This is a genomic window from Palleronia marisminoris, assembly GCF_900172315.1.
GTDB classification, from domain to species: Bacteria; Pseudomonadota; Alphaproteobacteria; order Rhodobacterales; family Rhodobacteraceae; genus Palleronia; species Palleronia marisminoris.
Genome location: NZ_FWFV01000001.1, coordinates 558,127 through 668,422, shown reverse-complemented (window position 1 = coordinate 668,422; position 110,296 = coordinate 558,127). Strand labels below are relative to the sequence as shown.

Genomic DNA, 110,296 nt, shown 5'->3' with positions numbered 1-110,296 from the left:
CGGCTGATCTCGTCCGTCAGGTTCGACGACAGGTAGTCCGACAGGTCCGCCTGGTCATAGCTGCCGTCGGGCGAGATCAGCGAGACCACCTGCAGGAAGCCCGAGGACGACTTCTGCACCGTCACGCCCTGCCGCTGCACGGATTCCGGCAGAAGCGACGTCGCCTGGCTGATCTTGTTCTGGACCTGCACCTGCGCGATGTCGGGATCGGTCCCCGTCTCGAAGGTCAGGGTGATCGAGGTAGAGCCCGCCGAGGACGAGGTCGACGAGAAGTAGCGAAGCCCGTCAAGGCCGGTCATCTGCTCTTCGAGGACCTGCGTGACCGTGTTCGCCACGGTCTGCGCCGAGGCGCCGGGATATACGGCATTGACCGACACGGTGGGCGGGGCGATCTGCGGGTACTGGGCGATCGGAAGGGTCCGGATGGCAAGGATGCCGATCCCCATGATGAGGATCGATAGCACCCACGCGAAGACGGGCCTGTCGATGAAGAAACGTGCCATGGATCACTCGCCTCCGGCTTCGGTTGCGGCAGCGGCTTCGGCCGCCTGCCGTTCCGCAGGCGTGACGGTGGCGCCGGGGGCCACCTTCTGCAGGCCGGCGACGATCACCCGGTCGCCCGGCTCCAGCCCGCCCTCGACGATCCAGTCCGTTCCGCGATCCTGGACGACCGTCAGGTCGCGGCTTTCAACGACGTTCTCGGCGTTCACGACCAGCGCGCTCGGGTTGCCGCGCCGGTCGCGCGAGACGCCCTCCTGCGGCACGAGGAACACGTCGTCGGCGGTGCCGGTCGGCATTTCGACCTGCACATACATCCCCGCCAGCAGAAGCCCGTCAGGGTTGGGGAACGACATGCGTAGAACGACCACGCCGGTCTGTTCGTCCACGTGCGGCTCGGCGGCGCTGAGCTGGCCCTTGGCGTCGTAGGTCGAGCCATCGGCGAGGGTCAGCGACACCTCGCGCTCTCCATCCGCTTCGGGGCCCTCGCGGCGGCGCCAGGCCAGAAGGTCGGCCGCCGACTGGGTCACGTCCACATGCACGGGGTCGAGCGCGCGGATAACGGCCAGCGGCGTCGTCTGGCTGGCCGTGACGAGCGCACCCTGGCTGGCCTCGGAAAAGCCGATGCGGCCGGAAAGGCGGGCGCGGATCTCGGTCCGGTCGAGCTCGATCTCGGCGATCTGCAATTGCGCCTTCGCGGCTTCCAGCCCGGCGGCGGCGGCGTCGCGCGCGGAAACGGCGTCATCCTCGGTCGCGGCGGACGAGATGCCGCGCTCGCTGAGGGTCTGCGTGCGTTCCGCCTCACGCTCGGCGGCGCGCAACTGCGCCTCGGCCTGCGCGACGGCCGCGCGGGCCTGGGCCACGGCGGCCTCGTAGCTGACGGGGTCGATGCGATAGAGCAACTCTCCGGCTTCGACGAGGCTGCCTTCCTCGAACAGGCGCTCGGTCACGATGCCGCTGACCTGCGGACGAACCTCTGCCTCGGACGAGGCATGGACGCGGCCGGGCAGGGTGGAGGTCAGGGTGACGTCCTGCGGTTCGAGCGTCACGACAGTCACGCCCGGCGGCGGGGCGTCCTGGGCGGATGCGCCGCTTGCCGCGGCAAGCACGAAGAGGGCCGCGACAGCCGCGGGTTTCATGAAGCTGGCCATGTCGATCTTTCTGTGGTGTGCCCGCGCGCCCTTGATGTCCGGCAGGCCGAAGAATAGGAAACTCCGTGGTTTCCTAAATTCGGACGGTGAGGCTTGCAAGATCCGAAGCGCGCGAAGGGCCTGTGCGGTGGCGCAGAATCCACGGAAAGATCGAGCGGTGATCGAGGAAGAGGCCGACCGCCCGTTATGTCATCGGAAGATCGCATCGACCGGATCTTCGACGCGCTGGACGCCGTGTTCGACCGGCACGGCCTCGACGGGACCACGATGTCGGCGATCGCGGCCGAGGCGGGCATGTCGAAACGCACGCTTTATTCGGTGTTTGCTGACCGGGACGCCCTGTTCGGTGCCTACCTGGGCCGCATCCGTCAGGAGTTCGTCCACGACCTGACCGACGAGGATCGCGCCCTCCCGCTCGAGGACCGGTTGCGCCGCCTGCTCGCGCCGATGCCGCGGCCGCGCCCCTCGGGCCTGCCGCTGGCGGTGCTGCGCATGGCCGTCGCGGGGGGTGAGTCGGGGCCCGAGGCGACGCGGGCCTGCCTCGGCAGCTTCGTCCTGCGCGACCGGGCGCTGATCCGGGACGAGCTCGACCGGGCGGTGTCGCGAGGCGAGGCCCGCATCGACGACACCGCGCAGGCCGCCGCGATCCTCGAGGCGATGGTGCGCCCGTCGATCGGGGATATCCTGTTGGCCCCCTCGACCTCGCCGGACAAATGCTCGCAACGCGCCCGGTTCGACGCGGGGCTCGCGATGTTTCTCAGGGCGGTCGACGCCGAGCGCGGCTAGTCCGGCGCGCCCCCTGCGACATGAAGATCGACGCGATGCTCGGCGCATCTGCGGACGAAGGCGTCGGGCAGGCTGCGGTCGGTGAAGAAGGCGTCGAGATCGGTGAGGGTCGCGACCCGGACCGGGGCGTTGCGCAGGAATTTCGAGTGATCTGCGACGAGGAAGATCCGCCGCGCCTGGTCGATGATCGCCCGGGTCACGCCGACCTCCTGCATGTCGAAATCCAGGATGTCCCCCTCGTCGTCCAGGGCCGAGCACCCGATCACCGCGATGTCGAACTTGAAGTGCCGGATGGTGCGGGTCGTGAGGTCTCCGACGAGGCCGCCATCGGACCGCCGCAGCGTCCCCCCGGCCAGCACGATCTGGCAGTCGGGGTTCTTCGCCAGTGTCGTGGCGACGTTGATGTTGTTCGTCACCGCCAGGATGTTGCGATGCGCCAGCATCTTCTCGGCCACTGCCTCGGTGCTGGTCCCGATATTCAGGAACACCGAACAGTCGTTGGGGATTTCGGCGGCGCAGGCGGTCGCGATCGCCGCCTTCGCGTCGGCGTTGAGGCCGCGCCGGTCCTCGTAGCCGATATTCGTCACGCCGGAGGGCAGGACGGCACCGCCGTGGACGCGTTCCAGCCGGCCCGCCTCGGCCAGGTCGGCAAGGTCGCGGCGAATGGTCTGCAGCGTCACGCCGAAATGCTCGGCGAGTCCTTCGACCGTCACCTTGCCATCGCGGCGCGCGATCTCGATGATCTCGGGGTGGCGGATCGTCAGGGACATGGATGTTCGTTTTCTTTCGTAGTCGCTCGTCGTTCATTTCGCGACTATGGGCGTCAAAACTGGTTGAGTGAAAGAAAAAAACGAGTATGACCGAAAATTCACCTTCCGCCGATGGGGTGCGACATCGCAAACCGAAAGAAAGCGAACGTTCACGGTTGCCGTACGCGCACGAGTGCGATACTCGATAGGCCAAGGTGAGGTTTGGGGAGGCCGGCGATCATTCGGGGAATTCCATGGACTTCGTCCGCGACCGGCGACGGCGACGTTATCTTGCGTCGCTTTCGCGCCAGGCTGCGCCTGAGCCATGGACAAGACGCCGAATTGCGGGCCTTCATGTCATTCCGGGCGGACATCGAGTCCGCCGTGGTAGAGTAAGGGGAGGGGGCGATGACCCTGACGCTAGAGGGCGTCTCCAAGGTGGTGGGCGGCAACACCCATATCCACCCGACGGACCTGACGCTGGAGCCGGGCACGATGAACGTGCTGCTGGGGCCGACCTCGGCCGGGAAGACGTCGTTGATGCGGCTGATGGCGGGGCTGGACCAGCCCACGACGGGGCGCATCCTGTGGCAGGGCGATGACGTGACCGGCCAGCGGGTTCAGGATCGCAAGGTGGCGATGGTCTACCAGCAATTCATCAATTACCCCTCGATGACCGTCTACGACAACATAGCCTCGCCCATGCGGCTTCTGGGGTTGTCGAAGGACGAGATCGACCGCCGCGTCCGCGAAGCGGCCGAGCTGATGCAGCTGACCCCGCAGATCGACCGCAAGCCGCTGGAGCTGTCGGGCGGCCAGCAGCAACGCTGCGCGCTGGCCCGGGCGCTGGTGAAGAATGCGGGGCTGGTGCTGCTGGACGAGCCGCTGGCGAACCTCGACTACAAGCTGCGCGAGGAATTGCGCGCCGAGATCCCCAAGATCTTCGAACGCTCCGGCTCGATCTTCGTCTATGCCACGACCGAACCCGAGGAGGCGCTGCTTCTGGGCGGCAACTGCGCGACGCTCTGGCAGGGCCGGGTCACGCAATTCGGGCCGACGCCGTCAGTCTATCGCAGGCCCGCCGACGCGACCACGGCTCGGGTGTTCTCGGACCCGCCGATGAACTTCATCGACATCGAGAAGACCGGCGACACGGTGCATTTCGACGGGGGCCACGAGATCGCCGCCTCGACGCTGGGCCACGACCTTGCCGACGGCACCTATACCGCCGGGTTCCGGGCCAATCACCTGTCGCTCGACGGTGCCGGGGGCCTCAGCTTCGACACGACGCTGAGCGTGACCGAGATCACCGGGTCCGAGACCTATGTGCATCTCGAACATGCCGAGCGACGCTGGGTCGGGCTGGTGCATGGCGTGCGCCACCTGAAGCCGGGCCAGCCGCTGAAAGTCCACCTCGACCCGCGGCACGTCTACATCTTCGGTGCCGATGGCCGCCTCGTGCAGCCCGCGCCCTATGCGGAGGCTGCGTGATGGCCAAGATCACCCTCGACACGCTCGCCCATTCCTACCTCGACGATCCGCAATCGCCCGAGGATTTCGCCCTGCAAGAGCTGAACCACGACTGGGTGGATGGCGAGGCATATGCGCTGCTTGGCCCCTCGGGCTGCGGCAAGTCCACGCTGCTGAACATCATCTCGGGGCTCCTTGTCCCCAGCCACGGGCGGGTGCTGTTCGACGGCAAGGACGTGACGCACCTGCCGACCGCCGACCGCAACATCGCGCAGGTGTTCCAGTTCCCGGTGGTCTACGACACGATGACCGTGCGCCAGAACCTCGCCTTTCCGCTGCGCAACCGCAAGCTGCCGCAATCCGAAATCGAGGAGCGCGTCGCCCGGGTCGGCCGCATGATCGACATGGAGGACGTGCTGGATCGCCGCGCCGCGGGCCTGACCGCCGATGCCAAGCAGAAGATCAGCCTGGGCCGCGGCATGGTGCGCGACGACGTGAACGCACTTCTGTTCGACGAGCCGCTGACGGTGATCGACCCCCACATGAAGTGGGAGCTTCGGACCCAGCTGAAGAAGCTGCACCACGATTTCGGCCACACGATGATCTACGTCACCCACGACCAGACCGAGGCCCTGACCTTCGCGGACAAGGTCGTCGTGATGCATGACGGCCGCGTGGTCCAGATCGGCACCCCGGACGAGCTGTTCGAGCGTCCGGGCCACACCTTCGTTGGCTACTTCATCGGCTCGCCCGGCATGAACCTGTTCGACGCCGAGATCGACGGCACCAAGGCCCGGATCGCGGGAACGCAGTTCGACCTTGGCACCGGCTACCCTCTGAAGGGCGGCAAGGTGAAGATCGGCGTGCGGCCCGAATACATCCGCCTCGGCGACCACGGCCTTCCGGCGCGTGTGACGCGGGTCGAGGATGTGGGCCGGCACAAGATCGTGCGGCTGGACCTTGGCGGGCAGGAGGTCTCGGCCATCGTGGGCGAGGGGGCATCGGTGCCCGATGGTGGCACCCATGTGCAGTTCGTGGAAGGCGGCGTGAACGTCTACGAGGACGAGTGGCGCGTGGCCCCCGAGGGCGGTGACGCCCCGCTCGCCACGAAGAAGGAGGCCGCGTGATGAAGACCGACAACCAGAAGGCCTGGTTCCTCGTCCTGCCGGTGCTGATCCTCGTCGCGTTCTCTGCCGTGATCCCGCTGATGACGGTGGTCAACTACTCGGTGCAGGACACGTTCGGCAGCAACCAGTTCTTCTGGGCCGGCCTCACCTGGTTCGACGAGATGCTCCATTCCGAGCGGATGTGGAACGCGCTGGGTCGGCAGATCGTGTTCTCGGGGATCATCCTTGCGATCGAGGTGCCGCTGGGGATTTTCGTGGCGCTCAACATGCCGAAGAAGGGGTTCTGGGCGTCCTTCTGCCTCGTCCTGATGTCGCTGCCGCTGCTGATCCCGTGGAACGTGGTCGGCACGATCTGGCAGATCTTCGGGCGGGTCGATATCGGCCTGCTGGGCTACACGCTCGACGCGCTCGGGATCGACTACAACTATACGCAGGGCTTCTACGCCGCGTGGGCCACGGTCATCACGATGGATGTGTGGCACTGGACTTCGCTGGTGGCGCTTCTGGCCTATGCCGGGCTGCAATCCATCCCCGACGCCTATTACCAGGCCGCCAAGATCGACCAGGCCAGCCGCTGGGCCGTGTTCCGCTATATCGAGCTGCCGAAGATGCGCGGCGTGTTGACAATCGCGATCCTGCTACGGTTCATGGATAGCTTCAAGATCTACACGGAACCCTTTGTTCTGACTGGCGGAGGACCGGGCAACGCGACGACCTTCCTGTCGATCGACCTCGTGAAGATGGCGCTTGGCCAGTTCGACCTTGGGCCCGCAGCGGCGTTCAGCCTGATGTACTTCCTTGTCATCATGGTGATCTCGTACGTCTTCTACATCGTCATGACGAACTTGGACAAAGAGGAGGGCGGCAAGTGACCGACCAATCTCCTGCCGCGCCGGGCGCCGCGACGCTGCCGGGCGATATCAGCCCCGACGACGCCAACACCAAGCTGAGGCGCGGCGCGCGCTTCAACGGCTCGGCGGTAGTGATGACGCTGTACCTGCTGTTCCTGCTGATCCCGATCTACTGGCTCGTGAACATGAGCCTGAAGACCAACACCGAGATCCTGGGCAGCTTCTCGCTCTGGCCGCAGAACCTGACGCTGGCGAACTACGAGACCATCCTGACCGACGCCTCCTGGTACATGGGCTACGTGAACTCGCTGATCTACGTGGTGATGAACACGGTGATCTCGATCACGGTGGCGCTGCCGGCGGCCTACGCGTTCTCGCGCTACAACTTCATGGGCGACAAGCACCTGTTCTTCTGGCTGCTGACGAACCGCATGGCGCCCCCGGCGGTCTTCGCGCTGCCGTTCTTCCAGCTCTATTCGTCAGTGGGCCTCTTCGACACGCATATCGCGGTGGCGCTGGCGCACTGCCTCTTCAACGTGCCGCTGGCGGTCTGGATCCTCGAAGGCTTCATGCGCGGCGTCCCGAAGGAAATCGACGAGACCGCCTATGTCGACGGCTTCTCGTTCGGGCGCTTCTTCCTCAAGATCTTCATGCCGCTGATCTCGAGCGGCATCGGCGTCGCGGCCTTCTTCTGCTTCATGTTCTCGTGGGTCGAGCTGCTGCTCTCGCGCACCCTGACGAGCGTGGACGCCAAGCCGATCGCCGCCACCATGACCCGCACCGTGGGCGCGGCCGGCATCGACTGGGGCGTCCTGGCCGCCGCCGGCGTGCTCACCATCCTGCCCGGCGCGCTCGTGATCTACTTCGTCCGCAACTACATCGCGAAGGGCTTCGCCCTGGGGAGGGTTTGATGAGCCATACCGACGACACGCGCACCTCGCGCAGCCACACCGGCCTCTTCGCCGCGCTGGTCGCGCCGTGGGCCGCCCTGGGCCTCTTCATCCTCTGGGCCGGCATGCAAGCGAGCGGCGAGGAGTCGGTGATCGAATGGACCGCCAGCCTCAACCCCGGCGGGTGGATGGCCTGGGTGCTGCCGACGGCGCTGTTCTTCTGGGCCGTAGCGGGATTGCTCGTGCTGTTCTCGATCCTGGCGATCCGCGACCCCGAGACGCCCCGGCGGGGGGTGCTCGGCATCGAAACCACTCGTGGCGACCGGCTGTTCATCGCGCTGCTCGCCTCGGCATTCCTCAATCTCGCGTGGCTCGCTCTGGCCCTTGGGCCACAGTGGATCGCGCTGATCCTATGCGTCGTCCTCGCGGCGGCCATATTCCGGTTCGTGTAAGCCCACGAACCCAAGACCAACGTTCAAAAAGGGAGGAAACCAACATGAACGTTTCGCTCAGATCGACCACCGCGTTGACGGTGGCGCTCGGGCTTCTTTCCGGACCCGCATTCGCGGACATGGAAGCAGCACGAGAATTCCTCGATACCGAGATCGACGGCGTCTCGACCCTCTCCCGCGAGGAGCAGGAGGCCGAGATGCAGTGGTTCATCGACGCCGCCCAGGAATTCCAGGGCATGGACATCAACGTCGTGTCCGAGACGATCACCACCCACGAATACGAAAGCCAAGTCCTCGCGCCGGCCTTCTCCGAGATCACCGGGATCAACGTGACCCACGACCTGATCGGCGAGGGCGACGTGGTCGAGCGTCTGCAGGTGCAGATGCAGTCGGGGCAGAACGTCTATGACGCCTATGTCAACGACAGCGACCTGATCGGCACCCACTGGCGTTACGGCCAGGCCCGCAACCTGACCGAGTGGATGGAAGGCGAAGCCGCCGACGTGACCTCGCCGACGCTGGACCTTGCGGACTTCATCGGGACCGAGTTCACGACCGCCCCGGACGGCGCGCTGTACCAGCTGCCGGACCAGCAGTTCGCGAACCTCTACTGGTTCCGCTACGACTGGTTCAACGACGAGAAGAACAAGGCCGATTTCCAGGAAGAATACGGCTACGAGCTGGGCGTTCCGGTCAACTGGACGGCCTACGAGGACATCGCCGAGTTCTTCACCGGCCGCGATCTCAGCCACATGGGCGTGGACCAGGAAGTCTACGGCAGCATGGATTACGGCAAGAAGGACCCCTCGCTCGGGTGGCGTTACACCGACGCGTGGATGTCCATGGCCGGAATGGGCGACACGGGCGAGCCGAACGGCCTGCCGGTGGACGAGTGGGGCATCCGCGTGAACGAGGACAGCCAGCCCGTCGGTGCCTGCATGGACCGTGGTGGCGCGACGAACTCGCCCGCGGCCGTCTACGCCGTCGACAAGGCGATCCAGTGGTTGCAGAACTACTCGCCCCCTGCCGCTGCGGGCATGACCTTCTCCGAGGCCGGTCCGGTTCCGGGGCAGGGCAACATCGCCCAGCAGATGTTCATGTACACCACCTTCGTGGCCCCGCTCGTGGACAGCGAAGAGGTGATGAACGAGGACGGCACGCCCAAGTGGCGCCTCGCCCCCTCGCCGCATGGCGCCTACTGGGAAGAGGGCATGAAGATCGGCTACCAGGACGTGGGTAGCTGGACGATCCTCGACTCGACGCCGACCGACCGCGCCAAGGCCGCCTGGCTCTACGCGCAGTTCGTGACCTCGAAGACAGTGGATGTGAAGAAGTCCGACGTGGGCCTGACCTTCATCCGCGAGAGCACGATCAACTCGGACCACTTCACCGACCGTGCCGACAAGCTGGGCGGTCTGGTCGAATTCTACCGCTCGCCCGCGCGGACGCAGTGGTCGCCGACCGGCACGAACGTGCCCGACTACCCGAAGCTGGCTCAGCTGTGGTGGCAGAACATCGGCGACGCGATGTCCGGTGCGAAGACCACGCAGGAAGCGCTCGACACGCTGTGCTCGGACATGGAGGACGTTATGGCGCGCCTCGAGCGTGCCGGCGTGCAGGGTGACCTCGGCCCCGAGCTGAACGAAGAGCAGAGCGCGGAATACTGGCTGGAACAGCCCGGTGCGCCGAAGCCTGCCCTTGAAAACGAAGAGGAAGAGCCTCAGACCGTCTCGTATGACGAGTTGGTTCAGTCCTGGCAGTAAGCCACTTGTCCGGGGCAGGCGATGCTTGCCCCGGACGCCTCGGCCGCTCAGGCGGCGCCGATGAAATCTCTCACGAAATCGCTGGACGGACGCTCGGCCAAGTCGGCCGGGGTCCCGACCTGCTCGATGATCCCCCCGTTCATCACCGCCACGCGGTCCGCAATCTCGAACGCCTCGGCCTGATCGTGGGTGACGAGGATCGCGGTCACGCCAACCTTCTGCTGCAAATCCCGCACCGATCCGCGCAGGTTGCGCCGAACTTGCGCGTCGAGGGCCGAGAACGGCTCGTCCAGAAGCAGAAGCCGGGGCGAGATCGCCAGCGCCCGTGCCATGGCGACCCGCTGCTGCTGCCCGCCCGAAAGCTGCGCGGGGTAGCGATCGCCCAGGTCCGGCATCTCGATCAGGTCCAGAAGCTCGGCCACGCGGGCGCGGCGGGCGGGTTTGGTCGGGCGATCCTTCCCCTTCAGGACGCGCAACCCGAAACCGATATTGTCGGCGACGGTCATGTGGCGGAACAGGGCGTAGCTCTGGAACACCATGCCGAAGCGGCGCGCGCCGGCGGGGCGGGTGGTGATGTCGTCCCCGTCGAGGCGCAAGGTGCCCCCGTCGGGCTTCGTCAGCCCCGCGATCAGGTTCAGCAGCGTCGTCTTACCGGAGCCCGACGGGCCGAGCAGGGCGAGGAACTCGCCGTCCTTCACTGTCAGCGAGACCTCGTTCAGGACGGCGGCGTCGCCGTCGAAGGACTTTGTGATCCGGTCGATCTCGAGGGTCATGCGGTGGCTCCCCGCGCGGGGTGGAAGTAGGAGATGATGCCCCGCAGCACCAGCGTCAGCAGGGCCAGAAGGGCCAGCACGGTCGCGGCGGCGAAGGCCCCGGTCGTATTGTAGTCGTTGTAGAGCAGCTCGATCTGCAGGGGCAGGGTCATGGTTTGCCCCCGGATCGCGCCCGAGACGACGCTGACGGCGCCGAACTCGCCGATGGCGCGCGCGGTGGCCAGGATCGCGCCATAGACCAGCGCCCAGGTGATGTTGGGAAAGGTCACGAAGCGGAAGATCTGCCAGCCGTTCGCCCCCAGCGTCAGGGCCGCGCGCTCCTCGTCCTCGCCGGTGACGGACAGGACCGGCAGCACCTCGCGCACCACGAAGGGGCAGGTCACGAAGAGCGAGACCAGCACGATCCCGATCAGGTTGAACATCAGCTGAATGCCATAGGGCTGAAGCGCCGCGCCGACGGGGCCGTAGGCGCCATAAATCAGCAGGAAGCACAGGCCCGCCACGATGGGCGAGATGGCGAAGGGCACCTCGATCAGCACCAGCAGCGCGCGGCGGCCCGGAAAGCGGTAGCGCGCGATGGCCCAGGCGGCGCAGAGGCCGAAGACGATGTTCACCGGCAGCACGATCAGCGCGGTCAGGATCGTCAGGCGGATGGCGGCGACGGTCTCGGGCTCGGTCACGGCGGCGGCCCAGACCGACAGGCCCTCGGCGAAGGCGCGGGTGAAGATCGCGGCGACCGGCAGGACGATGACGATTGCGGCGAAGAGGATGGCGAGGGCGATCAGGACGGTGCGTCTCATGCGGCGCCCTCCAGCTTGCGGTAAAGCCGCGTCTGCAGGATGTTGATGACCACCAGCACGATAAGCGACAGCGCCAGCATGGTGCCGGCAATGGCCGAGGCGGCGGGGTAGTCGAACTCGTCCAGCCGGATCACGATCAGCAAGGATGCGATCTCGGTCTCGTACGGAAGGTTGCCGGCGATGAAGATCACCGCGCCGAACTCGCCCAAGCTGCGCACGAAGCTGAGGCCGGTCCCGGTCAGGATGCCGGGCGACAGCTGGGGCAGGGTGATGCTGCGAAAGGTCTGCCAGCGCGAGGCGCCAAGGGTGGTGGCGGCGTCCTCCTCGCGGCGGTCGAGCTCTTCGATCAGGGGTTGGATGGCGCGCACGGCGAAGGGCACCGAGGTGAAGGTCATCGCGATCACGATCCCCCACCAAGTATAGGCGATCTTCAGGCCCAGAGGCTCGATCAGGCTGCCGATCCAGCCGTCCTGCGCATAGACCGCGACCAGCGCGATGCCTGCCACCGATGTCGGCAACGCGAAGGGCAGGTCCACCAGCGCATCCAGCGCGGCGCGGCCGGGGAAGCGGTAGCGCACCAGCACCCAGGCCAGCAGCAACCCGAAGATGCCGTTGACGACCGTCGCCAGGAGCGCCGCGGTGATCGTCACCCGCAGCGAGGCCAGCGTGCGCGGGTCGCTCATGACGAAGAGGTAATCCGACCACCCGAGCTGCGCGAATTGCCAGGCCAGCCCCGACAGCGGCAGCAGGATGATCAGCGTGACGAAGGTCACCGTCACGCCAAGCGTCAGCCCGAGCCCCGGCAGGGGCGACCGGCGGCGGCGCCGGAGAGCGTCCATCGGGGTCTGCAGGATCGGCATGGTGGCGGACGGCTCCGGCGTAGGGTGGACGGACGACCGCCGCGCCCCGGTTACGGAATGCGGCGGCCTGTCGCGATGGCGTCTAGATCACTGACGCAGCAGTTGGTCCAGCGTCCCGCCAGAGCCGAAATGCGTTTCCTGCGCGTCGGCCCAGGACCCGAACTTGTCTTCGACCGTGAACAGCTCGACCTCGGGGAAGCGGTCGGCATTGGCCTCGACCACGGCCTCGTCATGGACGCGGTTGTTGAACGAGGCGAGGATCTCCTGCCCCTCGGGCGTATAGAGGAAGTTCAGGTAGTCCCGCGCAACCTCTTCGGTGCCACGGCTTTGGGCCACGCGCTCGACCACGGCGACGGGGAATTCGGCCAGCAGCGACTGGTCGGGGACCACTGTTTCGTAGCTCTCGGTGTCGGCGGTCATGTTCAGCACCTCGGCCTCGAAGGTCACCAAGACGTCGCCGATATTGCGCTCGGTGAAGGTCGTGGTGGCGCCGCGGCCGCCGGTGTCGAAGACTTCGACGTTGCCGAGAAGGGACTTCATGTACTCGCGGACGCGCTCTTCATCGCCGTCGAACTCTTCCATCGCCCAGGCCCATGCGGCCAGGTACGTGTAGCGCCCGTTGCCGCTGGTCTTGGGGTTGGGGAAGATCACGCTGACATCCTCGCGCACCAGGTCGTCCCAGCCGTCGATGTCCTTGGGGTTGCCCTCGCGCACCATGAAGGCGGGCAGGGAGTAGTAGGGCGAGGCGTTGTTCGGGAACTGCTGCTGCCAATCCTCGGCGACGAACCCGGCATCGGCGAGGATCTGGACGTCGAGCACCTGATTGAAGGTCACCAGGTCGGCCTGCAGCCCCTGCAGGATCGCGCGCGCTTGCTTGGACGACCCGGCGTGGCTCTGGCTGATCGCCAGCTCGCCCTCGCCGTCCCACTGTTCGGTGAAGGCGGGGTTGATCGCGGCGTAAAGCTCGCGGGCGATGTCGTACGAGACGTTCAGGATCTCGGTCTCTTGCGCCTGGGCGCCTCCGACCGTGCCGAGGGTGACGGTCGCGGCGAGTGCGAGGTTGCGGAACATGGGTGCCTCCGTATGTGCGTTTCGCGGCGATATCTGGAACAGAAGTCCCGCCTCGGCCAGTGGTCAGCGATAGTCAGGAACGTCCGTGCGGGTCGTGGGGTGTCTTGCGGACGCGCGTCCTGCCCCGGACGGTCTGCAGGAATGTCTGTCGCCTCTGTGCCTTTCGTCCCGCCCTGCGGCGGTGAAACTGGAATGATATACGCCTATCATTTTTTGTTTGACGTCGGGCGCGGCGCCTGATTGGGGTGATATGTGGGGGACAGCATGGACAGGCGACTGCCGACACTCAGTGACGTCGCGCGCCGCGCGGGCGTCAGTTACGCGACCGCCGACAGGGTGGTGAACGCCCGCGGTGGTGTCGCCGAGAAGTCCGTCCTTCGCGTGCGCGCCGCGATCCGGGATCTTGGATATGTCCGGAACGTCGCGGCGGCGAACCTGTCGCAAGGACGGCTCTATCGTTTCGCCGCGATCCTGCCGAACGGGACGAACGCGTTCTTCGGGCGGATGCGGGCGCTGTTCGAGGGGGCGGCGCGCTCGCTGCTCACAGAGCGGGTGGAGCTGACCGTCGAGACGGTCGAGGCGTTCGACCCCGCAGCCCTGGTCCGGCGGCTGGAAAAGCTGGCCGAGGACTGCATCGACGGCATCGCCATCGTCGGCAGCGACGCGGACGAAGTGGCCGAGGCCATCGGGGCGCTGCGCGGGCAGGGCATCGGGGTGGTCACGCTGGTTTCGGACGTGCCGGGATCGGATCGGGACGCCTATGTCGGGATCGACAACGTGGTCGCGGGGCGCACCGCCGGCCGCTTGATCGCGCTGGCGCATGGCGGGCAGGCGGGGCGCATCCTGCCGGTGGTCGGCGCGCTGTCGGCCCGCGACCACGCCGAGCGGCTGGCCGGTCTGCGAGATGTCGTCGCGGGCAATCTGTCTCTCGCCCCCGAGATCGAGGGCCGTGACCGCCACGACATCGTCGAGGCAGGCGTCGCGCGGGCCCTGAAGGCCGACCCCGAAATCACCGCCGTCTACAGCGCGGGCGCCGGAAACGCCGGCCTGATCCGGGTGGTCGAGGCGCTGCCCGGCACCCGCCCGGTCGTCGTGCTGCACGAACTCGTCCCCCATTCGCGCCGCGCCCTCGAGGCCGGCCTCATCGACATCGTTATCGACCAGCGCCCCGAAGAAGGCGTGGCGCGGGTCATCGACGGGCTGCGCCAGCTTGCCGACCGGCGCGGCCCGATCATCGCGGAGCCCATCGTTCCGACCATCTACGTCCGGGAGAACCTTCCCCCGGCATCCAATGATCCAGAAACGGGAAAGACCACATGACCGACTTCTTCAAGGACATCGAACCGCTGAACTACGACCCCTCGTCCGAAGGGCTCGCCTTCCGCCACTACGACGCGGACGAGACCGTCATGGGCAAGCGGCTGGCGGACCACTTGCGCTTTTCCGTCGCCTACTGGCACAGCTTCGCGTGGGAGGGCGGCGACCCCTTCGGCGGCGCCACGTTCGAGCGCCCCTGGCACCCGCAGGACGACATGGGTCGCGCGAAGATGAAGGCCGACATCGCGTTCGAGATGTTCCGCATCCTGCGCGTGCCGTTCTACTGCTGGCACGACGCCGACATCCGCCCCGAAGGTGACAGCTTCGCCGAAAGCCGCGACCGCCTGGACGAGATCACCGACTATTTCGGCCCGAAGATGGAAGAGACCGGCGTGAACCTGCTGTGGGGCACGGCCAACATGTTCGGCCACCGTCGCTGGATGTCGGGCGCCGCCACGAACCCTGATCCGGACGTCTTCGCCTATGCCGCCGCCACGGTGAAGTCCTGCATGGACGCGACCAAGAAGCTTGGCGGGCAGAACTACGTCCTCTGGGGCGGTCGTGAGGGCTACGAGACGCTCCTGAACACGGACATGGGCCGCGAGCGCCAGCAGGCGGGCCGCTTCCTGCAGATGACCGTCGACTACGCGAAGAAGATCGGCTTCGACGGCCAGATCCTGATCGAACCCAAGCCGCAGGAGCCCACCAAGCACCAGTACGACTACGACGTCGCGACGGTCTACGGCTTCCTCAAGGAGTTCGGGCTGGAAGGCGAGGTAAAGGTCAATATCGAGCAAGGCCATGCCATCCTCGCCGGCCACTCGTTCGAGCACGAGCTGGCGCTTGCGCGCGAGCTGGGCATCCTCGGGTCGATCGACATGAACCGCAACGACTACCAGTCGGGCTGGGACACGGACCAGTTCCCCAACAACGTCCCCGAGGTCGCGCTGGCTTTTTACGAAGTGCTGAGGGCTGGTGGGTTCACCAAGGGCGGCACGAACTTCGACGCCAAGCTGCGGCGCCAGTCGCTCGACCCGGTGGACCTGATCGCGGCCCATGCCGGCGGAATGGATGTCTGCGCGCGCGGCCTGAAGGCGGCGGCGACGATGCTCGAGGACGGCACGCTCGAGAAGATGCGCGACGCACGCTACGCGGGCTGGGAGACGGACGCGGCCAAGTCGATGCTGTCGGGCGACCTCGAGTCCGCGGCCGCTCGGGTCGAGGCCGAGGGGCTTGATCCCCAGCCGCGTTCGGGCCGGCAGGAGGTCCTGGAGAACATCGTCAACCGCTTCGTGTGACGATAGGGATGGCGGTGCTCTGTCGCCGCCATCCTATCTCAGCGCGCCAGCCAGCCGCCGTCCACGTTCAGGACGGCACCGGTCACATACCGGGCGGCGGGCGAACACAGATACGCCGCCGTTCCGCCGATGTCTGAGGGATCGCCCCAGCGGCCAGCGGGGATACGGTCGAGGATCGCTCTCGACCGCTCGGGATCGTCGCGCAGCGCCTCGGTGTTGTTGGTCGCGATGTAGCCGGGCGCGATGGCGTTCACCGTGATCCCGTGAGGCGCCCATTCGTTCGCGAGGATCTTCGTCAGCCCTGCCACGCCGTGCTTCGACGCGGTGTAGGACGGCACGCGGATGCCGCCCTGGAAGCTGAGCAGCGAGGCGACGTTGACGATCGCGCCGTCTCCGCCGCGCTTGATCAACGCGCGCCCGAAGGCCTGGCAGGTGAAGAACACCGCCTTGAGGTTGACGTCCATGACCTCGTCCCAATCGGCCTCCGAAAAGTCGACGCTGTCCGCGCGGCGGATGATCCCGGCATTGTTGACCAGCAGGTCGAAGCCGGCGCCCTCGAAAACGCCTGTCGCGGCCATCGGGTCGGCGAAGTCGAGGATCAGCTCTTCCCCCTTGCCGCCCGCATCCGCGATCAAGTCCACCGTCTCGGCGCACGACCGCCGACCGGCGCAGACAACCTGCGCGCCTTGTCCGGCCAGGCTGACCGCGATGGCCTGCCCTATGCCGGTATTCGCGCCGGTGACGAGGGCTTTACGACCCTCCAGCGAAAACGGACCGGCCATCAGCGCATGTCCTTGGGCTTGGTGAAGTCCATGTCGGTGAAGTCCATGTTGTCTCCGGCCATGGCCCAGATGAAGGTGTAGGCGCCGATGCCCGCGCCCGAGTGGATCGACCACGGCGGCGACACCACGCCCTGCTCGCCCGCGACGACGAGGTGGCGGGTCTCCTGCGGTTCGCCCATCAGGTGAACGACGCGGGCGTCGTCGTCCATGCCCCAGTACATGTAGGCTTCCATGCGGCGGTCATGGGTGTGGCTGGGGATCGTGTTCCAGACCGACCCATCCTCGAGCGAGGTGTAGCCCAGCGTCAGTTGGCAGCTTTCCATGACGTCGGGGTGGATGAACTGGCGGATGGTGCGCTTGTTCGAGTTCTCGACATCGCCCAGCTTGACCTCCTTGGCCTCGTCGATGGTGACGAGGCGGTTGGGGCAGGTGCGGTGTGCCGGGGCCGAGGCGATGTAGAACCGGCCCTTGCCCGAGAAGGTGACCTCGCCCGCGCCCATCCCGAGATACAGGACGTCACCGCGGTTCAGCGTCCAGCTTTCATCGCCGCGGGCGACCTCGCCCGTGTCGCCGATATTCACGATGCCCATCTCGCGCCGGTCGAGGAAGCTGGGGGTGCCGGCCTCCTTGACCTCGCCCAGGGTCAGGCTGCCGCCGTCGGGCACTGCCCCGCCAAGGACGAAGCGGTCGTAATGAGTGTAGGTCAGGCGGATCTCGCCCGATTTGAAGCTGTCCTCGACGAGGAAGTGCTTGCGCAAGCCGTCCGTGTCGAGGGTCCGCGCCTGCTCGGGGTGGACGGCGTGCATGGTCTGGACGGTCAGCATGGGATTTCTTTCGTTTCGGTTTTCAGTGACCGCGCAGTTCAGAGGCCGAGCATGCGCGGGAGGAACATCGTCAGGGCGGGAACGTAGGGCACGCGCATCAGCAAGGCGATCAGAAGCAGGTGGAACGGGACGAACGCCATTATCGGCTTGCCTTTCACATAGAAGCTGCGCGCCGCTGTCGTCGTAGGTCAGGTCGACCATCCCTCGATCTTCGGTCGAGGTGTAGGCCTGGTCCATGATCTCCGCGTCGTCCACGACGCTGTAGCAACAAGGCAGCGAGCAAGTGAGTAGATCGGCGAGAAGTTCTCCGTCAGTTCCGAGGACACGTTATGTCGAATGGCCCGGCCTGCACCTGAATGGGCCAGCTGCCCCCGCGACGGTCGAGTCCATCAATCTTGGCGTCATCGACGATCACGAAAAACGCGCGCTCCAGCCCCCAACGATCACCGATCCCGACGCCCTCGCGGGCACGCTGGAGCCGGGGCTACGCCGAAAAGATCGAGGAAAGCGAGGACGGCGTGCGCTGCCTCGCCGTGGCGATCCTCGACGCCCTGCCAAGTCCAGGGCCGCGATCTCGATGTCGTTCCCGCTGTTCCGCTTCGACGAGGCGCGGCATGACGAATATGCCGAGCCCCTGCTGGATGTGGGCCGCGCCGCCCCACGAGATGGTTTACGACGCCACGCCCTGACGAAAGCGCAGGTTGTCGCGGGTCAGTTGGCCGATCCGGGTGCGGCCCATCAGGCGCATGTCGCGGATCAGCTCGTCCTGCATGAGGCCGAGCGCACGCTCCACCCCCGGCTGCCCGGCGGCGGCCAGCGGAAACAGGTAGTAGCGCCCCAATCCGACCGCCTTCGCCCCCAAGGACAGCGCCTTCAGCACATGGCTGCCGCGCGTCACGCCCGAATCCAGCATCACGTCCAGCCGGTCGCCAGCCGCCTGCACGATCTCGTCCAGCTGGTCGAACGAGGACCGCGACCCGTCAAGCTGCCGCCCGCCGTGGTTCGAGATGACGATGCCGGCGCAGCCGATCTCGGCCGCGCGGACGGCGTCTTCGGCGGCCATGACGCCCTTCAGGCAGAAGGGCCCGCCCCACAGGTCGACCATCTCGGCCACGTCGTCCCAGTTCATCGCGGGGTCCAGCATCTCGGTGAAATACTGCCCGATGGAGGCTGTACCGTTGCCCATGTTCACGTGCTCGTCCAGCTGGGGCAGGGCGAATTTCTCGTGCCGGATGTAGTTCAGGCCCCAGGCGGGCTTCATCACGAACTGGCTGAGGCCGCGGGCGTTCAGGCGGAAGGGGATGGAAAATCCGGTGCGCTTGTCCCGCTCGCGGTTTCCCCCGGTGATGCTGTCGACGGTCAGCATCATCACCTCCACCCCGGCTTCCTTGGCGCGCTGCATCATCGCGCGGTTCAGGCCCCGGTCCTTGTGGAAGTAGAACTGGTAGACCTGCGGGTTGCTGTACTTCTTGCGCAGCTCCTCGAGGCTGACGGTGCCGAGGGACGACACCCCGAACATGGTCCCAAACTTGGCGGCGGCGGCGCCAGTCGCGCGCTCTCCCTCGTGGTGGAACAGGCGTTGCAAGGCCGTGGGCGAGCAATAAACCGGCAGGTCGAGCTTCTGCCCCATCACCGTGACGGACAGGTCCACGTCCTTGACCCCGCGCAGGACATTGGGGATCAGGTCGACCTCGTTGAAGCTGGCCGCGTTGCGGGCGTAGGTCGTCTCGTCATCGGCGGCGCCGTCGATGTAGTCGAAGATCGGCGAGGGCAGGCGCTTCTGCGCGAGGCGGCGGAAGTCCTTGAAGTTGTGGCAGTCTTTCAGTCTCATCGTGCGCTCCCGATGCGGTCTTTCCATGCGGCCGCGTAGGCCCTCAAGGCGTGGGAGTCCGAGGGGGTGACGGCGCGGCCGGCCTCTTCGTGATACGCCTCGACCAGCAGAAGCGCACCCCCGGCAGAAGTTCCCGTGGCAGAGGCCGAGGCTTCGACCGTGCCGCGAAGGGCAGCCAGCATGTCGAGGTAGTCGGCGTTGCGGGCGAAGGGGCCTTCGACGATGACGGGACCTCGCGCCCCGATCAGTGACAGGCATTCGTCTGTCATCAAGGCAAGGTAGCGCGAGATGGCGAGTCCCCGCTCGGCCTCGTCCCGGGGCGCGCGGGTGAAGCCGCCGGCGCGGTTGGGGAAGGGGCCGGTGCCGGGCTCGATCGCGGGGAGGCAGAAGAGGTCGCCCTCGGACGTGCCGGTCGCGTGATCAACCTGCCGGAGCTTCTCGTACTCCCGCCCGCCCATGAAGCGCGCCGAGGGCACCGCGCCGCCTTGAGCGTCCACATTGACCAGCGTGTCGCGCGCCGGGTCGAGCGTAACGGGGGCACCGCTGACCGCCATGGCGATCACCCATGTGCCGGTCGAGACGACCGAGAACGGCGCGCTTCGTCCTGCAAGGTGGGGATAGAGCGAGGCGTTGCTGTCGTGGATGCCGCAGGCGACGGGGGTGTCGGAGGACAGGCCGGTGCGGGCGGCGATCTCGGGTGTGATCGTCCCCAGGACGTCGGACGAATGATGCGCAGGCGCAAGGCGGTCGGTCAGGCCGAGGGTCTCGACCAGCGACGAGGGTTGCCCCGTCCACGGGTTCCACAGGTCGGTGTGACAGCCGAGCGAGGTCACGTCGGTGGCGAGTTTGCCGGTCAGCCGGTAGCCCCAGTATTGGGGGTAGGTGACGACATACGCCACGCGCGCGTCGAGATCGGCATCCTGCAACTGCCAGTGCAGTTGCGCGCCGAGATTCAGACCCATGGGCAGGCGGGGGGAGCCGGTCTCGGCGAAGGGGGGGCGGATGGCATCGTATTCGGCGGCAAGGGTGTCGGGGCCGGTGTGTTCATAGTCGAGCATAGGGGCGGCGAGCGCGCCGTCCTTGTCCAGCAGCACCGCCGCCGCACCATGGGTGGTGACCGAAATCGCGTCGATGCCGTGTTCGGCCTGCATCCGGGTCAGCGCGTCCAGCAGGAAGTCCCAATGGCCGTCGAGGTCGAAATGCGGCCAGGGCGGGCCGGGCAGGACGGTGTTGGGGCGCGTCTCGACTGCGAGTTCGCGCAAGGTGGCGGCATCGACCAGCGCCAGCTTGGCGTTGGTCTTGCCGATGTCGATGACGGCAATGCGGCGGTGGGTCATGCGAGGTGGAATACCGTCTCCAGGTCGCGGCTGTAGGGCGAGGCGTCGGGATTCGTGACCATCAGATCGGCCATGTGGTCCCACCAGCGCTTCATCACCGGGTGCTCGGGCAGGTCGGCCATCGTGTGGTCGTCAGTGCGCCAGAGGACGGCGAAGAGGGTCGATGTTTCGCGGTCGAGATGGATCGAGTAGTCTGTGACCCCGGCTTCGTGGAGCAGGTCGGCGAGATCGGGCCAGATCTCGTCATGGCGGCGCTGATATTCGGCCTCGCAGCCGGGGATCAGCTTCATGAGGAAGGCGTGTTTCTGGCTCATGCGGCTTTTCCGGTTCGAACGAGGCGGATGAGGCGCGGGATGGCGATGACGCCGATCAGCAGTGCGCCGATGAAGATGGACATGACGATGCCGGGCACGTTCAGCAGGCCGAGGCCGAAGGTAACGAGGCCCATGATGAGCGCCGCGATGACGACGCCGAGGATCGAGCCCGCGCCGCCAAGGATCGAGACGCCGCCGAGGACGACCATGGTGACGACCTCGAGCTCCCACGCGAAGGCGATGGAGGGGCGGGTGGAGCCGAGGCGCGCGGTCAGGCAGACGGCCGCGATGCCGGACATGAGGCCCGTGAGGAGGAACAGGATCATCTTCACCCGCGCGACGCGGATGCCCGAGAAGGTCGCGGCGGTGGGATTGTTGCCGATGGCGTAGATCTGGCGCCCGAAATTGGTGAAATGCAGGACGCCCGCGTAGATCGCGGCGAAGATCAGGAAGAGCACCAGCTCGAACGAGATGACCCAGAAGACGTAGCCGCGGCCGAAGAAGGCGAAGTCGGTGGGATAGCCGTTGAAGGCCTGGTCGCCGAGGACGATGTAGCTGATCCCGCGAAACAGGCTCATCGTGCCGATGGTCACGACGATGGAGGGCAGGCCGAGCCGCGTCACCAGCACGCCGTTGAACGCGCCGCAGACGAGGCCGACGGTCAGGCCGATCACGATGAGGCCGGGTGTGCCGATCCCGAATTGCAGCGCCCAGCCCATGGCGGTGGAGGCCAGCGCGATGATGCCGGCGACGCTCAGGTCGATCTCGCCCGAGATGATCAGCAGCGCCATGGCGAAGGCGATGAAGGCCTTTTCGGTGAAGTTGAAGGTCGCGTCGGAAAGGTTCCAGGGGTCGAGGAAGTAGGGGCTGGCTTGCGTGTTCGCGAGGAAGATCAGGATCGCGATGCCGGCGAGGAGAAGCTCCCAACTGCGCAGGATACGGGTGGGGCGGCCATGCAGGCGGTCGGGGACGTGGCGGGGTTGGGTGCCTTGCGCGATGCTCATGCGGTGGCCTCTTTCAGGATGACGCGGCCCGGGGCGCGGCGGCGGTTGAAGGCGACGGCGATGATGATCGCGGCGCCCGAGATCGCCATCTGCCAGAAGGGCGAGACGCCGGCGACGGGCAGGGCGTTCTTGATGGTCCCGAGGAACAGCGCGCCAAGGACGGCGCCGGTGACGGTGCCGAGGCCCCCGGCGATGGAGATGCCGCCGATGACGCAGGCGGCGACGATGTCCAGTTCGAAGCCCCCCGCGACATCCGTGTAGGCCACGGCGTAGCGCGCGACCCAGAGATAGCCGCAGAGGCCCGCGAGGCCGCCCGCGATGGTGAAGGCCATGAAGCGGGTGCGGCCGACATCGATGCCGGTATAGACCGATGCGCCGGGGTTGCCGCCGACGGCGTAGAAGGCGCGGCCCAGCGGGGTTCGGGTCACGAGGATGGCGAAGGCGGCGATGGTGGCGATGCAGATCCAGGCCATGACCGGAAGGCCGAGGAATTCGGCGCGGGGGAAGGCCTTGTAGGCGGGCGACATCTCGTGGCTGTTCACCCATTCGCCGCCCGAGACGATGAAGATGATCCCGCGGTAGATGGTCAGCGTGCCCAGCGTCACCACGATGGGCGGGATGTCGAGCTTCCAGACGAGGATGCCGTTGAAGGCGCCCATCAGGATGCCAAGCAGGACGGCGATGGAGATCAGCGCGATTACCGGGATGCCCGGCATCGCGGCGTTGAGCATGGCGGTGACCATGCCAGTCAGCGCGAGGTTCGAAGCCTGCGAGAGGTCGATGCAGCGGGTCAGGATCACCAGCGTCTGGCCGAGCGCGAGGATGATGAGGATCGAGGTGTCGTTGAAGACGCGGGCGAGGTTGCCCGGTGCGGCGAAGCCCGAAAAGCGGGTTTCGACCAGCAGGATCAGGGCGATGAGCGCGGCCAGCAGGATGGCCTCGCGCGATTTGATGAACTCGGTCACGCGGCACTCTCCTGGTATCCGGCGGCGGCGCGGACGAGTTTCTCGGGGGTCAGCTCGTCACGCTCGTATTCGGCGGCGATGCGGCCGTCGCGCATGACGATGACGCGGTCGGACATGCCGAGGATCTCGGGGATTTCCGAGCTGACCATGATGACCGACAGGCCCTCGGCGGCGAGTTCGGCCATGAATTCATGGACGGCGGCCTTGGAGCCCACGTCGATGCCCTTGGTCGGCTCGTCGAGGATGATGACCTTGGGCTTGGTCGCCAGCCACTTGGCGATGACGACCTTCTGCTGGTTGCCGCCCGACAGGTTGCCGACGTCCTGGTCCAGCGAGGCGGCGCGCAGGTCGAGGCGCTGGGTGTATTTGCGGGCGAGGGCGAATTCCTCGGCCATCTTCACGAAGCCGTTGTTCGAGGTCTGTGACAGCGAGGGCAGGGTGACGTTCTGGAAGATCGGCATGGCGGTGATCGCGCCCTGCTTGCCGCGATCCTCGGGGACGTAGACGATGCCCTTGGCGATGGCCTCGGCGGGGGAGCGGATGACGGCGATCTTGCCGTCGAGCCTGACCGCACCCTTCGAGGGCTTGGTGACGCCGAAGAGGGCCTGCATGAATTCGGAGCGGCCCGCGCCGACGAGGCCGTAGAAGCCCAGGATCTCGCCCCGGCGGAGGCCGAAATTGATGTCGGCGAACTCGGTCGGGTGGGAATAGCCCGAGACGCGCAGGATTTCCTCGCCCGGGATGCTGTGCCGCTTGGGGAAGATCGCGTCCATCGAGCGGCCGACCATCTTTTCGACCAGCGCGTCCTCGGTCACGTCGTCGATCATGCCGGCATCGACCATCTCGCCGTCGCGGAAGACGGTGTAGCGGTCGGCGATGCGGAAGATCTCGTCGAACTTGTGGCTGATGAAGAGGATCGCCTTGCCGTCGGCCTTGAGGCGGTCGACGAGGTCGTAAAGCTCTTCGATCTCGGCCTGGGACAGCGAGGCGGTGGGTTCGTCCATGACCACGACGCGCGCCTCGACCGACAGGGCGCGGGCGATGGCGACGAGGTGTTTCGAAGCAATGCCAAGGTCGCGCAGGGGCTTCATCGGGTCGAGCTTTGCGCCGATGCGGGTCAGGATCTCGGTCGCCTGGGCCTTCATGGCGGACCAGTCGATCAGGCCGAACCGGCCGCGGGGGGCGTGGCCCAGAAAGATGTTCTCGGCCACCGTCAGCTCGTCGAAAAGCACGGTTTCCTGGTGAATGGCGGTGACGCCCGCACCTTGGGCGGCGGTGGCGGTGGGGAATCGCGTCTCGGCGCCGTCGACCTCGATCCGGCCCGCGTCGGGCTGGTAGATCCCCGTGAGGATCTTCACGAGCGTCGATTTGCCTGCGCCGTTCTCGCCCACGAGCGCGGTGACCTGCCCGGGGTAAAGCGCAAGCTCGACCTCCGACAGGGCGGTGACGCCGGGAAATGTCTTGGTGATGCCGCTGAGCCGGAGGACCGGGTCGGCGGTGGTTCTGTCGTCTCTCATGGGTCCCTCCCCGATCGCGTGGGAGACCGGCCCGCGAAGGCCGGTCCCGGTGGCGGTGGAGGATCAGAAGACGCTCTTGAACTCTTCGATGTTCGAGGCGTCGTAGGTGAAGGGCTCGCTCATCGCGGCCTGGTTGTCCTCGTCCAGCGTGGCGGTGCCCATGCGGCCCATGCCGATCTCGGCGCCCGGCTCGGCCGTGGCCTGGTCGGTGGCGAGGTTGTGGGCGAGCATCGCGGTGGCGTAGCCCAGATCGACCGGATTCCAGATCGCGAACGACTCGGAGGCGCCGGATTCGATGGCGCCGGCCATCTCGGACGGCAGGCCAAGGCCGGTGACGTTCACTTCGCCCACCTTGCCGGCATCCTGCACGGCCTGAGCGGCGGCGACGATGCCCACGGAGGTCGGCGCGATGATCGCGTCGAGGTCGGGGTAGGATTGCAGCAACCCTTGGGTTTCGCGGTAGGACTTGTCGGCGAGGTCGTCGCCATAGACCGTCGCGACCAGTTCGATGTCGGGATACTGGTCCATCACCGCCTTCATCTCTTCGATCCACGTGTTCTGGTTCGTCGAGGTCGAGGTGGCCGACAGGACCGCGACCTGGCCGCCCTCGGGCAGGTTGTCGGCGGCCAGCTTGATGATCGTCTGACCGATCAGCTCGTCCGAGGAGGGGGCGAGGTGCATCTCGCGGCCCTCGGGGGCGACGCCGCTGTCCCACGAAATCACGGTGATGCCGCGCTGCATGGCCTTTTGCAGAGCCGGAACGACCGCGTCGGGGTCGTTGGCCGAGATCGCGATGGCGTCGACCTGCTGGGCGATGAGCGAGTTGATGACCTCGATCTGGCCCTCGGCGGTGGTCGAGGTGGGGCCGGTATAGATGATCTCGGTATTGCCGAGTTCCTCGGCGGCTTCCTCGGCACCACGCGCGGCGGCTTCGAAGAACCCGTTGCCGAGCGACTTGGCGACGAGGGCGATGCGCACATTGTCCTGTGCCATGGCCGTGCTGCCCATGAGGGCTGCGGTCAGCCCCGTGGCGATTGCGATACGTCTGGTGATGCTCATGTGGTTTCCTCCCATTGGTGAGCGTTATCCCGTGCGCGCTTCGTTGGCGCGGTTCGGGGTGGTGACGGTCAGCGTGACGCCGGCGGCCTCGATCATCGCGGCCTCCTTGTCGGCGATGCCGTCGTCGGTGACGATGGTGGTGATCCGGTCGAGCGGGCACAGGATCAGCGCAGAGCGGTTGCGGAACTTGGACGAGTCGACCAGCAGCACGACCTCGTCGGCCTGGCCGATCAGCTTGGTCTCGGCCTGGATGATGAGAGGGTCCTGCTCCATCACGCCAAGCTTCGAGACGCCTTGCGCGCCAAGGAACATGCGCCTTGCGGCGAAGTTGCGGGTCACGTCGTTCTCGAATGGCGACAGGACGATGTTGTGTTCGCGGTAGATCGTGCCGCCCGCGATCATCACCGTGTTCTTCGACTGCTTCAGCAGGTGTTCCGCGATGGGAAAGCTGTTGGTGAAGACGAGGCAGCGGCGGTTGGCGAGCGGGTGGACCATCTGGAACGTGGTCGTGCCGCCGTTGATGATGATGGCGTCGCCATCCTCGCACATCTCGACCGCCGCCTGCGCGATGGCGCGCTTGGCGGCGACGTGGCGGGTGGCGTTCATCTCGAACGGGCGGCCGGAGAGGCCGACGAATTGCGGCGGGGCGAGGCTTTCGACGCCGCCGCGCACCCGGCGGACCTTCTTTTGCATGTGGAGGGTGGCGATGTCGCGGCGCACCGTGGCCTCGGACGCTTCGGTCAGCTCGCAGATCTCGGCGACCGTCACGACGGGCCGGGCCTGTACGGCTGACAGGATCACGCGGTGGCGTTCGCTTTCGATCATCACTTCCTCCCCTTGGGGTCGAGATTTGCGGGGAAGGGGCCTCGTGTCAATCAAAAACGATCATATGTGGCGGTTCTGCGGTGCAGCATGATTGAAGGTGATCGAAAAGGATTGACTTGGGGCGCCCGGCGACCGAGTGTCCCGCGCAAACGGACAGCCGCATGGGAGGGCAATCCATGGCCAAAGACATCGCAGCCGGGCACATCGAAAACCAGTGGGACGCCGGCAAGGCCGCGTCGATGAGCGAGCCTGAAAAGCTGCTCTACCGCTCGAACCTTCTGGGGTCGGACAAGCGGGTGACGAACTATGGCGGGGGCAACACCTCGGCCAAGGTGATGCAGCCCGATCCGCTGACCGGCGAAGATGTCGAGGTGCTGTGGGTCAAGGGCTCGGGCGGGGATATCGGCTCGATCGACATGGCCGGGTTCGCGACGCTTTACATGGACAAGCTGCGGGCGCTGAAGGGCAAGTATCGCGGCGTGGAGTACGAGGACGAGATGGTCGGCTACCTGCCGCACTCGACCTTCAACCTGAACCCGCGCGCCGCCTCGATCGACACGCCGCTGCACGCCTACGTCGCCAAGAAGCACGTTGATCACGTCCACCCCGACGCGGTCATCGCCATCGCCGCCAGCGAGAATTCCAAGGAGCTGACGCAGGAGATCTATGGCGAGGCCATTGGCTGGCTGCCCTGGAAGAAGCCGGGCTACGAGCTGGGTCTGTGGCTGGAGGATTTCTGCGTCAAGAACCCCGATGCCAAGGGCGTCGTGCTGGAAAGCCACGGGCTGTTCACCTGGGCCGATGACGCGGAAGAGTGCTACAAGCTGACGCTCGACACCATCAACCGCGCGATCGAGTGGTTCGGCGAGAAGACGGCGGACGTTCCGGCCTTCGGGGGCGAGGTTCACGAGGCGCTGCCCGCCGAGGACCGCCGCCGCGTGGCCGCCGCGCTGATGCCGGCGATCCGGGGGATGATCTCGGAAGGCAGCCACAAGGTCGGGCATTTCGACGATCAGGACGCGGTTCTGCAATTCGTGGGTGCCAAGGACATGGAGCGTCTGGCGATGCTCGGGACGTCCTGCCCCGACCACTTCCTGCGCACCAAGATCCGCCCGCTGGTCGTGGATTTCGACCCGGCGAACCCGGATGTGGACGGCACGCTCGACAAGCTGAAGGGCATGGTCGAGGACTACCGCGCCGATTACGCGGCCTATTACGACCGCTGCAAGTACGACAACAGCCCCGCCATGCGCGACCCCAACGCGGTGGTCTACCTGGTGCCGGGCGTCGGCATGATCACCTTCGCCAAGGACAAGGCGACGGCGCGGATCTCGGGCGAGTTCTACGTCAACGCGATCAACGTGATGCGCAACTCGGACGCGGTCAGCACCTATCAGGGCCTGCCCGAGCAGGAGGCGTTCGACATCGAATACTGGCTTCTTGAGGAAGCCAAGCTGCAGCGGATGCCCAAGCCCAAGGCGCTGGCGGGCCGTATCGCCATCGTCACCGGTGGCGCGGGCGGCATCGGTGCCGCGACGGCCGAGAAGTACCTGTCCGAAGGGGCCTGCGTCATACTGGCCGATATCGACGCCGAGGCGCTGGGCGCGACGCACGAGAACCTTGCGGGGCGCTATTCCAAGGATGTCGTGCGCATTGTCGAGATGAACGTCACCAGCGAGGATGCGGTGGCGGCGGCCTATGCCGAGATGGCGGTCGAGTTCGGCGGCGTGGATATCGTGGTGTCGAATGCCGGCATCGCCTCGTCGGCCAAGGTCGAGGACACGACGCTGGACCTGTGGAACAAGAACATGTCGATCCTGTCGACGGGGTACTTCCTGGTCAGCCGCGAGGCGTTCAAGATGCTGAAAACGCAAGGCATCGGCGGGTCGATGATCTTCGTGGCGTCGAAGAACGGTCTTGCCGCGTCGCCCGGCGCGTCGGCCTATTGCACGGCGAAGGCATCGGAAATCCACCTGGCGCGCTGCCTTGCGCTGGAAGGCGCGCCCGAGGGCATTCGCGTGAACACGGTGAACCCGGATGCAGTGCTGCGCGGGTCGAAGATCTGGTCGGGCGAGTGGCTGGACCAGCGGGCCTCGACCTACGGGACCGACAAGGGCGGGCTGGAAGAGATGTACCGCGAACGCTCGCTTCTGAAGCGCAGCGTCTTCCCCGAGGATATCGCCGCCGCCTGCTACTTCTTCGCCAGCGACGAGAGCGCGAAATCCACCGGCAACATCATCAACGTGGATGCGGGCAACGTTCAGTCGTTCACGCGCTGACAGAGCGGCGCGCGGGGCGACCCGCGCGTCCCATCCGGGAGGGATACCATGATCGACAAGACCACCATCGCCGCCACGAACGAGGCGGCCGAGGCGCGGTTGCGCGCCGATTACGACGCGCTGGCCGAACAGCTGGACCGGCGCGGCATCGACATCACGGCCGTAAAGGACAAGGTCGCGGGCTACGGCATCGCGGTGCCGTCCTGGGGCGTGGGCACCGGCGGCACGCGGTTCGCGCGGTTCCCGGGGCAGGGCGAGCCGGCCTCGATCTTCGACAAGCTCGACGATTGCGGCGTGATCCACCAGTTGACGGGTGCCACCCCGCGCGTGTCGCTGCATATCCCGTGGGACGATGCCGACCCCGCCGACCTGAACGCCAAGGCCGAGGAACTGGGTCTGGGCTTCGACGCGATGAACTCGAACACCTTCTCGGATGCGCAGGGGCAGGCCCATAGCTACAAGTTCGGCTCGCTGTCGCACACCAGGAAAGAGGTGCGGGACCAGGCGGTCGAGCATAACCTTTACTGCATGGAGCTGGGGAAGAAGATCGGCTCGACCGCGCTGACCGTCTGGATCGGCGACGGGTCCAACTTCCCCGGACAGGTCAACATGACCCGCCAATTCGAGCGCTACCTCGACAGCACCAAGGCGATCTACGCCAAGCTGCCCGAGGATTGGCGCCTGTTCACCGAGCACAAGATCTTCGAGCCCGCGTTCTATTCCACGGTCGTGCAGGACTGGGGCACCAACTACCTGATCGCGAAGGAACTGGGCGAGCGGGCCTTCTGCCTCGTCGACCTCGGCCACCATGCGCCGAGCGTGAATATCGAGATGATCGTTGCGCGCCTGATCCAGTTCGGCAAGCTCGGCGGGTTCCACTTCAACGACAGCAAGTATGGCGACGACGACCTCGATACCGGGTCCGTCGATCCCTACCGCCTGTTCCTGGTGTTCAACGAGCTGGTGAACGCCGCCGACACGCCCGGCTTCGATCCCGCGCACATGCTGGACCAGAGCCACAACGTCACTGACCCGATCGAGAGCCTGATGAACTCGGCCATGGAAGTGCAGCGCGCCTATGCGCAGGCGCTGATCGTGGATCGCCCGGCGCTGTCGGGCTACCAGGACGAGAACGACGCGCTGATGGCGTCCGAGACGCTGAAGCGCGCCTTCCGCACCGACGTGACGCCGATCCTGCAGATGGCGCGGTTCGAGAAGGGCTGCGCCATCGACCCGCTCGCGACCTACCGCGAGGCCGGCTACCGCGCGAAGGTGGCCGAGGCGCGCCCGGCCTCGACCTCGGGCGGCGGCGGCATCGTCTGATCGAATGGCACGCGTCCGGTCGGGCGCGTGCCTCGACGGCGCGGAGTTTGATCGGGATCAAAGTCACGCCGTGCCCGGCATGCAACCTTGGGGAGACCCGAAGGAGCACGCCATGAACATCGCCATCCTCTTCTCGACCGTCGAAGGACATACCGGCAAGATCTGCCGCTTCGTGGAAACCATGCTCGGGCAGGACGGCCATGCGGTGCGGGTATTCGACACCGACGCGACCGTGCCCGTCGATCTGAACGACGGCGACGCGGTGATCCTGCTGGCCCCTGTCCACGAACGCCGCCATCCCGACCTGTTCGAGGCGACCGTCGCCGCCCTGGCCGAGAAGCTCGCGCCCATGCCGACGCTGATGCTCTCCGTCAGCCTGAGCGCGAGCTTCCAGGATGGGCGCGAAGAGGCGCAGGACTATCTCGACGAATTCAAGATGCGCACCGGCCTCGCCCCCACCCGCGAGGCGCTGGTCGCCGGTGCGGTGAAGACGGAACGCTACGACTACTTCGCCGCTCAGGTGGTGAAGATGGTCGTCCTGCGGGGCAAGACCTACGACGCCGCGAACGGCAGCCACGAGTTCACCGACTGGGATGCCCTGCGAAACGCCGTCACGGAATTCACCGGGATCGCGGCGTCCGCACCCGCGTGACGCCCCTGCGACCGCATCACCTTTCCGACCGGCGACGAGACCCGGTTGCAAATGGAGAGCGGTCGGGCAGTATGCAGGAAATAATCGTAGTTTATCGTACGATCTTGTCAGCTGCTGCCTGCGCACGGTGTCGTAGGGGAGTTTCGCCCCGAAGGACGGTATTTCCATGAAGACCATTTCCCAAGCGCGGCTGTCGGATGCTGACATCGCGACGATCGTGGCCGGATACGCCACGCGCCCGGACGTCTCGCAGGATGATATCGTGGCGCTGATCCGCAAGCTGCGCATCGGCGCCTTCGCCCCGTCCATCCTCTCCCTCACCAGGGCTGCGCCGATCGCCAACGGACAGACCCGGATTCCCGCTGTCCCCGTCGAAAGCGCCGTGACGCCCGACCTCGTCTACTGCCTGTGCTGCGGTCGGGGGTTCAAGATGCTCAAGCGGCACCTGGCTGCCGAACACGACCTGACGGAAGAGGAATACCGCATCGCGTTCGGACTGCCCGAGTCGACGCCCCTCGTCGCGCCCCGCTACTCCGAGCAGAAGGCCGCCTATGCCCGCGAAGCGGGGCTTGGCCGCCACAGCCGGCACCAGCGGGACCGCGATACCGAGACCGGGTGACGCTGCTGGCGGTCCGGACTCGCGCAAAAGGGTCACGGATCCCGTCTCTTGTTTCGATCACTCTCCTGCTGGTTGACTATCGGCGGTAATCCGCTCAGCGTTTCTCTTCAGAGAGCGCCCGAAAGACTGGCGCATGGATGAGGGGGACGGCATGGCACATCGCTTTCCGGTCGCTGCGGTCTGGATTGGCGCGGTGAGCGTCGCAAGGTCGACGCAGGCGGTGACGTTCGACGCGCTTCTGTCGCGCATCCTGCCCATCGAAGTGGCACTCTTCCGGATTGACGCGAGATTTCCGCAACCCGCGGCGTTGGCGGACGACACGGTCGTCGTCGCGGGCGTCGGCATCGGTGACGTGCTTGCCGAAGAGCTCGGCGTGTCGGTGCCTTATGGCTCGATCGTCCTGATCCGCCACGAAACCGCGTTCCAGAACCTCTCGTTCGAGTTGGGGGCGGCGGTGGCAGAGATCCTCAGCGCCGTGATGGAGCGTGCCTTCACCCCGACCCCCGCCGAGGCCGAGATCTTCGCGGCGCTTGCGCAGAACTGCCTCGACGCGGTCGGAGACATGGCCGAGTGGGAGGGCCGCCTTTCGGTCCGGACCTTCCGCGACGGCCTGATGCAGACCCTGATGCAGTCCGGCGCGTGCGCCTCGGCGGCTCATGCGCTGATGCAGGGCCTGACCTCCGGTCCGCGGCACCGGGGGGACAACGTGATTCTCTACGCCGCCCCGTCCTGATCAGCGGGGCTTGGCAGGGGCCTCGTCATGCAGGTCGCTGAGGGCGCGGGCCTGGTCGCCGTCGGGGTCGTCGTACTGGCCCGCCCGAAGGCTCCAGATGAAGGCGGCGAGGCCGACGAGGCCCAGCGTCACCGAGACGGGAATGAGGAAGGCGAGGACGTTCATCGAAACCTCCTGACGGCGTTCAGCGTCACCGTGATCGACGACAGCGACATGGCGATCGCGGCGGCGAAGGGGGTGGCGAAGCCGGCCATCGCCAAGGGCACCGACACCACGTTGTAAAGCGCGGCGAGCGCGATGTTCTGGCGCATCCGCGCCATGGCCGTGCGCGCGGTGGCAAGGGTGCGCGGCACCCCGTCGAGCCCGCCGCTCAGCAGGATGACGTCGGCGGCCGAGCGCGCGGCGTCGAGCGCCGACCCCGGAGACATCCCGGCATGGGCCGAGGCCAGGCCGCCGGTGTCGTTCAGCCCGTCGCCGACCATCAGGACGTGGCGGCCTTCGCCCGCGCGCCGGTCGAGCCAGTCGACCTTGTCCGTGGGGGACAGGCGGGCCTCGGCGGCGTCGATGCCGGTGCGTGCGGCGATCTCGGACACGGCCTGCGCTCCGTCGCCCGACAGAAGCGCCGTGGCGTAGCCCGTGCGGTGGAGCGTGTCGATGGCGCCTTGCGCCTCGGGGCGGAGAGTTTCGCGGGTGCGAAACGGTACGGGCGGCTCGCCTTCGATCGACAGCCAGGCCGAGGCGTCGCCGCTGCTTTCGCCGGCCCAGCCCTCGCGGCCGAGCCGCACGCGGCGGTTGTCCAGGAGCCCCTCGACGCCGTAGCCGGGTCGTTCGGCGGTGTCGTCAATTGTGGCGGGGGCGATGCCGCGGGCTTCGGCGGCGGCGAGGATGGCGCGCGACAACGGGTGCTTCGACGCCTGCGCCAACCCTGCCGCGATGGCGAGGGCGCGGTCGTCGGGCAGCTCGGCCAGGGCGGGGGTGCCGGTGGTCAGGGTGCCGGTCTTGTCGAAGGCGACGGTGTCGATCTCGGACAGGCGCTCGAGCGCGGTGTCGGATTTCACGAGGATGCCGCCCCGGAACAGCCGGGCGGTGGCGACGGTGGACACCGCCGGCACCGCCAGCCCCAGCGCGCAGGGGCAGGTGATGACGAGGACCGAGATGCCGACGTCGAGGGATCGCCAGAAGTCCCCGGTCAGCCCCAGCCAGCCGAGGAACGTCGCAGCCCCCAGCACGTGGACCAGCGGCGCGTAGATGCGGGCGGCGCGGTCGGCGATGCCGGCATAGCGGGTGCGTTGGCTTTCGGCGGTGGCGACAAGTTCGGCCATGCGGGCCAGCGCGGTGTCGCGCCCGGCGCGGTCGACGCGCACGGTCAGGAGGCCAGTCAGGCAGGTCTCGCCGCTGGTCACCGTGTCGCCGATGCCGGCCGCTTCGGGCAGGCTTTCGCCGGTCAGGGCCGAGCGGTCCATGTCGCTGCGGCCGTCGATGATGGTGCCGTCGGCGGGCATGCGGTCGCCGGGGCGGATGCGGATCAGGTCGCCGGGGGCGAGGGACTCGGCGGCCACGATGGTCTCGTGTTCGCCATCGAGGCGCACGGCCTGCGGCGCCTCGAGCGCGGCAAGGTCCGCGGCGGCGGACCGGGCGGCGGCGCGGCCGGCATGTTCGAGGTAGCGTCCGACCAGCAGGAAGAAGGTCAGCGCAAGGGCCGCGTCGAACCAGCCGGCGCGGTCGCTGAAGCCGAAGGCCGACGCCATCGAGGCGGCACAGGCAAGGATGATCGCCAGCGAGATCGGCACGTCCATGTTCAGCCGCCGCGCCGACAGCGCGCTCCAGGCCGAGGCGAAGAAGGGCTGCGCGGAATAGGTCACGGCCGGAATGGCGATTGCCGCGGAGACGAGGTGAAAGACCTGGCCCGTCACGCCGGTCGCGCCGCTCCAGACCGCGACGGACAGGAGCATGACGTTCATCATGGCGAAACCCGCCACGCCGATCCGGGTCAGCAGCTCGCGCCTCGTCGTGTCCTCGGGGCCGAGGCGGCCGGTATCGAGCCGCTCGGCGCGGTGGCCGGCCTTGGCCAGCGCCTCGATCAGGGAGGCGACGGTCGCGCCGGGGGCGGTGACGAAGACGCGCTTGCGGGTCAGGTTGACGCGGGACGCCTGCACATGGGGCAGGGCGTTGAGGGTGGATTCCACCGACGCGATGCAGAGCGCGCAGTGGATGTCGGGCAGGTGCAGGACGTGGCTCGGCTCGGCCGGGGTCGACCGTTCGGGGAAGGGGGCCGTCGCGCAGGCGGGGCAGGCGGCGGTCATTGCGCGACCCGGAATTCGACGGCCTTCTCGAACAGGGTGCCGTCGGGCGCGCTGCCCGACAGGTCCAGCCGCCAGATGCCGGGGGCGAGGTCCAGCGGGATCGCGCCCGCGGTCAGGTCGAGGTTCAGGTCGTCGCGTGCCTCGGTCGGGCGGCCGATATGGGCGGCGACGCCTTCGATGGTGGCGGGGGCGCCGCTGCGGTCGAGGATGGCGACGTGCAGGGTGCCGTCGGCATAGGTCGCCTCGACCTGCCAGCCGAGCGCCTCTTGCGCCGCGCGGCGGGCATCGAAGGACTGGCTGGAGACGTAGGAATTGGCGGTCTCGAGGCCCGGGAAGGTCCGCACGGCGTTGGTGGCCAGCGTGACGTTCACCGCGATGATGATGCCGAAGCCGCCGATGAACATCGCGGCGACGTGGCGTCCGGAAAGTTCGGTCATTCGTTGTCCCTTCCGTTGAAGGAGGTGTCTACATGGGCGCGTTCGCCGCTGGCCGTGTCCTCGACCCAAAGGCGGATATCGGTGCGTTCGTCACCGGCGAGATCCGACCCCGGCGGGGCGGTGAGGTAGACGCGCACCCGCTCCTGCGCGTCTGCGGGGACCTCGACGATGTTGTCGGCGCGGTTCTCGATGGTGAGGGTCGCCTCGGTGGTCGCGCCGGGGGCCAGCAGGAAGGGCCGCGCCTCGCCGTGCTTGTTGCGCAGGCGCACGTCGTAGGCGTTGCGGATGCTGCCATCGGCGAGGGTGACGAAGGTGGGGTTGCGGATCGGGGCGACCGTCATCTCGATGTCGGGGCGGATGAACAGGGCGAAGATGAGACCAAGGCCGATCGCCGCCCAGACCGCGAAATAGGCGATGTTGCGCGGGCGCACGACGTGCCGCCATGCGGGTTTGGGAGCGCCGCCCGCGGCCTCGCGCGGGGCGTCGGACAGCGCCACGTAGTCGATCAGCCCGCGCGGACGGCCGATCTTGCCCATCACCTGGTCGCAGGCATCGATGCAGAGCGCGCAGGTGATGCAGGCCATCTGCTGGCCGTCGCGGATGTCGATGCCCATCGGGCAGACGTTCACGCAGGCATTGCAGTCGATGCAATCGCCCGGACCGTCGAGGGGGGCCGCGTGCTTCGTGTCGCGTACGCCCGGCATCGGGATCATGGGCGAGCGGCCGCCGATCTGCGGGCCGGTCACGCGCAGGTCGGCGGCGGCCTCGCGGCGGCGCAGGCCCTTGCCGCGCGGCTCGCCCCGCCAGTCGCGATAGGCGACGGTCAGGGTGTCGTCGTCCATCATCGCGCCCTGGATGCGGGGCCAGGGGCACATGTAGATGCAGATCTGCTCGCGCATGAAGCCGCCGAAGGTGAAGGTCGTGGCGGTCAGGATGGCGATGGTCATGTAGGCCACGCCCGGCGCGTCCAGGGTCACGAGGTCGCGCAGCAGCGTGGGGGCGTCGGCGAAATAGAAGACCCACGCGCCCCCCGTCGCCACCGCGATGACGAGCCACAGCGCCCAGGTGGTGCTTTTCAGGCGGACCTTGCGAAGGCTCCACGGTTGCTGGTGCAGGCGCAGGCGGGCGTTGCGGTCGCCCTGCACCCAGCGTTCGACGACAAGGAAGAGGTCGGTCCAGACGGTCTGCGGGCAGGCATAGCCGCACCAGACCCGGCCAAGTGCTGCGGTAAAGAGAAACAGGCCGAGCCCCGCCATGACCAGAAGGCCCGCGACGAAGTAGAATTCGTGGGGCCAGATCTCGATCCAGAAGAAGTAGAAGCGGCGGTTCGCGAGGTCGATCAGCACCGCCTGGTCGGGCAGGTTCGGGCCCCGGTCCCAGCGCAGCCACGGAGTCAGGTAGTAGATCGCCAGCGTCGCAGCCATGATCCACCACTTCATGCGGCGGAAGAAGCCCGACACGCGGCGCGGGAAGATCGGTTCGCGCGCGGCATAGAGGGTGGATGTGGGTTCGGCCATGGGAGACTTTCCTGTTCGCGCGTACCTTCTGTCACGAGGGGACGGTGCGATCCTTGACGTGGATCAATCGCACCAAGGCGTGATCGACATTCGGGAGTGGGGCGATGGTGGCGCTGCGAAAGGCGGTGGGGCGGGACGTGGCAGAGGTGCGCGGGATCGCGGAGCGGGCGTTCGAGGTGCATGTGCCGGAAATCGGCCGACGCCCGGCGCCGATGGATGCCGATTACGCCGGGGCGGTCGCGCGGGGCGAGGTGATCCTGGCCAGCTCGCCCGGGATCGACGGGTTCGCGGTAAGCCGGGTCGAGGGTGCGCGCGTGCTGCTCGAGACGGTGCGGTATCGCCGGAGACCGCGGGACGGGGCATAGGGCGGGCGCTGGTCGCGCAGTGCGAGGCCGACGGACGGCGGCGCGGCTGCACCGTCGCCGCGCTTTATACCAATGCGAAGATGGTGGCGAACCTGCGGATCTGGCCCCGGCTGGGATACGTGGAGGTCGCGCGCCGAATGGACGACGGGTTCGACCGGGTGTTCTACGAGAAGGGGCTGGAATGAGGGTGGGGCGGCGTCCCTCCCTGACGCCGCCCCTGCAGGCCGTCCGCTCATGCGCGAACAGGGTTGCGGCCGGCCTTACTCTTGCGGTGCGTCCTCTTCGAACGGCCCCTCGTCGGGGTCGGAAGGGGCGGCGTCGGTCGCGCCTGCGCCCTCTGGGATGGTGTTCTCGCCGACCTGCGGTTCGCCGCCGCCGAGCCCGTGGACATATGTGGCGACCGCGCGAACCTCGGCCTCGGACAGGCGCCCGCCCCAGGGGGGCATCACGCCGAAGGGGCCGCGCGAGATGACCTCGGTCAGTTGCTCGTCCGAAGAGCCGTAGAGCCAGATCGCGTCAGTCAGGTTCGGCGCGCCCAGCGTCCGGTCGCCCTTGGCGTTGGCGCCGTGGCAGGCGGCGCAGTTCATTTCGAAAAGCTCGCCCCCCGGACCGGAGAGCGGATCGGCGCCACCGGGCAGGGACTGGACATGGGTGACGAGGGTGGCGATCTGGTCGTCCTCGAGCATGTCGCCGAACGCGGGCATCTGGCTGTAGCGGGCGTCGGGATCGACCTCGTTGCGGATGCCGTGGCGGATGGTGAAGGCGATGTCCTCGATCGTGCCGCCCCAGAGCCATTCGTCGTCCAGCAGGTTCGGATAGCCAAGCGCCCCCGCGGCCCCCGAACCGTGGCATTGCGAGCAGTTGGTGCGGAAGATCGCGCCGCCCGCGTTGGTCGCGAAGCTGAAGAGGGCCTCGTTCTTGTCGATGGCAGCGAGGTCGGTTTCAACCAGCGAGGCGCGCATGTCGGCCTGGCTCGCGTCGACCTCGGCGATGGCGGCGGCGACGTCTCCGCGGGTGGACCAGCCAAGGGCGCCCCCGGTGGCAGAGTTGAGAAGCGGGATCGCCGGGTAGAGGACCACGTAGATCACCGAGAAAACGACGGTGCCGTAGAAGGTCCAGAGCCACCAGCGCGGCAGCGGGTTGTTCAGTTCCTCGATGCCGTCCCAGGAATGGCCCGTCGTCTCGGTGCCGGTGACAGGGTCGACGCGGCGTTTGTTGTCGCTCATTTCGAGGCCTCCAGCAGGGTGGCGCAGGTGCAGTCGGGGCAGTTGTTGGCGCAGCCCGCCACGCGCACGGGGTCTGGTTCCTCGCGGAAGATCGCGCGGGCGGCGTCGTCGTGGATCGCGCGCGAGCCGGGGCGGTAGGCCCAGAAGATCACGCCGCCGAAGAACAGGGTCAGCGCCAGCAGCATCCAGCTATCGGCGAAGGCGCGCAGAAGGGTGTAGGTGTCGTGCATGTTGATCCCTCCTCAGCGGGTCGCGTCTGCGGTGAAGGTCGAGAAATCGACCAGCGTGCCGAGCATCTGCAGATACGCGATCAGCGCATCCATCTCGGTTAGGTCCTCGTTGCCGTCGAAATTGCGGACCTGCGCGCCGGGGTAGCGCTCGAGCAGTCCGTCGATGTCGCCGAACGGGTCGACCTGCACGCGGAAATCGGCTTTGGCGGCGGCGATCATCTCGTCGGTGTAAGGGACGCCGACGAAGGCGTGGGTTTCCAGAAGTTCGTCGATATGCGCGCCGTCGATCCGGGTGCGCGCGAGGTAGTCGTATTTGGGCATGACGCTTTCGGGGACGACCGTCTGCGGATCGGCGAAGTGATCGACGTGCCATTCGTCCGAATACCGCCCGCCGACGCGCGCGAGGTCGGGCCCGGTGCGCTTGGACCCCCACTGGTGCGGGTGGTCATACATCGACTCGGCCGCGAGGGAATAGTGGCCGTAGCGCTCGACCTCGTCCCGCATGGGTCGGATCATCTGGCTGTGGCAGACATAGCAGCCCTCGCGGATGTAGATGTCGCGCCCCGCCAGTTCGAGCGGCGAGTAGGGGCGCACGCCCTCGACCTCTTCGATCGTGTTTTCCAGCCAGAACAGCGGCGCGATCTCGACGATGCCGCCGATGGTGACCACCAGGAACGAGCAGACCAGCAGAAGCGTGGCGTTCTTTTCCAGGATCGCGTGCTTGTCGAGGAACTTCGAATGGTGAGGAAGCTCGTTCGGGATCCCGCCGTCACCCGGTTGGGTGACCTTGGGATCGTCCTCGGGCGCGGGGATCTGGTCGTTGTCTTTGGTCATGGGATCACTCCGCGGGTACGAGGGCGGTGGCGGCGCGGGCCTGAGGGCTGCGGATGGTCATCCACATGTTCCAGACCATGACGAGCGCACCGGCGAGGTAGAGGACACCACCGAGACCGCGGATCACGTACATCGGGAACTTGGCGGCGACGGTGTCAGCGAAGGAGTTGACGAGGAAGCCGTTGGCATCGACCTCGCGCCACATCAGGCCCTCCATGATGCCGGTCACCCACATCGAGGCCGCGTAGAAGACGATGCCGATCGTCGCGAGCCAGAAGTGCGCGTTGATCGCCCCCATCGAATACATCTGCTGCCGCCCCCAGAGCTTCGGCGTCAGGTAGTAAAGGCAGCCGAAGGTGATCAGCCCGTTCCAGCCAAGCGCGCCGGAATGCACGTGCCCGATGGTCCAGTCGGTGTAGTGGCTCAGCGAGTTGACCGCGCGGATCGACATCATCGGGCCTTCAAAGGTCGACATGCCGTAAAAGGCGAGGCTGGCCACGAACATCCGGATGATCGGGTCGGTTCGGATCTTGTCCCAGGCACCTTCCAGCGTCATCAGGCCGTTGATCATGCCGCCCCAGCTGGGCATCCACAGCATGACCGAGAACACCATCCCCAGCGTCGCGGCCCAGTCGGGCAGGGCGGTGTAGTGCAGGTGGTGCGGACCGGCCCAGATATAGAGGAAGATCAGCGCCCAGAAGTGGATGATCGACAGCTTGTAGCTGTAGATCGGCCGCCCGGCCTGCTTGGGGACGAAGTAATACATCATCCCCAGGAACCCGGCCGTCAGGAAGAAGCCGACGGCGTTGTGGCCGTACCACCACTGGGTCATCGCATCCTGCACACCGGCGAAGACCTGCACGGACTTGCTGCCCCAGATGCTGACAGGGATCGAGATGTTGTTGACCACGTGCAGCATTGCGACGGTCACGATGAAGGCGAGGAAGAACCAGTTGGCGACGTAGATATGCCGCTCGCGCCGGTTGATGATCGTGCCGAGGTAGACGGCGAGGTAGACCAGCCAGACGATGGTCAGCCAGATGTCCACGTACCACTCGGGCTCGGCGTATTCCTTGGATTGGGTGGCACCCAGCAGGTAGCCGGTGGCGGCCAGCACGATGAAGAGCTGGTAGCCCCAGAACACGAACCAGGCCGCGTTCCCGCCCCAGAGCCGCGCGGCGCTGGTCCGCTGGACCACGTAGAACGAGGTCGCGATCAGGGCGTTGCCGCCGAATGCGAAGATCACCGCGCTGGTATGCAGCGGACGCAGGCGGCCGAAATTGGCGAAGCCTTCGGACCAGTCGAAGTTGAGGACCGGGAAGGCAAGCTGGAAGGCGATGAACACGCCGACGAGGAACCCGGTGACGCCCCAGAACGCGGTGGCGATGACGCCCGCGCGGATCGGCCCGTCCATGTAGGCATTTGCGTCATGCGCGAGACGCGGCTCGTCGACGCGGCGAAGCTCCCACAGGAAGACCCCGCCGGCGACCAGCATGATGATCACGGCGTGGACCGAATAGGCAAGGTCGCGCCCCCAGTCCGCGGCGATCGCCGCGACGATCGCGATCAGCCCGAGTATGACGAGCCGGAAATACTCCATGGATCACTCCTGCATGTCCCGACCCCGCATGAGGCGGGGTGTTCGACCGTGGCAGTCGCACAGGCCGGGGCAGGATGCCTTGACATGGATCAACCCGGGATTTGACACGGATCAAGGCGCGTGGCGGGGTGGGGAAGCAGTATCTGTTCGAAACCCGGAGGGAGTTCGAGATGTCCTACAAAACCATCGCCACCGTCGTCATGCCGGATGCCGACGCGCTCGAGTCCGCGATCGGCTGCGCCGCGCGTTGGAACGCGCATCTCGACGTCACCATGGTCGGGCGCAGTCAGCTCGACATTCCGGCGATGATCTCGCCCGATCTCGCTCTCAGCAGCGCGGTGTTCCTCGAAGAGTCCCGCGCCGAGCTGACGGCGATCGAGCAGCGCGTCCGCGAGCGGCTGGGCCGCGAGGGCATCGCCTGGGCGTTGGATGCCAGCAGCGGGCGCTCGGCCGAGTTCGTCGGCAGCCTGGTGAACGCCATCCGGCTGGCCGACCTCGTGATCCTGCCGCACCCATCGCACGCGCAAGGCGACACGGCGAAAAGCGTGCTCGAAGCGGTGCTCTACAACAGCCGCGTGCCGATCCTGCTGGTACCGGGGGACGAGACGCCCACCTGCGAACGTGCTGTATTGGCGTGGGACGGGAACGACGTCGCCCTGGCCGCGATCCGCGCCGCGATGCCGCTTCTGAAGGCGGCCGGCAAGGCCGAGATCGTCACGGTCGACCCGCAGAACGAAACGGCCGGGCGCGACCTTGCCGTCATGCTCGAGCGGCACGGGGTCGACGCCTCGATCGCGTCCCTGCCCCGTAGCGGGCGGCGCGTGGCCGAGGTGCTGCGCGATCATGTGCGCGAGCAGGGGGCCGATCTGCTGGTGATGGGGGCCTACGGCACCCGCCGGCTGCGCGAGGTGCTGCTGGGCGGCGTCACGCGCGACCTGCTGGAAGCCGCGCCGGGGCCGCTTCTGCTGGCGCGCTAGGTGCGGTCAGACGATCGGGCCGCCGTCGTCGTCTTCGGCGGCCTCGAACGCGAGGGCGTCGAAATCGGGGATGTGGATCTCGCGCTTGGTCGGCGTCTCGATCAACCCGTCCTTGCGCAGGGCGGTCATCTGGCGGCTTGTCGTCTCGATCGTCAGGCCCAGATGGTCGGACATCGCCTCGCGCGACAGGGGCAGATGCACCACCGCGCGGCCACCGGCGGTCGCCGTGCCGCGCGCGCCGGCCTGCCGCCGCGCAAGGCTGACGAGGAACGCGGCGACCTTCTCGCGCGCGGTCATCCGGCCCAGCACCACGGCCCAGTCGCGCGCGGCGTCCAACTCGTCCAGCGTCATCGTCAGAAGGCGGGTCGCGATATGGGGCGTGTCGGTGACCAGCTGCTCGAAGGTGGTCCGCTCGAACCGGCAGAGCTTTACCTCGGTCAGGGCCTCGACATCGAAGGGCGAGGTCGCGCGTCCGGGCCGGCCGATGAAATCCGATGGCAACAGCAGCCCGACCGTCTGGCGCCGCCCGTCCTCGAGCGTGCGCGATATGGTCGCGCAGCCCTCTATGATCGTGGAGAAGTAGGACAGCGTCTCGCCCGCCTCGGCCAGCCGTGATCCGGCGGGCAGGGTCTTGTAGCTCTTGGCCTGCTCCAGGATGACCAGCTCTTCCGCGTCGCACTTGGCGCAGACGGCGTTGTGGCGGATCGGGCAGGTTCCGCAGGCGACGATGGGGGAAAGCTTGACCATGCGCGCTTCCTACCTTGCCTGTCGATCTCGATCAATGCGCGCGGAATGACGCAGACCGAAGTGGGCGTCTCTCGGCGCCGCGCTCAGGCCAGCCAGTGCAGCACGCTGGCGGCGAGCGCTGAAAGCAACGCTGCGGCGGGGACGGTGATGGCCCAGGCGGCGACGATGGTCATGAAATGCGAGCGGCGCACCAGCTTGCGGCGACGTCGCTCCTCGCGGGCCAGACCCTTGCCGGACTGCTGGCTCCGGCCCAGCTTCCGGTCGGCGCGCCATTCGCGATAGAAACCGACGCCGAATATGCCGCCGATCACCGTGTGGGTCGAGCTGACCGGCAGGCCCAGCCACGAGGCTGCGATCACCGTCACGGCCGCGGCGAGCGAGATGCAGTAGGCCCTGACCGGGTTCAGCTTGGTGATCTGCTTGCCGACCATGCGGATCAGCCGCGGCCCGAACAGGATCAGGCCGAAGCTGATCCCCGCCGCGCCGATGACCATGACCCAGCGCGGGACGGCCACCGCGGAGGGCACCGCGCCCTGCGCCTCGGCCCCCACGATCGCGGCCACGGGCCCCACGGCGTTCGCCACGTCATTGGCCCCGTGGGCGAAGGACAGGAATGCGGCCGACACGATCAGGGGCAGGCGGAACAGCGACTCGAGCGTGGCCTCTTCGCCCGCCCGTTCCGCCACGAAGGGGCGCGAGGCGAGCGCCGCCAGGATGCCGACGGGCACGCCGATTGCCAGTGCACGGCCCGGCCCGATCCGGACCACGTGGCCGAGGCCCTTCATCGCCAGGTAGGTTGCGAAGGCGGTGGCCATGATCCCGATCAGCACCGGCACCCACATCCGCGCCGCGGTCACCCGATCCTCGCGGTCCAGGATCGCCGCGTTCACCCCGGCCAGCACGAGGCCCGCGATGACCCCGCCCAGGACCGGAGCCGCCACCCAGCTGGACGCGATGGCGGCCATGGTGCCCCATGACACGGCGGCCAACCCCGCCGAGGCGGCGCCGGCGCCCAGGACGCCGCCGACGATGGAGTGGGTGGTCGAGACCGGAGCGCCGATCCAGGTGGCGATGTTCACCCAGATCGCGGCGCCCAGCAGGCCGCCCATCATCGTCAGGGTGAAGGCCTCGGTGCCCTGGAAGCTCTCGGGCCCGACGATCCCGCGCGAGATCGTCGCCACGACGTCCGCTCCGCCCAGAAGCGCGCCGGCGCTTTCGCAGATCGCCGCGATGGCGATGGCCCCGGTCATCGACAGGGCCTTCGCGCCGACCGCCGGCCCCATGTTGTTGGCGACGTCGTTGGCGCCGATGTTCAGCGCCATGTAGGCCCCGAAGGCGGTCGCCAGCACCACGAGCCCCGAGCCCGAGGGGGTGACGATCCCGGCCGCGAGCGCGGCGAGCGCGATCAGGAACAGCGCGATCCCGAGGCCGACCAGCGGGCGCGAGACGAACATCGCCGCCGCCTCGACCCGCGTCACCCGCTTGAGGTCGGTGTCGAGGGACGTCCAGCGCTCTGGAACGGAGCGTCTGCTCAAGGAAACGGCCGCGTCACGCGACGGTGGCCGGGCCGTGGCCGGGCCTGAAGGCGGCGAGGATCTCGGACAGGTCAGGTTCTTCCACGAGGCGCGCGGCCTCTTCGGGGGCGAGCCAGAGTCGCTCGCGCTGGCCGCTTTCGGGGAAGTCGTCCTCGAAAGCGAGGGTGGGGAAGGCGAAGACGTCCACGTCGGTCTCGACCGGGACGCCGCCCTTGAGCCGCTTGCGGTAGCAGTAGCGGCCCACCGGTTGCCCCGGCACGCCGAGGCGGACGCCGGCTTCCTCCCACGCCTCTTCGGCGGCGGTCTCGGCGGCGCTCAAACCCGTCTTGGGCCACCCTTTGGGCAGCACCCAGCGCCGCGTCTCGCGCGAGGTCAGCAGGAGGACCTGCGGCACATCCTTCTCGATCCGCCAGCACAGGGCTGCGGATTGGTAGAACGCCGGCCGCCGCAGCATGGGCAGGATGTAATCCGTCACGAGATTGCGCAACATGGCGCCGCACCGCCTCACCTTTACGAGTGGACAATCATGAATAAGTGCCGCGAGACGGTAAGGCAAACAGGATTGACGTTGCGTTACCGGGATCGCGGCCGGTGCCGCTGCCCTTGTCGGTGGCATTGTTTCCGCCGTGATCGGGTTGGACGCCCGCCGAGCATCCTCTATTTACCTCCGGATGACAGCAGGGCACGACGAACATGAACGAGGTTGATCCGATGGTCGCGGAACTGCCGGATAAGCTTCGGGACTACATCCTGCGATCGGGCGTGGCGCTTGCGGTTTCCACCGCCGATGGCGACGTGCCCCTGACGCTGGTCAACCAGCGCTTCTGCGACCTGACCGGCTATGCGCGCGAGGATGTCGAGGGCCATAACTGCCGGTTTCTGCAGGGTCCCGCGACCGACGACGCCTCGCGCGCCGCGTTGCACGATTTCGTTCACGACCCTGCGCAGAATGACGGGCGGTTCATCGTCCTGAACTATCGCAAGGACGGATTGGCCTTTCATAACCTCGTCTTCATGACTCGTCTGCGAAACCGCGAGGGCAGGGCGCGGTTCATTCTCGCGTCTCAATTCGATATGACGACGGCGCAACAGCGCAAGGGGCTGCGGTCGAACGACGAAACGCTGTCGCGCGACCTGGCGGATTTGAAGATGATGGGACAGCAATTCGGTCTGGCGATGGAGGCTTCTGCGGCGTCCATCTCGAATTCGATCGCCATGCTGGCACGGCTGAACCTGGATGAGTGACGACAGCCCCAAGGGCATGCAGGCGGGTGACAGCGACAGCCGGCCCCTTTTCGTCGTCGGCATCGGCGCCTCGGCGGGCGGCCTCGAGGCGCTGCGCGAAATGCTGAGTGCTGCGGGCCGCGATTGCGCGCTTGCCTTTGTGGTGGTCCAGCACCTCGACCCCAACCACGACAGCCTTTTGGCCGAGCTTCTGGGTCGACACACCACGTTGGACGTGCGCCAGGCGAACGACGGCGAAACCGTGCAGCCGGGGACCGTCCACATCATCCCGCCGGGGCACGGGCTGTCGATCAGCGATCGCCGTCTGACCCTGACCGATTTCGCGCAACCCCGCGGTCTGCGCCGGCCGATCGACGACTTCTTCGAAAGCCTGGCCGAGGACCAGGGCGAAAACGCCGCCTGCGTGATCCTATCGGGGACGGGTGCCGATGGCAGCGCCGGGCTGCGCGCGATCAAGGAGCATGGCGGCCTCTGCGTCGCGCAGGATCCCGAGACGGCGAAATACGACGGGATGCCCACTTCCGCTCAGTCCACGGGGCTCGTCGACTTCGTGCTTCCGCCCGAGGAAATCATCGATACGGTCCAGCAGTTCTTCCAGAAGGCGACGGTCGACGGGGCAGGGGGACAGCTCGCCCGCACCGTCGAGGAGACGCTGGGCGACATCTGTTCCGTCGTGCGCACCACGGCCGGGCACGACTTCTCGGGCTACAAGACCTCGACTTTGGCCCGGCGCGTCCAGCGGCGGATCCAGGTTCTCGACCTGCCCGACGCGACGGCCTACCTGCACCACATCCGCACCGAGCCGGACGAGTGCGAGGTCCTGTTCCGCGAACTGCTCATCAACGTGACCCGCTTTTTCCGGGATGCCGAGCATTTCGACAAGCTGCGCCGGCTCGTCATCGAGCCGCTGGTCGAAAGCTCGGACAGCGAGGAGGTGCGCGTCTGGGTGCCCGGCTGTTCCAGCGGCGAGGAAGCCTATACCATCGCGATGCTCTTTGCCGAAGAGGTCCGCCTGCAGCGCCGCAGCATCGACATCCAGGTCTTCGCGACGGATATCGACGAGCGCATGCTGCGGATCGCACGGGACGGCATCTATCCGCAGGCGGCACTGGCCGACATCCCCGAGGACATGCGCGACCTCTATACCGTCGCCCGCGACGGCACGTTCCAGATCGCCTCGCGTATCCGGGACATGATCCGCTTCTCGGTCCACAGCCTCGTGCGGGATCCGCCGTTCTCGAACATCGACCTGCTGTCCTGCCGCAACCTGCTGATCTACTTCGACGAGCAGTTGCAGGCGGCCGTCCTGCCGATCTTCCACTACTCGGTCCGTCCGGGCGGCAAGCTGTTCCTCGGCCCCTCCGAGTCGCTGAGCCGCCACGATCACCTGTTCCACCCGATCGAGCCGCAGGCGCGCCTGTTCGAGCGCAACGACGCCCGGCCGGAATACCCGCTGCAACTGCGCAACCGGTCGGACCACCGCCGGACGTGGCGGCGCAACGCGGACGAATCCGATGGCAAGGCCACCCGCGTCGCCTGGGCAGACAATACGGCGACCGAGCGCATCCTGGAAACCTACGGGCCGGCGACGCTGCTGGTGACGGGGCAGGGCGAGGTGCTGGGCTCAACCGGCAAGCTGGGTCGCTATCTCGAGATTGCGCCGGGCGAGCGGAACACCCAGTACGCCGCCTCGATCGCGCGGCCGGGCGTGCGCGAGGCGATCTCGTCCGCCGTCCGTCAGGCTGCCCGGACCCAGCGGCGCACGATCAGCCGCGATCTGGTCGCGACCTCGGATGTGGGGCGCCAGCCGTTCGACCTGGTCGCCGATCCGCTGAAGGACGGCACGGTGCTTCTGGTGTTCCGCGAACGCGGCCGGTTCGACCCGCTGCACGAGGACGATCTCGACGACGTCGCCCCGGGCGACAGCCATGTCCAGAGCCTCGAGGACGAGCTGCGCTCGACCCGCGCGCGGCTGCACATCACGGTCGAGGAACTCGAGACCGCGAACGAAGAGCTGAAAAGCTCGAACGAAGAAATGATGTCGATGAACGAGGAGCTTCAGTCGACGAACGAAGAGCTCGCGACCGTCAACGACGAGTTGAAGGACAAGGTGGACGAACTGTCGGTCGCCAATGCCGACCTGTCGAACTTCTTCGCCTCGACGGCGCTGCCGCTGGTGGTGCTGGACCTCGACCGCCGGATCCGCAACTTCACCGGCGCGATCCAGTCGATCTACCCGCTGCGCCCCGTCGATCGCGGCCGCCCCCTGGCCGAGATGACCTGCAATATCGAGGACTCGGACAAGATACTCGACGTGATCGAGACCGTCATCGAGACCGAGCAGGACCAGCGCCTGCAGATCCAGAACCAGGCCGAGCAGCGCACCTGGTCGCTGTTCGTCACCCCCTACCGTGCCCGCGACCAACAGGTGGCGGGCGTGACGCTGGTCTTCAGCGAACTGACCGACGCGCTGCAGCTCGAGGACGACCTGAGGGCCGAGGGCGAGCGCCTGCGCCTCGCGCTCGACGTGGCCGAGCTGGGCGTGTGGGAACTGTCGCGCGACGGCCGGCACATCCATTTCGACCACACCGCCTCGTCGCTGCTGGCGCTCGACGCGGACGAGATGCCGCTCGCCGCGTTTCTCGAGCGGGTGCCGGAAGAGACGCGCCGGGACGCCGCCGGGATCCTGCGCGAGGGCAGTACCGTCCTTCCCTTCGGCCTGACCTTCGAACAGGCCAACGGCGCGCATAGCGAGCGCAGCGTGCGCATGGTCGGCCGCCGGATCGCCCGTAACCAGGGTATGCGGACGCTGGGCGTGATCTTCGACGTCACCGAGGCCGAAGAGGCCAAGCGCGTGCGCGAGATCATGCTGCACGAGATGAACCACCGGGTGAAGAACCTGTTCTCGATCATTTCGGGCATGGTGCGCATCGCGGGCATGTCGGCCGGGTCGGTGCGTGATCTCGTCGACGGGGTCACCGCCCGGATCGGTGCGTTGGCCCGATCGCACAACCTGACCCACCAAGCTCCCGTGGGCACGGCGCTGACCCTGGGCGATGCGGTGCGCAGCGCGATCGAGCCCTTCGACGGCCACGCCCGGATCGACGTCGACGGCCCCCCGGTCGAGGTTTCGCCCGAAACCCTGACCGCCCTGTCCCTGCTGTTCCACGAACTGGCGACGAATGCCGCCAAGTACGGCGTTCTCGGCCCGGCAGAGGGTCGGCTGTCGGTGACGTGGCGTTCGGGTGACAGGGACGAGATTCAACTCGACTGGGTGGAACACTACGACGAGCCGACCGTTCGCCAACATAACGAGATGACCGGCTTCGGCTCCACGCTGATGCAGATGTCCGCGGCGCAGGTCGATGGACGGATCGACATAGAGCGGCGGCCCGACTTGCGCAGGACCCGACTTACATATGAAAGACACAGTTAACATGGAGCAGCCCGAACGCGGCACGGTTCTTCTGTGCGAGGACGAGCCCATCGTCGCTCTCGACGTGAAGATCATGATCGAGGATGCGGGGTTCCGCGTCGTCGGCCCGTTCGCCCGCGTGGACAAGGCGCTGGACGAGGTCGACGGGGATTTCGTGGCTGCCGTTCTCGACGTGCGCCTGCGGGACGGCGATGTTTTTCCGGTCGCGGAACGTCTGCACAAGCGCGGCGTGCCGCTGATCTTCCACTCTGGCCACATCATCGAGGACGACGTCGCCTTGCGGTTTCCCTGCGCGAAGCACTGCCCGAAGCCCATAGACAGCCGCGCCATCCGCGCCGCGCTGCGTGCCGTGGCCGCCGCCTCGTAGCCTTGTGCCTCGACCGCGGGCGGCAGGGTCGCTTTCATCCTTTGGAGAGGCGACCCGCGCCGCACCAGACGAAGTTGACTCCTTTCTCTTGACCTTCCCGTAACTGGAACCCCATCTCGAACCCGTATCGAGATGACGGAGGTTTCCATGAGCGGTGCAGTCGTGACAATCCGCGTGCAGGACATGTCCTGCGCGTCCTGCGTCGGCCGGGCCGAGCGTGCCCTGCACGCCGTGCCGGGCGTGCGCAGCGCCGAGGTCAACCTTGCGACGGAAACCGCCCGCGTCGATCCGGGCGACGCCGCGCTGTCCGACATCGTGCAAGCTCTGTCGGATGCAGGCTACCCGGCCGGGATGTCCGCGACGGTTCTGGATATCGACGAGATGTCCTGCGCCTCGTGTACCGGCCGGGTCGAGCGGGCGCTGGAGGCTGTACCGGGCGTTGTGGACGCACGGGTGAACCTCGCCGCCGGCACTGCGACGGTGGATTGGCTGAGTGGCGCAACGATGCCCGATGCCCTCGCCCGCGCGGCGACCGAAGCCGGCTATCCCGCCCGGCCACAGGCAAGGGGCGACACGGACGCGCCCGACCGCAACGCCGCCGAAGCGCGCACGCTCGCCCGCCAGACCGCCATTGCCGCCGCCCTGACCTTGCCGGTCTTCCTGGTCGAGATGGGCGGCCACCTGATCCCGTCGCTCGGCCACGCGATCCACCAGGTCGCGGGGCTGTGGATCGCCGAATTCCTGTTGATTTCGCTGGTTCTGGCGTGGCCGGGGCGGCGGTTCGTGACCAAGGGGATCCCGGCGCTGTTGAAGGGCGCGCCGGACATGAACTCTCTCGTCGCGCTCGGCACCTTGGCGGCCTGGGGCTATTCCACCGTCGCGACCTTCACGCCCGCCCTGCTGCCCACCGGCAGCGTCGCCGTCTATTACGAGGCGGCCGGGGTGATCGTCACGCTGATCCTTCTGGGCCGCTGGATGGAGGCGCGTGCCAAGGGCCGCACCGGCGCCGCGATCCGAGCGCTGATCGGCCTGCAGCCCCGCACCGCGCGGGTCGAGCGTGACGGCCGCACCGAAGAGATCCCCCTCGCCGATGTCGCCCCCGGGGACCGCGTCCTGGTCCGCCCCGGAGAGCGCCTGCCGGTGGATGCCGAGGTGATCGAGGGCCGCTCCTTCGTGGACGAGTCGATGCTGACGGGCGAGCCGGTCCCGGTCGAGAAGACCGCCGGTTCAAACGTCACGGGCGGGACGATGAACGGCACCGGCGCCCTGACCCTGCGCGCGACGGCCGTGGGCGAGGCCACCGTCCTCGCCGGAATCGTGCGGATGGTGCAGGAGGCGCAGGGCGCGAAGCTTCCGATCCAGGGCGCGGTGGACCGGGTGGTCCGCTGGTTCGTGCCGGCCGTCCTGGCCGTGGCGGTGCTGACGGTGCTGGTCTGGCTCGGGCTCGGTCCCGATCCGACGCTGGGGCTCGCGCTGGTATCCGGCGTGTCGGTCCTGATCATCGCGTGCCCCTGCGCCATGGGGCTGGCGACGCCGACCTCGGTCATGGTCGGCACTGGCCGCGCGGCCGAGCTGGGCGTGCTGTTCCGCAAGGGCGACGCGCTGCAACGCCTGCAAGAGGTCGCGACCGTGGCCTTCGACAAGACCGGCACCCTGACCGAGGGCCGCCCTGAACTGACCGACCTGATCCCGGCCGAGGGCACCGACCCCGACCTCACCCTTGCCTACGCCGCCGCGGTCGAGCGGTCGTCCGAGCACCCCATCGCCCGCGCCATCCTGCGCGGGGCCGAAAAGCGGGGCCTGCCCGTCGCGTCACCCGAGGACTTCCAGAGCCTGACCGGCCTCGGCGCGCGCGCGCGCGTGGACGGCGCCGATGTGCTGGTCGGGGCAGGGCGGCTGATGGCGCGCGAAGGGATCGCGACGGACGTGCTCGACAGCGCCGCCGCCGGGATCGCCGAGGCCGGGCGGACGCCTCTATTCGTCGCGGTGGACGGGCAGGTTGCGGCCGTCATCGGCGTGGCCGACCCGGTGAAGCGGGGCGCGCGCGAGGCGATCCAGGCGCTGAAGGACCGGGGCCTGCGGGTCGCCATGATATCGGGCGACGCCGAGGCGACAGCCCGGGCCATCGCGCGCGACCTTGGTATCGAAGAGGTGATCGCCGAGGTCATGCCCGAGGGCAAGGTCGATGCCCTGAAGAACCTGCACGGTCCCGTTGCCTTCGTCGGCGACGGCATCAACGATGCCCCCGCCCTTGCGGCGGCCGATGTCGGTATCGCCATGGGGACAGGGACGGACGTGGCCATCGAGACGGCGGACGTGGTGCTGATGTCGGGCGATCCTTCGGGCGTGGCGAACGCGGTCGAGGTCAGCCGCCGCACCATGCGCAACATCCGTCAGAACCTGTTCTGGGCTTTCGCCTACAACACGGCGCTGGTGCCGGTCGCGGCGGGTGTGCTGTGGCCGGTGACGGGGCATCTTCTGTCGCCGATGCTGGCCGCCGGCGCGATGGCGCTGTCGAGCGTCTTCGTCCTGACCAACGCGCTGCGGCTCAGGACCATGCGGTTCGACGCGCGAACGTCGGACCGCAGTGCCGACGCCGATCCAACCTATGCCGAACGGAGCCACGCATGAACATCAAGGACGCCGGGGCTCGCGCGGGCCTGCCCGCCAAGACCATCCGCTATTACGAAGAGATCGGCCTTGTCACACCGCCGCGCGACACGAACGGCTACCGTGCCTTCCGCGAGGCGGACGTGCACAAGCTCGCGTTCCTGGGGCGGGCCCGCGCGCTTGGCTTCACGATCGAGGATTGCCGCACCCTTTTGTCCCTGTGGGAGGATGACAGCCGCGCCTCGGCCGACGTAAAGGCCCTTGCGCGCGAGCACCTGGCCGAGATCGACGCAAAGATCGCCGCCCTTCAGGACATGCGGGCCACGCTATCGGACCTCGTCGACCGGTGTGCGGGCGATCACCGTCCCGACTGCCCGATCCTGCAAAGCATCGCCGGAGATCAGGTGCCGACGTAGCCCTCGGTCGTCTGCCGGGTCGAGGGTCGCGTCACGAGGCTGACCGCCACGAAGAGGATCGTCGCGACCGGCAGGCCCAGCACGCCCGCATTCAGCCCCCAGAGCGCATTGCCGGTGAGATACATGCCGCCCACGAAGGCCGCTCCGCCCGCGATCGAGGCCAACGCCCCGGCCGCCGTGCCCCTGCGCCAGAAGAACGCGCCGACGATGGCGGGCACCGTGACCACCAGCCCGGCCGAGGCGGCGACGGACAGGATCGCGATCAGCGAGATCTCCATCGCCGCGAAGATCAGCGCCAGGATCGAGATCACCGGGATCACGATCTTGCCGACCTTCAACTGGCTCGCATCCGCCGCCCCGCCGCCAAGGTTGCCCCAGACGTCGCGGGCAAAGATCGAGGATAGCGTCAGCAGGATCGAGTCGATGGTCGACACCGCGGCCGCGAGAATCCCGATCATCACGGCAACGCCAAGGATCGGAGGCACGAACTCGGACGACAGCAGCCGCGCGGTGGCCCGGTCGGCGTTTTCGAGATCCGGGAAGGCGACCAGCGCCGAGAACCCCCAGAGCACCGAGATGATCGTATAGACCAGCCCGAAGCACAGGAAGATCAGCAGCATCCGCCGCAACGCGCCAAGCGAAGAGGGCATGAACAGCCGCTGGCTGACCTGCGGGTTCGAGATCGAAAAGAAGAACCACGGCAGGGTCAGCCCGAGGAACGTCGTGAAGCTGAAAAGGCCAGGGCCGGGGACTTTCAGCATCTCTGGGCGGGTCGCGGCGATGGTCTCGAACATCCCGAGGAAGCCTCCGAGCTCGGACACCACGAGAACGCCGACGATCAGCGAGGCGACCATCATCACCAGCGCCTGCAGGCTGTCGGTCCAGACGACCGACCGGATGCCCGCGACGAAGGCGAAGACGATGGCAAGCACCGTCGCCAGCACGATCCCCGCGCTGAACGGGATCGCGTCCCCGGTCATGCCCGACAGCAGGTAGCCCACGCCCGACAGTTGCACCGCCGAGTAGGGGATCAGGAAGATCAGGCTCACAAGGCCGGCGGCGACCGCCACCCACGTCGAGCCGTAACGGTGGCCCAGCATCTCCCACGGGGTGACGAAGCCATGGCGCTTGCCCGCGCGCCAGAAGCGCGGCCCGAAGATCGCGATCAGCGAGACGCCGGCGAAATAGACGATCTCGAACCCCAACGCGCCGACGCCTCCGCGATAGGTCAGGCCGGCGAGCCCCACCATCATGAAGGCCGAGTAGGTGGTGGCCGAGTAGGACAGCGCCGACAGCACGCCTCCGATGGTGCGTCCGCCCAGGAAATATTCGGACATGGTAGAGGTCGCGCGCGACCCGCGGCGAGACATCCACGCGATGATGCAAGCCAGCACGACATAGATGACGACGCCCCAGATGACGAGGGATGTGCTCATTCCTCGTCCTCCCATCCGCGTGTCGCCGCGACGTTCAGGACGATGACGGCCACCCCTGCAAGTGACCAGAAGAGGAAGCTGCCATACCATGCCGCGATCTGCCCGATCAGCAGGTACGGTACGCCGTAGCAGCCGAGAATGACGACGCCGATAGCTGCGAGTGCGGTTCTGCGGGACATCGTTCTGCAATCCATCCGTGGTGCCTCGGCCCCGGTTAACGGCAAACGGCGATCGGCGCCACCGCCCTCGGGTCGAATTGCCGCGTGTCGCGCCGATGCGGCAGTCGACGGGCTCGATTGCCGTTTTCGGGTGGACTTTTTATTTCTGAGTGTTTTGCTCAGATGGTGCAACCCAACCGTGGCGGGACATGCAGGCACCACGTGGAACGTCGGCAACGGACGAGATGCTGCCGCCGTCGCGGACGCGCCCCAGCTCGGCACGGCAGCTGATCATGATGCCTCACGGTGCGACAATGCGCGCCCAGCCCGAGAGAACGAGCCCGCCATGCACGGAAGCCCTGCCGCCACCTCCAACCGCACCGTCACCGAAATCGGCTACAGCGCGACCGAACTGGACGTTCTGACCGTCGCCCGCCATTTCTTCCGCGGCTTGTCCGAGCCCGGTACACACGGATGGCGGCTTGCCTTCGCGCACGCGATCGACCGGCGGGGCGCAGAGATCGGGCCGCGTCTCGCCATGGCGGTGCTGGACGCGATCGAGGCGATGCGCCTCGCGCGGGACGGCTGCTTTCGCTTCAGCAACCCGTGCTGTCGTTGCTGCGCGATTCACGTGACGCGCCACGAGGAAAGCTTCATGGCTGCGTACCGCGCCGCAGGATCAGGTCGCTTGGACGCTGTGCGGGCGCATGCGCTGCTGCTATGCGAGGGGGCCGAGACGACGGGCTTCGTGGCCGCGATCGAGGCCCTGGCGGAGGTGATGCGGCCGGCGCCAAGCGCGTCGGTCACCATCGATTGAGGGATCGCGTGCCTCGGGCCGTTCGGCCGAGGCACGCAGATGGCGCAAAACAGAAGCGCCGCGGCTTCAGGCCACGGCGCTTCCAGTGGGGGCGGGCAACGGCAGTCGCCCGCGAAAGGGGATCAGGCGGCTTCGGCCTGCGCGGCGTTGCGACGCTCGCTTTCTTCACGGCTGAGCGCGACCGATGTCCGCACGCCCTTGCGCACGAATTCCATCAGGCCCGACACGACACGCTCGTTCGGGTCGATGCCGGCACAGCTGAGAACTTCGCGTCCGTCACGAGACCGGGCCCAGCGGGCGATCTGCTCGGGGCCGTTGCCGTATTTCTTGTCGTCGGCGATCGCATCGTCGAGAGCGGCGAGGACGACGGCTGCGAACAGCTTGCGCGCCCGGTTGCCTTGCTCGTGGTTGAATGCGGTTCCATCAACGAAGTCGGCCATTCGTCGTTCCTTGTTTTTGGTCTTGGCGGTGGACGTGACGCGCCTTATGAAAGATTTGCGACACGATGTGTTATGCGTTTTCGGAATACCCCATATGCGCCTGACGGGAAGCGGGATGCGCCGAACTCCGGATGGCCTTGTTGCGCGGCCTTCTTCGGGCAGATATAGGCATCGCCTTGAAGTCATCAACCTCGCGCCAAGGTTTTACCCATGCCCAAGATTAACGGTAACGAGATCCGTCCCGGTAACGTGCTGGATCACAACGGGGGCCTGTGGGTCGCCGTGAAGGTCGATCACGTCAAGCCCGGCAAGGGCGGCGCCTTCGCGCAGGTCGAGATGCGCAACCTGCGCAACGGTTCGAAGCTGAACGAGCGCTTCCGTTCGGCGGACAAGGTCGAACGCGTCCGGCTCGAGCAGAAGGACCAGCAGTTCCTCTACGAATCCGACGGGATGCTGGTGTTCATGGATAACGAAACTTTCGAGCAGATCGAACTGCCCGTCGAGATCCTGGGCGAGCGGCGTCCCTTCCTTCAGGACGGGATGACGATCCAGGTCGAATATTACGACGCCGAGGCGCTGAGCGCGACCCTGCCGCAGAAGGTGCAGTGCAAGGTCGTCGAGACCGAGCCGGTCGTGAAGGGTCAGACGGCCGCCAACTCGTTCAAGCCTGCGATCCTCGACAATGGGATCAAGGTGATGGTGCCGCCCTTCATCGCGCAGGACGAGGACATCATCGTCGACACCGGCAGCATGGAATATTCCGAGCGCGCCTGACCTCAGGCCCCGGCGCGGTCGAGGCATCCCTCGACCATGCCGCGGTAGGAGGCGCCGAATAGCCGCAGGTGCAGAAGCGCGATCCACAGCCGGTAGACCGGGCGCCGTTCTTCCCAGCCGTCGCGCAGGGGGCCGTAACTCTCCCAGAAGCTGTCGGGCGGGGTGCCGAAGGTGGTCAGGGCGGCAAGATCGACCTCGGCGTCGCCGTAGTAGCTCGCCGGGTCGATGAGGCCCTGGAAGCCGCCGTCGAAGATCAGGTTGCCGGTCCAAAGGTCGCCATGCAGCAGGCTGGCCGGAGGGCGGGCCGGCAGCAGGTCGGGCAGGCGGCCGGCCAACGTTTCGAGCCGTTTTGCCACGTCACCGGTCAGCGCCTCGGGCCAGGCGAGAAGGCGGGCCTCGGCCCAGAAGCGCGGCCAGTCCTCGTCTTTCCCGCCGGGTTGGATCGCCGCGCCGATGGCGTGATCCTCGGGCCAGCCGTAGTGCGCGCCCGAGGCGGCATGCAGCTTGGCAATGGCGCGGCCCGCCTCGGCCCAGCCGGTTTCGCTCGGGCGGCCTTCGGAAAGCATCGTCATCACCAGGTACTGCTCGTCCACGGCGATGACCTGCGCGGCGGGGCACCCGGCGGCGGCGATGGCCGAAAGCATCCGGGCCTCGTTCCTCACCGGACCACCGACCTTGGCGACGAGCGTGCGCCCGTCATCCAGCGTCACCGCCCTGACGGACGAAACGTCGCCGCCTGACAGCCGGCGGCTGGCGCGGACGGGCTGTCCGACGAGGGCGCTGATGCGTTGGTCGAAATCGGACATATCGGCCCCTCCGGTCGAAGGCCTCAGCCCCGCCAGTGCACCTGTGCGTCGCCCGCCTGCATACCCTCGCCGGCGCGGTCGAAGCGCAGCCAGGCCAGCCCGCGGCCGCCCGCCTGCGTATAGAGCGTGCCCGCCGCCTTGCCATCGGCCGTGATCGGTGTGCCGACGGGGGCGTCGCCCTCGACTTCGACGCTCACGAGGCCCTTCTTCAACTCGGTCTTGTGCTTCATGCGCGCCGTCACCTCCTGGCCGACATAGCAGCCCTTGCGGAAGTCGACGCCGTTCAGCCGCTCGAACCCCATCTCGAGGATGAAGCTCTCGTTCGGGATCAGCTCGACCTCGCTTTCGGGCACGGTCAGTGCGACCCGCAGCGCGTCCCAGTCAGTGCCGTCATCCGCGCCCTCGCGGTCGATCCGGCGCCAGCCGAGGTCGGGGTGGCGAGGGTCGGGCAGGGCGCCCTCGGGCGGGGTGTCGGTCCCGCGTGAGACGACGCGGTCGGTCAGTTCGACCCCGATCTTGCGGCGCAGGCGATACATGGTCAGCCGCTGGGTCAGCGCCTCGGCCAGCCCGTCCGACACGTCGATCAGAAGTTCGTCCCCGTCATGGCCGACGAAGAAGTCGAACAGGTACTTCCCCTGCGGCGTCAGCAGCGCCGCGTAGCTCAGCCGGTCGGGCCTGGTGACGTCGTTGGTCACGAGGTCCTGCAGGAAGTCGGTGCGCTCGGCTCCGGTGATCGAGATGACGCGGCGGGACATGGATCGGCTCCGTTCATGGGTGCGCAACAGGTCGGCCCGGAAGGGCGTCAGGTCAAGGATTGACGGTCTTGCGAGGCGGGCCTACGCCTCGCACATGAGTCTCGCCAACGGTCGCCCCTACATCGCCATCCCCGGCCCCTCGGTCCCGCCCGAGAGCGTCATCCGTGCCATGAGCCGGGGATCCGTCAACATCTACGAGGGCGAGATCGTCGACCTGACGCTGGCCTGCGGGCGTGACCTGTCCGCCGTCGCGCGGACCGCCGCGCCGGTGGCGATCTACATCTCGAACGGCCATGGCTTGTGGGAGGCGGCGCTGGCCAACGTCCTTTCCCCCGGCGACGCGGTGCTGGTCCCGATCACCGGGCGCTTCGGCCATGGCTGGGCCGAGAATGCCCGCCGCCTGGGCGCCGAGGTGCGGATGATCGATTTCGGCCTCGCCAGCCCGGTTGACCCCGAGCGTGTGCGCGAGGCCCTGCGCGCCGATGCCGACCACAAGATCCGCGCGGTGCTGGCCGTGCACGTGGATACGGCGACGGGCGTGCGCTCGGACATCGCCGCGCTGCGTCGCGTTCTGGATGAAGAGGGGCACCCGGCGCTTCTGATGGCCGACACGATCGCCTCGCTCGCCTGCGACCGGTTCGAGATGGACGCGTGGGGCGTCGACGTCCTGCTGGCGGCCAGCCAGAAGGGGCTGATGACCCCGCCGGGGATCGGGTTCCTGTGGGTGAACGACAAGGCGCGGGCGGTGCGGCGCCGGCTTGGCGACGCGGTCAGCCCCTATTGGGACTGGGCGCCGCGGCTTGACCCGCAGATGTTCTACCATCGCTTCGGGGGCACCGCGCCGACGCACCACCTTTTCGCCCTGCGCGCCGCGCTCGACCTCATCGTCGAGGAGGGGATCGAGGCTGTCTGGCATCGCCACGCCGTCCTCGCCGACGCCGTGCGCGCCGCCTGCATCCGCTGGGGCGAGGGCGGTCCGCTGCGGATGAACGCTCCGGAGGGCGCGCGCAGCAACGCGGTGACATGCCTTTACCTCGGACAGGACCGGGCCGAGCGCCTGCGCGCCTGGACCCATGCGCAGGCCGGCGTGACGCTGGGCCTCGGGATCGGCATGGCCGAACCCGGCAGCCCGGACGCGGGCGGCTGGTTCCGCATCGGCCACATGGGCCACGTGAACGCGCATATGGTGCTGGGCACGCTTGCGGTGATCGAGGCGGGCCTGACCGCCTGCGACATTCCCCACGGCAACGCCGCCGTGCAGGTCGCGGCAGAGGTATGTGCCGCGGGATGATCGTCCGCGATGCGCGGCTGGCCGACATGCCGGCCGTTCAGGCGATCTATGCCGTCGAGGTGCTGCACGGTCTCGCCAGTTTCGAGGAAGTGCCGCCCGACGCGCCTACGCTCGAGGCGCGGCGCCAGGCCGTCGTCGCGCAGGGCCTGCCGTGGCTGGTGGCCGAGCGGGACGGCCGCGTCGTGGGCTACGCCTATGCCGGCCCATATCGCCCGCGTCCGGCCTATCGCCACACGGTCGAATGCTCCGTCTACGTGGATGCTGCGGCACGGGGCGGTGGCGTCGCGCGCGCGCTGCTGGCCGGGCTGATCGCCCGCTGCGAAGCGGGCGGCTGGCGGCAGATGATCGCGGTGATCGGCGATCGCGAGAATGTCGCGTCCATCGGCCTGCATGTCGCGATGGGATTCCGCCATGTCGGCACGCTCGAGGCGGTGGGGTTCAAGTTCGGGCGCTGGGTTGATTCGGTCCTGATGCAGCGCCCGCTGGGGCCGGGCACGACGGGCTAGGCGTCGGGTCGGCGGCCGAGCCGCGTGATGCCCTTGTCGGCGACGTAGGACACGCCGAACGCCCCGAGAAGCCCGGACGCAACCCACACGGCCACCAGCGCGATGAAGATCAGTGGCGCGAGCGAGACCAGGAAGGCGATCGTGAAGTCGGGGGCGGGTTGTCGGTCCATGGGCGTAATCTCGTGCGCGGCGCGCGCGTTGTCACGTCAAACCCGATATGCGCCCCTGGTTCAGCGCCTGCGGTAACGCCTCTGCGAGGATGTCCAGATCGGCCGGCGTTCCGCAGGACACCCGAAGACAGCGATCCAGCGGCGCGACGCCGGGCATCCGCGTGAACACCCGCGCCTTCGTCAGCGCGTCCAGCACGGCGCGGGTCCGCGCTCCGTCTCCGCCGAGGTCGAGCGCGACGAAGTTCGTGGCCGAGGGCAGGGCGGTCAGGCCGTTCTCGGCGCCGATCCCGGCGATGCGGTCGCGGGCGGTGGCGATCTTCGCCTGCACCTCGCGCAGGTAAGGCTCATCCGACAGCGCGGCGAGCGCCCCCGCCTGGCTGACCCGGCTGAGCCCGAAATGGTTGCGCACCCGGCCGAACGCGCCGATCAGGGCCTCGTCGCCGATGGCGTAGCCCACGCGGCACCCGGCCAGCCCGTAGGCCTTCGAGAACGTCCGCATCCGGATCACGCGCGGGTCTGACGTGTTGATCCGGGGGCTGGTGTCGGCGTCCGAGCACTCCAGATACGCCTCGTCGAGGATCAGGAGGCACCCATCGGGCAGGTCCTCGATCATTCGCGCGATACGCTCGGCTTGGTGCCAGGTGCCCATCGGGTTGTCGGGGTTCGACAGGTAGATGAGCCGCGCGCCCGTCTCGCGCGCGGCTTCGATCAGGGCGTCGGGGTCCTCGTGATCGTCGCGGTAGGGGACGCGGTGCAGGCGGCCGCCATAGCCCGTGACATGGTAGTTGAAGGTCGGGTAGGCGCCGTCGCTCGTCACCACCGGATCGCCCGCCGCGACCGTCAGCCGGACGAGCGAGCCCAGCAGCCCGTCGATCCCGGCGCCGATCACGATGTTCTCCGCGCCCACGCCCACATGGGCGGCCAGCGCCTGCCGCAGGTCGTGGCTTTCGGGATCGGGATACATCCACGCCTCGGCCGCGGCGCGCTGCATCGCCTCGATTGCCGTTGGCGAGGGGCCGAAGACGCTTTCGTTGGCGCCGAGCCGCGCCCGGAACGCCGCGCCGGCGGCCCTTTCCTGCGTCTCGGGGCCGACGAACGGCACCGTGGCGGGGAGGGAGGCCGCAAGCGGGGTCAGGCGCGGGTCGGTCATATCTCGGCGAGACGCTCCTGCGCGGCCGCCAGACGCGCGCGGTCGGCGGATTTCTCGGTCACCAGCGTCTCTGTCTCGGCCACGACATCCTCGGGGGCACTTTCGCGGAACTTGGGATTCTTCAGTCGCCCCTCCAGACCCTTGATATCCTTGTCCAGCTTCCCGAGCGCCTTCTCGATCCGGGCCTTCTCGGCCTCGACGTCGATGATGTCGGCCAGGGGCATCGCGAACGAACCACCCTGAACGGGAAGGATCATCGCCCCCTTCGGTGCGGCCCCTTCGCTGATGTCGCCAAGACGGGCCAGGCGTTCGATCAGCGCGCGGTTGCGCTCGAACGCGGTGCGGCCCGCGTTGTCCAGTTCGACCAGCAAAAGCGGCGCCTTCAGGGACGCCGGCACGTTCATCTCGCCCCGGACCGAGCGGATCTGCTCGATCAGGCCGATGACCCAGGACATCTCGCGGTCGGCCGCCTCGTCGATCAGGTCGGCGGCCGTATAGCCGGGCCAGTCGGCGTGGACGAGGCGCGTGTCGCGCTCGGCCTGGCCCCACAGTTCTTCGGTGACGAAGGGCATGAAGGGGTGCAGCAGGACGAGGCACTGGTCAAGGACGAAGCCCATCGTCGCGCGGGTTTCCTCGGCGGCGTCGCCGTCGAAGAGGGGTTTCGCCAGCTCGACATACCAGTCGCAGACCCGGCCCCAGACGAAGGCGTAGAGCGTATTCGCCGCGTCGTTGAAGCGGTAGTCGTCCAGCGCCTCCTGCACCGCGTCGCGGGTGCGGCCAAGCTCGCCCAGGATCCAGCGGTTGGTCGTTTGGGCGCCGTGATCGCGCAAGAGGTCCGTGTGCGTCTTGTACGCACCGTGCCGGACCCCGTTCATCTCGGCAAAGCGGAAGGCGTTCCAGAGCTTGGTGCCGAAGTTGCGGTACCCCGCGACGCGGTCCTTCGACAGCTTCAGGTCGCGCCCCATGGCGGCCATCGAGGCGAGCGTGAAGCGCACCGCGTCGGTGCCGTATTCGTCGCTCAGCGTCAGCGGGTCGATGACGTTGCCGAGCGATTTCGACATCTTGCGCCCCTTCTCGTCGCGGACGAGGGCGTGGACGTAGACGGTGTGGAACGGCTTTTCGTCCACCATCGCGTATTGCATCATCATCATCCGGGCGACCCAGAAGAAGATGATGTCGAACCCGGTCACAAGGACCGAGGTGGGGAAATACTTCTGCAACGCCTCGTTCTGTGCGTCGATCTGCGGGTCGCCGGTCCAGCCGAGAGTGCCGAGCGGCCAGAGGCCGGACGAGAACCACGTGTCGAGGACGTCCGGGTCGCGCCAGACGGGATAGACCAGCTTCGTCGAGTCCTGCGTGACGTTGTATTCGGCCAGCGAGGTCGCCAGCGCGTGGGCGGCTTCATGGCGGTCTTCGACTTCGACCACGCGGGCGGTGTTCAGCGGGTGGGGCAGGCTGGCAAGGTCGTCGCGGAAGGGCTCGACCACGCCAGCGAAGGCGGCGGCCGAGTGGTGGCGCGCGCCGGAATGGACGAGGTGGTCCTTGGTCAGAAGCGACAGCAGCTCGACCTCGTCCAGCGCGTCGTTGCCCTCGTCGTCATGGAAGCTCGAAGTGTGCAGGTCGAGGCCGTACCACACCGGCACCCGGTGGCCCCACCAGAGCTGGCGCGAGATGCACCACGGCTCGATATTCTCGAGCCAGTGGAAATAGACCTTGGCGTCGCGCTCGGGAAGGATGCGGGTGCCTTCGGTCGAGCCCGGGGCGCGCTGCTGGCCGGTGCGGACGGCGTCGATGGCGGGGCCGACGATCCGGGCGGCGTCGACGAACCATTGGTCGGTCAGCATCGGCTCGATCACCACCTTCGAGCGGTCGCCGAAGGGCTGGGTAATGAGCTTTTCCTCGACCAGCGGGACGAGGGCGTCGCTGCGGATCTCGCTGCCTTCCTCGGTCTCGACCGGGGGTTTCGCCGCCGCTTTCCCGAGGCGCGGGTCGGTCGAGAGGACCATGACGGCGAGCCCCTCGGCCGTGATCTCTTCGACGACCTTCGCGCGCGCCTCGAACCGGTCGAGCCCGCGATAGGCGTCGGGAACGAGGTTGATCTGGGTGGCGTCGTCGGGCGCCTCGGCCTCGCCGCGGGCGATCTCGCCGGCCATTTCGGCAGCCTCGGCGTAGGGCAGGCCGTCGCTGCGCATCCGGGCGCGGGTGTCCATCAGCGCATAGAGCGGGATGCCGTTGCGGGTTGCTACGCCGTAGTCATTGAAATCGTGCGCGCCGGTGATCTTGACCGCGCCCGAGCCGAAGGTGGGGTCGGGATACTCGTCGGTGATGATCGGGATCAGGCGGCGGCTTTCCTTCGGACCGACCGGGATTTCACATAGTTTTCCGACGATTGACGCGTAACGTTCATCCGATGGATGAACTGCGACGGCGCCGTCGCCCAGCATGGTCTCTGGCCGGGTCGTGGCGATCGCGATGTAGTCGCGGACCTCTTCGAAGAGGGTGTTCCCGTCCTCGTCCTTCTCGACATAGGTGTAGGTCGCGCCGCCAGCCAGCGGATACTTGAAGTGCCACATGTGGCCCTGCTGGTCGATATTCTCGACCTCGAGATCCGAGATCGCCGTCTCGAAATGCGGGTCCCAGTTCACCAGCCGCTTGCCGCGATAGATGATGCCCTTGTTGTAGAACTCGACGAACGTCTTGATGACGGCCGCGTGGAAATCCTGCTGGCCCGCGCGCGCATCGGGGTCGCCGGGGGCGCCGCCCATGGTGAAGGCCTCGCGCGACCAGTCGGCCGAGGCGCCGAGACGCTTGAGCTGCCCGATGATCGTGCCGCGCGACTTGGCCTTCTGCTGCCAGACGCGATCCAGGAACGCCTCGCGCCCCATCTCGGTACGGGTGGGTTCGCCGTTCGCGGCCATCTCGCGCTCGGTCACCATCTGGGTGGCGATGCCGGCGTGGTCGGTGCCGGGCTGCCAGAGCGTGTCGAAGCCCTGCATCCGCTTCCACCGCATCAGGATGTCCTGGAGCGTGTTGTTGAACGCGTGGCCCATGTGGAGCGAGCCCGTCACGTTCGGCGGCGGGATCATGATCGAGAACGTCTCGGCGCCGGGCTTTGCGTTCGCACCGGCGGCGAAGCAGCCCTCGCGCTCCCAAAGTTCGTAGATGCGGGATTCGGCGCTGGAGGCGTCGAAGTTCTTCTCCATGGGCATGGGATCGTCCTCGGTCTCGGGTCGCGAGGTGGATAACGCCAGATCCGGGCGAGGGAAAGCCGCCTTCAGCGGGTCAGGCGTCGCGGGCGAGCATGGCGCAGGCGTCGCGGTATTCCTGCACGAGGCGTTCGCACAGCTCGGCGGCAGGGGGGATGTCGTCGATGCCGGCGACGCCGTGGCCCGCGGACCAGATGTTCTTCCAGGCGCGCGCTTCGTTTTCCATGTTCATCGGGCCGTGGTCGGGCAGGTCGTTTGGGTCGAGCCCCGCCGCCACGATCGAGCCGCGCATGAAGTTCGCGTTCACGCCCGAAATCTTGGGCGTGTAGACGATGTCGGTGGTTTTCGAGCCGACGACCATCTCCTTGTTCGCCTGGCTCACCATGCTTTCCTGCGTCGCGATGAAGCGGGTGCCCAGGTAGGCGAGATCTGCCCCCATGGCGCGCGCCGCCGCGATCTGCGCTCCGGTCGAGATCGAGCCCGACAGCACGATGGTGCCGTCGAAGAACGAGCGGATCTCGGGGATGAAGCCGAAGGGCGACAGGGTGCCGCCATGCCCGCCCGCGCCCGCGCAGACGGCGATCAACCCGTCGACGCCGGCCTCGACGGCCTTCTCGGCGTGGCGGGTCTTGATGACATCGTGGAACACCTTGCCGCCGTAGGAATGGACTGCGTCAACGACCTCCTTCACCGCGCCGAGCGAGGTGATGACCAGCGGCACCTTGTGCTTCACGCACAGTTCGAGATCGGGGCGGACGCGGCTGTTCGAGCCGTGGACGATGATGTTGACGCCGTAGGGGGCCGGGTTTTCGACCTCGCTCAGGCGTTCCTCGATCTGGGTCAGCCAGTCGCCGAAGCCCTCGGTCGTGCGCTGGTTCAGCGCGGGGAAGGTGCCCAGAACCCCCGAGCGGCAGCATTCCACCACGAGGTCGGGCCCCGACGTCAGGAACATCGGGGCCGCGATGGCGGGAATGCGGAGATTGTCGAATGGTTGCGGCATGGCGTCCTCCCTCGTTGCCCGCCATCTAGCGGGCGGATCGGGAGGACGCCAACCCCGACGCGGCGTCCTGCGCGGTCAGTCGTCCCAGTCGGGCGCCATGCTGTCGGGCGAGATCAGGCGGCCATCGGCGCGCCGCAGCCCGTCGATGCGGGCGATCTCGTCGTCCGACAGCGAAATCTCGGCCGAGGCGAGGTTGTCCGCCAGCCGGTCGGGATTGGCCGTCTTGGGGATCGCGACACCGCCCTTGGCGAGAATCCACGCCACCGAGATCTGCGCGGGGTTCGCGTCGTGCTTTGCCGCGATGTCCTTCAGGGTCTCGTCCTCGAGCACGTCGCCGCGGGCGAGGGGGGAATACGCCTCCCACGGGATCTGCATGGCGTCATGGGCGGCCATCAGGTTGCGCTGGTCGATGAAGGGGTGGAACTCGACCTGGTTGGCGGCGATCGGGTGGCTCATCACCGATTTCGCCTCTTCGAGGTGCTTGATCGTGAAGTTCGACACGCCGCCGAAGCGTACGTTGCCGTCGTCGATCAGCGCGTCGAGCACCGGCAGCGTTTCCGTCAGCGGGACCGATTTCGACGGCCAGTGCAGGAGCAGAAGGTCGATATGGCCGACGTCGAGCGTCTTCAGCGACTCGTCGGCGGCCTTGCGGAAGTCGCCGGCGGCGTGGCGGTCGGGGAGGATCTTGGTGGTCAGGAAGATCTCGTCGCGCGGGACGCCCGAGGCGCGGATGCCCTCGCCGACTTCCTTTTCGTTGCCGTAGGCCTGCGCGGTGTCGATGTGGCGGTAGCCGTTCTTCAGGGCGGCTTCGACGATCTCGGCGGTCTTGCCGGCGTCGGTCTGGAACGTGCCGAGGCCGAGGTTCGGAATCCTGGCCGGGCCGATTTCCTTGATGGGCATGAGTCTCTCCTTGAACTGTCGCTCAAGGAACGCGCGCCGGCGGGCTTGCGGTTCCGCGCCGTGTCAGCCCCAGGCGTGATCCTTCACCGCCTGCATCGCCACGTAGGTCGAGGTGTGGGCGATGTGGGGCAGGGTGGAGATCTGCGTGGCCAGCACCTCGCGGTAGCGCGTCATGTCGGCGGTGCGCACCTTCAGCAGGTAGTCGAAATTGCCGGCGATCAGGTGGCATTGTTCCACCTCGGGGATGCGGCGGACGGCTTCGTTGAAGGCGGCGATGGCGGCTTCGCGCGTCTCGGTCAGCTTGATCTGGACGAAAACCACGTGCTCGCATTGCAGACGCACGGGGTCGATGGTGGCGCGGTAGCCGGTGATGATGCCCTCGGTCTCGAGCCGTTTCAGGCGCGCTTGAACGGGGCTTTTCGACAGCCCGACCCGGCCTGCGAGGTCGGTGACGCTGATACGCCCCTCGGTCCCCAGGATCTCGAGGATGGCGTGGTCGAACCGGTCCAGGCCGCTGCCCTTCGTTTGCATTGAACACCCTTGTTATTTCGGTCGATCCGCCCTCGAATCGCGGCGCGGTCGGTCTGACATTTCGCCAGTATCGCTCTAGGTAGAGCCGATGGACAAGGTAGAGGAGCGTCCCCATGCCTCGCGATACGATGGTGCCCCCGCCCATGCTGCCGATCACCCCCTATCCTGACCCGGACGCCGTGCTGCAGGATCTGATCGGCGTGGCGAACCTGGACAGCACCGACCGGGAAGAGATTCACCGGAAGGCGACCAAGCTGGTCAAGCGGCTCAGGACCGAAGGCGAGCCCGGCCTGATGGAGGTCTTCCTGTCGGAATACGGCCTCTCGACCGAGGAAGGCGTGGCGCTGATGTGCCTGGCCGAGGCGCTGCTGCGCGTGCCCGACGCCGTCACCATCGACGAGCTGATCGAGGACAAGATCGCGCCCGGCAAGTGGTCCGAGCACCTGGGCAAGTCGTCCTCGTCGCTGGTCAACGCCTCGACCTGGGCGCTGATGTTCACCGGCCGGGTGCTGGACGAGCGCGACACGCGGCCGCTGAAGGCCCTGCGCGGTGCCGTGAAGCGGATGGGCGAGCCGGTGATCCGGCGCGCGACCGATCAGGCGATGCGCGTCATGGGGCGCCAGTTCGTGCTGGGCCAGACCATGGAAAAGGCTATGGACCGGGCCGCCAAGATGGAGGCCAAGGGCTACACCTATTCCTACGACATGCTGGGCGAGGCGGCGCAGACCTATGCCGATGCCGAGCGCTATCGCAAGTCCTACGCCGACGCGATCGCGAAGATGTCGAAGCGCGCCACCAAGGGCGACATCGCGTCGAATCCGGGAATCTCGGTCAAGTTCTCGGCGCTGCACCCCCGCTACGAGGTCTCGCAGCGCGAGCGGGTGCTGGAAGAGCTGGTGCCGGTCGTCCGCGACCTGGCCGCCGAGGCCGCGCGGCTGAAGATCGGCTTCAACGTCGATGCCGAAGAGCAGGACCGCCTGACCCTGTCGCTCGAGGTGATCGAGCGGGTGCTCGAGGACGAGCGGCTGGCCGGGTGGAACGGGTTCGGCATCGTCGTGCAGGCCTATGGCCCGCGCGCGGGTGCTACCATCGACTGGATCGCCGAGACGGCGGAACGGCTGGACCGCAAGCTGATGGTGCGGCTGGTCAAGGGCGCCTACTGGGATACCGAGATCAAGATTGCCCAGCAGGAAGGCCTGCCGCTTTTCCCCGTCTATTCCCGCAAGCCCGCGACCGACGTGAGCTTTCTGGGCAATGCGCGCAAGCTGCTGCGCCACCGCGCCCGCATCTACCCGCAATTCGCGACGCATAACGCCCACACGGTCGCCGCCGTCCTGCACATGGTCAAGTCCGAGGGCGCCGGCCGCGAAGAGTTCGAGTTCCAGCGCCTGCACGGCATGGGCGAGTCGCTCTACAACATCATCATGGCGGACGAGAACATCCGCTGCCGGATCTACGCGCCCGTCGGGGCGCATCGCGACCTGCTGGCCTACCTCGTGCGGCGGCTGCTGGAGAACGGGGCGAACTCGTCCTTCGTGAACCAGATCGTCAACGAGGAAGTGCCGGCCGAGCAGGTGGCCGAGGATCCCTACGAGGCCCTCGGCTATTCCGCGCCGGTGACGCCGGGGACCGAAATCTTCCTGCCCCACCGCAGGAACGCGCGCGGCTGGGACCTGTCCTGCGCAGACCACCTGGAAGAGATCGAGGCCGCCCGCCACCCCTTCCGGGCGCATCGCTTCGAAGCCGCGCCCTTGCTCGCCGGCGAGGCGCAGCCCGACGCGGCCGAAGAACGGGCCAGCCCCTCGGACCCCTCGGACATCGTGGGCGAGGTACGTTTCGCGAGCGAAGCGGATGTCGAGACGGCGCTGACGGCGGCCCGCCCGTGGACCGCGTCCAAGGAGGAACGCAGGGCCGTGCTCGAACGTGTCGCCGACCTCTACGAAGAGAACTTCGGCGAGCTCTTCGGGGCCCTCGCGCGCGAGGCCGGCAAGACGCTGCCCGATGCCGTGGCCGAGCTGCGCGAGGCGGTGGACTTCCTGAACTTCTATGCCGCCGAGATCGAGAAGCTCGACAGCGAGCCGCTGGGCCGGTTCGTCTGCATCAGCCCGTGGAACTTCCCGCTGGCGATCTTCACCGGGCAGATCGCCGCCGCGCTCGCCGCGGGAAACGCGGTGCTGGCAAAGCCGGCCGAGCAGGCGCCGCTGGTGGGCGCCATCGCCGCCCGGCTGATGCACGAGGCCGGTGTGCCCCGCGAGGTGCTGCAATTCCTGCCGGGCGCGGGCGATGTCGGTGCCAGGCTGACCGGGGACTCGCGGATCGACGGGGTGGCTTTCACCGGTTCGACCGAGGTCGCGCGGATGATCAAGTGCGCCATGGCCGAAAACGCCCACCCCGCGGCACCGCTGATCGCCGAGACGGGCGGGTTGAACGCGATGATCGTGGATTCGACGGCGCTGCCCGAACAGGCGGTGCAGGCGCTGATGGAATCCGCGTTTCAGTCGGCCGGGCAGCGCTGCTCGGCCTGCCGCTGCGTCTACGTGCAGGAGGATATCGCGACGGGCTTCCTCGAGATGCTGACCGGCGCGATGGAGGCGTTCCGCCCGACCGAGCCGTGGATGCTCGCCTCGGATAGCGGGCCGCTGATCGACGGCGAGGCGCATGAAGAGATCGCGGGCTATCTCGAGAAGATGCGCGCCCAGGATCGCGTGATCTACCAGAGTGCGGCGCCCGATGCCGGTTATTTCCTCGGGCCGGCGCTGGTCCGGGTGAAGGGCATCGAAGAGATCGAGCGAGAGGTCTTCGGACCCGTGCTGCACGTGGCGACCTTCAAGGCGAAGGACCTAGACCGGGTGATCCAGGCGATCAACTCGCGCGCCTACGGTCTGACCTTCGGCCTGCACACCCGGATCGACGACCGCGTGCAATACGTCACCGACCGGATCAAGGCGGGCAACCTCTACGTCAACCGCAACCAGATCGGCGCCATCGTCGGCAGCCAGCCCTTCGGCGGCGAGGGGCTGTCGGGCACCGGGCCAAAGGCGGGCGGGCCGTTCTACATGCCGCGCTTCCAGAAGCCCTGCGCGCCCGAGCCGCCGAAAAGCCCGATCGTCCTGCCGGGACCCACGGGCGAGTCGAACCGCCTGCACCTTGTCCCCCGGCCGGCGGTCCTGTGCCTCGGCCCGACCGAAGAGGACAAGGACGCCCAGATCAGGTCGGTCGAGCGCCTGGGCGGCAAGGCCCGCCGGGGTGACGCGGCCCGCGATCTGTCGGCCGAGCCTGCCTTCGGCGCTGTCCTGTGGTGGGGCGACGAAGAGACGGCGCGCGACCTCGCGCTCCAGCTTGCCCGGCGCGAGGGGCCGCTGCTGGCGCTGCAGATGGGGCAGCCGATCATCGGCGACGTGTTCCACGAGCGGCACCTCTGCGTCGACACCACCGCCTCGGGCGGCAACGCGCAGCTTCTGGCCGAGGTCGCCCAGAACGATCCGCGTGCCAAGGGCGAGAAGCCCTCGACCGGACCGACCGTCCCCACGGTGGAATGACATCCCCGCGCGCCCCGCTTGATTGCCGGGGCGCGCGGGCCACGTCTGGCCAATGTTCCCGATCCGCGACCACAACCCCAGCCGCAGGACGCCGTTCGTGGTCTATGCGCTGCTGGTGGCGAACGTGGTGCTTTACTTCGCGTCGGTGCCTTACCTGAACGACCCGCCATTCCTGATGGACTGGGCGGTGATCCCCGCGCTGTCCTACCCCCAGACGTACCTGACCTCGCAGTTCCTGCATGGCGGCTTGCTGCACTTGGGCGGCAACATGCTGTTCCTGTGGATCTTCGGAGACAACCTCGAGGACCGGATGGGACACCTGCAGTTCCTGGGGTTCTACCTCGCCTGCGGCGTGGCGGCGGGGCTGGGGCAGACGCTGGCCGATCCATCCTCGATCGTGCCGATGATCGGCGCATCGGGCGCGATCGCGGGGGTGATGGGGGGCTACCTGCTGCTGTTTCCGCGGGCGCGGGTCGATGTGCTGCTGGTCTTCATCATCTTATTCAAGATCGTGCCGATCCCGGCCTGGATCGTGCTGGGCGTCTGGTTCGCCATCCAGGTGGTCTCGGGTGCCGCGATGCCTGCGGATATGGGCGGCGTCGCCTATTGGGCCCATGCCGGCGGCTTCATCGCGGGGTTGGCGCTGACCGTCCCGGTGTTCCTGCGCCTGGGCGGCCGGGTCTTCTGGAACCGCCACCACGGACTGCCGCCATACCCCGAGGCGCATTATCAATGGCGGCGCTCGCCCGTGCCGCGGGCGGGGCACCGGCGATGAAGATCCGGGCGACATGCCATTGCGGCGCGGTCGAGCTCGAGGCGGTGCTGTGCGAAGCGCTCGACGCGGCCCGCCGCTGCGACTGTTCGTTCTGCGCGCGGCGGCAGGGGGCCAACGTGTCAGCCCGGGCGACAGATGTGACGGTGGTGCGCGGGGCCGACGCACTGAGCCTGTATCAATGGGGCACGAAGACGGCCGAGCACTGGTTCTGTTCGGTCTGCGGGATCTACACGCATCACCGGCGGCGGTCGGACCCGGGCGAGGTCGGGATCAACTTGGGCTGCATCGAGGGCGTCGACCTGCGCGCGCTCGAACCGATCCCGATGACCGACGGGCGCAACCACCCCAGCGACGCCTAGGTGGTCTTGCGCAATTCCTTGGCGAAGGCCTCGAACACGCCCGCGTTGCCGGAAACCACGGTGCGCGAGGTGAAGACATCCTCGCCCGCCAATGCCTCGGCGAAACCGCCCGCTTCGCGCACGATCAGGAGGCCTGCGGCGACGTCCCAGGGCTCGATCCCGCGCTCCCAGTAGCCGTCATAGCGGCCGGCGGCGACGTAAGCGAGGTCGAGGCTTGCCACGCCAAAGCGACGCACGCCCGAGGTGGCGGGCAGGATGCGGCCCAGGTCACGCAGTTTCAGCGGAAGCTCGGGCTTGCTGCCCCAAGGCAGTCCGGTGGCGAACAGGCTTTCGATCATCTTCGTCCGGCCCGAGACGCGCAGGCGTTGGTCGTTCATGAAGGCGCCGGCGCCACGCTCGGCCCAGAACATCTCGTCCTTGGCGGGGTCGTAGATGACGGCCGAGACGATCTCGCCCTTGTGCTCGAGCGCGATCGAGATCGCCCAGTGGGGCAGGCCGTGGAGGAAGTTCGTGGTGCCATCCAGCGGATCGACGATCCAGCGGCGGGTCGGGTCCTTGCCCTCGACCTCGGCGCTTTCCTCGCCCATCCAGCCGTAGTTCGGCCGCTCGGAGGTCAGGATGTTGCGGATCGTTTCCTCGGCGGCGATGTCGGCGCGGCTGACGAAATCGCCCGTACCCTTGACCGAAACCTGGAGATTCTCGACCTCGCGGAAGTCCCGCACGAGCTGCCGGGCCGCGGCGCGCGCCGCCTTGACCATGATTGTAAGATTGGCGCTGCCCTGCATCGTCGTCCGCCTTCCGTTGTCAGCCCCGCGCTATAGGGCCCGGCGGAACAAATGCCAACCGGTTGTCGTATTGATCAGAGGACGGGATTTATCAAGGGATCACGCGATGCCGCATATCTGGACATATCTTGCCGCCGTTCCCCGTAGCCGCCGATCCGGCTTTGCCGAGGCCGCCAAGGAGGCCGCCCGGCAGTTCTACGACGCCGGGGCCCTGACCGTGCACGACGCGTGGGAACTGGACGAACCCAGCGGCGGCCTCACCTCTTTCCCCACGGCGGTCCACAAGGCCGAGGATGAGGGCGTCGTTTTCGGCTACGTCATCTGGCCCGACGCCGAAACCGCCGAGGCCTGCATGGCGAGCATGGGCAATGACCCCAAATGGGCCTGCATCCCGTTCCTCGAGAACGACGGCAGGAAGCTGCTCTGGGGCCGGTTCGAGCCCCTCGCCTAAGCCATCCGCCCCGTCGCCGCATCGCCCGCCTTGCGGATCGCGGCAATGTTGTCGGCGTAGGTGCCGCCCTTGAACACGGCCGAGCCTGCCACGAGCACATCCGCCCCGGCGCGGGTGACGCGGGGGGCGGTTTCGGGCGTGATGCCGCCGTCGACCTGGATGTGCACGGGGCGGTCGCCGATCATCGCGCGGATGCGGGCGATCTTGGCGGTCATGTCGATGAAGCTCTGCCCGCCGAAGCCGGGGTTCACCGTCATCACGAGGACAAGGTCCACGAGATCCAGCAGGTTTTCCACCGCGTCGGCCGGGGTGCCGGGGTTCAGGGCGACGCCTGCCTGCATGTCCGCGTCCCGGATGGCCTGAAGCGTGCGGTGGATGTGCGGGCCGGCCTCGACATGGGCGGTCAGGCGGTCGGCGCCGGCCTCGGCATATGCAGGGATCGAGGGGTCCACCGGCGCGATCATCAGGTGGACGTCCATCAGCGTCTTCACGTGGGGGCGGAACGCCTTCACCGCCGGGGGGCCGAAGGTCAGGTTCGGGACGAAGTGGTTGTCCATCACGTCCACGTGCACCCAGTCGGCGCCGGCGTCTTCAACGGCGCGGATCTGGCGCCCGAAATCGGCGAAGTCGGCGGAGAGGATCGAGGGGGCGATGAGGGTCATGGCGTCAGGTCCTTGTGCCCGAGAAGCGCGTGGACCAATCCTCGCGCTGGTCGTCGGTGATCTTGGCAAAGAGGTTCTCCGGCACGTCGAACGCGTGGCCGGCGGGCAAGGCCGACAGCGCCTGCGGCACGTCGTTCGGCCAGGCCGCATCGGTGCGCATCGCCTTCAGCATGGCGTCGGCCGCGTCGGGGATGAAGGGCTGCGACAGGATGCCGTAGAGGCGGATCAGGTTCAGCGACAGGCGGATGATCGCGGCGGCGCGGTCGGGATCCTCCTTGAAGGCGGACCAGGGGGCGGTGCGTTGCAGGTACTCGTTGCCCACGACCCAGATCGCGCGCAGCTCGGCCGCGGCCTTTCGGATCTCGATCGCGTCCATGAGGCGGGTGTACTCGGCCACGCGCGTCGTCAGGTCGGCGATCACCGCCTCTTCCTCGGGGCCGTAGGTCCCGCCCTCGGGCACCGTCTCATCGAATTTCGAGCGGCAGAATTTTGTCACGCGACTGACGAAGTTGCCCAGCACGTCCGCAAGGTCGCGGTTCGAGGCGGCCTGAAACGTTTCCCACGTGAACTCGGAATCGCCGTTTTCGGGGGCGTTGCGCAGCAGGTACCAGCGCCAGTAGTCGGCCGGCAGGATCGACAGCGCCTGGTCCATGAACACGCCGCGGCCCTGCGAGGTCGAGAACTGGCCGCCATCATAGTTCAGGTAGTTGAACGACTTGATGTAATCGACGAGCTTCCAGTCCTCGCCCGTCGAGTTCGCGCCCATGATCGTCACGGGGAAGGACAGGGTGTGGAACGGCACGTTGTCCTTGCCCATGAACTGGACGTAGCGCACGTCATCGGCGCCGTGATCTGTGCGCCACCAGCGCTGCCAGTCGGCGTCGGGCATGCCGCGCTCGGCGGTCCATTCGTTGGCGCAGGCGATGTATTCGATCGGGGCGTCGAACCAGACGTAGAAGACCTTGCCCTCCATCCCCGGCCAGTCGGCATCTCCGCGGCGCACCGGCACGCCCCATTCCAGGTCGCGGGTGATCCCGCGGTCCTGCAAGCCGTCGCCGTCATCCAGCCACTTCTTGGCAATCGAGGTCGTCAGGACCGGCCAGTCCTCGCGCGTGTCGATCCAGGACCGCAACTCGTCGCGCATCTTCGATTGCAGCAGGTAGAGGTGCTTGGTCTCGCGCACCTCCAGATCGGTGGACCCCGAAATGGCCGAGCGCGGCTCGATCAGGTCGACGGGGTCGAGCTGCTTGGTGCAGTTCTCGCACTGGTCGCCGCGGGCCTTGTCGTAGCCGCAGTTCGGGCAGGTGCCCTCGATATAGCGGTCGGGCAGGAAGCGGCCGTCGGCGTTGGAGTAGACCTGCGTCTCGGTCCGTTCCTCGATCAGGCCGGCGTCGTGCAGCTTGGCGGCGAAATGCTGGGTCAGCGCGTGGTTCTGCGGGCTGGAGGACCGGCCGAACTTGTCGAAGGACAGCAGGAACCCGTCGCTGAGGGACTTCTGGGTCTGCCACATCTCGGCGCAGTATTCGGCCACGGGCTTGCCGGCTTTCTGGGCGGCGATCTCTGCCGGAGTGCCATGCTCGTCCGTGGCGCAGAGGAACAGCACCTCGTCCCCACGCCCGCGACGATAGCGCGCATAGAGGTCGGCGGGCAGCATTGAGCCGACGAGGTTGCCCAGGTGCTTGATGCCGTTGATGTAAGGGATCGCCGAGGTGATCAGGACGCGGGACATGGGGGCCTCGTTTCAGGTGTCGCGCCCGTTTAGCCGCTGCCCGCGCCGAGTTCCAGCGTTTGACCGGGGCGCGGCGCGGCATAGCTGACCTCGCCATGAAACACGCACTCGTCACGGGCGGCGCCAACGGCATCGGCAGGGGGATCGTCGCCCACCTCCTGGACCTCGGCTGGGCCGTCCACGCGCTGGATCGCGACGCCGATGGCCTCGCCGATCTTCCCGATCACGACCATCTGACGCGGGTCGAGGCCGACGTCTCGGACGAGGCCTCGGTGCGGTCGGCCTTAGCCGGGTTGAAGCGGCTGGACCTTCTGGTGTCGAACGCCGGGATCGCCAGCCCCGACAGCGGCCCCGTAGAGGACCTGTCGCTGGAGGACTGGAACGCCTGGATCGGGACGAACCTGACCGGCAGCTTCCTGATGGCCAAGCATACGGTTCCGCTGCTGCGGGCGGCGAACGGATCGATGATCCTGATGTCCTCGACCCGCGCCTTCATGTCCGAGCCGAACACCGAGGCCTATGCCGCGACCAAGGGCGGGCTGGTGGCGCTGACCCACGCGCTTGCGGTGTCGCTGGGGCCGGCGGTTCGGGTGAACGGCATCGCGCCGGGCTGGATCGTCACGGGGGATTTCGATGCGCTGAGGGACGTGGATCACACGCAGCACCCGGCGGGGCGGGCGGGCAAGCCGTCCGATATCGCCCGGGCAGTGGAATACCTCGCCGGGTCCGAGTTCACCACGGGCCAGATCCTGACCATTGACGGCGGGATGACGCGCAAGATGATCTATGCCGAGTAGCCGGGCGCTGGTGATCGGCGCGTCGGGCGGCGTCGGGGCGGCGATGGCCGCCGAGCTGGAGCAGCGGGGCTCCGAGGTCACCGGCCTGTCGCGACGCGAGGACGGCCTGGACCTGACGGACGAGGCGAGCATTGCGAAGGCGATCGGCGCATTGCAGCACCCGTTCGACCTGGTGTTCGTGGCCACCGGGGCGCTGACCTCGACCCGTGCCGCGCCCGAAAAGTCGCTGGCCGATCTGGGCTCGGACGAGCTGATCGCGCAGATTCGGCTGAACGCTCTGGGACCGGCGCTGGTCCTGAAGCACCTCAAGCCGCACATCCCCCGCAAGAAGCGGTCTGTCTTCGCCGCTTTGTCGGCACGGGTGGGCTCGATCGGGGATAACGGGTTGGGCGGCTGGTATTCCTACCGCACGTCGAAGGCCGCGCTGAACAGCCTTCTGCACGGGGCAGCGGTGGAGCTGTCGCGGACCCACAAGCAGGCGGTGTTCGCCTGTCTGCATCCCGGCACGGTCGAGACCGCGTTCACCGAAGGGTATGACCACGACAAGGTCTCGCCCGAGACGGCGGCGGCTAAGCTGATCGACGTGATCGAGGCCCTGACCCCGGCGCAGTCGGGCGGTTTCTACGACTACGCCGGGCGCGAGATCCCCTGGTAGGGCGGCTCAGGCCGCGAGGGCTGGCTGCTCCTGCATCGCCTCGGCCGCGATCTCGAACGACCGCATCCGGTCGGCGTGGCCGTGGATGTTGCCGGTCAGGATCACCTCGTCGGGGCGATATCGCTCGACGATGGCGGCGATCCGGTCGGCCACCTCGGACTTCGTGCCGGTTGCGGTGATGCGCAGCGCGTGGTCCACGGCTTGCGTCATCTGGGTGCCGATCTCGGCCTCGATGTCATCCACGGGGGCGGGCAGCTTGCCGGGCTGGCCGGTGCGCAGCCGGGCAAAGGCCTGCTGCATCGAGGTCCGCATCCGCACGGCCTCGTCCCGCGTTTCGGCGGCGAAGACGTTGATCGCGATGATCGCGTAGGGCTTTGGGTGCGCCTCGGACGGCTGGTAGCTCTCGCGGTAGAGATGCAGGGCGTCCTCCATCGCGTCGGGGGCGAAGTGGCTGGCGAAGGCGTAGGGCAGTCCCTGCTGCGCCGCGAAGCCCGCGCCGTAAAGCGACGAGCCCAGGATATAGAGCGGCACGTTCGTTCCCTCGCCGGGCACGGCGCGGATCGGGGCGCCGGGCTGCGCGGGGCCGAAGAGCTGTTGAAGCAGGGCGACATCCTTCGGAAAGTCGTCGCGGCCCGGACGGTAGAGCGCGCGCATCACGTTCATGTCGCCCCCCGGTGCGCGCCCGAGGCCGAGGTCGATCCGGCCGGGGTACATGGTCTCCAGCGTGCCGAACTGTTCGGCGATTGCCAGCGGCGCGTGGTTGCCCAGCATGATGCCTCCCGCGCCGACGCGCATGGTCTTCGTGGCGCCGGCGACGTGGCCGATCAGCACAGAGGTCGCGGCCGAGGCGATGCCGGGCATGTTGTGATGCTCGGCCAACCAGAAGCGATGATAGCCGAGGCCCTCGGCGTGGCGGGCGAGGTCGACGGTGTTCGCGATGGCGTCGCGCGCTTCGGAGCCTTCGGCAACGGGCGACAGGTCAAGTAGGGAATAACGCATGGGACTGCTCCTTTTCCCAACATATGGGGCAGGGGCAGGGCGGTCGAAAGGGGTCAGCCCTCTTCGGTCGGGGCCTCGACCTCGGCGGCGGGTTCTTCGACTTCCGCCGCGGGGGCTTCCCCGTCGGCGGGCGGCGCGTCGACTTCGGCGGCAGGCTCGGCCTCGGTCTCGGCGGTCAGCGCGCCCGCCACCCAGGTGCCGGATTCTTCCTCGCCCGAGGCGTAGGTCAGCGTGCCTTCGCCCTCGCGGCGGCCATCGACGAACTGCCCGCGATAGACGTCGCCGCCCGGGTAGGTGGCCACGCCTTCGCCCTCGATCCGGCCCTCGGTGAACTCGCCCTCGTAGCTCGTTCCGTCGGGGAAGGTGATGCGGCCCTGCCCGTGGCGCTGGTCGTCGGCGAACTCGCCTTCATACACCGTGCCGTCGGGATAGGTCGCGGTGCCCTCGCCCTGGCGCTCGCCAGCCTCGAACTGGCCTTCGTAGACCGTGCCGTCGGGCAGGGTCAGCGTGCCGCGGCCCGAGCGTGCGGCGTCGACGAACTGCCCCTCGTAGATCGCGCCGTTGGGGTAGGTGGCGGTGCCCTCGCCCGAGATCACGCCGTCCTCCCATCCGCCTTCGTAGATGGTGCCGTCTGGATAGGTGATCGTGCCCTGGCCCTCGGGGAGGTCGTCGCGGAACTGGCCGGCATAGACCGCGCCGTCGGGATAGGTCGCGGTGCCCTGGCCTTCGATCCGGCCGGCGACCCAATCGCCGGTGTAGCTGTAGCCGCTCGTCCGGGTGAAGGTGCCCGTGCCCTCGCGCAGATCGCCGCTGAAGTCGCCCTCGTAGGCGTCGCCATTGGCATAGGCCACGCGGCCCGTGCCCTGGCGTAGGCCGGCGACGAAATCGCCGGTGTAGATGTCGCCATTCGCGAGCGTCAGAGTGCCCTCGCCGGTGATCTCGCCCGCATCCCACTCGCCGTCGTAGATCAGCCCGTCCGGCGTCTCGAGCTGTCCCGTGCCGTCGCGCAGCCCCTCCGCCAGCGTGCCCGAATAGACCGAGCCGTCGGCATAGGTGATCGTGCCCTGGCCGGATTTCTCGCCATAGACCCATTCGCCTTCGTAGCTGTAGCCGCTCTCGGCCGTCAGCGTACCCTGACCGTGGCGCTGGGCGTTGCGGAAGCTGCCCTCGTAGCGGGAGCCGTCGGGGTACGTCGCCACGCCCTCGCCCTCGATCACGCCGGCCAGCCAGTCGCCCTCGTAGGTCGATCCGTCGGGGAAGGTGATCCGGCCCTGGCCGTGCGGTTTGCCCGAGAGGAACTCGCCCTCGTAGACCGAGCCGTCGGGGAAGCGCGCGACGCCTTCGCCGCGGATTTCGCCCTCGACCCATTCGCCGGTGTATTCATAGCCGTTCGGCAGGCGATAAGTGCCCTCGCCGTGCTGGCGCCCGTTCTGGAACGTACCTTCGTAGACGCCGCCATCCTCGTACTGCTTGGTGACGACCTCGCCATCCTGCGCCAGGGCAGGGGTCGCGGCCAGGATCAGCGCGCCGATCAGCCCGTGTCGCATGGAGTGCCTCCGAAATGTGCGGCGTCGCCGGTTTCCGTGGGAAATTAGCGGCGTAGCACGGGGGTCGCAACGCTTTTCCCGGTGGGTCCTTGCCCGCTTGCGCGATGCGGCCGCGATGGAGCGGAGCGAGACGTTCCTCCGGATGCTCCTGGGATCTTCGGCCGGACGGCGGGCGGCGACAATCCGAACAAGGACCATTGCAAGACTCGCGTGGTCCAGACCTGCCGCTGGCGAGACGCTCGCAAACAGGCGTGGATGAAGGGCCCCAACAGAGAGGTCGTTCCGCATGGCGTGACCGACGAGCGCCCCGGGGCCGAACAAGGGCGCGAGGATACGCTGCCGCCCTCCGCCCTCGGCGACATCGTCGGTTGCGGGCATGACGGGGGTACGGTGCGGAGGATCGAGCGTCTGATCCATCGCGCCGACCCGAGGCGCCGCCGGGCGGCGCCTGACGCCGTGTGGATTCGTCAGGCGCTGCTTCGTGCCGCGCCGACCGAGATGACCCGCCCGGGCAGGGTGATCCGCACCGTGGCCCCGCGCCCGAGGCGGGGAGGCAGCGGCGTGATAGTGCCGCCGACGCTGCCGACGAGCCGCGACACCGCGCCCAGGCCGAACCCGCGCCCATCGGGGCGCGCGCCCGCGTTCCCGCCGCACAACGGGATCTGCCCCCGGCCGAAACCGGGGCCATCATCTGCGACCACGAAGGACACATGATCATCCTCGGGCCCGGAATCGAGGAACACCTCGATCACGCGATCGGCGTAGCGTACCGCGTTGTCGAGCAGGTTGCGCAGCCCGACCTGGAGGATGACGATATCCGCCTTGATCAGCGCCTCGGGGAAGACGATCTCGAGCCGTTGGGACGGGTTGACCAGCGCCGCGACGTCCCGGCAGAGATCGCCGAACGGCACCACCTCGAGCCGCGTGACAAGAGGGTCGGCCGCGGCGAGCCGCTCCATCAGGGTCTCGACCGCCTGAAGCGCGCTGCGCGCCACGGCAGCACAGGCGCCGGCCAGTTCGCGGCTCTCGTCGTCGCGATCCTGCAGACCATCGAGCATCATGTCGGAAAGCGAAACTAGGTTGGCCAGCGGGGTGCGGGTGTCGTGCACCGTGATGCCGGCCATCGACCGGGTGAGCGAGATCGTCTCGGTCTGGCGGGCGATCTCTTCTGACTGGCGGAACGACAGGGCCTTCAGGTCGGCCACGTTCACCGCCGTGCCGATCAGGTGATCGGGGGCGAACGGACGCAGTGTGACGCGCCACCAGGCATCGCGCCCCAAGGCCGGCAGTCGCAGATCACGGGTCACCGCGCCGCCCGACGCCCGGGCGGCCTGGGCCTGCGCCGACAGGCGCCGCGACAGGGGCAGGGGCAGGACGTCGGACAGCGGCTTGCCCTCGGCGATGCTGGTCTCCGACAGCACGGTGTGGAACGCGCAGTTCATGTGGGAGACGGTGAAGACGCCGTCGTCCGCCCGCGCCAGGATGACGGCGGGGATGCCTAGATCGTCCAACTGCACCGCGACCGGCGCGGGTGTGGTGCAGGCATGCGCATGCTGCATCTTGAGGTTCCTCGATCGTCCTGCAGCGACCCTATGCCCCACTCCTGAACAAGCCGTTGCGCGTGCTCCGCCCTATCCGCAGCATTCGACGCGAATGCCCACGAAAAAGCCCGCCGAAGCGGGCTTCGACGGGCGTTCTGTGCGATATTCCGGCGAGGTTTACTCGCGGTTGCCCATGAAGCTGAGCAGGAACATGAACAGGTTGATGAAGTCGAGGTAGAGGTTCAGCGCCCCCATGATGGCCGACTTGTGCAGCCACTCCCGGTCCATCGACTGCGCGTGCTGGATGTAGTCGGTCTTGATCTTCTGCGTGTCGTAGGCGGTCAGGCCCGCGAAGATCAGGACGCCCAGCGTCGAGATCGCGAAGGCGATCGCCGGCGAGCCGAGGAAGATGTTGACGATGGACGCCACGATCAGACCGATCACGCCCATGATCAGGAACGTCCCCCAGCCCGAGATGTCGCGCTTCGTGGTGTAGCCGTACAGCGACAGGCCGGCGAAGGCGATCGCCGTGATCAGGAACGTCTGCGCGATCGAGACGCCCGTATAGACGAGGAAGATCGAGCTCAGCGACAGGCCCATCAGCACCGCGAAGGTGTAGAAGAACATCTGCGCGCCGGCAGCCGAGATACGGTTGATCGCCGCGCCGAAGGCGAAGACCATGATCAGCGGCGCGAACATGATGAGCCACTTCAGCGGCGACGCGTAGATCGCCACGCCAAGCTGCGACAGTTCCCCGGTCTCGGTCACGGCAAGGCCCGAGATGGACCACGCCGCCAGGGCGGTGATGATCATGCCTACGGACATCGTGCCGTAGACCTTGTTCATGTGGGACCGAAGTCCCTCGTCGACCTGCGCGGTGCGCGTGCCCGCGCCCGCACGGATCGTCTGGTAGTCTGCCATGTGGTTGCCTCCAAACCATATCCGCAAGATCGGATGGCTCCGATCCTCATGCTTGAATATCGGCAATCACGGCCTTCCGTTCAAGACGTTGTTCCGCCCGACGGATTTATTTCCGCCAGTGGGAAGGCGCATCCCACACCGGGCGGCCCGCTTCGGCGTCGGCCTCGGCGCGCGAGCGACCGATATCCTCCAGCAGGCGGTCGTCGAGCGTGCGCAACTGCCGCCGTTGGAGGTACAATCCCCACCAGGCCAACAGATCGGTTCCGTACCGCGATCTGCGGACCAGGGACCGGCCGACACGTGACGTGAGGGCAGCCATAATCGGTTCTCCTTCTGTTATGTTAAGCTGCTTCGGCATCATTATGATTGATGGATAGCTGGAGAGGGGTTATCGTGTGAAACGAATAGATTTGCGCACTCCCATCACGAAGGCTGATATGCCCCGCAATCTCGACCTCACTGCGCTGCGCTCTTTTGTCGCCGTCGCCGATGTCGGCGGTGTGACGCGCGCCGCCGGTCACCTGAACCTGACGCAATCGGCGGTCTCGATGCAGCTGAAGCGGCTGGAGGACTCGCTCGGGACGCGGCTGCTGGACCGGACCACGCGCAGCGTCGCCCTGACGCCGGCGGGCGAGCAGCTGGTCAGCTATGCCCGGCGGATGCTGACCCTGAACGACGAGGCGATCGCGCGCATGACCGACGACGTCTACGAGGGCGAGATCACGCTGGGCGTCCCGCACGACATCCTCTACCCCGCGATCCCCCCGGTGCTGGCGGCTTTCGCCCAGCGATTCCCGCGGATGCGCATGCACCTTCTGTCGCTGGGCACCCGGACCCTGCGCGAAATGTTCGCGCGGGGCGAGTGCGACGCGATCCTGACCACCGAAGAGACCCTGGGCGAGGGGGCAGAGACGCTGGCCGTCCTGCCGCTGATCTGGGCGGGGGCGGTGAACGGCGTCGCCTGGCGCCAGCGTCCGCTGCGCTTCGCCTTCACGCGGACCTGCATCTTCAGCCCCATTGCGCGCGCGCGCCTCGACGCGGCGGGAATCGACTGGGTGTCCATGGTGGATTCGGCCTCGGACCGGGCCTCCGAGGCGGCGGTGATGGCGGATCTCGCGCTCTACGTCATCCTCGACCACACCCTCCCGCAGGGGGTCGCGCCCGTTTCCGCGGCCGCCGGATTGCCGCCATTGCCCGACCAGAAGATCAACCTATACCGTTCCGGAGCGCTGCAAGCCGACATCTCGGACGCGCTGGGGGTCCTGTTGCGTAACAGCTATGCGGGCCTCGGCCGCGGTGCGAGCCAGCAGCTCGCAGCCGAATAGCATCATTCGCGCAGAAGAGGTGCGGAGTCGCTTTGCCGAGAGGTGATGCAACCTCGGGTATACCTATCGCGCGGGTATTCCCGCACCTGTCCGAAACGGCAGGTTGATCGATCGGTCAACTGAGTTGATTAAAGCGACGTTCAAGAGGAGACATTGCATTGAAACACCCAGTTGACGTCCATGTCGGTTCCCGGGTTCGCCAGCGCCGCTGGATGACGGGTATGACGCAGCAGCAGCTTGCGGAAAGGGTCGGCATCAAGTTCCAGCAGATCCAGAAGTACGAGACAGGCATGAACCGGATCAGCGCGTCCCGTCTTTGGGATATCGCCGAGGCACTGGGCGTTCAGGTCTCCTTCTTTTTCGAAGGCCTGCAGCAGGATGCCGAGACAGAGGCGCCGAGCCAGCCCGACATGATGGCGGACCGCGAGGCGATGGAGCTTGTGCGCTCGTACTACGCGATCCCCGAGACCCAGCGCCGCCGCCTGTTCGATCTGGCGCGCGTTCTCTCGGACGTCGCCTGAAGCCGGTTGACCCTGCCGCCCCGCGCTATACCGATGGGGCGTGATACATTCCGACGAACTCATTGATGCGTTGACCGCGGCCGCTCATGCGGCCGCGAACGCCGCCCGCCCCGAGACGCTGAGGCATTTCCGCAGCGATCCTCACACCGACAACAAGGACGGCGCCGGCTTCGATCCCGTGACCGAGGGCGACCGCGCGGCCGAACGGGCCATGCGCGCCGTCCTGGCCGACCTCCGCCCCGATGACGCCATCCTCGGCGAAGAGTTCGGCGTGCAGCCGGGCACCAGCGGCCTGACCTGGGTGCTCGACCCGATCGACGGCACGCGCGCTTATATCGCCGGCGCGCCGACCTGGGGCGTTCTGGTCGCCGTCTCGGACGAGAACGGCCCGATCATGGGCCTGATCGACCAGCCCCATGTCGGCGAACGGTTCTTCGGCGGCCCGCACGGTGCCACGCTCGACGGGCCGGGCGGGCAGCGGCGGCTGACCACGCGGGGGCCGAGGCCGCTCTCGGAAGCGATCGTCATGACCACCTTCCCCGAGGTCGGCACGCCCGAGGAGGGGGCCGCCTTCCGCCGCGTGGCCGCCGCCGCCAAGCTGACGCGCTACGGGCTCGACTGCTATGCCTACGGGCTGGTGGCGCTGGGGCTCGCGGACCTCGTAGTCGAGGCGGGGCTTCAACCTTACGACATCCAGGGGCCGATGGCGGTAGTGCAGGCGGCCGGCGGCATCGTCACGGACTGGCAGGGCGGACCCGCGCACGAAGGCGGCCGCGTGATCGCCGCCGCGAACGAGGCGATCCATGCCGAAGCGATGCGCCTGCTGAAGGGCTGAGATCATGACCCACACGCTGATCCGGGGCGCCGACCTCGTGCTGACGATGGACGACGCGGCGAGCGAACACGCCCGCGCCGACATCCGCCTCCGCGACGGCTGCGTGGCCCAGATCGGCCAGGATCTGCCAGCGGACGGCGCCGAGATCATGGAGGCCAGCGGCTGTCTCGTCACGCCCGGCCTCGTGAACACGCATCACCACCTGTTCCAGACGATGACCCGCGCGGTGCCCGCAGCACAGGACGCCGCATTGTTCGGCTGGCTCAGGACGCTCTACCCGATCTGGGCGCGCATGGGGCCGGACCACATCCGCGTCTCGGCGCTGACGGGGCTGGCCGAGCTTGCGCTGTCAGGGTGCACGATGAGCTCGGACCACCTCTACCTCTTCCCGAACGGCGCGCGGCTGGACGACACGATCGACGCGGCGCGCCAGATCGGCCTGCGCTTCCACGCGACGCGCGGCGCCATGTCCATCGGCGAATGCGACGGCGGCCTGCCCCCCGACAGCCTGGTCGAACGCGAGTCCGCGATCCTCGACGACACCATCCGTGTGATCGACGCCTTCCACGACCCTGCTCCGGGGGCGATGGTGAGGGTCGGGGTTGCGCCGTGCTCGCCCTTCTCGGTCAGCCGGGAACTGATGCGAGACGCCGCAATCCTCGCCCGCGACAAGGGCGTGCGGCTGCACACCCACCTGGCCGAGAACGATGAAGACGTCGCCTATTCCCTCGAAAAGTTCGGCTGCCGTCCCGGTCAATATGCCGAGGATCTGGGCTGGACCGGCGACGACGTGTGGCACGCCCATTGCGTCAAGCTCGACGCGGCCGAGATCGACCTCTTCGCCCGCACCCGCACGGGCGTCGCCCATTGCCCCTGCTCGAACTGCCGCCTCGCCTCGGGGATCGCGCCGGTGCGGGCGATGCGCGATGCGGGCGTTCCGGTGGGGCTGGGGGTTGACGGGTCCGCCTCGAACGACGCGGGCGGGCTGGCGGCCGAGGCGCGCATGGCGATGCTGTTGCAACGGGTCGCTGGCGGGGCAGGCGCGATGTCCGCGCGCGATGCGTTGCGGATCGCCACCCGCGGCGGCGCCGAGATCCTCGGCCGCGACGATTGCGGCCGGATCGCCCCCGGCGCCCGCGCCGACCTTGCCATCTGGGACCTGCACCGGGTCGAATCCGCCGGCAACTGGGACCCGGCGGCGCTGCTGCTCGCCGGGCCGATGCAGGTGCGCGATCTCTTCGTCGAGGGGCGTCAGGTCGTCCGCGACGGCCACTTGACCACGGTGGACCTTCCCGCCGTGGTGCGGGACCACCGCCGCCTGACGCAGGCGCTGATGGCGTGATCCGGGGGTCTGTCTAGGCCAGCCGGTCGCCTGCCACCCACACCGCGCGCACCGCGCGATCGTCACCCATCATGATCGTCGGGAACACGGCCTCCCACAGGCTGTCCGCGCGCACCGACCGCTGCGCGATGGCGGGGGTCGAGGCCAGGTCCAACGCCACCAGGTCCGCCGCCGACCCCGGCGCCAGCGTGCCGATCTCGTCCTCCATCCGCATCGCCCGTGCCGAGCCTTCGGTCGCCAACCACAGAAGCTGGTAGGGGTGCGGCGGCGCGCCCGTCAGCTGCCCGATCTCGTAGGCGGCGGCCATCGTGCGCAGCATGGAAAACGACGAGCCGCCGCCGGTATCGGTCGCGAGCCCAACGGTCAGCCCCTCCGCCTTCGCCTGCGCCATGCGGAACAGCCCCGAGCCGATGAAGGTGTTCGAGGTCGGGCAATGCACGATCCCCGAGCCGCTGTCGCGCAGCCGGTCCCGCTCGCGCTGTTCCAGGTGGATGCCGTGGCCGAACAGCGCACCGGGGCCGATCAGGCCGAACCGCTCGTAGGTGTCGAGGTAGTCGCGCGCGCCCGGCTCCAGCGACTTGACCCACTCGATCTCGTCGACCTGTTCGCTCAGGTGAGTCTGCATCGCGCAGGAGGGGTTCGCGGCCCAGAGCGCGCCAAGCGCCTCGAGCTGTTCGGGCGTCGAGGTCGGCGTGAAGCGCGGTGTGATCGCGTAGCGCGCGCGGCCCCGCCCGTGCCAGCGGGCCAGCAGCGCCGCGCTTTCGTCATGAGCGGTTTGCGCCGTGTCGCGCAAGCTGTCGGGCGCGTTGCGATCCATACAGGTGCGCCCCGCCATCACCGCCATCCGCCGCGCTTCGGCCGCCTCGAAGAAGGCATCCACGCTGGCCTCGTGGATCGTGCAGAAGCTGGCCAGCGTCGTCGTGCCGTTCGCCAGCGCCAGGTCCAGCGTCGTCTCGGCCTGCTGGCGGGCATAGGCGGGGTCGGCGAATTTCGCTTCCTCGGGGAAGGTGTAGGTGTTCAGCCAGTCGATCAGCCGTTTGCCCCAGCTCGCGATCATGCCGGTCTGGGGGTAGTGCATGTGCGCGTCGACGAAGCCCGGCAGGATCAGCGCGTCGCCGAGGGCCGTTTCGGCCGCAGCGGGGGACTGCGCGCGCACTTCGTCCACGGGACCGGCGGCGACGATCCGGCCGTCGTCGATCAGGACGGCGCCGTGGGCGTCGTGGATCGCGGCCTCTTCGGGCGGGACGGCGAAGGGATCGGCGGTAAAGCGCAGCAGTTGTCCGCTGACGAGGTCGGGCATGGCGGGATCCTGGGATGTGGCCACCCTACATTTACCAAGCCCGGTCCGGGATCAAGACCGGCTTCCGGCAAGGATTCGTTCATATTTTGGCGCTAGCACAGCCGTCATCATCCGATGGAGCTGTCGATGCTGGACCCGCAGGCCTTTCTCTATACCCTAATCTTCATGGCTTCGGCCGGTTGGGGCTGGTCGCTGTCGTTTTCTGCCCGGAACCGTCAGGAGCGGCGCCGCGTCGCCCGCCTCAGGACCCTCTCGGGCCGGTGGTAGGCCGCCCCGGCGATCCTATGCAGAGATAGGGCGCCCTGGCCGATCCGTCTGGCGAAAGGGCGCGCCGTGGCCTAAGTCTCCCGCGACCAGCCCGAGGGAGACGCGCATGGCCGAGCCCGAAGAGATCATCGAGCCCGACGACGACGCCTATGCAATCGACCGCGGGACCATGCGCGAGGTCCGCGACGCGGTCGAGGCCGAGGACCGCGACGCGCTGCTCCTGGCGATGGAGCCGATGCACCCGGCCGACGTCGCCGACCTTCTCGAACAGCTCGACGAGGGCCCGCGGCACCGGCTGATTGCGCTGCTCGGCCATGATTTCGACGGGGAAATCCTGTCGGAACTGGACGAGGGCCTGCGCGAGGACGTCATCGAGGCGCTGTCGCCCGCCGTCCTGACCGAGGCCGTCCGAGGGCTGAATTCCGACGACGTGGTGGACCTGCTCGAGACGCTGGAGACGCCACAGCAGGAAACGATCCTCCAGGCGCTCGAACGGCCCGACCGGATCGCCATCGAACGCGCGATGTCCTTCCCCGAGGGCAGCGCCGGCCGCCTGATGCAGCGCGAGGTCGTCACCGCGCCCGAGCACTGGACGGTGGGCGACGCCATCGACTTCATGCGCGCCTCTCTCGACCTGCCCGAGCAGTTCTACCACATCGTCCTGGTCGACCCGCGCTACCAGCCGATCGGCCAGGTCACGCTGGGCCGGGTGATGTCGTCGGACCGGGTGACGAAGCTGAAGGACCTGACCGAGGACAGCTATCGCACGATCCCCGCGACCCAGGACGAAGAGGACGTCGCCTACGCCTTCAACCAATACCACCTGATCTCGGCGCCGGTGGTGGACGATGACGGGCGGCTGGTCGGGGTCATCACCATCGACGACGCGATGATCGTGCTGAGCCAGCAGAACGAGGAAGACCTGCTGCTACTTGCCGGTGTCGGCGACGAATCCATCGCCGACCGGACGCTTCAGATCGTCCGTCAGCGGTTCCCGTGGCTGTTGGTGAACCTCGGCACCGCGATCCTGGCCTCGATGGTGATCGCCCAGTTCGAGGATGTCCTGGCCGCCATCGTGGCGCTGGCCGTGCTGATGCCCATCGTCGCCTCGATGGGGGGGAATGCGGGCACCCAGTCGATGGCGGTCGCGGTGCGCGCGCTGGCGACGCGCGACCTGACGGGCTCGAACGCGTGGCGGGTCGTCCGCCGCGAAGTCATGGCCGGATTCCTGAACGGGGCCGTCTTCGCGATCATCATCGGCATCGTCGGCATGATCTGGTTCGGCAACCCGATGCTGGGCGTCGTCATCGCGATGGCCATGATCATCAACCTCGTCGTCGCGGGGCTTGCGGGCGTGTTGTTGCCCATCCTTCTGGACAAGGCCGGGGTGGACCCCGCGCTCGCCTCGGGCACCTTCGTCACGACGGTGACGGACGTCGTCGGGTTCTTCGCCTTCCTGGGTCTCGCAGGGCTCATCCTGCTATGACGGGGATCGACAAGGACGGCGCGCGCAAGGCCGCCTTCGCCCGCCGCAAGGCCGCCCGCGGGGCGGCCGGTCCCATCGTGACGGGGCCGCTGCTGGACGTGCTCGACGGGCATCGCGGCCGGCCGCTATCGGGCTACGCCCCCATCGGCACCGAGATCGATCCAGGCCCGGCGTTGCGCGCCATGGCCGAGGATGGGCCGGTCTGCCTGCCGGTGGTCGATGGACCGGACCGCCCCCTTCGGTTCCGCACCTGGACGGCGGGGCGCGAGATGATCGACGGCCCGTTCGGCGCGCCGGTGCCCGCGTCGGGCGAATGGATCGTCCCCGAGGTGCTGATCGTCCCGCTTCTGGCCTTCGACCGGCGGGGTGGGCGGCTTGGCTATGGCGGCGGTTTCTACGACCGCACGCTTGAAGTCCTTCGGCGCGCCGGCCCGATCACCGCCATCGGTTTCGCCTATGCGCTGCAAGAGGATGCCGGCCTGCCGCTCGAACCCACGGATGCCCTGCTCGACCTGATCGTGACCGAGCGCGAGGTGATCACACCCACGGGCTGACCACCCGGCGTGGGGGGCATCGAGCCTCGATCGAAGGCTAGAGTCGGAAGAGCCGCGAGAGGCTCAGCCCCGCATCCGTCACGTCGGCGAGCCGGGCGAGGAAATGCTCGGGCGCAAGGCCGGACGGCTGCACTTCGACCTTCGCGATGCCGTCGAGAAGCCGGAGCAGGCGCCGTTGGTGGATTCCCATGTGCGCTTGGAGGGGATCGGCGACGATCCCGGCGAAGGTGGTCACGAGCGATGCGACCATGGCGAGCGCAACGCCCGTCGCCACAACGAACCAGACGGGCAAGTCGACGGGGAAGACGCCGTACCAGACGCCTCCCAGGGCGGACCCGAGCGGGAAGCTGGCCACGGCCGAGGAATGGGCGACATATCCCGACACGATCGGCGCCAGCGAGGTGATCCCCGGTGTCGCGGTTCCGAAGAGCATTAGTCCGACCACGAGGACGATGAGCGAGGTCGTGATCTCGGCCACGGCCGAACGCAGGCCCGTATAGTCGTCGATCAATTTGCGGCTGACGGGGTCGAGCTTGGCTCCGCTCAGAAGGTCCGCGGCGATGCGCCGCTCGACCGCCCGCGCGACCGAGGTCCGCAGCAGGATCTTCCGCGATCCCAACCATGCGCCCGCGCGGCGGAGACGGGCGAGGCGACACGCGGCCGCCGCCAGCATGACCACCAGAAAGACCGGGGCCAAAGCGACGTTGAACGGCGCGCGCAGCATGTCCCAGCCGAGTGCGGCACGGTGCAGCGACAGCGTTCCGGGCAGCCGGAAATTGGCGCGGACGAAGCGCTCGACCTTGGCGCGCACATCCTCTGGGGGGCGGTTCATCTGGCGGATCCGTTCAGGCGGTGGGCTGTCTGCTGGGGGTGATGATATCGGAACCGTGCGCGCACGGCATCCTCGATCTTGCGCCGCGCGGGCGACCTTATGCGGCGGAACCGCGCCCGACCCCATGGAAAACGCGAGAGGCTTCTATATGGTGGACCAACCCGAAGGATCGCCCGCGAGGATGCCATGGCCGCGCACACCGAATTGACCGAAGCCGAGTACGACCTTTTCGTGATCGGAGGGGGCATCAACGGAACCGGCATCGCCCGCGATGCACAGGGCAGGGGCCTCAGCGTCTGCCTGGCCGAAATGGGCGACCTGGGCGGCGCGACGTCGTCGAAATCGACAAAGCTGTTCCACGGCGGTCTGCGCTACCTCGAATTCTTCGAGTTCGGTCTGGTCAAGAAGGCGCTCGTGGAACGAGAGGTGCTGCTCGAGGCGATGCCCCATATCTCGTGGCCGATGCGCTTCGTGCTGCCCTACACCAAGGACATGCGGTTCGAGGGCGAGACGCCGACCTCGAAACTGCTGAACACCGTGATGCCGTGGACCCGGGGCACGCGGCCCGACTGGATCATACGCATGGGCCTGTTCCTCTACGACAACCTCGGCGGCCGGAAGCACCTGAAGGGAACCGAGACGGTCGACCTGAGAGCGACGCCGGAGGGTGCGCCGCTGAAGGATCGCTTCACCAAGGCCTATGAATATTCCGACTGCTGGATCGAGGATTCGCGCCTCGTCGCGCTGAACGCCCGCGACGCCGAACAGCGCGGCGCCCGAATCCTGCCCCGCACCAAGGTCCGCACCGCCGAACGGGACGGGGCCAGCTGGCGCGTCACGGTCGAGGATGTCGAGACCGGCAAGGAAGAGGTGATCCTTGCCAAGGGCCTCGTGAACGCAGGCGGTCCGTGGGTCGAGAACGTGGTGAAGAACACGGTGAGGATGAACTCGTCCGAAGGGGTGCGGCTGGTGCGCGGCAGTCATATCGTGGTGCCAAGCCTCTATGACCATGGAAAGGCGTATTTCTTCCAGGGCCAGGACGGCCGCATCATCTTCGCGATCCCCTACGAGACCGACTTCACCCTGATCGGCACCACCGACAAGGACCACGGCCACGACCCCTCGGTGAAGCCCGAATGCACTCCCGAGGAACAGCAATACCTGTGCGACTTCGCGTCGGAATACCTCGAGAAGCCGGTGAAGCGCGAGGATATCGTGTGGACCTATTCCGGCGTTCGGCCGCTGTACGATGATGGCGCCAAGTCGGCGACGGCCGCGACCCGCGACTACGTCCTCAGCATCGACGCCGGCCCCGCGACCGACGGCCCACTGGGAAGCGAGCCGCCGCTGCTGTCGATCTTCGGGGGCAAGATCACGACCTACCGCAAGCTGGCCGAGCAGGCGATGGCGAAGCTCAAGCCCTACTACGTCCAGATGACGGGCGACTGGACGGCGCGCGTGCCCCTGCCGGGTGGCGATTTCCCCGTGGACGGGGTAGAGCGGCTGATCGACGACCTGAAGGCGGCGCATCCGTCCCTGTCCGACTACCATGCCCGCCGCCTCGTCCGCGCCTACGGCACCGAGGCGCAGAAGGTCTGCGAGGGCGGCGATCTGGGCCGCGATTTCGGCGCGACCCTCACCGAGGCCGAGGTGCGCTGGCAGATGGATCACGAATACGCCCGCACCGCCGAGGATGTCGTCTGGCGCCGCACCAAGCTGGGCCTGCGTCTGACCGAGGCCGAGATCGCGGCCCTGGACGACTGGATGCAGGGCGAGCGGCGTGTGGCTCAGGCGGCCGAATAGGGCGCAGTTCTCAGCAACATCAGACGAGGGGGGAGGGGCAGAATGACCCACATCATGGCGATCGACCAGGGCACGACGTCGAGCCGCGCGATCATTTTCGACGCCGACATGAAGATCGTCGCAAGCGCGCAGGAAGAGTTCGAACAGCACTACCCCCGCTCGGGCTGGGTCGAGCACGACCCCTCGGACCTGTGGTCCTCGACCGCCGCGTGCTGCCGGTCCGCGATCGAAAAGGCCGGCGTGCCGGAGACGGACATCGCCGCCATCGGCATCACCAATCAGCGCGAGACAGTCGTGGTCTGGGAAAAGGCGACCGGCAAGGCGATCCACAACGCCATCGTCTGGCAGGACCGCAGGACATCGGAAATCTGCAACGATCTGAAGGCCGACGGCTACGAGAAGCAGGTGATCGAAAAGACCGGCCTGCTGCTCGACCCGTATTTCTCGGGCACCAAGCTGAAATGGATTCTCGACAATGTGGAGGGCAGCCGCGAGCGGGCACGCAAGGGCGAGCTGCTGTTCGGCACGGTGGACACCTACCTGATCTGGCGGATGACCGGCGGCAAGAGCCACGTCACGGACGCCACCAATGCGTGCCGGACGCTGATGTACGACAGCTTCAAGGGCCGCTGGTCCACGACGATCTGCAAGATGCTCGACATCCCGATGGAGATGCTGCCCCGGGTCTGCGACAGCGCCTGCGAGTTCGGCATGACGCGGCATGACCTCTTCGGGCGCGAGATCCCCATCCTTGGCGTCGCGGGCGACCAGCAGGCGGCCACGATCGGGCAGGCGTGCTTTCGACCGGGGATGCTGAAATCCACCTACGGCACCGGCTGCTTCGCCCTTTTGAACACCGGGGACGAGCCGGTGCGGTCGCAGAACCGCCTTTTGACCACGGTGGCCTACCAGCTGAACGGCAAGCCGACCTATGCGCTTGAAGGGTCGATCTTCGTCGCCGGTGCGGTGGTGCAATGGCTGCGCGACGGGCTGAAGATCATCCGCTCCGCCTCCGAAACGCAGGCCTTGGCGGAACGGGCGGATGAGGGGCAGGACCTGGTGCTTGTGCCGGCCTTCGTGGGCCTCGGCGCGCCCTACTGGAATGCCGAATGCCGTGGCGCGATCTACGGTCTGACCCGCGGGTCAGGCCCCGAGGAGTTCGCCAAGGCGGCGCTGGAATCGGTCGGCTACCAGACCCGCGACCTGCTGGAGGCGATGTCGGACGACTGGCGCGACCTCAGCGACCCCGAGACCCTGCGCGTCGATGGCGGGATGAGTGCGTCCGACTGGGCCATGCAGTTCCTGTCGGACATCATAGGGGCCAAGGTCGACCGGCCCGAGGTGCTGGAAACCACGGCGCTGGGGGCGGCCTGGCTGGCCGGTTGGCAGGCTGGCGTCTATCCCGACATGGAGGGCTTTGCGGATCGCTGGCGCCTTGATCGCTCGTTCGAGCCGTCGATGGAGGACGGCGACCGCGAGCGGAAATACGACCGCTGGAAGCGCGCCGTCGACGCGACGATGTCGGTCTGAGGCGGCGAACGCGGACAATTCGAACGGACAAGGCGCGCCGGCAGGGTTGGCGCGGCCGGATCAAGCGCCCACATAGCAGCGTCGGGGGGCCTTGGCACTCCGGCGCGGGGTGTCTAAGACTTCCCACGATTTGACGGCAGGCAGACGGAAAGGTCCGGTCCCCATGCACGACCCCTACGAGCACTACATGAACAACCTTGTCCCCATGGTGGTCGAGCAGACCAGCCGTGGCGAACGGGCCTACGACATCTTCTCGCGTCTGCTGAAGGAGCGGATCATCTTCCTCTCGGGTCCCGTCCATGACGGGATGTCGAGCCTCATCGTGGCGCAGCTTCTGCACCTCGAGGCCGAGAATCCGAAGAAGGAAATCTCGATGTACATCAACTCGCCCGGCGGAGTGGTGACGAGCGGCCTGTCGATCTACGACACGATGCAGTACATCCGCCCGAAGGTCTCCACGCTGGTCGTGGGGCAGGCGGCCTCGATGGGGTCGCTGCTGCTGACCGCGGGCGAAAAGGGGATGCGCTTCTCGCTGCCCAACAGCCGTGTGATGGTCCACCAGCCCTCCGGCGGGTATCAGGGTCAGGCGACGGACATCATGATCCACGCCCAGGAAACGCAGAAGCTGAAGGACCGGCTGAACCAGATCTACGTCAAGCACACCGGCCAGGATCTGGAAACGGTCGAGGCCGCGCTCGAGCGCGACCGCTTCATGAGCCCCGAGGACGCGAAGGAGTGGGGCCTCATCGACGAGATCGTCGAGAACCGGAAGGATCGCGAAGAGGCCACGTGAGGCCTCTCACCGCACCGTTAAGAACGACCGGTTTTTTGCGATTGCGGGCACCCGGCACCCGGCCTAGGCTTGGGAAACGGTGAGCAAGACGTACGAAAAGAGGGGCGGACGCCCCCGAAGGATGGCCCATGGCGAACAACTCAGGCGACAGCAAGAACACGCTCTACTGTTCCTTCTGCGGGAAAAGCCAGCATGAGGTGCGAAAGCTGATCGCAGGTCCGACCGTCTTCATCTGCGATGAATGCGTCGAGCTGTGCATGGACATCATCCGCGAGGAGACGAAGTCCTCGGGCCTCAAGGCGACCGATGGCGTCCCGACGCCAAAGGAGATCTGCCAGGTCCTCGACGATTACGTGATCGGCCAGCGGGTCGCCAAGCGGGTCCTCTCGGTCGCGGTGCACAACCACTACAAGCGGTTGAACAACGCCGGGAAGTCCGAGATCGAGCTGAACAAGTCGAACATCCTGCTGATCGGCCCGACGGGCTGCGGCAAGACGCTTCTGGCCCAGACGCTTGCCCGGATCCTCGACGTGCCGTTCACCATGGCCGACGCGACCACCCTGACCGAAGCCGGCTACGTGGGCGAGGATGTCGAGAACATCATCCTCAAGCTGCTGCAGGCGTCGGAATACAATGTCGAGCGGGCGCAGCGGGGCATCGTCTATATCGACGAGGTCGACAAGATCACGCGCAAGTCGGACAACCCCAGCATAACCCGCGACGTGTCGGGCGAGGGGGTCCAGCAGGCGCTTCTGAAGATCATGGAAGGCACCGTCGCCTCGGTGCCGCCGCAGGGCGGGCGCAAGCAGCCCCAGCAGGAGTTCCTGCAGGTGGACACGACCAACATCCTGTTCATCTGCGGTGGCGCCTTTGCGGGGCTCGAGAAGATCATCGCGCAGCGCGGCCAGGGCTCGTCCATCGGCTTTGGCGCCGATGTAAAGGACAAGGAAGCCCGCGGCATCGGCGAGACGTTCCAGGAACTCGAGCCCGAGGATCTGCTGAAGTTCGGCCTGATCCCGGAATTCGTGGGCCGTCTGCCCGTCATCGCCACGCTCGAGGACCTGGACGAGGAAGCGCTCGTCACGATCCTCACCCAGCCGAAGAACGCCTTGGTCAAGCAGTACCAGCGCCTGTTCGAGCTTGAGGACGTGAAGCTCAGCTTCACCGAGGATGCGCTGGTAGCAATTGCCAAGCGCGCGATCGAACGCAAGACCGGCGCACGAGGCCTGCGCTCGATCATGGAGGACATCCTGCTCGACACGATGTTCGACCTGCCGGGCACCGATGGCGTCGAAGAGGTCGTGGTGAACGACGAGGCTGTGACCTCTCCGGACAAGGCGCCGCTGATGATCTATGTCGACCAGAAGGAAAGCGCTTCGGCAGGCTGAAAGCCTCTGCATCGCTTCAGGCGCCCCGGTCGAATGGCCGGGGCGTTTCACGTTTCAGGCACTGCGCCCGGTAGTTTCCCTAACGAAGATGAATGAGGAACAGATGGATATCTCGCGTATCTCGACCGGCGGACCGTTCGAAGAGCGGATCGGTTACTCGCGCGCTGTCGTGGCCGGCGGGTTCGTTTTCGTGGCCGGAACGGTCGGAGCGGGGGACGACGTGGTCGAGCAATGCCGAGCGGCGCTGGCCACGATCGGCAAGGCGCTCGACGAAGCAGGATCGGGTTTCGATCGGGTGGTGCGGGTGACCTACTACCTGCCCGACAGTTCCGAGTTCGAGCCCTGCTGGCCGACGCTGCGCGAGACGTTCGGGGCGCATCCGCCCGCGGCCACGATGGTGCAATGCGCCCTGATCGACCCGAAATACCGCATCGAAATCGAGGTAACGGCCCTCGCGTGACGAGGCGGCCCCGCTGGACCTTCGTGGGCTGTTGCGCCATATGAGGGGCAGTCGGGAACGGAGTGGACCATGGGTATTCTCAAGCGCGCCCTGCAGGCCGTCACGTGGTGGAACGGTGCTACGCTGAACACGCTGCTCGATACGTGGCGGCATGGAACCCGCGTGGGTGAGGACGCGTCCGGAAACGTGTTCTACCAGTCCGAGGGCGGCAAGCGCCGCTGGGTCATCTTCAACGGCGAGGCCGAGGCGACCCGCGTCGCTCCCGAATGGCACGGCTGGCTGCACCACACCTGGGACGAGCCGCCGACCGTGCGCCCGCTGCCGAAGAAGGCGTGGGAAAAGCCGCATTTGCCCAACCTGACCGGCACGCCCGCGGCCTATGCGCCAGCCGGCTCGATCCGCCGCGAGTCCCCGGCCGAGCGCAGCGACTACGAGGCCTGGACCCCGGAATGATCCGCGCGCTCTGCCTGATGACGTGTCTTGCGGGCCCTGCATTCGCCCAGGACATCGAAGTCACGCCGCTGCCGGGCGCCGAGGACTTGTTCTCGGGCGAGACCGACAGCGAGCAGCTGCAGGAGGATTGGGACAACGGCATCATGACGCCGCTTGGCCCGGATGCCTCTTCGGATCCGGACGAGACACGGGAACGGGTCGTGCGCGGCTCGGCGGCGGTGCTGCGCATCCTCGACAAGCTAACGGGCGACGTTCACGACATGACGCTGGCGGTCGGCGAGGGAGGCTCCGTCGGCCGGCTCGAGGTAGAGCTGAGCGAGTGCCGCTACCCCGAGCAGAACCCCTCGGGCAACGCCTATGCGTTCCTGACGATCCACGAGGATGGCGACCAGAACGCCGATTTCTCCGGTTGGATGATCGCTCAGGCCCCGGCGCTGAACGCGCTCGAGCATCCGCGCTATGACGTCTGGGTAATGCGCTGCAACACCTGATCCGGACTGTCGAATACCGCCCTCGGGTCGAACCGGGCGGGCTGGCGGACGGCTGCGTCCAATCGCCGGTGGTACGCGTCGCGCGGAATTTCGACTGCGCCGAGCGTGGCGAGATGGGGCGTGATGAACTGCGTGTCGAACAGCGTGTAGCCGCCCTGGCGTAGCCGGTCGCAGAGATAGACGAGGGCGATCTTCGACGCATCTCGGCGGAGCGAGAACATCGATTCGCCGAAGAACGCGCCGCCCAGCGAGACCCCGTAGACCCCGCCCACCAAGGCTGCCTCCTCCCATAACTCGATGGAATGCGCATGGCCGGCGGCGAAGAGGGCGCTGTAGATCGACGCGATCTCGTCGTTGATCCACGTCTCGTCGCGATCCGCACAGCCGGCGATGACGCCGTCGAAATCGCGATCGAAGGTGATCCGGAACGGCTCGGTCCGGATGCGCCGGCGGAGGGACCGCGAGATGTGGAATCCGTCGAGCGGAAGAATGCCGCGCTGCCGGGGGTCCAGCCAGTAGATATCCTGCGCGTCGCGGCCCTCGGCCATCGGGAAGATGCCCTGGCCATAGGCCGCAAGCACGAGCTCGGGCGTCAGCCGCTGGGATGTCACTCCAACGTCCGGGCGAGCCAATCTTCGAGCCAGTGGATCGTGTAGTCGCCGCTTTGCACAGCCTGCTCGTCGAGCAGGGCGTGGAACAGCGGCACGGTCGTGTCGACGCCGTCCACGATCAACTCGCCCAGGGCGCGGCGCAGGCGGGCGAGCGCCTCTGGCCGGTCGCGACCATGGACGATCAGCTTGCCGATCAGCGAGTCGTAATAGGGCGGAATCCGGTAGCCGTTATACAGCGCCGAATCCATCCGCACCCCGAGGCCGCCCGGGGCGTGATACTGCGTCACCCGGCCGGGGCTGGGAGAGAAGCTGGGCAGCTTTTCGGCGTTGATCCGCACCTCGATCGCGTGGCCGTTGATCCGCAGGTCGTCCTGGGTGAAGGACAGCGGCTCGCCGGCTGCGATGCGGATCTGCTCGCGGACGAGGTCCACGCCGAAGATCGCCTCGGTCACAGGGTGCTCGACCTGCAGGCGGGTGTTCATCTCGATGAAGTAGAACTCGCCGTCCTCGTAGAGGAACTCGATCGTGCCGGCGCCAGCATAGCCGATCCGGGCGACGGCGTCGGCGCAGGTGGCGCCGATCTCGGCGCGCTGCTCGGGCGTGATGGCGGGGCCGGGGGCTTCCTCGAACACCTTCTGGTGGCGGCGCTGGAGCGAGCAATCGCGTTCGCCCAGGTGGACGGCGTTGCCCTTGCCGTCGCCGAAGACCTGCACCTCGATATGGCGGGGGGCGCCGAGGTATTTCTCGAGGTAGACCTCGTCATTGCCGAACGCTGCCTTGGCTTCGGAGCGGGCGGTGTAGAAGGCGTGCTCGAGATCGGCCGGCGTGCGGGCCAGTTTCATGCCGCGGCCACCGCCGCCGGCCGTGGCCTTGACGATCAGCGGGAACCCGATCTCGGCCCCTTCCTTCTTGGCGGCCTCGATATCTTGGACGCCGCCTTCCGATCCGGGGACGCAGGGCACACCGAGGGCGCGCATCGTCTCCTTGGCGGTGATCTTGTCGCCCATGATCCGGATGTGCTCGGCCTTGGGGCCGATGAAGGTCAGCTGGTGGTCCTCGACGATCTGCACGAACTCGGCGTTTTCGGAGAGGAAGCCGTAGCCGGGATGGATCGCCTGGGCGCCCGTGACCTCGCAGGCCGAGATGATCGAGGGGAAATTCAGGTAGCTCTGCGCCGCCGAGGGCGGGCCGATGCAGACGGATTCGTCGGCCATGCGCACATGCATCGCGTCGGAATCGGCGGTCGAGTGGACGGCCACCGTGCCGATCCCCATCTCGCGGGCGGCCCGGATGATGCGAAGCGCGATCTCGCCGCGGTTGGCGATGAGGATCTTGTCGAACATGCGCGCCTCAGCCGAGGATCAGGAGGGGGGCGCCGAACTCGACCGGCGCACCGTCGTCCACGATAATCTCGCGGACCGTGCCGGAGCGGGGCGCGGGGATGTGGTTCATCGTCTTCATCGCCTCGATGATGAGAAGGGTCTGCCCCTCTTCGACGGTGTCACCGACCTTGATGAAGTTCTGCGCGCCCGGTTCGGGGGCCAGGTAGACCGTGCCTACCATGGGTGAGGTCACAGCACCCGGATCGCTCGCCGGATCGGCGGGGGCTTCGGCTTGCGCCGGTGCCGGCTGCCCCTGCGGCGCGGCCGGGGCAGCGGGCACGTGGACCTGCTGCTGCTGCGGGGCCTGCGGCTGTAGGCGCGACACCCGGACGTCGAGGCTGTCCGCCTCGGCGTATTCCCGTTTCACCCGCAACTCGGTCAGGTCGTTCTCGCGCAGAAGTTCCGCAAGTGCCTGAATGAATGCCACGTCACGATCGTGGGAAGTGTCGGTCATGCCGTCCTCGTCCTTGGCCGGACCCGGGATGATCGGGTCGTCATCGGCCCCCTATAGGACAGCCGCGCCCGGGTTGGAAGGCGCGAGCGCCCGTGGCGGGATGTCGGTACAGGTCGTCTCTTTCGGGTAACGCTTGGTTCACACGTCCGCTGCGCACCTTGACCGATCTTCCCCCGGCCATACGGTCCCTTCGTTCAAAAGCCGGAAGGGGTGCCAAACTTGAGAAACATCGTTCTATGTCTCGTTGCCGTGACCGCAGTGGGCGGCTGCGTGATGGATCCGGTCGGCATCTCCGCGACCGACGAGCCGGTTCAGGGGCCCCAGATGCCGCGCGACGTCAGTGCCGCGGCGCTTGCGGCCTTGCCCAGGGGCATGTCGCCGCAATTCCTGATCAAGGACGGGGCGGACTGCTATGGTCTGGCGCTCGAGGCGAGCGACCCCGTGCGGGGCGTGCCGCTGCTGAACGACGCAGGCCAACAAGTTTGCGATGCCTGAGGCACCCGCCGATACGGAGGCTCGGCGTGCCGTCGCGCCCGTCCGCGTCTATCCAGGGCCCCCGCCCGAGGCGCCGCGCCTGACGCTGGGGGAGCCGATCGAGACGATCCGCGTGCCGCCCCGCGACGCGCGGGCGATCCGGGTGCCGGCGGGGCACGTCCTGCGCATCCTGTCGGTCGAGGGGCCGCAGGTTGGCGACCTGAACCTTTTCGCGGCGGGCGACCTGTCCGAGCGGTTCTTCTCGGGCAAGACCCGCGCGCTGCATGGCACCCACGTGACGACGGGAGATGCCTTGTGGTCCTGCCTTCCCTACCTGCGTCCGATGGCGCAGATCGTCGGGGACAGTTTGGACTGGTACGGCACCGACGCGTGGGGCTGCCGCGTCCATGACGTGATCGGCACGCGCTGCGATCCCTACACCGCGAAGCTGCTCAGCGGCGTGGACTATCACCGCTGCTGCCATTCGAACCTGACCCGTGCCCTGTCAGAGGCGACCGGGCTGCCGCCGCTCGAGGCGGAAACCCACGTGCATGACGTGCTCAACGTCTTCATGTGCACCGGCTTCGATCCCGAGGGGCGCTACATCATGAAGGCGAGCCCCGTTCGCCCGGGAGACCACCTGGACCTGCTGGCGCGGATCGACCTGCTGGCCGTCCTGTCGACCTGCCCGGGCGGCGATTGCAGCGCCGGCCATTCCTCGGACGACGCGCCGTGCCATCCGCTGGAGATGCAGGTGCTGACGGCCGAGGGCGAACTGCCCGCGCCGCCCGCGCCGTCGGCCTACGATCGCTCTCACGGGCTCTGACGGGCGACCATCAGGCGGGCGGGTCCGCGGAAGTGGTAGATGGGTGCGATCCGCGCGGGCTCTGCCATGACGAGGTTCGGGTGACGCTCGAACAGGACCCTGAGGGCAATCTCGATCTCCAGCCGCGCGAGCGGTGCGCCGAGGCAGAAATGCGCGCCGGCCCCGAAGGCACTGTGGGTCGGACCCGTGCGCGAGGGGTCGAGCCTGTCGGGTTCGGGATAGGCCTCGGGGTCGCGGTTCGCGGCGCCAAGCAGCAGGCCGATGCGCTGGCCGCGTCGGAAGGGATGGCCGAAGAGTTCGACATCCTCATGAACCCAGCGGGTGAAGAGGTGCAGAGGCGGATCGAGCCGCAGCAGTTCATCCGCGAGGCCGGGCGCGGGCGCGCCGCCGCCGGCCAGGTGGATGACCGCGTTGCCAAGCGCGTGGACGGTCGCCTCGTGGCCCGCATTCATCAGCAGGATCGCGGTGGCGACCCGCTCGGCATCCTCGAGGTCATCGGCGGTGACGAGCGCGGTCAGCATGTCGTCCTGCGGGTCGGTGCGGCGCGCGGCGATCTCGGCTTGCATCCGTGAGGCAAAGGCGGCGGCGGCCGACGCGGCGGCGTCCTCGTCCGCGCGGGTCCGGCCGGCCTGGTACATGCCGACCATGTCATGCGACCAGCGCAGAAGCTGGTCGGCCATGTCCTCGGGCAGACCGATCAGCGGCGCGATGGTGCGGACGGGCAGGGGCGCCGCGTAATGCGCCACCAGGTCGAACGGGTCCGCGGGGGCAACGTCGAGCAGCTCGTGGCAGAGGGCCTCGATCCGGGGGGCAAGCGCCGCGACGCGGGACGAGGTGAAGGCCGTCAGCACCTGCCGCCTCAGCCGCGCGTGCCGCGGCCCGTCGAGTTCGAGCATCGAGTGATCCTCGACCGCGTAGAACGCGAGGAGGTGATCGGGCACCGCGGCGCGGAAGCCCTCGGGCGCCTCGCGCCCCAATCTGCGGTCGCGCAGCAGCGCCGAGACGGCGCGGTGCGTGGTTGCCACCGGCAGGTCGTAGTCGTCCCAGAACACGATCTCGCCCAGCGCGCGGGCGCGGGCGTAGAAGGGATAGGGATCGGCGATGAAATCGGGGGCGGTCGGGTCTTGGCGCACATGTTCCATGGGGTGGATCTACGCCGCCGCGCGCGGGATCGACAATGCGGAAGCTCAGGCCGGGTGGAGTTGCAGATCCGCGATGCGGGTTTCGCGCAGCCCGAGGAAGGAGAGGGCCGCCTCCTCGTGATCGAACACCCGCGCGATGACCACGTTGAACGGCTCCCACGCACGAAGCGACATGCGCGCGACCTTCTGGCCCTGCGGCGTCGGCGCGTAGAAGGACATGAGCGTGTCGCCGTCCCCCGCACGCCCGGAAACCCTGAGCGCGTTGAACTTCAGCAGGTCCGAGGGGGTCACGGAGAAGGTGCTGACCGCCGACAGGTCTATCAGCTGCTTCTGACCCGGGCGAAAGTCGGGATGGCGGATATACTCGGCAAAGGCCTGCATCCCGTCATGGACAGACGCCCGGCTTCTGTAACGGACGAAAACCAGGCCCCTCTCGGGAAAGATTTTGACGGCGATCGGCACAAGCTGAATCCGCAACTCCAGGATCCGCGCCGCGGAGTTGCGGCGCGGTCTGATGGTCAGGCTACCAGATTCGGAGGGTCTCAGTCTATCGCCTTGAAATTGAATTCGCCCCCATCCTTGATGCCCGAGAACCACCTTGCGGTGACCGTCTTGGTCTTGGTGTAGAACCGGAAGGCGTCGGGGCCGTACTGGTTCAGGTCGCCGAACGCCGATTTCTTCCAGCCGCCGAAGGTGTGGTAGGACAGGGGCACGGGGATGGGGAAGTTGATCCCGACCATGCCGACATTGACCCGGTGCGCGAAGTCGCGGGCGGTGTCGCCGTCGCCGGTGTAGATCGCGACGCCGTTGCCGTACTCGTTCTCCATCACCAGCTTCAGCGCCTCTTCGTAGCTGGCCGCGCGGACCTGGCTGAGGACGGGGCCGAAGACTTCCTGGCGGTAGATCTCCATGTCGGGCGTCACGTTGTCGAACAGGGTCGGGCCCAGGAAGAACCCGCTCTCGTAGCCCTGCATCCGGAAGTCGCGCCCGTCGGCCAGAAGCGTGGCGCCTTCCTCGACGCCCTTGTCGATCAGTCCCTTCACGCGGTCGCGCGCGGCGCCGGTGATGAGCGGGCCGAAATCCACGTCCTCGCCGGCGGTGTAGGGGCCGACCCGCAGCGCCTCGACCCGGGGCATCAGCTTTTCGATCAGCCGGTCCGCGGTTTCCTCGCCCACCGGAACGGCGACCGAGACGGCCATGCAGCGCTCGCCCGCGGCCCCGTAGCCCGCGCCCAGCAGCGCGTCGGCGGCCTTGTCGAGATCAGCGTCGGGCATGACGACCAGGTGGTTCTTGGCCCCGCCGAAGCACTGCGCGCGCTTGCCGTTCGTGGCCGCGCGGCCATAGATATACTGCGCGATCGGGGTCGAGCCGACGAAGCCCACGCCCTGGATCGTCTCGTTGTCGAGGATGGCGTCGACCGCCTCCTTGTCACCGTGGACGACCTGCAGCACGCCGTCCGGCAACCCTGCCTCCTTCAGAAGCTCGGCCAGCATCATCGAGCACGAGGGCGTCCGCTCGGACGGCTTGAGGATCATCGCGTTGCCGCAGGTCAGCGCCGGGGCGAGCTTCCACAGCGGGATCATCGCGGGGAAGTTGAATGGCGTGATTCCGGCCACGACGCCCAAAGGTTGCCGCATGGAGTAGAGGTCGATGCCCGAGCCGCCGTCATCGGTGAACTCGCCTTTCAGCATGTGTGGCCCGCCCATGCAGACCTCGACCACCTCGAGTCCGCGCTGCACGTCGCCGCGCGCATCCGGAAGGGTCTTGCCATGCTCGCGGCTGATCGCCTCCGCCAGGGCGTCCATGTTCTCGTTGATGAGCTGGCCGAACTTCATCATCACCCGCGCGCGGCGCTGCGGATTGGTCGCGGCCCATCCCTTCTGCGCCTCGGCGGCCTTTGCGACGGCCGCGTTCACCTCGTCGGCGCTGGCGAGCGGCACGGTCGCCTGAACCTCGCCCGTCGCGGGGTTGAACACGTCCGCGGTGCGGCCCGAGCCGCCCGCGACCTGCGCGCCGTCGATCCAGTGCTTGATCTCGTACATGTGGTCCTCCGGTGAAATACGTTGCCCAGAGCATGGCCTTGCAAATTGCGCGGCTCAAGCCAAAGAATGGCGAAGTCGTTTTGCATATTTGCAAGGATGCGCGTGTGAATTGGGACGATGCCCGCATATTCCTCGGGGTCGCGCGGGCCGGTGGGCTGACCGTGGCGAGCCGGCAGCTAAGGCTCGATCCCGCGACGCTGGGGCGGCGGGTGGTTCGGCTCGAGGCGGACCTTGGTGCGGCGCTATTCGTGAAGGGACCGCAGGGATACCGCCTGACGCAAGAGGGGGTGCGCCTGTTCGATCACGCCGAACGTGCCGAAAGCGCCTTGGCCGCCGCCGAGTCCGAGCTTCAGGGCGCCCTCTCCGGCGCCGTTCGCATTGGCGCGCCCGAGGGTTGCGCCACCTACCTGCTGCCGGCCGTCACCGCCCGCATGGCCGAGGCGCATCCAGGCCTCGAGATCGAGATCGTGGCCCTGCCGCGCGTCTTCGATCTGAACCGGCGCGAGGTGGATATGGCCGTTTCGGTCTCGCGCCCCACGACGGGGCGGATCACGGTGCAGAAGATCGCCGATTACGGGCTGAGCCTTGCCGCGCATCGCGAGTACCTCGCCGCGCATCCGGTGGCGGATGCCGAAGGCCTGCCGGGGCACCGCGTCGTCGGCTACGTGCCGGACATGATCTTCGACCGCGAACTCGACTACCTGGGCGAGATCGGGGTGGATCGGGTGGACCTCGCCTCGTCCTCGGTGGTCGTGCAGGCCCAGTGGATTGCGCGGGGCAGGGGCATCGGCGTGATCCACGACTTCATGTTGGGCCACCTGCCGGGGGTGGAGCGCGTCCTGCCCCACCGCATCGCGCTGACCCGCGCGTTCTGGCTGCTGCGCCCGGCAGGTGACGTTCGCGCCGCCCGGCTGGATGCCTTCGCCGAGGATTTGGTGGCGGGCCTCCGCACCGAAATCAGGGGCGCCGACACTCGTAGTTGACAGGTCACATGCGCCGCGCCCACGCTGGGATTCTGGGTTGCAAAGGAGGACAACATGCGGATCGAGCGAGTGATCTCGAACAAGGGCGCCGAGGTGCTGACCATCGCGCCGAACGCCAGCGTCGGCGACGCCGCCATCCTGCTGTCGGAAAAGCGGATCGGCGCCGTCGTCGTCTGCGTGCCGGGCGAAGCGCCCGAGGGCATCCTGTCCGAGCGTGACATCGTGCGCGAGCTGGGCCGTTCGGGCGCAGGGTGCCTGCAGCAGACCGTGGCCGACCTGATGACGCGCGACATCAGGACCTGCGGCTTGTCCGACGCTTTGGACGACGTGCTGTCGATCATGACCGAAGGGCGCTTCCGCCACATGCCGGTGATCGCGGACGGCCAGATGGTGGGCATCGTCTCGATCGGCGACATCGTCAAATCGCGCCTCAACGAGCTGTCGATGGAGCGTGACGCGCTGGAAGGCATGGTGATGGGGCACTGATCCGCCCTTGCGCTCTCTGGCGCAGTAATGTTGCGTAGCGCGCGAAACGTCAGGGAGGGCGCGATGCGCACCGCATTGTATCCGGGGACCTTCGATCCGGTCACCGAGGGCCATATCGACATCATCAGGCGGGCGACGGCGCTGGTCGACCGCCTGGTGATCGGCGTCGCGATCAACCGCGACAAGGCCCCCTTGTTCTCCCTGGAAGAGCGCGTCGCCCTGATCGAGGCCGAGTGCGGCGACATCGCGCGCGAAACCGGCTGCGAGATCGAAGTCCACCCGTTCGAGAACCTGCTGATCGACTGTGCCCGAGACGTCGGCGCGCGGATCATCGTCCGTGGCCTGCGGGCGATCGCGGATTTCGAATACGAGTACCAGATGGTCGGGATGAACCGTCAGCTCGACGACACGATCGAGACGGTCTTCCTCATGGCCGATGCCGAGCATCAGGCGGTGGCCTCGAAACTGGTCAAGGAGATCGCCCGCCTCGGCGGCGACATCAGTCCGTTCGTCTCGCCCCGTGTCCGCACCGCGCTGATCGAGAAGTACCGCGCGAGGTAGCCCTTGCACGACCTGCATCCCCGACGCTAGAAGGCCGCGTCCGGGCGGTTAGCTCAGTTGGTAGAGCGCTTCGTTTACACCGAAGATGTCGGGGGTTCGAGCCCCTCACCGCCCACCATCCCGACACCAGACGGAGAGCCCCGTGCCAGAGCTCAGCCTGCGCCGCAGCCGCCCCTTCGATCCCGACCCGCTGGGCCGGCTGCTGACGGATCCCGCGGACCTCGCCCTCGTCAACCCGAGCGCCAAGCAGCCCTTCGACCCGATGGAATGGCTGGAAACCTGGCTGAACGAGGCCGGCGACGCCGCCTACTACGTGCAGGACGAAACCGGCCGCGACGTGGGCTTCTTCGGCCTGCGCGAAGGCATCGGCCCCGAGCAGCGCCACCTGGTCTTCGTCTTCCTGGCCCCCGAGGTGCGCGGAGGGTCCGGGCGCGACCTGATCGCCCTGATCGAGGGCGCCGCGCATGAGCTCGACGCGCTGACGATCACGCTGAAGGTCGAGCTCGACAACGCCCCGGCGCTCGCGCTCTATCGCGGCGCCGGGTTCGAAGAGCTTGGGCAGTCGGGCGGCATGGCCACGATGCGCAAGGACCTTGGCTAGCGCCTAGAGGCGCGTCACCCGCCACGTCGCGACCTGGCTGTAGGTCTCGCCCGGCTTCAGGTCGATGCTCGGCCACTCAGCGCGGCCCGGCGCATCGGGCCAGAACTGGGGCTCGAACGCGAAGGCGGCGTGGAGCGGGTAGTCGTGCCCGTGGATCGTCTCTTCGCCCTCGACCGCGAACTTGTGCATTCCGAAGACCTGCAGCCCCGGCGCTGTCGTGGCCATGTCCAGCGCGACGCCGGCTTCAGGGCTTTCCAGCCGCAGCGCTGGCCGCATGGGACCGGCCGCGCGCGCCAGGCAGAAGTTGTGGTCGAAATCGGGGTCCGTCGCCGGGTCGAGCGTGCGGGGCGACCGGAAGTCGAACTCCGTCCCTTCGACGGGGCGGATCTCGCCCGTCGGGAGCGTATCGTCATCGGTCGGCAGGTAGGCGTCGGCATGGATCGTCAGCCGCTGTCCGCCCCAGCCATGCGGGGGCTGCGCCGTCCAGAACCCGTGATGCGCCAGGTTCATCAGGGTCACGGCATCCGTCGTGCCCGTCAGCTCGTGCACCAGCGTGTCGCCCTCCAGCGCATAGCGCGACCGGATCACCTTGTTGCCGGGGAAACCGCCTTCGCCGCCCTGCAGGTCGATGCGCAGGGTGACCTCGGTATTTGTCTGCGACTCGATCTCCCACGTCTTGCGGTGAGTGCTGGCGGCGCCGGAATGCAGCGTGTTCCGCCCGTTCTCGTTGACCTCGAACCGGTGCGGTTCTCCCGCGATTTCGGCCTCGGCACCGCCGACACGGTTCGCGAGGGGGCCGATGACCGTGCCGAAGATCGACATGATGCGCCCGTAGGCGGCCGCGTCGGGCGACCCCAGGACCAGCGGGAAATCCACGCCGGACAGGCGCAAATCCTGCAGCGCGGCGCCGAAATCGAGGATCACCGCCGTCAGGGTGCCGTTGTCCAGTGTCACGCGCCGGATTGTCCGCCCGTCCGGCAATGTGCCGCTCAAAAAGTCCTGCGGATTGTCGCTCATGGGTGTCTCCTCGCCGGGGTGATCGGAACGGTCCGACCGACCGTCCGTTAGTGTCCCGTAAGATCGGGCTCGTCCCGGTCCCAATGAGAAATGGAGTACAAAATGTCCAAGGGTTTTCTGATCGCTGGCGTCTCCGCACTCGCTTTTTCCGGTGCGGCCTACGCACAGACCGCGGCCACCGCGACCACCGACCTGAACCTGCGCGCGGGTCCCGGTCCGAACTATGAGATCGTCGGCCTGATCGACGCCGAAGGCGCCGTCGACATCCAGCGCTGCGTCGCAAGCGAAGCGTGGTGCGAGGTCACCTATGACGGCACCACCGGCTGGGCCTACAGCAACTACCTCACCGCGACGGTCGAGGAAGAGCCCACCGTCGTCGCCGAGAGCTATGATACGCTCCAGATCGAGCGTGTCGAACGTGGCGGCCTCGGCAATATCGGTGTGGGCACCGCCACCGGCGCGATCGCCGGTGCGCTTCTGGGCGGTCCGATCGGTGCCGCGGCCGGTGCAGCCGCCGGCAGCGCGATCGGTGGCGCCACGCCGACCGAGACCGTGACAACCTATGTTCGCGAGAATCCGGTCGATCCGGTCTACCTCGAAGGTGAGGTCGTGGTCGGCGCCGGCATCCCCGAGGGTGTCGAGGTCTACACCGTGCCCGAGGCTGAATACCAGTACGCCTACGTAAACGGCTCGCCGGTCATCATCGACAACGAGCGCCGCATCGTCCACGTCGTGCGCTGAACCAAGATCAGATGAGAATGCGGGGCGGCTCCTTCGGGGGCCGCCCTTTTTCGTGGCGCTACAGGATCACCCGCGGCTCGGGCCGGCCGCGTCCGGCGTCGGGGCTGCGGAAGGTCTTGCCATGGCCCGGTTCGGCCGACACGGCCTCTTCGGGCAATCCGACCATGGCCGAGGTCACGTAGAGCGACGTCAGATCCGGCCCTCCGAACGATGGGCAGGTGATTTGCCTGGCCGGCAGCCGGACCTCGGATTCGTATGCGCCGTCTGCGTCGTAGATCGCGACCCGGCTCGACCCCCAATGCGCCACACAGAGGCGCCCGTCGGCATCCGTCACCGCGCCGTCCGGGGAATGGCCGTTGTCGCTTTCGTCGATGAAGGGCTCCGGGTCGCCCTGAGGCGTGCCGTCCTCGCCCAGGCGCCAGCGGTTGATGATCCCGGTGGGCGTGTCCGCGAAATAGGCCCATTGGCGATCAGGGCTGAAGCAGATCGCGTTCGGGATCGTCAGCCCGCCGATCAGCTTGGTCAGCTGCCCCTCGCGGTAGCGGTAGATCGAGCCCGCGCCCTCGCCCTTCCCGGTCGCCATGGTCGAGACCCAGAACCCGCCCCACGGATCCACCCGCCCGTCATTCGAGCGTGTCGCGGCATTCTCGGCCTCGAGCGGGACGACATGCTCCTGCGCGCCGGTGTCGAGGTCCAGCAGCGTCAGGTCCGTCCGGGTGCCCACCAGCAGGCGACGCTCGTCCACCCAGGCGAGGCAGGACACGAAGCGGTCGAACTCGTAGCCGCGGGTGCACCCGTCCTGCACGGTCAGGACCCGGCGCGAGAGGATGTCGCACCAGTAGAACTGCTGGCGCTCGGGGTGCCACAGGGGGCCTTCGCCCAGCAGGCAGCGCGTGTGGTCGTGAACCTCGGTCATGAGACAGCTCCGTCATAGGCGTCCACAAGCTCGGCCGCGCGGGCCCCGATCTCGGCCGGCGCGTCGCCGGGACGGTAGAGCGACGTGCCGATCCCGAACCCGGTGGCACCCGCCGCGATCCAGTCGCGGAACGCCCCCGGCTTCACCCCTCCGACCATGTAGAGCCGCGCCTCGACCGGCAGGACCGCGCGGATCGCCGTCACCCCGTCGATCCCCATCTGGAAGGCAGGAAACACCTTGAGACCGGTCGCGCCGGCCTTGATGGCAGCGAAGCATTCGGTCGGGGTCAGCACGCCCGGATAGCTGTCGAGACCGGCAGCGACCGTGGCGGCCACGACCTCGGCATCGAAATTGGGCGAGACGATCATCTGCCCGCCGGCATCCTTCACCCGCGTCACGTCCTCGGGCGTCAGCACCGTCCCCGCGCCGATCTGGGCCGTGTCGCCGCAGGCTTTGGCCATGGCCTCGACCGAGGCGAAGGGCGAGGGCGAGTTCAGCGGCACCTCGATCCGGGTGATGCCTGCCTCGATCAGGGTCTCGGCGACGGGGACGGCCTCGTCCGGGTCGATCCCGCGCAGGATGGCGATGATTTCGCGGTGCATGAGGGTCACTCCTTCCAGGCGGCGTAGGCGGCCTTGAGGCCGGCCAGTGTGCAGGCGTCGGCGCGCGCGATGATGGGGCTCACGCCCTGCGCTTCCAGCGCCGCGGCATAGCGGGCCGCAAGCTGCGGCGCGCCGATTATCGCGACAGGCATCCCCAGCCAGTAGGGCCGGGCGTGGGCAAGCTCGGACCCGATCAGCAGTCCCGACAGGCGCGCGGCGGCGGTGGCCTCGTCCATTCCGTTCAGCAGCGCGTCGGCGCGGATCTGGAAGGCGCGGGCGGCTAGGGCCTCGGGGCGGGACAGGCCGTCGGACACGGCTTCGGTGAACGCGGTGTCATCCCAGCCGGTGCCGATGGAATGGCGCAGGACGGTGTGCTTGCTGAGGGCCGCGTAGAATTCACCCGTCATCGAGGTCTGGAACGAGACGACCTCGCCGGCCGAGATCTGCACCCACTTCGTATGGCTGCCGGGCAGGCAGAGCGTGCCGTCGAACTTGGGGTTGAGCGACAGGAACCCGGCGATCTGCGTCTCTTCCCCCCGCATGACGTCGGGCGGGCGGGTCTGCGACAGGCCCGGCACGATGCGCACGTTCCATTGCTCGGGCGCGTCCGGCACCCGCACGGGCGGGACCGACAGGGGCGCCGTGGGCACGGCGGCATAGCCCGCATCGACCCAGCCCTGCCGCGCGCCGACCATGCCGCAGGCCAGCACCGGGCAGGGTTGTGGCAGCTCCCATTCCTCGGTCAGGGCGGCCAGGGCGGGGGCGTATCCGTCTGCGCCGAGCGTCCCCATCCCGCTGGCCGAATGGGTGTTGGCAAGGACATCTCCGCCGGCCGTCATGGCCCAGGCGCGGACATGGGTGGTGCCCCAGTCGAGGGCGATCCAATCGGGTCTCAAAGGCGTCCTCCCCATCAACGTGGCTCCGCCTGCGTCGGCCAGACGCGGGGTCCTGTCAAGCGACTGCGGTCAGCGATAATAGAGCGCCACCGTGTGCTCGGCATCCGCGAAAAAGAGCCAGCGCACGATCAGCGTCCCGCCGATATGGAGCAGCGCGGCCAGCGGCAGGGCCAGCGGCGCGGGCGGGATGGCAAGGCAGGCGAGCGGGGCGAGATAGGCGAGCACCAGCCCGATCGAGCGCAGACGCACCCGGTGCTTGCGGGCGACGACGAAGACCATCTCGCGCGTCAGGTAGTTGTCCGAGGTGTGCGGCGCCTCGAACGGGCGGACGCGGGGGCCGAGGCCGGTGGCACTTTCGCGGGTGGTGGCCCCGGTACGGCGGTCGCCGGCGTGCCACGCGGCGAACTGCGCAACGGCAAGGGCGGCCAGCAGGATCGCGGCGGGAAGGCGGTGCCCGGCCAGAAGCGTGCCAGCGGTCAGTGCGTGGCCAAGGAAGATCGCGGGCGTCGTCCAGTGGTTCCAGCGCGGCACAGTGCGCAGCTGGGCATAGATCATGGCGGTCGCCGCGACGGTCGCGAGGGCCAGCGCCGATCCCACCAGCCCCAGTGGCAGGGCCGGCAACCCGGCGAGGCGGATCAGGGTGGTGATCGCCATGATCGACAGCGTCGCAGCCGCCAGCCACGCTTCGCGGCTGAGCCACGAGCTGCGCCACTCGCG

Annotated in this window: 111 protein-coding genes, 1 tRNA gene and 1 pseudogene (2 of these 113 running past the window's edge); 53 read left to right on the top strand and 60 right to left on the bottom strand. The window is 67.6% G+C overall.

From position 1 onward, the window contains the following. Together PAM7066_RS03305 and PAM7066_RS03300 are read right to left on the bottom strand one after the other, a co-directional pair. Window positions 1–503 carry the 5' portion of an efflux RND transporter permease subunit gene (locus PAM7066_RS03305; protein WP_085852679.1) on the bottom strand. It extends 2,635 nt beyond the left edge of the window, so the window shows 503 of its 3,138 coding nt (coding positions 1–503); its start codon is at window positions 501–503; its stop codon lies beyond the left edge, outside the window. 3 nt (window positions 504–506) lie between these two features. After that, window positions 507–1,637, bottom strand: a complete 1,131-nt coding sequence (locus PAM7066_RS03300) for an efflux RND transporter periplasmic adaptor subunit (protein WP_245749570.1) — start codon at window positions 1,635–1,637, stop codon at window positions 507–509. Window positions 1,638–1,835: 198 nt separating this feature from the next. On the opposite strand from PAM7066_RS03300, the gene PAM7066_RS03295 reads away from it, so the two are divergent. Beyond that, window positions 1,836–2,435, top strand: a complete 600-nt coding sequence (locus tag PAM7066_RS03295) for a TetR/AcrR family transcriptional regulator (RefSeq protein WP_085852677.1) — start codon at window positions 1,836–1,838, stop codon at window positions 2,433–2,435. On the opposite strand, the gene PAM7066_RS03290 is transcribed toward PAM7066_RS03295, so the two are convergent. Further along, a complete protein-coding gene (locus PAM7066_RS03290; protein WP_085852676.1) occupies window positions 2,432–3,205 on the bottom strand; it encodes a DeoR/GlpR family DNA-binding transcription regulator in 774 nt (257 codons plus the stop codon). The two genes, PAM7066_RS03295 and PAM7066_RS03290, sit on opposite strands and share 4 nt — an antisense overlap. Before the next feature lie 387 nt (window positions 3,206–3,592). On the opposite strand from PAM7066_RS03290, the gene PAM7066_RS03285 reads away from it, so the two are divergent. Genes PAM7066_RS03285 through PAM7066_RS03260 form a run of 6 tightly spaced genes read left to right on the top strand, consistent with a single transcriptional unit; the run spans window position 3,593 to window position 9,737 of the window. After that, the gene (locus tag PAM7066_RS03285; RefSeq protein ID WP_085852675.1) at window positions 3,593–4,675 is read left to right on the top strand and encodes an ABC transporter ATP-binding protein; all 1,083 of its coding nucleotides are present in this window, start codon (window positions 3,593–3,595) and stop codon (window positions 4,673–4,675) included. Next, the gene (locus PAM7066_RS03280) at window positions 4,675–5,781 is read left to right on the top strand and encodes an ABC transporter ATP-binding protein (protein WP_085852674.1); all 1,107 of its coding nucleotides are present in this window, start codon (window positions 4,675–4,677) and stop codon (window positions 5,779–5,781) included. Before PAM7066_RS03285 ends, PAM7066_RS03280 begins: the two co-directional genes overlap by 1 nt. Further along, window positions 5,778–6,653 carry a carbohydrate ABC transporter permease gene (locus PAM7066_RS03275; protein WP_085852673.1) on the top strand — a complete coding sequence of 292 codons (876 nt, stop codon included), beginning with the start codon at window positions 5,778–5,780 and terminating at the stop codon, window positions 6,651–6,653. Before PAM7066_RS03280 ends, PAM7066_RS03275 begins: the two co-directional genes overlap by 4 nt. A 47-nt stretch (window positions 6,654–6,700) precedes the next feature. After that, a complete protein-coding gene (locus PAM7066_RS03270) occupies window positions 6,701–7,543 on the top strand; it encodes a carbohydrate ABC transporter permease (RefSeq protein ID WP_085852794.1) in 843 nt (280 codons plus the stop codon). Then, window positions 7,543–7,974, top strand: coding sequence for a DUF2160 domain-containing protein (locus PAM7066_RS03265; protein WP_245749569.1), 432 nt, complete (start codon window positions 7,543–7,545; stop codon window positions 7,972–7,974). Before PAM7066_RS03270 ends, PAM7066_RS03265 begins: the two co-directional genes overlap by 1 nt. A 44-nt stretch (window positions 7,975–8,018) precedes the next feature. After that, complete coding sequence (locus PAM7066_RS03260) at window positions 8,019–9,737, top strand: ABC transporter substrate-binding protein (RefSeq protein ID WP_085852672.1); 1,719 nt, start codon at window positions 8,019–8,021, stop codon at window positions 9,735–9,737. A 47-nt stretch (window positions 9,738–9,784) separates the two neighbouring features. Here PAM7066_RS03260 and PAM7066_RS03255 read toward each other — a convergent pair whose 3' ends face one another. From PAM7066_RS03255 to cysP, 4 genes are all read right to left on the bottom strand, one after another. Further along, window positions 9,785–10,510 carry an ABC transporter ATP-binding protein gene (locus PAM7066_RS03255; RefSeq protein ID WP_085852671.1) on the bottom strand — a complete coding sequence of 242 codons (726 nt, stop codon included), beginning with the start codon at window positions 10,508–10,510 and terminating at the stop codon, window positions 9,785–9,787. Further along, the gene (cysW, locus tag PAM7066_RS03250; RefSeq protein WP_085852670.1) at window positions 10,507–11,310 is read right to left on the bottom strand and encodes a sulfate ABC transporter permease subunit CysW; all 804 of its coding nucleotides are present in this window, start codon (window positions 11,308–11,310) and stop codon (window positions 10,507–10,509) included. The genes PAM7066_RS03255 and cysW overlap by 4 nt, the downstream gene beginning before the upstream one ends. Next, complete coding sequence (gene cysT / locus PAM7066_RS03245; protein WP_370738075.1) at window positions 11,307–12,170, bottom strand: sulfate ABC transporter permease subunit CysT; 864 nt, start codon at window positions 12,168–12,170, stop codon at window positions 11,307–11,309. Before cysT ends, cysW begins: the two co-directional genes overlap by 4 nt. 87 nt (window positions 12,171–12,257) lie before the next feature. After that, window positions 12,258–13,241: a thiosulfate ABC transporter substrate-binding protein CysP gene (gene cysP, locus PAM7066_RS03240; RefSeq protein ID WP_085852669.1), complete on the bottom strand. Its 984-nt coding sequence runs from the start codon at window positions 13,239–13,241 to the stop codon at window positions 12,258–12,260. 264 nt (window positions 13,242–13,505) lie between these two features. Here cysP and PAM7066_RS03235 point away from each other — a divergent pair, with 264 nt between their 5' ends. Continuing rightward, a complete protein-coding gene (locus PAM7066_RS03235; protein WP_085852668.1) occupies window positions 13,506–14,561 on the top strand; it encodes a LacI family DNA-binding transcriptional regulator in 1,056 nt (351 codons plus the stop codon). Further along, on the top strand, window positions 14,558–15,856 hold the full coding sequence (gene xylA, locus PAM7066_RS03230) for a xylose isomerase (protein ID WP_085852667.1): 1,299 nt from the start codon (window positions 14,558–14,560) through the stop codon (window positions 15,854–15,856). The genes PAM7066_RS03235 and xylA overlap by 4 nt, the downstream gene beginning before the upstream one ends. Window positions 15,857–15,894: 38 nt before the next feature. Here the strand turns inward: xylA and kduD are convergent, their stop codons facing one another. The 10 genes from kduD to PAM7066_RS03180 form a co-directional block, all read right to left on the bottom strand. Further along, window positions 15,895–16,638, bottom strand: coding sequence for a 2-dehydro-3-deoxy-D-gluconate 5-dehydrogenase KduD (kduD, locus tag PAM7066_RS03225; protein WP_085852666.1), 744 nt, complete (start codon window positions 16,636–16,638; stop codon window positions 15,895–15,897). Further along, a complete protein-coding gene (gene kduI / locus PAM7066_RS03220; RefSeq protein ID WP_085852665.1) occupies window positions 16,638–17,462 on the bottom strand; it encodes a 5-dehydro-4-deoxy-D-glucuronate isomerase in 825 nt (274 codons plus the stop codon). Before kduI ends, kduD begins: the two co-directional genes overlap by 1 nt. 670 nt (window positions 17,463–18,132) lie before the next feature. Then, window positions 18,133–19,293 carry an alpha-hydroxy acid oxidase gene (locus PAM7066_RS03215; protein WP_085852664.1) on the bottom strand — a complete coding sequence of 387 codons (1,161 nt, stop codon included), beginning with the start codon at window positions 19,291–19,293 and terminating at the stop codon, window positions 18,133–18,135. Beyond that, complete coding sequence (locus PAM7066_RS03210; RefSeq protein WP_085852663.1) at window positions 19,290–20,630, bottom strand: FGGY-family carbohydrate kinase; 1,341 nt, start codon at window positions 20,628–20,630, stop codon at window positions 19,290–19,292. The genes PAM7066_RS03215 and PAM7066_RS03210 overlap by 4 nt, the downstream gene beginning before the upstream one ends. Further along, window positions 20,627–20,944, bottom strand: a complete 318-nt coding sequence (rhaM, locus tag PAM7066_RS03205) for an L-rhamnose mutarotase (RefSeq protein ID WP_085852662.1) — start codon at window positions 20,942–20,944, stop codon at window positions 20,627–20,629. The genes PAM7066_RS03210 and rhaM overlap by 4 nt, the downstream gene beginning before the upstream one ends. Continuing rightward, window positions 20,941–21,948 carry an ABC transporter permease gene (locus tag PAM7066_RS03200; protein WP_085852661.1) on the bottom strand — a complete coding sequence of 336 codons (1,008 nt, stop codon included), beginning with the start codon at window positions 21,946–21,948 and terminating at the stop codon, window positions 20,941–20,943. The genes rhaM and PAM7066_RS03200 overlap by 4 nt, the downstream gene beginning before the upstream one ends. Beyond that, window positions 21,945–22,913 (bottom strand): ABC transporter permease, encoded by a 969-nt coding sequence (locus PAM7066_RS03195; RefSeq protein WP_085852660.1) that lies wholly within the window; start codon window positions 22,911–22,913, stop codon window positions 21,945–21,947. The genes PAM7066_RS03200 and PAM7066_RS03195 overlap by 4 nt, the downstream gene beginning before the upstream one ends. Further along, window positions 22,910–24,430, bottom strand: coding sequence for a sugar ABC transporter ATP-binding protein (locus PAM7066_RS03190; RefSeq protein WP_085852659.1), 1,521 nt, complete (start codon window positions 24,428–24,430; stop codon window positions 22,910–22,912). Before PAM7066_RS03190 ends, PAM7066_RS03195 begins: the two co-directional genes overlap by 4 nt. Before the next feature lie 63 nt (window positions 24,431–24,493). Beyond that, window positions 24,494–25,489, bottom strand: coding sequence for a rhamnose ABC transporter substrate-binding protein (gene rhaS / locus PAM7066_RS03185; RefSeq protein WP_085852658.1), 996 nt, complete (start codon window positions 25,487–25,489; stop codon window positions 24,494–24,496). Window positions 25,490–25,513: 24 nt separating this feature from the next. Then, window positions 25,514–26,314: a DeoR/GlpR family DNA-binding transcription regulator gene (locus PAM7066_RS03180; protein ID WP_085852657.1), complete on the bottom strand. Its 801-nt coding sequence runs from the start codon at window positions 26,312–26,314 to the stop codon at window positions 25,514–25,516. Between the two features lie 176 nt (window positions 26,315–26,490). Between PAM7066_RS03180 and PAM7066_RS03175 the strand changes: the two genes are divergently transcribed. The 5 genes from PAM7066_RS03175 to PAM7066_RS03155 all read left to right on the top strand — a co-directional run bounded on the left by PAM7066_RS03175 (window position 26,491) and on the right by PAM7066_RS03155 (window position 31,920). Next, window positions 26,491–28,593 (top strand): bifunctional rhamnulose-1-phosphate aldolase/short-chain dehydrogenase, encoded by a 2,103-nt coding sequence (locus PAM7066_RS03175; RefSeq protein WP_085852656.1) that lies wholly within the window; start codon window positions 26,491–26,493, stop codon window positions 28,591–28,593. Window positions 28,594–28,641: 48 nt separating this feature from the next. Beyond that, the gene (gene rhaI, locus PAM7066_RS03170) at window positions 28,642–29,916 is read left to right on the top strand and encodes an L-rhamnose catabolism isomerase (protein ID WP_085852655.1); all 1,275 of its coding nucleotides are present in this window, start codon (window positions 28,642–28,644) and stop codon (window positions 29,914–29,916) included. 112 nt (window positions 29,917–30,028) lie between these two features. Beyond that, window positions 30,029–30,568, top strand: a complete 540-nt coding sequence (locus tag PAM7066_RS03165; protein ID WP_085852654.1) for a flavodoxin domain-containing protein — start codon at window positions 30,029–30,031, stop codon at window positions 30,566–30,568. Window positions 30,569–30,734: 166 nt separating this feature from the next. After that, complete coding sequence (locus tag PAM7066_RS03160) at window positions 30,735–31,187, top strand: Ros/MucR family transcriptional regulator (RefSeq protein ID WP_085852653.1); 453 nt, start codon at window positions 30,735–30,737, stop codon at window positions 31,185–31,187. 151 nt (window positions 31,188–31,338) lie between these two features. Beyond that, window positions 31,339–31,920, top strand: a complete 582-nt coding sequence (locus PAM7066_RS03155) for a hypothetical protein (protein WP_139214937.1) — start codon at window positions 31,339–31,341, stop codon at window positions 31,918–31,920. Here PAM7066_RS03155 and ccoS read toward each other — a convergent pair whose 3' ends face one another. The 4 genes from ccoS to ccoG are packed head-to-tail and all read right to left on the bottom strand — an operon-like array spanning window position 31,921 to window position 36,177. Further along, window positions 31,921–32,085 (bottom strand): cbb3-type cytochrome oxidase assembly protein CcoS, encoded by a 165-nt coding sequence (gene ccoS / locus PAM7066_RS03150; protein WP_085852651.1) that lies wholly within the window; start codon window positions 32,083–32,085, stop codon window positions 31,921–31,923. Continuing rightward, window positions 32,082–34,223 (bottom strand): heavy metal translocating P-type ATPase, encoded by a 2,142-nt coding sequence (locus PAM7066_RS03145; RefSeq protein WP_085852650.1) that lies wholly within the window; start codon window positions 34,221–34,223, stop codon window positions 32,082–32,084. Before PAM7066_RS03145 ends, ccoS begins: the two co-directional genes overlap by 4 nt. After that, entirely contained in the window at window positions 34,220–34,660 is a 441-nt protein-coding gene (locus PAM7066_RS03140; RefSeq protein WP_085852649.1) for a FixH family protein, read from the bottom strand. The genes PAM7066_RS03145 and PAM7066_RS03140 overlap by 4 nt, the downstream gene beginning before the upstream one ends. Next, the gene (gene ccoG, locus PAM7066_RS03135; RefSeq protein WP_085852648.1) at window positions 34,657–36,177 is read right to left on the bottom strand and encodes a cytochrome c oxidase accessory protein CcoG; all 1,521 of its coding nucleotides are present in this window, start codon (window positions 36,175–36,177) and stop codon (window positions 34,657–34,659) included. The genes PAM7066_RS03140 and ccoG overlap by 4 nt, the downstream gene beginning before the upstream one ends. Window positions 36,178–36,281: 104 nt before the next feature. Here ccoG and PAM7066_RS19245 point away from each other — a divergent pair, with 104 nt between their 5' ends. After that, window positions 36,282–36,542, top strand: a complete 261-nt coding sequence (locus tag PAM7066_RS19245) for a hypothetical protein (RefSeq protein ID WP_245749568.1) — start codon at window positions 36,282–36,284, stop codon at window positions 36,540–36,542. Then, window positions 36,539–36,601, top strand: a pseudogene (locus PAM7066_RS19595) (hypothetical protein); the annotation flags it as partial. The gene PAM7066_RS19245 and the pseudogene PAM7066_RS19595, both read left to right, overlap by 4 nt. Window positions 36,602–36,802: 201 nt before the next feature. On the opposite strand, the gene ccoP reads toward PAM7066_RS19595, so the two are convergent. From ccoP to ccoN, 4 genes are read right to left on the bottom strand one after another with little or no spacing between them, the layout of a single operon-like run. After that, on the bottom strand, window positions 36,803–37,768 hold the full coding sequence (gene ccoP, locus PAM7066_RS03125) for a cytochrome-c oxidase, cbb3-type subunit III (protein WP_085852646.1): 966 nt from the start codon (window positions 37,766–37,768) through the stop codon (window positions 36,803–36,805). Next, window positions 37,765–37,998 (bottom strand): cbb3-type cytochrome c oxidase subunit 3, encoded by a 234-nt coding sequence (locus tag PAM7066_RS03120; RefSeq protein ID WP_085852645.1) that lies wholly within the window; start codon window positions 37,996–37,998, stop codon window positions 37,765–37,767. The genes ccoP and PAM7066_RS03120 overlap by 4 nt, the downstream gene beginning before the upstream one ends. Before the next feature lie 12 nt (window positions 37,999–38,010). Further along, window positions 38,011–38,832: a cytochrome-c oxidase, cbb3-type subunit II gene (gene ccoO / locus PAM7066_RS03115; RefSeq protein ID WP_085852644.1), complete on the bottom strand. Its 822-nt coding sequence runs from the start codon at window positions 38,830–38,832 to the stop codon at window positions 38,011–38,013. 4 nt (window positions 38,833–38,836) lie between these two features. Next, a complete protein-coding gene (gene ccoN / locus PAM7066_RS03110) occupies window positions 38,837–40,432 on the bottom strand; it encodes a cytochrome-c oxidase, cbb3-type subunit I (RefSeq protein WP_085852643.1) in 1,596 nt (531 codons plus the stop codon). Window positions 40,433–40,602: 170 nt separating this feature from the next. On the opposite strand from ccoN, the gene PAM7066_RS03105 reads away from it, so the two are divergent. Next, window positions 40,603–41,409, top strand: a complete 807-nt coding sequence (locus PAM7066_RS03105) for a universal stress protein (RefSeq protein WP_139214936.1) — start codon at window positions 40,603–40,605, stop codon at window positions 41,407–41,409. Between the two features lie 6 nt (window positions 41,410–41,415). Here PAM7066_RS03105 and fnrL read toward each other — a convergent pair whose 3' ends face one another. From fnrL to PAM7066_RS03090, 3 genes are all read right to left on the bottom strand, one after another. After that, window positions 41,416–42,156, bottom strand: coding sequence for a transcriptional regulator FnrL (gene fnrL, locus PAM7066_RS03100; RefSeq protein WP_085852641.1), 741 nt, complete (start codon window positions 42,154–42,156; stop codon window positions 41,416–41,418). 83 nt (window positions 42,157–42,239) lie between these two features. Further along, window positions 42,240–43,691 (bottom strand): inorganic phosphate transporter, encoded by a 1,452-nt coding sequence (locus tag PAM7066_RS03095; protein ID WP_245749567.1) that lies wholly within the window; start codon window positions 43,689–43,691, stop codon window positions 42,240–42,242. Window positions 43,692–43,704: 13 nt separating this feature from the next. Further along, complete coding sequence (locus tag PAM7066_RS03090) at window positions 43,705–44,181, bottom strand: NUDIX hydrolase (protein WP_085852640.1); 477 nt, start codon at window positions 44,179–44,181, stop codon at window positions 43,705–43,707. 203 nt (window positions 44,182–44,384) lie between these two features. On the opposite strand from PAM7066_RS03090, the gene PAM7066_RS03085 reads away from it, so the two are divergent. From PAM7066_RS03085 to cueR, 5 genes are all read left to right on the top strand, one after another. After that, window positions 44,385–44,936 (top strand): PAS domain-containing protein, encoded by a 552-nt coding sequence (locus PAM7066_RS03085; RefSeq protein ID WP_085852639.1) that lies wholly within the window; start codon window positions 44,385–44,387, stop codon window positions 44,934–44,936. Beyond that, window positions 44,929–48,372: a chemotaxis protein CheB gene (locus PAM7066_RS03080; protein ID WP_085852638.1), complete on the top strand. Its 3,444-nt coding sequence runs from the start codon at window positions 44,929–44,931 to the stop codon at window positions 48,370–48,372. The genes PAM7066_RS03085 and PAM7066_RS03080 overlap by 8 nt, the downstream gene beginning before the upstream one ends. Beyond that, window positions 48,356–48,739 (top strand): response regulator, encoded by a 384-nt coding sequence (locus tag PAM7066_RS03075; protein ID WP_245749566.1) that lies wholly within the window; start codon window positions 48,356–48,358, stop codon window positions 48,737–48,739. The genes PAM7066_RS03080 and PAM7066_RS03075 overlap by 17 nt, the downstream gene beginning before the upstream one ends. Before the next feature lie 147 nt (window positions 48,740–48,886). Further along, complete coding sequence (locus tag PAM7066_RS03070) at window positions 48,887–51,370, top strand: heavy metal translocating P-type ATPase (protein ID WP_245749565.1); 2,484 nt, start codon at window positions 48,887–48,889, stop codon at window positions 51,368–51,370. After that, window positions 51,367–51,765 (top strand): Cu(I)-responsive transcriptional regulator, encoded by a 399-nt coding sequence (gene cueR, locus PAM7066_RS03065; protein WP_085852635.1) that lies wholly within the window; start codon window positions 51,367–51,369, stop codon window positions 51,763–51,765. Before PAM7066_RS03070 ends, cueR begins: the two co-directional genes overlap by 4 nt. Here cueR and PAM7066_RS03060 read toward each other — a convergent pair. Both PAM7066_RS03060 and PAM7066_RS03055 read right to left on the bottom strand, forming a co-directional pair. Then, entirely contained in the window at window positions 51,750–53,201 is a 1,452-nt protein-coding gene (locus PAM7066_RS03060; RefSeq protein WP_085852634.1) for a sodium:solute symporter family protein, read from the bottom strand. The two genes, cueR and PAM7066_RS03060, sit on opposite strands and share 16 nt — an antisense overlap. Next, window positions 53,198–53,380: a hypothetical protein gene (locus tag PAM7066_RS03055; protein ID WP_085852790.1), complete on the bottom strand. Its 183-nt coding sequence runs from the start codon at window positions 53,378–53,380 to the stop codon at window positions 53,198–53,200. Before PAM7066_RS03055 ends, PAM7066_RS03060 begins: the two co-directional genes overlap by 4 nt. A gap of 325 nt (window positions 53,381–53,705) precedes the next feature. Between PAM7066_RS03055 and PAM7066_RS03050 the strand changes: the two genes are divergently transcribed. Then, window positions 53,706–54,176 (top strand): hypothetical protein, encoded by a 471-nt coding sequence (locus tag PAM7066_RS03050; protein WP_085852633.1) that lies wholly within the window; start codon window positions 53,706–53,708, stop codon window positions 54,174–54,176. A gap of 122 nt (window positions 54,177–54,298) precedes the next feature. Here PAM7066_RS03050 and PAM7066_RS03045 read toward each other — a convergent pair whose 3' ends face one another. Beyond that, the gene (locus PAM7066_RS03045; protein WP_085852632.1) at window positions 54,299–54,616 is read right to left on the bottom strand and encodes a DUF6280 family protein; all 318 of its coding nucleotides are present in this window, start codon (window positions 54,614–54,616) and stop codon (window positions 54,299–54,301) included. A gap of 210 nt (window positions 54,617–54,826) precedes the next feature. Between PAM7066_RS03045 and efp the strand changes: the two genes are divergently transcribed. Continuing rightward, window positions 54,827–55,390 (top strand): elongation factor P, encoded by a 564-nt coding sequence (gene efp / locus PAM7066_RS03040; protein ID WP_085852631.1) that lies wholly within the window; start codon window positions 54,827–54,829, stop codon window positions 55,388–55,390. Window positions 55,391–55,392: 2 nt separating this feature from the next. Here the strand turns inward: efp and PAM7066_RS03035 are convergent, their stop codons facing one another. After that, window positions 55,393–56,196 (bottom strand): fructosamine kinase family protein, encoded by an 804-nt coding sequence (locus PAM7066_RS03035; RefSeq protein WP_085852630.1) that lies wholly within the window; start codon window positions 56,194–56,196, stop codon window positions 55,393–55,395. Between the two features lie 23 nt (window positions 56,197–56,219). Next, complete coding sequence (ygfZ, locus tag PAM7066_RS03030) at window positions 56,220–56,951, bottom strand: CAF17-like 4Fe-4S cluster assembly/insertion protein YgfZ (protein ID WP_085852629.1); 732 nt, start codon at window positions 56,949–56,951, stop codon at window positions 56,220–56,222. A 94-nt stretch (window positions 56,952–57,045) separates the two neighbouring features. On the opposite strand from ygfZ, the gene PAM7066_RS03025 reads away from it, so the two are divergent. Together PAM7066_RS03025 and PAM7066_RS03020 are read left to right on the top strand one after the other, a co-directional pair. Further along, window positions 57,046–58,242, top strand: coding sequence for a pyridoxal-phosphate-dependent aminotransferase family protein (locus PAM7066_RS03025; RefSeq protein WP_085852628.1), 1,197 nt, complete (start codon window positions 57,046–57,048; stop codon window positions 58,240–58,242). Beyond that, window positions 58,239–58,748 (top strand): GNAT family N-acetyltransferase, encoded by a 510-nt coding sequence (locus PAM7066_RS03020; RefSeq protein ID WP_245749564.1) that lies wholly within the window; start codon window positions 58,239–58,241, stop codon window positions 58,746–58,748. The genes PAM7066_RS03025 and PAM7066_RS03020 overlap by 4 nt, the downstream gene beginning before the upstream one ends. Here the strand turns inward: PAM7066_RS03020 and PAM7066_RS18825 are convergent. The 6 genes from PAM7066_RS18825 to PAM7066_RS02995 form a co-directional block, all read right to left on the bottom strand. After that, window positions 58,745–58,918, bottom strand: a complete 174-nt coding sequence (locus PAM7066_RS18825) for a hypothetical protein (protein WP_175484544.1) — start codon at window positions 58,916–58,918, stop codon at window positions 58,745–58,747. The genes PAM7066_RS03020 and PAM7066_RS18825 overlap by 4 nt on opposite strands. A 31-nt stretch (window positions 58,919–58,949) precedes the next feature. After that, the gene (locus PAM7066_RS03015) at window positions 58,950–60,068 is read right to left on the bottom strand and encodes a pyridoxal phosphate-dependent aminotransferase (RefSeq protein ID WP_085852626.1); all 1,119 of its coding nucleotides are present in this window, start codon (window positions 60,066–60,068) and stop codon (window positions 58,950–58,952) included. Beyond that, window positions 60,065–63,277 (bottom strand): valine--tRNA ligase, encoded by a 3,213-nt coding sequence (locus PAM7066_RS03010; RefSeq protein WP_085852625.1) that lies wholly within the window; start codon window positions 63,275–63,277, stop codon window positions 60,065–60,067. The genes PAM7066_RS03015 and PAM7066_RS03010 overlap by 4 nt, the downstream gene beginning before the upstream one ends. A 73-nt stretch (window positions 63,278–63,350) precedes the next feature. Further along, entirely contained in the window at window positions 63,351–64,274 is a 924-nt protein-coding gene (locus PAM7066_RS03005) for an NAD(P)H-dependent flavin oxidoreductase (protein ID WP_085852624.1), read from the bottom strand. Window positions 64,275–64,349: 75 nt separating this feature from the next. Continuing rightward, window positions 64,350–65,174, bottom strand: a complete 825-nt coding sequence (locus PAM7066_RS03000; RefSeq protein ID WP_085852623.1) for an aldo/keto reductase — start codon at window positions 65,172–65,174, stop codon at window positions 64,350–64,352. 63 nt (window positions 65,175–65,237) lie between these two features. Continuing rightward, window positions 65,238–65,705, bottom strand: a complete 468-nt coding sequence (locus tag PAM7066_RS02995) for an Lrp/AsnC family transcriptional regulator (RefSeq protein ID WP_085852622.1) — start codon at window positions 65,703–65,705, stop codon at window positions 65,238–65,240. A 113-nt stretch (window positions 65,706–65,818) separates the two neighbouring features. On the opposite strand from PAM7066_RS02995, the gene putA reads away from it, so the two are divergent. From putA to PAM7066_RS02980, 3 genes are read left to right on the top strand one after another with little or no spacing between them, the layout of a single operon-like run. Continuing rightward, the gene (gene putA / locus PAM7066_RS02990; RefSeq protein WP_085852621.1) at window positions 65,819–69,244 is read left to right on the top strand and encodes a bifunctional proline dehydrogenase/L-glutamate gamma-semialdehyde dehydrogenase PutA; all 3,426 of its coding nucleotides are present in this window, start codon (window positions 65,819–65,821) and stop codon (window positions 69,242–69,244) included. Window positions 69,245–69,296: 52 nt separating this feature from the next. Next, window positions 69,297–70,019 (top strand): rhomboid family intramembrane serine protease, encoded by a 723-nt coding sequence (locus PAM7066_RS02985; protein WP_085852620.1) that lies wholly within the window; start codon window positions 69,297–69,299, stop codon window positions 70,017–70,019. Continuing rightward, complete coding sequence (locus PAM7066_RS02980; protein WP_090928683.1) at window positions 70,016–70,378, top strand: GFA family protein; 363 nt, start codon at window positions 70,016–70,018, stop codon at window positions 70,376–70,378. Before PAM7066_RS02985 ends, PAM7066_RS02980 begins: the two co-directional genes overlap by 4 nt. Here the strand turns inward: PAM7066_RS02980 and PAM7066_RS02975 are convergent. Continuing rightward, window positions 70,375–71,163 carry an inositol monophosphatase family protein gene (locus PAM7066_RS02975; RefSeq protein WP_085852619.1) on the bottom strand — a complete coding sequence of 263 codons (789 nt, stop codon included), beginning with the start codon at window positions 71,161–71,163 and terminating at the stop codon, window positions 70,375–70,377. The two genes, PAM7066_RS02980 and PAM7066_RS02975, sit on opposite strands and share 4 nt — an antisense overlap. A 106-nt stretch (window positions 71,164–71,269) precedes the next feature. Between PAM7066_RS02975 and PAM7066_RS02970 the strand changes: the two genes are divergently transcribed. Next, window positions 71,270–71,614, top strand: coding sequence for a DUF1428 domain-containing protein (locus PAM7066_RS02970; protein ID WP_175484543.1), 345 nt, complete (start codon window positions 71,270–71,272; stop codon window positions 71,612–71,614). Here PAM7066_RS02970 and rpe read toward each other — a convergent pair. Both rpe and metG read right to left on the bottom strand, forming a co-directional pair. Continuing rightward, window positions 71,611–72,276, bottom strand: coding sequence for a ribulose-phosphate 3-epimerase (gene rpe, locus PAM7066_RS02965; protein ID WP_085852617.1), 666 nt, complete (start codon window positions 72,274–72,276; stop codon window positions 71,611–71,613). The genes PAM7066_RS02970 and rpe overlap by 4 nt on opposite strands. Before the next feature lie 4 nt (window positions 72,277–72,280). After that, entirely contained in the window at window positions 72,281–74,005 is a 1,725-nt protein-coding gene (gene metG, locus PAM7066_RS02960; RefSeq protein WP_085852616.1) for a methionine--tRNA ligase, read from the bottom strand. Between the two features lie 95 nt (window positions 74,006–74,100). Here metG and PAM7066_RS02955 point away from each other — a divergent pair, with 95 nt between their 5' ends. Both PAM7066_RS02955 and PAM7066_RS02950 read left to right on the top strand, forming a co-directional pair. Next, a complete protein-coding gene (locus PAM7066_RS02955; protein ID WP_085852615.1) occupies window positions 74,101–74,802 on the top strand; it encodes an SDR family oxidoreductase in 702 nt (233 codons plus the stop codon). Beyond that, a complete protein-coding gene (locus PAM7066_RS02950) occupies window positions 74,792–75,457 on the top strand; it encodes an SDR family NAD(P)-dependent oxidoreductase (RefSeq protein WP_085852614.1) in 666 nt (221 codons plus the stop codon). The genes PAM7066_RS02955 and PAM7066_RS02950 overlap by 11 nt, the downstream gene beginning before the upstream one ends. A gap of 6 nt (window positions 75,458–75,463) precedes the next feature. Here the strand turns inward: PAM7066_RS02950 and PAM7066_RS02945 are convergent, their stop codons facing one another. From PAM7066_RS02945 to PAM7066_RS02925, 5 genes are all read right to left on the bottom strand, one after another. Beyond that, on the bottom strand, window positions 75,464–76,456 hold the full coding sequence (locus PAM7066_RS02945; RefSeq protein ID WP_085852613.1) for an LLM class flavin-dependent oxidoreductase: 993 nt from the start codon (window positions 76,454–76,456) through the stop codon (window positions 75,464–75,466). A gap of 53 nt (window positions 76,457–76,509) precedes the next feature. Then, the gene (locus tag PAM7066_RS02940) at window positions 76,510–78,003 is read right to left on the bottom strand and encodes an MORN repeat-containing protein (protein ID WP_085852612.1); all 1,494 of its coding nucleotides are present in this window, start codon (window positions 78,001–78,003) and stop codon (window positions 76,510–76,512) included. Window positions 78,004–78,470: 467 nt separating this feature from the next. Then, window positions 78,471–79,562 carry a sensor histidine kinase gene (locus tag PAM7066_RS02935; protein ID WP_085852611.1) on the bottom strand — a complete coding sequence of 364 codons (1,092 nt, stop codon included), beginning with the start codon at window positions 79,560–79,562 and terminating at the stop codon, window positions 78,471–78,473. Window positions 79,563–79,721: 159 nt separating this feature from the next. Then, window positions 79,722–80,465 carry a Bax inhibitor-1/YccA family protein gene (locus PAM7066_RS02930; protein WP_085852610.1) on the bottom strand — a complete coding sequence of 248 codons (744 nt, stop codon included), beginning with the start codon at window positions 80,463–80,465 and terminating at the stop codon, window positions 79,722–79,724. A gap of 106 nt (window positions 80,466–80,571) precedes the next feature. After that, entirely contained in the window at window positions 80,572–80,784 is a 213-nt protein-coding gene (locus tag PAM7066_RS02925) for a DUF1127 domain-containing protein (protein WP_085852609.1), read from the bottom strand. Between the two features lie 118 nt (window positions 80,785–80,902). Between PAM7066_RS02925 and PAM7066_RS02920 the strand changes: the two genes are divergently transcribed. The 4 genes from PAM7066_RS02920 to PAM7066_RS02905 all read left to right on the top strand — a co-directional run bounded on the left by PAM7066_RS02920 (window position 80,903) and on the right by PAM7066_RS02905 (window position 84,488). Next, complete coding sequence (locus PAM7066_RS02920) at window positions 80,903–81,790, top strand: LysR family transcriptional regulator (protein ID WP_085852608.1); 888 nt, start codon at window positions 80,903–80,905, stop codon at window positions 81,788–81,790. A 158-nt stretch (window positions 81,791–81,948) separates the two neighbouring features. Next, complete coding sequence (locus PAM7066_RS02915; RefSeq protein WP_085852607.1) at window positions 81,949–82,311, top strand: helix-turn-helix domain-containing protein; 363 nt, start codon at window positions 81,949–81,951, stop codon at window positions 82,309–82,311. Window positions 82,312–82,351: 40 nt separating this feature from the next. Next, a complete protein-coding gene (locus tag PAM7066_RS02910) occupies window positions 82,352–83,146 on the top strand; it encodes an inositol monophosphatase family protein (protein WP_085852606.1) in 795 nt (264 codons plus the stop codon). Window positions 83,147–83,150: 4 nt separating this feature from the next. Then, on the top strand, window positions 83,151–84,488 hold the full coding sequence (locus tag PAM7066_RS02905; protein ID WP_085852605.1) for an 8-oxoguanine deaminase: 1,338 nt from the start codon (window positions 83,151–83,153) through the stop codon (window positions 84,486–84,488). A 13-nt stretch (window positions 84,489–84,501) separates the two neighbouring features. On the opposite strand, the gene guaD is transcribed toward PAM7066_RS02905, so the two are convergent. Then, on the bottom strand, window positions 84,502–85,788 hold the full coding sequence (guaD, locus tag PAM7066_RS02900; RefSeq protein WP_085852604.1) for a guanine deaminase: 1,287 nt from the start codon (window positions 85,786–85,788) through the stop codon (window positions 84,502–84,504). 373 nt (window positions 85,789–86,161) lie between these two features. Here guaD and mgtE point away from each other — a divergent pair, with 373 nt between their 5' ends. Next, complete coding sequence (gene mgtE / locus PAM7066_RS02895; protein ID WP_085852603.1) at window positions 86,162–87,541, top strand: magnesium transporter; 1,380 nt, start codon at window positions 86,162–86,164, stop codon at window positions 87,539–87,541. Beyond that, entirely contained in the window at window positions 87,538–88,095 is a 558-nt protein-coding gene (locus PAM7066_RS02890; RefSeq protein WP_085852602.1) for a 5-formyltetrahydrofolate cyclo-ligase, read from the top strand. The genes mgtE and PAM7066_RS02890 overlap by 4 nt, the downstream gene beginning before the upstream one ends. 37 nt (window positions 88,096–88,132) lie before the next feature. Here the strand turns inward: PAM7066_RS02890 and PAM7066_RS02885 are convergent, their stop codons facing one another. Next, window positions 88,133–88,927 (bottom strand): DUF6635 family protein, encoded by a 795-nt coding sequence (locus PAM7066_RS02885; RefSeq protein ID WP_085852601.1) that lies wholly within the window; start codon window positions 88,925–88,927, stop codon window positions 88,133–88,135. A gap of 186 nt (window positions 88,928–89,113) precedes the next feature. On the opposite strand from PAM7066_RS02885, the gene glpD reads away from it, so the two are divergent. The 7 genes from glpD (at window position 89,114) to PAM7066_RS02850 (ending at window position 95,845) form a co-directional block, all read left to right on the top strand. After that, window positions 89,114–90,730: a glycerol-3-phosphate dehydrogenase gene (glpD, locus tag PAM7066_RS02880; RefSeq protein WP_085852600.1), complete on the top strand. Its 1,617-nt coding sequence runs from the start codon at window positions 89,114–89,116 to the stop codon at window positions 90,728–90,730. Window positions 90,731–90,772: 42 nt separating this feature from the next. Continuing rightward, window positions 90,773–92,260, top strand: coding sequence for a glycerol kinase GlpK (gene glpK, locus PAM7066_RS02875; RefSeq protein ID WP_085852599.1), 1,488 nt, complete (start codon window positions 90,773–90,775; stop codon window positions 92,258–92,260). Between the two features lie 163 nt (window positions 92,261–92,423). Next, the gene (locus PAM7066_RS02870; RefSeq protein ID WP_085852598.1) at window positions 92,424–93,053 is read left to right on the top strand and encodes an ATP-dependent Clp protease proteolytic subunit; all 630 of its coding nucleotides are present in this window, start codon (window positions 92,424–92,426) and stop codon (window positions 93,051–93,053) included. Between the two features lie 128 nt (window positions 93,054–93,181). Further along, a complete protein-coding gene (gene clpX / locus PAM7066_RS02865) occupies window positions 93,182–94,441 on the top strand; it encodes an ATP-dependent Clp protease ATP-binding subunit ClpX (RefSeq protein ID WP_085852597.1) in 1,260 nt (419 codons plus the stop codon). Window positions 94,442–94,544: 103 nt separating this feature from the next. Then, a complete protein-coding gene (locus PAM7066_RS02860) occupies window positions 94,545–94,901 on the top strand; it encodes a RidA family protein (protein WP_085852596.1) in 357 nt (118 codons plus the stop codon). 69 nt (window positions 94,902–94,970) lie between these two features. After that, a complete protein-coding gene (locus PAM7066_RS02855; protein WP_085852595.1) occupies window positions 94,971–95,354 on the top strand; it encodes an NADH:ubiquinone oxidoreductase subunit NDUFA12 in 384 nt (127 codons plus the stop codon). Continuing rightward, window positions 95,351–95,845 carry a DUF2155 domain-containing protein gene (locus PAM7066_RS02850; RefSeq protein WP_306456052.1) on the top strand — a complete coding sequence of 165 codons (495 nt, stop codon included), beginning with the start codon at window positions 95,351–95,353 and terminating at the stop codon, window positions 95,843–95,845. Before PAM7066_RS02855 ends, PAM7066_RS02850 begins: the two co-directional genes overlap by 4 nt. Here the strand turns inward: PAM7066_RS02850 and aat are convergent. Genes aat through accB form a run of 3 tightly spaced genes read right to left on the bottom strand, consistent with a single transcriptional unit; the run spans window position 95,812 to window position 98,292 of the window. Continuing rightward, window positions 95,812–96,456, bottom strand: coding sequence for a leucyl/phenylalanyl-tRNA--protein transferase (gene aat / locus PAM7066_RS02845; RefSeq protein ID WP_085852594.1), 645 nt, complete (start codon window positions 96,454–96,456; stop codon window positions 95,812–95,814). The genes PAM7066_RS02850 and aat overlap by 34 nt on opposite strands. Beyond that, a complete protein-coding gene (gene accC, locus PAM7066_RS02840; RefSeq protein ID WP_085852593.1) occupies window positions 96,453–97,799 on the bottom strand; it encodes an acetyl-CoA carboxylase biotin carboxylase subunit in 1,347 nt (448 codons plus the stop codon). Before accC ends, aat begins: the two co-directional genes overlap by 4 nt. Window positions 97,800–97,806: 7 nt before the next feature. Then, complete coding sequence (gene accB / locus PAM7066_RS02835) at window positions 97,807–98,292, bottom strand: acetyl-CoA carboxylase biotin carboxyl carrier protein (RefSeq protein ID WP_085852592.1); 486 nt, start codon at window positions 98,290–98,292, stop codon at window positions 97,807–97,809. A 249-nt stretch (window positions 98,293–98,541) separates the two neighbouring features. Between accB and PAM7066_RS02830 the strand changes: the two genes are divergently transcribed. Together PAM7066_RS02830 and PAM7066_RS02825 are read left to right on the top strand one after the other, a co-directional pair. Continuing rightward, window positions 98,542–98,787, top strand: a complete 246-nt coding sequence (locus PAM7066_RS02830; protein WP_139214935.1) for a hypothetical protein — start codon at window positions 98,542–98,544, stop codon at window positions 98,785–98,787. Then, entirely contained in the window at window positions 98,780–99,592 is an 813-nt protein-coding gene (locus PAM7066_RS02825) for an urea carboxylase-associated family protein (RefSeq protein WP_085852590.1), read from the top strand. The genes PAM7066_RS02830 and PAM7066_RS02825 overlap by 8 nt, the downstream gene beginning before the upstream one ends. Here the strand turns inward: PAM7066_RS02825 and PAM7066_RS02820 are convergent. The 3 genes from PAM7066_RS02820 to PAM7066_RS02810 all read right to left on the bottom strand — a co-directional run bounded on the left by PAM7066_RS02820 (window position 99,580) and on the right by PAM7066_RS02810 (window position 102,776). Continuing rightward, a complete protein-coding gene (locus PAM7066_RS02820; RefSeq protein ID WP_085852589.1) occupies window positions 99,580–100,734 on the bottom strand; it encodes a cytochrome P450 in 1,155 nt (384 codons plus the stop codon). The genes PAM7066_RS02825 and PAM7066_RS02820 overlap by 13 nt on opposite strands. A gap of 45 nt (window positions 100,735–100,779) precedes the next feature. Further along, a complete protein-coding gene (locus tag PAM7066_RS02815; protein WP_139214934.1) occupies window positions 100,780–101,115 on the bottom strand; it encodes a hypothetical protein in 336 nt (111 codons plus the stop codon). Between the two features lie 161 nt (window positions 101,116–101,276). Next, on the bottom strand, window positions 101,277–102,776 hold the full coding sequence (locus tag PAM7066_RS02810; RefSeq protein ID WP_085852587.1) for a CoA-acylating methylmalonate-semialdehyde dehydrogenase: 1,500 nt from the start codon (window positions 102,774–102,776) through the stop codon (window positions 101,277–101,279). 104 nt (window positions 102,777–102,880) lie between these two features. On the opposite strand from PAM7066_RS02810, the gene PAM7066_RS02805 reads away from it, so the two are divergent. The 5 genes from PAM7066_RS02805 to PAM7066_RS02785 all read left to right on the top strand — a co-directional run bounded on the left by PAM7066_RS02805 (window position 102,881) and on the right by PAM7066_RS02785 (window position 105,407). Beyond that, the gene (locus PAM7066_RS02805; protein WP_085852586.1) at window positions 102,881–103,759 is read left to right on the top strand and encodes a LysR family transcriptional regulator; all 879 of its coding nucleotides are present in this window, start codon (window positions 102,881–102,883) and stop codon (window positions 103,757–103,759) included. A 54-nt stretch (window positions 103,760–103,813) separates the two neighbouring features. Continuing rightward, on the top strand, window positions 103,814–104,245 hold the full coding sequence (locus PAM7066_RS02800; RefSeq protein WP_085852585.1) for a CBS domain-containing protein: 432 nt from the start codon (window positions 103,814–103,816) through the stop codon (window positions 104,243–104,245). Between the two features lie 63 nt (window positions 104,246–104,308). Then, the gene (gene coaD / locus PAM7066_RS02795) at window positions 104,309–104,806 is read left to right on the top strand and encodes a pantetheine-phosphate adenylyltransferase (RefSeq protein ID WP_085852584.1); all 498 of its coding nucleotides are present in this window, start codon (window positions 104,309–104,311) and stop codon (window positions 104,804–104,806) included. 42 nt (window positions 104,807–104,848) lie between these two features. Further along, a tRNA-Val gene (locus PAM7066_RS02790) sits at window positions 104,849–104,924 on the top strand. Between the two features lie 24 nt (window positions 104,925–104,948). Beyond that, window positions 104,949–105,407 (top strand): GNAT family N-acetyltransferase, encoded by a 459-nt coding sequence (locus tag PAM7066_RS02785; RefSeq protein ID WP_090928639.1) that lies wholly within the window; start codon window positions 104,949–104,951, stop codon window positions 105,405–105,407. Window positions 105,408–105,410: 3 nt separating this feature from the next. Here PAM7066_RS02785 and PAM7066_RS02780 read toward each other — a convergent pair whose 3' ends face one another. Beyond that, window positions 105,411–106,424 carry an aldose epimerase family protein gene (locus tag PAM7066_RS02780; RefSeq protein WP_085852582.1) on the bottom strand — a complete coding sequence of 338 codons (1,014 nt, stop codon included), beginning with the start codon at window positions 106,422–106,424 and terminating at the stop codon, window positions 105,411–105,413. 102 nt (window positions 106,425–106,526) lie between these two features. On the opposite strand from PAM7066_RS02780, the gene PAM7066_RS02775 reads away from it, so the two are divergent. Beyond that, window positions 106,527–107,165 (top strand): DUF1236 domain-containing protein, encoded by a 639-nt coding sequence (locus tag PAM7066_RS02775; RefSeq protein ID WP_090928680.1) that lies wholly within the window; start codon window positions 106,527–106,529, stop codon window positions 107,163–107,165. Between the two features lie 58 nt (window positions 107,166–107,223). Here the strand turns inward: PAM7066_RS02775 and PAM7066_RS02770 are convergent, their stop codons facing one another. The 4 genes in view from PAM7066_RS02770 to PAM7066_RS02755 are tightly spaced (at most 54 nt apart) and all read right to left on the bottom strand, a layout consistent with a single transcriptional unit that may run on beyond the window. After that, on the bottom strand, window positions 107,224–108,081 hold the full coding sequence (locus PAM7066_RS02770; protein WP_085852580.1) for an SMP-30/gluconolactonase/LRE family protein: 858 nt from the start codon (window positions 108,079–108,081) through the stop codon (window positions 107,224–107,226). After that, on the bottom strand, window positions 108,078–108,683 hold the full coding sequence (locus tag PAM7066_RS02765) for a 2-dehydro-3-deoxy-6-phosphogalactonate aldolase (protein ID WP_085852579.1): 606 nt from the start codon (window positions 108,681–108,683) through the stop codon (window positions 108,078–108,080). The genes PAM7066_RS02770 and PAM7066_RS02765 overlap by 4 nt, the downstream gene beginning before the upstream one ends. A gap of 5 nt (window positions 108,684–108,688) precedes the next feature. Then, entirely contained in the window at window positions 108,689–109,594 is a 906-nt protein-coding gene (locus tag PAM7066_RS02760; RefSeq protein ID WP_085852578.1) for a 2-dehydro-3-deoxygalactonokinase, read from the bottom strand. A gap of 54 nt (window positions 109,595–109,648) precedes the next feature. Next, window positions 109,649–110,296 carry the 3' portion of a dimethyl sulfoxide reductase anchor subunit family protein gene (locus tag PAM7066_RS02755; RefSeq protein WP_085852577.1) on the bottom strand. The gene runs 204 nt beyond the window's last position, so 648 of the gene's 852 nt are visible here — the last part of the coding sequence; its start codon lies beyond the right edge, outside the window; its stop codon occupies window positions 109,649–109,651.

Bases quoted from the DNA above. Each gene is read 5' to 3' on its own strand.
- PAM7066_RS03300 (WP_245749570.1), bottom strand. From the start codon at position 1,637: ATGAAACCCGCGGCTGTCGCGGCCCTCTTCGTGCTTGCCGCGGCAAGC.
- PAM7066_RS03295 (WP_085852677.1), top strand. From the start codon at position 1,836: ATGTCATCGGAAGATCGCATCGACCGGATCTTCGACGCGCTGGACGCC.
- PAM7066_RS03290 (WP_085852676.1), bottom strand. From the start codon at position 3,205: ATGTCCCTGACGATCCGCCACCCCGAGATCATCGAGATCGCGCGCCGC.
- PAM7066_RS03285 (WP_085852675.1), top strand. From the start codon at position 3,593: ATGACCCTGACGCTAGAGGGCGTCTCCAAGGTGGTGGGCGGCAACACC.
- PAM7066_RS03280 (WP_085852674.1), top strand. From the start codon at position 4,675: ATGGCCAAGATCACCCTCGACACGCTCGCCCATTCCTACCTCGACGAT.
- PAM7066_RS03265 (WP_245749569.1), top strand. From the start codon at position 7,543: ATGAGCCATACCGACGACACGCGCACCTCGCGCAGCCACACCGGCCTC.
- PAM7066_RS03260 (WP_085852672.1), top strand. From the start codon at position 8,019: ATGAACGTTTCGCTCAGATCGACCACCGCGTTGACGGTGGCGCTCGGG.
- PAM7066_RS03255 (WP_085852671.1), bottom strand. From the start codon at position 10,510: ATGACCCTCGAGATCGACCGGATCACAAAGTCCTTCGACGGCGACGCC.
- cysW (WP_085852670.1), bottom strand. From the start codon at position 11,310: ATGAGACGCACCGTCCTGATCGCCCTCGCCATCCTCTTCGCCGCAATC.
- cysT (WP_370738075.1), bottom strand. From the start codon at position 12,170: ATGCCGATCCTGCAGACCCCGATGGACGCTCTCCGGCGCCGCCGCCGG.
- cysP (WP_085852669.1), bottom strand. From the start codon at position 13,241: ATGTTCCGCAACCTCGCACTCGCCGCGACCGTCACCCTCGGCACGGTC.
- PAM7066_RS03235 (WP_085852668.1), top strand. From the start codon at position 13,506: ATGGACAGGCGACTGCCGACACTCAGTGACGTCGCGCGCCGCGCGGGC.
- xylA (WP_085852667.1), top strand. From the start codon at position 14,558: ATGACCGACTTCTTCAAGGACATCGAACCGCTGAACTACGACCCCTCG.
- kduD (WP_085852666.1), bottom strand. From the start codon at position 16,638: ATGGCCGGTCCGTTTTCGCTGGAGGGTCGTAAAGCCCTCGTCACCGGC.
- kduI (WP_085852665.1), bottom strand. From the start codon at position 17,462: ATGCTGACCGTCCAGACCATGCACGCCGTCCACCCCGAGCAGGCGCGG.
- PAM7066_RS03215 (WP_085852664.1), bottom strand. From the start codon at position 19,293: ATGAGACTGAAAGACTGCCACAACTTCAAGGACTTCCGCCGCCTCGCG.
- PAM7066_RS03210 (WP_085852663.1), bottom strand. From the start codon at position 20,630: ATGACCCACCGCCGCATTGCCGTCATCGACATCGGCAAGACCAACGCC.
- rhaM (WP_085852662.1), bottom strand. From the start codon at position 20,944: ATGAGCCAGAAACACGCCTTCCTCATGAAGCTGATCCCCGGCTGCGAG.
- PAM7066_RS03200 (WP_085852661.1), bottom strand. From the start codon at position 21,948: ATGAGCATCGCGCAAGGCACCCAACCCCGCCACGTCCCCGACCGCCTG.
- PAM7066_RS03190 (WP_085852659.1), bottom strand. From the start codon at position 24,430: ATGAGAGACGACAGAACCACCGCCGACCCGGTCCTCCGGCTCAGCGGC.
- rhaS (WP_085852658.1), bottom strand. From the start codon at position 25,489: ATGAGCATCACCAGACGTATCGCAATCGCCACGGGGCTGACCGCAGCC.
- PAM7066_RS03180 (WP_085852657.1), bottom strand. From the start codon at position 26,314: ATGATCGAAAGCGAACGCCACCGCGTGATCCTGTCAGCCGTACAGGCC.
- PAM7066_RS03175 (WP_085852656.1), top strand. From the start codon at position 26,491: ATGGCCAAAGACATCGCAGCCGGGCACATCGAAAACCAGTGGGACGCC.
- rhaI (WP_085852655.1), top strand. From the start codon at position 28,642: ATGATCGACAAGACCACCATCGCCGCCACGAACGAGGCGGCCGAGGCG.
- PAM7066_RS03165 (WP_085852654.1), top strand. From the start codon at position 30,029: ATGAACATCGCCATCCTCTTCTCGACCGTCGAAGGACATACCGGCAAG.
- PAM7066_RS03160 (WP_085852653.1), top strand. From the start codon at position 30,735: ATGAAGACCATTTCCCAAGCGCGGCTGTCGGATGCTGACATCGCGACG.
- PAM7066_RS03155 (WP_139214937.1), top strand. From the start codon at position 31,339: ATGGCACATCGCTTTCCGGTCGCTGCGGTCTGGATTGGCGCGGTGAGC.
- ccoS (WP_085852651.1), bottom strand. From the start codon at position 32,085: ATGAACGTCCTCGCCTTCCTCATTCCCGTCTCGGTGACGCTGGGCCTC.
- PAM7066_RS03145 (WP_085852650.1), bottom strand. From the start codon at position 34,223: ATGACCGCCGCCTGCCCCGCCTGCGCGACGGCCCCCTTCCCCGAACGG.
- PAM7066_RS03140 (WP_085852649.1), bottom strand. From the start codon at position 34,660: ATGACCGAACTTTCCGGACGCCACGTCGCCGCGATGTTCATCGGCGGC.
- ccoG (WP_085852648.1), bottom strand. From the start codon at position 36,177: ATGGCCGAACCCACATCCACCCTCTATGCCGCGCGCGAACCGATCTTC.
- PAM7066_RS19245 (WP_245749568.1), top strand. From the start codon at position 36,282: ATGGTGGCGCTGCGAAAGGCGGTGGGGCGGGACGTGGCAGAGGTGCGC.
- ccoP (WP_085852646.1), bottom strand. From the start codon at position 37,768: ATGAGCGACAACAAACGCCGCGTCGACCCTGTCACCGGCACCGAGACG.
- PAM7066_RS03120 (WP_085852645.1), bottom strand. From the start codon at position 37,998: ATGCACGACACCTACACCCTTCTGCGCGCCTTCGCCGATAGCTGGATG.
- ccoO (WP_085852644.1), bottom strand. From the start codon at position 38,832: ATGACCAAAGACAACGACCAGATCCCCGCGCCCGAGGACGATCCCAAG.
- ccoN (WP_085852643.1), bottom strand. From the start codon at position 40,432: ATGGAGTATTTCCGGCTCGTCATACTCGGGCTGATCGCGATCGTCGCG.
- PAM7066_RS03105 (WP_139214936.1), top strand. From the start codon at position 40,603: ATGTCCTACAAAACCATCGCCACCGTCGTCATGCCGGATGCCGACGCG.
- fnrL (WP_085852641.1), bottom strand. From the start codon at position 42,156: ATGGTCAAGCTTTCCCCCATCGTCGCCTGCGGAACCTGCCCGATCCGC.
- PAM7066_RS03090 (WP_085852640.1), bottom strand. From the start codon at position 44,181: ATGTTGCGCAATCTCGTGACGGATTACATCCTGCCCATGCTGCGGCGG.
- PAM7066_RS03085 (WP_085852639.1), top strand. From the start codon at position 44,385: ATGAACGAGGTTGATCCGATGGTCGCGGAACTGCCGGATAAGCTTCGG.
- PAM7066_RS03080 (WP_085852638.1), top strand. From the start codon at position 44,929: ATGAGTGACGACAGCCCCAAGGGCATGCAGGCGGGTGACAGCGACAGC.
- PAM7066_RS03075 (WP_245749566.1), top strand. From the start codon at position 48,356: ATGAAAGACACAGTTAACATGGAGCAGCCCGAACGCGGCACGGTTCTT.
- PAM7066_RS03070 (WP_245749565.1), top strand. From the start codon at position 48,887: ATGAGCGGTGCAGTCGTGACAATCCGCGTGCAGGACATGTCCTGCGCG.
- cueR (WP_085852635.1), top strand. From the start codon at position 51,367: ATGAACATCAAGGACGCCGGGGCTCGCGCGGGCCTGCCCGCCAAGACC.
- PAM7066_RS03060 (WP_085852634.1), bottom strand. From the start codon at position 53,201: ATGAGCACATCCCTCGTCATCTGGGGCGTCGTCATCTATGTCGTGCTG.
- PAM7066_RS03055 (WP_085852790.1), bottom strand. From the start codon at position 53,380: ATGTCCCGCAGAACCGCACTCGCAGCTATCGGCGTCGTCATTCTCGGC.
- PAM7066_RS03050 (WP_085852633.1), top strand. From the start codon at position 53,706: ATGCACGGAAGCCCTGCCGCCACCTCCAACCGCACCGTCACCGAAATC.
- PAM7066_RS03045 (WP_085852632.1), bottom strand. From the start codon at position 54,616: ATGGCCGACTTCGTTGATGGAACCGCATTCAACCACGAGCAAGGCAAC.
- efp (WP_085852631.1), top strand. From the start codon at position 54,827: ATGCCCAAGATTAACGGTAACGAGATCCGTCCCGGTAACGTGCTGGAT.
- PAM7066_RS03035 (WP_085852630.1), bottom strand. From the start codon at position 56,196: ATGTCCGATTTCGACCAACGCATCAGCGCCCTCGTCGGACAGCCCGTC.
- ygfZ (WP_085852629.1), bottom strand. From the start codon at position 56,951: ATGTCCCGCCGCGTCATCTCGATCACCGGAGCCGAGCGCACCGACTTC.
- PAM7066_RS03025 (WP_085852628.1), top strand. From the start codon at position 57,046: ATGAGTCTCGCCAACGGTCGCCCCTACATCGCCATCCCCGGCCCCTCG.
- PAM7066_RS03020 (WP_245749564.1), top strand. From the start codon at position 58,239: ATGATCGTCCGCGATGCGCGGCTGGCCGACATGCCGGCCGTTCAGGCG.
- PAM7066_RS18825 (WP_175484544.1), bottom strand. From the start codon at position 58,918: ATGGACCGACAACCCGCCCCCGACTTCACGATCGCCTTCCTGGTCTCG.
- PAM7066_RS03015 (WP_085852626.1), bottom strand. From the start codon at position 60,068: ATGACCGACCCGCGCCTGACCCCGCTTGCGGCCTCCCTCCCCGCCACG.
- PAM7066_RS03010 (WP_085852625.1), bottom strand. From the start codon at position 63,277: ATGCCCATGGAGAAGAACTTCGACGCCTCCAGCGCCGAATCCCGCATC.
- PAM7066_RS03005 (WP_085852624.1), bottom strand. From the start codon at position 64,274: ATGCCGCAACCATTCGACAATCTCCGCATTCCCGCCATCGCGGCCCCG.
- PAM7066_RS03000 (WP_085852623.1), bottom strand. From the start codon at position 65,174: ATGCCCATCAAGGAAATCGGCCCGGCCAGGATTCCGAACCTCGGCCTC.
- PAM7066_RS02995 (WP_085852622.1), bottom strand. From the start codon at position 65,705: ATGCAAACGAAGGGCAGCGGCCTGGACCGGTTCGACCACGCCATCCTC.
- putA (WP_085852621.1), top strand. From the start codon at position 65,819: ATGCCTCGCGATACGATGGTGCCCCCGCCCATGCTGCCGATCACCCCC.
- PAM7066_RS02985 (WP_085852620.1), top strand. From the start codon at position 69,297: ATGTTCCCGATCCGCGACCACAACCCCAGCCGCAGGACGCCGTTCGTG.
- PAM7066_RS02980 (WP_090928683.1), top strand. From the start codon at position 70,016: ATGAAGATCCGGGCGACATGCCATTGCGGCGCGGTCGAGCTCGAGGCG.
- PAM7066_RS02975 (WP_085852619.1), bottom strand. From the start codon at position 71,163: ATGCAGGGCAGCGCCAATCTTACAATCATGGTCAAGGCGGCGCGCGCC.
- PAM7066_RS02970 (WP_175484543.1), top strand. From the start codon at position 71,270: ATGCCGCATATCTGGACATATCTTGCCGCCGTTCCCCGTAGCCGCCGA.
- rpe (WP_085852617.1), bottom strand. From the start codon at position 72,276: ATGACCCTCATCGCCCCCTCGATCCTCTCCGCCGACTTCGCCGATTTC.
- metG (WP_085852616.1), bottom strand. From the start codon at position 74,005: ATGTCCCGCGTCCTGATCACCTCGGCGATCCCTTACATCAACGGCATC.
- PAM7066_RS02955 (WP_085852615.1), top strand. From the start codon at position 74,101: ATGAAACACGCACTCGTCACGGGCGGCGCCAACGGCATCGGCAGGGGG.
- PAM7066_RS02950 (WP_085852614.1), top strand. From the start codon at position 74,792: ATGCCGAGTAGCCGGGCGCTGGTGATCGGCGCGTCGGGCGGCGTCGGG.
- PAM7066_RS02945 (WP_085852613.1), bottom strand. From the start codon at position 76,456: ATGCGTTATTCCCTACTTGACCTGTCGCCCGTTGCCGAAGGCTCCGAA.
- PAM7066_RS02940 (WP_085852612.1), bottom strand. From the start codon at position 78,003: ATGCGACACGGGCTGATCGGCGCGCTGATCCTGGCCGCGACCCCTGCC.
- PAM7066_RS02935 (WP_085852611.1), bottom strand. From the start codon at position 79,562: ATGCAGCATGCGCATGCCTGCACCACACCCGCGCCGGTCGCGGTGCAG.
- PAM7066_RS02930 (WP_085852610.1), bottom strand. From the start codon at position 80,465: ATGGCAGACTACCAGACGATCCGTGCGGGCGCGGGCACGCGCACCGCG.
- PAM7066_RS02925 (WP_085852609.1), bottom strand. From the start codon at position 80,784: ATGGCTGCCCTCACGTCACGTGTCGGCCGGTCCCTGGTCCGCAGATCG.
- PAM7066_RS02920 (WP_085852608.1), top strand. From the start codon at position 80,903: ATGCCCCGCAATCTCGACCTCACTGCGCTGCGCTCTTTTGTCGCCGTC.
- PAM7066_RS02905 (WP_085852605.1), top strand. From the start codon at position 83,151: ATGACCCACACGCTGATCCGGGGCGCCGACCTCGTGCTGACGATGGAC.
- guaD (WP_085852604.1), bottom strand. From the start codon at position 85,788: ATGCCCGACCTCGTCAGCGGACAACTGCTGCGCTTTACCGCCGATCCC.
- mgtE (WP_085852603.1), top strand. From the start codon at position 86,162: ATGGCCGAGCCCGAAGAGATCATCGAGCCCGACGACGACGCCTATGCA.
- PAM7066_RS02890 (WP_085852602.1), top strand. From the start codon at position 87,538: ATGACGGGGATCGACAAGGACGGCGCGCGCAAGGCCGCCTTCGCCCGC.
- PAM7066_RS02885 (WP_085852601.1), bottom strand. From the start codon at position 88,927: ATGAACCGCCCCCCAGAGGATGTGCGCGCCAAGGTCGAGCGCTTCGTC.
- glpD (WP_085852600.1), top strand. From the start codon at position 89,114: ATGGCCGCGCACACCGAATTGACCGAAGCCGAGTACGACCTTTTCGTG.
- glpK (WP_085852599.1), top strand. From the start codon at position 90,773: ATGACCCACATCATGGCGATCGACCAGGGCACGACGTCGAGCCGCGCG.
- PAM7066_RS02870 (WP_085852598.1), top strand. From the start codon at position 92,424: ATGCACGACCCCTACGAGCACTACATGAACAACCTTGTCCCCATGGTG.
- clpX (WP_085852597.1), top strand. From the start codon at position 93,182: ATGGCGAACAACTCAGGCGACAGCAAGAACACGCTCTACTGTTCCTTC.
- PAM7066_RS02860 (WP_085852596.1), top strand. From the start codon at position 94,545: ATGGATATCTCGCGTATCTCGACCGGCGGACCGTTCGAAGAGCGGATC.
- PAM7066_RS02855 (WP_085852595.1), top strand. From the start codon at position 94,971: ATGGGTATTCTCAAGCGCGCCCTGCAGGCCGTCACGTGGTGGAACGGT.
- PAM7066_RS02850 (WP_306456052.1), top strand. From the start codon at position 95,351: ATGATCCGCGCGCTCTGCCTGATGACGTGTCTTGCGGGCCCTGCATTC.
- accC (WP_085852593.1), bottom strand. From the start codon at position 97,799: ATGTTCGACAAGATCCTCATCGCCAACCGCGGCGAGATCGCGCTTCGC.
- accB (WP_085852592.1), bottom strand. From the start codon at position 98,292: ATGACCGACACTTCCCACGATCGTGACGTGGCATTCATTCAGGCACTT.
- PAM7066_RS02825 (WP_085852590.1), top strand. From the start codon at position 98,780: ATGCCTGAGGCACCCGCCGATACGGAGGCTCGGCGTGCCGTCGCGCCC.
- PAM7066_RS02820 (WP_085852589.1), bottom strand. From the start codon at position 100,734: ATGGAACATGTGCGCCAAGACCCGACCGCCCCCGATTTCATCGCCGAT.
- PAM7066_RS02815 (WP_139214934.1), bottom strand. From the start codon at position 101,115: ATGCAGGCCTTTGCCGAGTATATCCGCCATCCCGACTTTCGCCCGGGT.
- PAM7066_RS02810 (WP_085852587.1), bottom strand. From the start codon at position 102,776: ATGTACGAGATCAAGCACTGGATCGACGGCGCGCAGGTCGCGGGCGGC.
- PAM7066_RS02800 (WP_085852585.1), top strand. From the start codon at position 103,814: ATGCGGATCGAGCGAGTGATCTCGAACAAGGGCGCCGAGGTGCTGACC.
- coaD (WP_085852584.1), top strand. From the start codon at position 104,309: ATGCGCACCGCATTGTATCCGGGGACCTTCGATCCGGTCACCGAGGGC.
- PAM7066_RS02780 (WP_085852582.1), bottom strand. From the start codon at position 106,424: ATGAGCGACAATCCGCAGGACTTTTTGAGCGGCACATTGCCGGACGGG.
- PAM7066_RS02775 (WP_090928680.1), top strand. From the start codon at position 106,527: ATGTCCAAGGGTTTTCTGATCGCTGGCGTCTCCGCACTCGCTTTTTCC.
- PAM7066_RS02770 (WP_085852580.1), bottom strand. From the start codon at position 108,081: ATGACCGAGGTTCACGACCACACGCGCTGCCTGCTGGGCGAAGGCCCC.
- PAM7066_RS02765 (WP_085852579.1), bottom strand. From the start codon at position 108,683: ATGCACCGCGAAATCATCGCCATCCTGCGCGGGATCGACCCGGACGAG.
- PAM7066_RS02760 (WP_085852578.1), bottom strand. From the start codon at position 109,594: ATGGGGAGGACGCCTTTGAGACCCGATTGGATCGCCCTCGACTGGGGC.